The organism is Sphingopyxis sp. 2PD (assembly GCF_005503695.1).
Taxonomy (GTDB): Bacteria; Pseudomonadota; Alphaproteobacteria; order Sphingomonadales; family Sphingomonadaceae; genus Sphingopyxis.
This window is the reverse complement of record NZ_SCMU01000003.1, coordinates 109,866-223,259: the sequence shown is the minus strand read 5'-3', so window position 1 is coordinate 223,259 and position 113,394 is coordinate 109,866. Positions and strand designations below refer to the sequence as shown.

110 protein-coding genes, 1 tRNA gene and 1 other RNA gene (2 of these 112 running past the window's edge) are annotated in these 113,394 nt (G+C 64.9%); 64 read left to right on the top strand and 48 right to left on the bottom strand.

Features of this window, described 5'->3' with window-relative positions:
- Positions 1–910: the 5' portion of a S8 family serine peptidase gene (locus tag FFS18_RS04720; RefSeq protein ID WP_249340294.1), read on the bottom strand. Its footprint begins 356 nt before the window's first position; only the first 910 of its 1,266 coding nucleotides appear in the window; its start codon is at positions 908–910; its stop codon lies beyond the left edge, outside the window.
- Between the two features lie 123 nt (positions 911–1,033).
- Between FFS18_RS04720 and FFS18_RS04715 the strand changes: the two genes are divergently transcribed.
- The 3 genes from FFS18_RS04715 to FFS18_RS04705 all read left to right on the top strand — a co-directional run bounded on the left by FFS18_RS04715 (position 1,034) and on the right by FFS18_RS04705 (position 3,121).
- The gene (locus FFS18_RS04715; RefSeq protein ID WP_137869958.1) at positions 1,034–1,522 is read left to right on the top strand and encodes an RNA polymerase sigma factor; all 489 of its coding nucleotides are present in this window, start codon (positions 1,034–1,036) and stop codon (positions 1,520–1,522) included.
- On the top strand, positions 1,519–2,229 hold the full coding sequence (locus tag FFS18_RS04710) for an anti-sigma factor (protein WP_137869957.1): 711 nt from the start codon (positions 1,519–1,521) through the stop codon (positions 2,227–2,229). The genes FFS18_RS04715 and FFS18_RS04710 overlap by 4 nt, the downstream gene beginning before the upstream one ends.
- Positions 2,230–2,500: 271 nt before the next feature.
- Positions 2,501–3,121 carry a PilZ domain-containing protein gene (locus tag FFS18_RS04705; protein ID WP_137869956.1) on the top strand — a complete coding sequence of 207 codons (621 nt, stop codon included), beginning with the start codon at positions 2,501–2,503 and terminating at the stop codon, positions 3,119–3,121.
- A gap of 15 nt (positions 3,122–3,136) precedes the next feature.
- Here the strand turns inward: FFS18_RS04705 and aguB are convergent, their stop codons facing one another.
- The 3 genes from aguB to FFS18_RS04690 all read right to left on the bottom strand — a co-directional run bounded on the left by aguB (position 3,137) and on the right by FFS18_RS04690 (position 6,786).
- Positions 3,137–3,988 (bottom strand): N-carbamoylputrescine amidase, encoded by an 852-nt coding sequence (aguB, locus tag FFS18_RS04700; RefSeq protein WP_137869955.1) that lies wholly within the window; start codon positions 3,986–3,988, stop codon positions 3,137–3,139.
- 7 nt (positions 3,989–3,995) lie between these two features.
- Positions 3,996–4,979, bottom strand: a complete 984-nt coding sequence (locus FFS18_RS04695; protein ID WP_137869954.1) for an agmatine deiminase family protein — start codon at positions 4,977–4,979, stop codon at positions 3,996–3,998.
- A 121-nt stretch (positions 4,980–5,100) separates the two neighbouring features.
- Positions 5,101–6,786 carry a M28 family metallopeptidase gene (locus FFS18_RS04690; protein ID WP_137869953.1) on the bottom strand — a complete coding sequence of 562 codons (1,686 nt, stop codon included), beginning with the start codon at positions 6,784–6,786 and terminating at the stop codon, positions 5,101–5,103.
- 161 nt (positions 6,787–6,947) lie between these two features.
- On the opposite strand from FFS18_RS04690, the gene FFS18_RS04685 reads away from it, so the two are divergent.
- A complete protein-coding gene (locus FFS18_RS04685) occupies positions 6,948–8,870 on the top strand; it encodes an alpha/beta hydrolase family protein (RefSeq protein ID WP_171005228.1) in 1,923 nt (640 codons plus the stop codon).
- A gap of 64 nt (positions 8,871–8,934) precedes the next feature.
- Here the strand turns inward: FFS18_RS04685 and rpsD are convergent, their stop codons facing one another.
- A complete protein-coding gene (gene rpsD / locus FFS18_RS04680; RefSeq protein ID WP_120215975.1) occupies positions 8,935–9,546 on the bottom strand; it encodes a 30S ribosomal protein S4 in 612 nt (203 codons plus the stop codon).
- A gap of 212 nt (positions 9,547–9,758) precedes the next feature.
- On the opposite strand from rpsD, the gene FFS18_RS04675 reads away from it, so the two are divergent.
- Positions 9,759–10,073, top strand: coding sequence for a chorismate mutase (locus tag FFS18_RS04675; protein ID WP_120215976.1), 315 nt, complete (start codon positions 9,759–9,761; stop codon positions 10,071–10,073).
- A gap of 6 nt (positions 10,074–10,079) precedes the next feature.
- Here the strand turns inward: FFS18_RS04675 and FFS18_RS04670 are convergent, their stop codons facing one another.
- From FFS18_RS04670 to rpiB, 7 genes are all read right to left on the bottom strand, one after another.
- Entirely contained in the window at positions 10,080–10,328 is a 249-nt protein-coding gene (locus FFS18_RS04670; protein WP_137869951.1) for a hypothetical protein, read from the bottom strand.
- A gap of 134 nt (positions 10,329–10,462) precedes the next feature.
- The gene (locus FFS18_RS04665; RefSeq protein WP_137869950.1) at positions 10,463–10,690 is read right to left on the bottom strand and encodes a hypothetical protein; all 228 of its coding nucleotides are present in this window, start codon (positions 10,688–10,690) and stop codon (positions 10,463–10,465) included.
- 33 nt (positions 10,691–10,723) lie between these two features.
- Positions 10,724–11,473, bottom strand: a complete 750-nt coding sequence (locus FFS18_RS04660; RefSeq protein WP_137870065.1) for an RNA methyltransferase — start codon at positions 11,471–11,473, stop codon at positions 10,724–10,726.
- 2 nt (positions 11,474–11,475) lie between these two features.
- Complete coding sequence (gene nrdR / locus FFS18_RS04655) at positions 11,476–11,940, bottom strand: transcriptional regulator NrdR (RefSeq protein WP_120215980.1); 465 nt, start codon at positions 11,938–11,940, stop codon at positions 11,476–11,478.
- Between the two features lie 3 nt (positions 11,941–11,943).
- Positions 11,944–12,162, bottom strand: coding sequence for a hypothetical protein (locus FFS18_RS04650; RefSeq protein WP_120215981.1), 219 nt, complete (start codon positions 12,160–12,162; stop codon positions 11,944–11,946).
- A 5-nt stretch (positions 12,163–12,167) separates the two neighbouring features.
- Positions 12,168–13,475: a serine hydroxymethyltransferase gene (gene glyA, locus FFS18_RS04645; protein WP_137869949.1), complete on the bottom strand. Its 1,308-nt coding sequence runs from the start codon at positions 13,473–13,475 to the stop codon at positions 12,168–12,170.
- Positions 13,472–13,924, bottom strand: a complete 453-nt coding sequence (rpiB, locus tag FFS18_RS04640; RefSeq protein ID WP_137869948.1) for a ribose 5-phosphate isomerase B — start codon at positions 13,922–13,924, stop codon at positions 13,472–13,474. Before rpiB ends, glyA begins: the two co-directional genes overlap by 4 nt.
- Positions 13,925–14,037: 113 nt before the next feature.
- Here rpiB and FFS18_RS17390 point away from each other — a divergent pair, with 113 nt between their 5' ends.
- Positions 14,038–14,202, top strand: a complete 165-nt coding sequence (locus tag FFS18_RS17390; RefSeq protein ID WP_171005227.1) for a hypothetical protein — start codon at positions 14,038–14,040, stop codon at positions 14,200–14,202.
- Between the two features lie 143 nt (positions 14,203–14,345).
- On the opposite strand, the gene FFS18_RS04635 is transcribed toward FFS18_RS17390, so the two are convergent.
- Positions 14,346–15,002 (bottom strand): alpha/beta hydrolase, encoded by a 657-nt coding sequence (locus FFS18_RS04635; RefSeq protein ID WP_088441609.1) that lies wholly within the window; start codon positions 15,000–15,002, stop codon positions 14,346–14,348.
- A gap of 251 nt (positions 15,003–15,253) precedes the next feature.
- Here FFS18_RS04635 and FFS18_RS04630 point away from each other — a divergent pair, with 251 nt between their 5' ends.
- The 12 genes from FFS18_RS04630 to FFS18_RS04575 all read left to right on the top strand — a co-directional run bounded on the left by FFS18_RS04630 (position 15,254) and on the right by FFS18_RS04575 (position 25,845).
- Positions 15,254–16,357 (top strand): cysteine desulfurase family protein, encoded by a 1,104-nt coding sequence (locus tag FFS18_RS04630; protein WP_137869947.1) that lies wholly within the window; start codon positions 15,254–15,256, stop codon positions 16,355–16,357.
- Positions 16,354–16,692 (top strand): 2Fe-2S iron-sulfur cluster-binding protein, encoded by a 339-nt coding sequence (locus tag FFS18_RS04625; protein ID WP_137869946.1) that lies wholly within the window; start codon positions 16,354–16,356, stop codon positions 16,690–16,692. Before FFS18_RS04630 ends, FFS18_RS04625 begins: the two co-directional genes overlap by 4 nt.
- 138 nt (positions 16,693–16,830) lie before the next feature.
- An RNA gene (gene ffs, locus FFS18_RS04620) (signal recognition particle sRNA small type) lies at positions 16,831–16,928 on the top strand.
- A 44-nt stretch (positions 16,929–16,972) separates the two neighbouring features.
- On the top strand, positions 16,973–18,679 hold the full coding sequence (locus tag FFS18_RS04615) for a DNA polymerase III subunit gamma/tau (RefSeq protein ID WP_137869945.1): 1,707 nt from the start codon (positions 16,973–16,975) through the stop codon (positions 18,677–18,679).
- Positions 18,676–19,011: a YbaB/EbfC family nucleoid-associated protein gene (locus FFS18_RS04610; RefSeq protein ID WP_088441612.1), complete on the top strand. Its 336-nt coding sequence runs from the start codon at positions 18,676–18,678 to the stop codon at positions 19,009–19,011. Before FFS18_RS04615 ends, FFS18_RS04610 begins: the two co-directional genes overlap by 4 nt.
- Before the next feature lie 123 nt (positions 19,012–19,134).
- Positions 19,135–21,531: an endopeptidase La gene (gene lon, locus FFS18_RS04605; RefSeq protein ID WP_137869944.1), complete on the top strand. Its 2,397-nt coding sequence runs from the start codon at positions 19,135–19,137 to the stop codon at positions 21,529–21,531.
- A gap of 167 nt (positions 21,532–21,698) precedes the next feature.
- Entirely contained in the window at positions 21,699–21,971 is a 273-nt protein-coding gene (locus FFS18_RS04600; protein WP_088441614.1) for an HU family DNA-binding protein, read from the top strand.
- A 160-nt stretch (positions 21,972–22,131) separates the two neighbouring features.
- Positions 22,132–22,206, top strand: a tRNA-Val gene (locus FFS18_RS04595).
- 88 nt (positions 22,207–22,294) lie between these two features.
- Positions 22,295–22,603 (top strand): hypothetical protein, encoded by a 309-nt coding sequence (locus FFS18_RS04590; protein ID WP_120215988.1) that lies wholly within the window; start codon positions 22,295–22,297, stop codon positions 22,601–22,603.
- Between the two features lie 115 nt (positions 22,604–22,718).
- Positions 22,719–23,384: a response regulator transcription factor gene (locus FFS18_RS04585; protein ID WP_120215989.1), complete on the top strand. Its 666-nt coding sequence runs from the start codon at positions 22,719–22,721 to the stop codon at positions 23,382–23,384.
- Between the two features lie 113 nt (positions 23,385–23,497).
- Positions 23,498–24,802: a sensor histidine kinase gene (locus tag FFS18_RS04580; RefSeq protein ID WP_137870064.1), complete on the top strand. Its 1,305-nt coding sequence runs from the start codon at positions 23,498–23,500 to the stop codon at positions 24,800–24,802.
- Between the two features lie 161 nt (positions 24,803–24,963).
- Positions 24,964–25,845, top strand: a complete 882-nt coding sequence (locus tag FFS18_RS04575; protein ID WP_137869943.1) for an OmpA family protein — start codon at positions 24,964–24,966, stop codon at positions 25,843–25,845.
- Positions 25,846–25,897: 52 nt separating this feature from the next.
- On the opposite strand, the gene FFS18_RS04570 is transcribed toward FFS18_RS04575, so the two are convergent.
- On the bottom strand, positions 25,898–26,593 hold the full coding sequence (locus FFS18_RS04570) for a glutathione S-transferase N-terminal domain-containing protein (RefSeq protein ID WP_137870063.1): 696 nt from the start codon (positions 26,591–26,593) through the stop codon (positions 25,898–25,900).
- The gene (locus FFS18_RS04565) at positions 26,590–26,877 is read right to left on the bottom strand and encodes a chorismate mutase (RefSeq protein WP_137869942.1); all 288 of its coding nucleotides are present in this window, start codon (positions 26,875–26,877) and stop codon (positions 26,590–26,592) included. The genes FFS18_RS04570 and FFS18_RS04565 overlap by 4 nt, the downstream gene beginning before the upstream one ends.
- Positions 26,878–26,981: 104 nt before the next feature.
- Between FFS18_RS04565 and FFS18_RS04560 the strand changes: the two genes are divergently transcribed.
- The 4 genes from FFS18_RS04560 (at position 26,982) to FFS18_RS04545 (ending at position 31,350) form a co-directional block, all read left to right on the top strand.
- Positions 26,982–27,995 (top strand): polyprenyl synthetase family protein, encoded by a 1,014-nt coding sequence (locus FFS18_RS04560; RefSeq protein WP_137869941.1) that lies wholly within the window; start codon positions 26,982–26,984, stop codon positions 27,993–27,995.
- 163 nt (positions 27,996–28,158) lie between these two features.
- The gene (locus FFS18_RS04555) at positions 28,159–28,539 is read left to right on the top strand and encodes a DUF1801 domain-containing protein (RefSeq protein ID WP_249340293.1); all 381 of its coding nucleotides are present in this window, start codon (positions 28,159–28,161) and stop codon (positions 28,537–28,539) included.
- The gene (hrpB, locus tag FFS18_RS04550; RefSeq protein WP_137869940.1) at positions 28,539–31,001 is read left to right on the top strand and encodes an ATP-dependent helicase HrpB; all 2,463 of its coding nucleotides are present in this window, start codon (positions 28,539–28,541) and stop codon (positions 30,999–31,001) included. The genes FFS18_RS04555 and hrpB overlap by 1 nt, the downstream gene beginning before the upstream one ends.
- Before the next feature lie 70 nt (positions 31,002–31,071).
- Positions 31,072–31,350 (top strand): ETC complex I subunit, encoded by a 279-nt coding sequence (locus FFS18_RS04545; protein ID WP_120215993.1) that lies wholly within the window; start codon positions 31,072–31,074, stop codon positions 31,348–31,350.
- 128 nt (positions 31,351–31,478) lie between these two features.
- On the opposite strand, the gene FFS18_RS04540 is transcribed toward FFS18_RS04545, so the two are convergent.
- The 5 genes from FFS18_RS04540 to FFS18_RS04520 all read right to left on the bottom strand — a co-directional run bounded on the left by FFS18_RS04540 (position 31,479) and on the right by FFS18_RS04520 (position 33,536).
- Positions 31,479–31,694, bottom strand: coding sequence for a DUF4170 domain-containing protein (locus FFS18_RS04540; RefSeq protein ID WP_120215994.1), 216 nt, complete (start codon positions 31,692–31,694; stop codon positions 31,479–31,481).
- A gap of 81 nt (positions 31,695–31,775) precedes the next feature.
- Complete coding sequence (locus FFS18_RS04535) at positions 31,776–32,141, bottom strand: hypothetical protein (protein WP_137869939.1); 366 nt, start codon at positions 32,139–32,141, stop codon at positions 31,776–31,778.
- Positions 32,125–32,535 carry a DUF3618 domain-containing protein gene (locus FFS18_RS04530; RefSeq protein ID WP_137869938.1) on the bottom strand — a complete coding sequence of 137 codons (411 nt, stop codon included), beginning with the start codon at positions 32,533–32,535 and terminating at the stop codon, positions 32,125–32,127. Before FFS18_RS04530 ends, FFS18_RS04535 begins: the two co-directional genes overlap by 17 nt.
- Complete coding sequence (locus tag FFS18_RS04525; protein ID WP_137869937.1) at positions 32,519–32,983, bottom strand: phage holin family protein; 465 nt, start codon at positions 32,981–32,983, stop codon at positions 32,519–32,521. Before FFS18_RS04525 ends, FFS18_RS04530 begins: the two co-directional genes overlap by 17 nt.
- A 7-nt stretch (positions 32,984–32,990) precedes the next feature.
- Complete coding sequence (locus FFS18_RS04520) at positions 32,991–33,536, bottom strand: hypothetical protein (RefSeq protein ID WP_137869936.1); 546 nt, start codon at positions 33,534–33,536, stop codon at positions 32,991–32,993.
- Positions 33,537–33,739: 203 nt separating this feature from the next.
- Here FFS18_RS04520 and eno point away from each other — a divergent pair, with 203 nt between their 5' ends.
- From eno to FFS18_RS04485, 7 genes are all read left to right on the top strand, one after another.
- Complete coding sequence (eno, locus tag FFS18_RS04515) at positions 33,740–35,014, top strand: phosphopyruvate hydratase (RefSeq protein ID WP_137869935.1); 1,275 nt, start codon at positions 33,740–33,742, stop codon at positions 35,012–35,014.
- Between the two features lie 104 nt (positions 35,015–35,118).
- Entirely contained in the window at positions 35,119–35,442 is a 324-nt protein-coding gene (locus FFS18_RS04510; RefSeq protein ID WP_120215999.1) for an FtsB family cell division protein, read from the top strand.
- A gap of 155 nt (positions 35,443–35,597) precedes the next feature.
- Positions 35,598–36,668: a pyruvate dehydrogenase (acetyl-transferring) E1 component subunit alpha gene (pdhA, locus tag FFS18_RS04505; RefSeq protein WP_137869934.1), complete on the top strand. Its 1,071-nt coding sequence runs from the start codon at positions 35,598–35,600 to the stop codon at positions 36,666–36,668.
- Between the two features lies 1 nt (position 36,669).
- A complete protein-coding gene (locus FFS18_RS04500) occupies positions 36,670–38,061 on the top strand; it encodes a pyruvate dehydrogenase complex E1 component subunit beta (RefSeq protein WP_137869933.1) in 1,392 nt (463 codons plus the stop codon).
- A 115-nt stretch (positions 38,062–38,176) separates the two neighbouring features.
- Positions 38,177–38,815 (top strand): hypothetical protein, encoded by a 639-nt coding sequence (locus FFS18_RS04495; RefSeq protein WP_137869932.1) that lies wholly within the window; start codon positions 38,177–38,179, stop codon positions 38,813–38,815.
- An 84-nt stretch (positions 38,816–38,899) separates the two neighbouring features.
- Positions 38,900–39,610, top strand: a complete 711-nt coding sequence (gene epsC, locus FFS18_RS04490; RefSeq protein ID WP_137869931.1) for a serine O-acetyltransferase EpsC — start codon at positions 38,900–38,902, stop codon at positions 39,608–39,610.
- Positions 39,610–39,957, top strand: a complete 348-nt coding sequence (locus tag FFS18_RS04485; RefSeq protein ID WP_137869930.1) for a DUF2794 domain-containing protein — start codon at positions 39,610–39,612, stop codon at positions 39,955–39,957. Before epsC ends, FFS18_RS04485 begins: the two co-directional genes overlap by 1 nt.
- On the opposite strand, the gene FFS18_RS04480 is transcribed toward FFS18_RS04485, so the two are convergent.
- Both FFS18_RS04480 and FFS18_RS04475 read right to left on the bottom strand, forming a co-directional pair.
- Positions 39,935–41,008, bottom strand: coding sequence for a hypothetical protein (locus FFS18_RS04480; protein ID WP_137869929.1), 1,074 nt, complete (start codon positions 41,006–41,008; stop codon positions 39,935–39,937). The two genes, FFS18_RS04485 and FFS18_RS04480, sit on opposite strands and share 23 nt — an antisense overlap.
- A gap of 238 nt (positions 41,009–41,246) precedes the next feature.
- Positions 41,247–42,149 carry an SDR family oxidoreductase gene (locus FFS18_RS04475; protein WP_137869928.1) on the bottom strand — a complete coding sequence of 301 codons (903 nt, stop codon included), beginning with the start codon at positions 42,147–42,149 and terminating at the stop codon, positions 41,247–41,249.
- Positions 42,150–42,348: 199 nt separating this feature from the next.
- Between FFS18_RS04475 and FFS18_RS04470 the strand changes: the two genes are divergently transcribed.
- The gene (locus FFS18_RS04470) at positions 42,349–43,704 is read left to right on the top strand and encodes an OprO/OprP family phosphate-selective porin (RefSeq protein WP_137869927.1); all 1,356 of its coding nucleotides are present in this window, start codon (positions 42,349–42,351) and stop codon (positions 43,702–43,704) included.
- A gap of 178 nt (positions 43,705–43,882) precedes the next feature.
- On the opposite strand, the gene phoB is transcribed toward FFS18_RS04470, so the two are convergent.
- The 6 genes from phoB to FFS18_RS04440 form a co-directional block, all read right to left on the bottom strand.
- A complete protein-coding gene (gene phoB / locus FFS18_RS04465) occupies positions 43,883–44,581 on the bottom strand; it encodes a phosphate regulon transcriptional regulator PhoB (RefSeq protein WP_137869926.1) in 699 nt (232 codons plus the stop codon).
- Positions 44,581–45,300, bottom strand: coding sequence for a phosphate signaling complex protein PhoU (gene phoU, locus FFS18_RS04460; RefSeq protein WP_137869925.1), 720 nt, complete (start codon positions 45,298–45,300; stop codon positions 44,581–44,583). Before phoU ends, phoB begins: the two co-directional genes overlap by 1 nt.
- A gap of 25 nt (positions 45,301–45,325) precedes the next feature.
- Positions 45,326–46,108 carry a phosphate ABC transporter ATP-binding protein PstB gene (gene pstB / locus FFS18_RS04455; RefSeq protein ID WP_120216011.1) on the bottom strand — a complete coding sequence of 261 codons (783 nt, stop codon included), beginning with the start codon at positions 46,106–46,108 and terminating at the stop codon, positions 45,326–45,328.
- A gap of 5 nt (positions 46,109–46,113) precedes the next feature.
- Positions 46,114–47,370, bottom strand: a complete 1,257-nt coding sequence (gene pstA, locus FFS18_RS04450) for a phosphate ABC transporter permease PstA (protein ID WP_137869924.1) — start codon at positions 47,368–47,370, stop codon at positions 46,114–46,116.
- A complete protein-coding gene (gene pstC, locus FFS18_RS04445; RefSeq protein WP_137869923.1) occupies positions 47,363–48,739 on the bottom strand; it encodes a phosphate ABC transporter permease subunit PstC in 1,377 nt (458 codons plus the stop codon). The genes pstA and pstC overlap by 8 nt, the downstream gene beginning before the upstream one ends.
- A gap of 226 nt (positions 48,740–48,965) precedes the next feature.
- Positions 48,966–50,027: a substrate-binding domain-containing protein gene (locus tag FFS18_RS04440; RefSeq protein ID WP_137869922.1), complete on the bottom strand. Its 1,062-nt coding sequence runs from the start codon at positions 50,025–50,027 to the stop codon at positions 48,966–48,968.
- 264 nt (positions 50,028–50,291) lie between these two features.
- Here FFS18_RS04440 and FFS18_RS04435 point away from each other — a divergent pair, with 264 nt between their 5' ends.
- The 3 genes from FFS18_RS04435 to FFS18_RS04425 all read left to right on the top strand — a co-directional run bounded on the left by FFS18_RS04435 (position 50,292) and on the right by FFS18_RS04425 (position 52,114).
- Positions 50,292–50,909, top strand: coding sequence for a hypothetical protein (locus FFS18_RS04435; protein WP_137869921.1), 618 nt, complete (start codon positions 50,292–50,294; stop codon positions 50,907–50,909).
- An 18-nt stretch (positions 50,910–50,927) separates the two neighbouring features.
- On the top strand, positions 50,928–51,236 hold the full coding sequence (locus FFS18_RS04430) for a putative quinol monooxygenase (RefSeq protein WP_137869920.1): 309 nt from the start codon (positions 50,928–50,930) through the stop codon (positions 51,234–51,236).
- Positions 51,237–51,565: 329 nt separating this feature from the next.
- A complete protein-coding gene (locus FFS18_RS04425; RefSeq protein ID WP_137869919.1) occupies positions 51,566–52,114 on the top strand; it encodes a hypothetical protein in 549 nt (182 codons plus the stop codon).
- A 211-nt stretch (positions 52,115–52,325) separates the two neighbouring features.
- On the opposite strand, the gene FFS18_RS04420 is transcribed toward FFS18_RS04425, so the two are convergent.
- A complete protein-coding gene (locus tag FFS18_RS04420) occupies positions 52,326–53,018 on the bottom strand; it encodes a hypothetical protein (RefSeq protein WP_137869918.1) in 693 nt (230 codons plus the stop codon).
- A gap of 175 nt (positions 53,019–53,193) precedes the next feature.
- The gene (gene uvrA, locus FFS18_RS04415) at positions 53,194–56,085 is read right to left on the bottom strand and encodes an excinuclease ABC subunit UvrA (protein ID WP_137869917.1); all 2,892 of its coding nucleotides are present in this window, start codon (positions 56,083–56,085) and stop codon (positions 53,194–53,196) included.
- Between the two features lie 234 nt (positions 56,086–56,319).
- On the opposite strand from uvrA, the gene FFS18_RS04410 reads away from it, so the two are divergent.
- Positions 56,320–58,395: a M13 family metallopeptidase gene (locus FFS18_RS04410; protein WP_137869916.1), complete on the top strand. Its 2,076-nt coding sequence runs from the start codon at positions 56,320–56,322 to the stop codon at positions 58,393–58,395.
- Between the two features lie 16 nt (positions 58,396–58,411).
- Here the strand turns inward: FFS18_RS04410 and FFS18_RS04405 are convergent, their stop codons facing one another.
- The gene (locus FFS18_RS04405) at positions 58,412–59,935 is read right to left on the bottom strand and encodes a BCCT family transporter (RefSeq protein WP_249340292.1); all 1,524 of its coding nucleotides are present in this window, start codon (positions 59,933–59,935) and stop codon (positions 58,412–58,414) included.
- A gap of 154 nt (positions 59,936–60,089) precedes the next feature.
- Between FFS18_RS04405 and FFS18_RS04400 the strand changes: the two genes are divergently transcribed.
- Complete coding sequence (locus FFS18_RS04400) at positions 60,090–60,503, top strand: hypothetical protein (RefSeq protein ID WP_137869914.1); 414 nt, start codon at positions 60,090–60,092, stop codon at positions 60,501–60,503.
- Between the two features lie 4 nt (positions 60,504–60,507).
- Here the strand turns inward: FFS18_RS04400 and FFS18_RS04395 are convergent, their stop codons facing one another.
- The gene (locus tag FFS18_RS04395; RefSeq protein WP_137869913.1) at positions 60,508–60,999 is read right to left on the bottom strand and encodes a hypothetical protein; all 492 of its coding nucleotides are present in this window, start codon (positions 60,997–60,999) and stop codon (positions 60,508–60,510) included.
- Between the two features lie 246 nt (positions 61,000–61,245).
- Between FFS18_RS04395 and FFS18_RS04390 the strand changes: the two genes are divergently transcribed.
- Positions 61,246–61,602: a UrcA family protein gene (locus FFS18_RS04390; RefSeq protein WP_120216022.1), complete on the top strand. Its 357-nt coding sequence runs from the start codon at positions 61,246–61,248 to the stop codon at positions 61,600–61,602.
- 62 nt (positions 61,603–61,664) lie between these two features.
- Here the strand turns inward: FFS18_RS04390 and FFS18_RS04385 are convergent, their stop codons facing one another.
- The 6 genes from FFS18_RS04385 to ypfJ form a co-directional block, all read right to left on the bottom strand.
- Positions 61,665–62,396, bottom strand: coding sequence for a LytR/AlgR family response regulator transcription factor (locus FFS18_RS04385; protein ID WP_120216023.1), 732 nt, complete (start codon positions 62,394–62,396; stop codon positions 61,665–61,667).
- Complete coding sequence (locus FFS18_RS04380) at positions 62,396–63,562, bottom strand: sensor histidine kinase (protein ID WP_232014847.1); 1,167 nt, start codon at positions 63,560–63,562, stop codon at positions 62,396–62,398. The genes FFS18_RS04385 and FFS18_RS04380 overlap by 1 nt, the downstream gene beginning before the upstream one ends.
- A 105-nt stretch (positions 63,563–63,667) precedes the next feature.
- Positions 63,668–66,349, bottom strand: a complete 2,682-nt coding sequence (locus FFS18_RS04375) for a valine--tRNA ligase (RefSeq protein ID WP_137869912.1) — start codon at positions 66,347–66,349, stop codon at positions 63,668–63,670.
- A gap of 150 nt (positions 66,350–66,499) precedes the next feature.
- Positions 66,500–68,566 carry a S9 family peptidase gene (locus tag FFS18_RS04370; protein WP_137869911.1) on the bottom strand — a complete coding sequence of 689 codons (2,067 nt, stop codon included), beginning with the start codon at positions 68,564–68,566 and terminating at the stop codon, positions 66,500–66,502.
- 222 nt (positions 68,567–68,788) lie between these two features.
- Positions 68,789–70,006 carry a metal-dependent hydrolase family protein gene (locus tag FFS18_RS04365; protein ID WP_249340309.1) on the bottom strand — a complete coding sequence of 406 codons (1,218 nt, stop codon included), beginning with the start codon at positions 70,004–70,006 and terminating at the stop codon, positions 68,789–68,791.
- Positions 70,007–70,044: 38 nt separating this feature from the next.
- On the bottom strand, positions 70,045–70,950 hold the full coding sequence (ypfJ, locus tag FFS18_RS04360) for a KPN_02809 family neutral zinc metallopeptidase (protein ID WP_137869909.1): 906 nt from the start codon (positions 70,948–70,950) through the stop codon (positions 70,045–70,047).
- A gap of 153 nt (positions 70,951–71,103) precedes the next feature.
- Here ypfJ and FFS18_RS04355 point away from each other — a divergent pair, with 153 nt between their 5' ends.
- The 5 genes from FFS18_RS04355 to FFS18_RS04335 all read left to right on the top strand — a co-directional run bounded on the left by FFS18_RS04355 (position 71,104) and on the right by FFS18_RS04335 (position 76,199).
- Positions 71,104–72,261 carry a patatin-like phospholipase family protein gene (locus FFS18_RS04355; protein ID WP_137869908.1) on the top strand — a complete coding sequence of 386 codons (1,158 nt, stop codon included), beginning with the start codon at positions 71,104–71,106 and terminating at the stop codon, positions 72,259–72,261.
- Positions 72,262–72,289: 28 nt separating this feature from the next.
- Positions 72,290–73,075, top strand: a complete 786-nt coding sequence (locus tag FFS18_RS04350) for a 3-hydroxybutyrate dehydrogenase (RefSeq protein WP_137869907.1) — start codon at positions 72,290–72,292, stop codon at positions 73,073–73,075.
- A 63-nt stretch (positions 73,076–73,138) separates the two neighbouring features.
- Positions 73,139–73,783 (top strand): DUF4893 domain-containing protein, encoded by a 645-nt coding sequence (locus FFS18_RS04345; RefSeq protein ID WP_137869906.1) that lies wholly within the window; start codon positions 73,139–73,141, stop codon positions 73,781–73,783.
- 149 nt (positions 73,784–73,932) lie between these two features.
- On the top strand, positions 73,933–75,258 hold the full coding sequence (locus FFS18_RS04340; protein ID WP_137869905.1) for an amidohydrolase: 1,326 nt from the start codon (positions 73,933–73,935) through the stop codon (positions 75,256–75,258).
- A 116-nt stretch (positions 75,259–75,374) separates the two neighbouring features.
- Complete coding sequence (locus FFS18_RS04335) at positions 75,375–76,199, top strand: helix-turn-helix domain-containing protein (RefSeq protein WP_137869904.1); 825 nt, start codon at positions 75,375–75,377, stop codon at positions 76,197–76,199.
- Between the two features lie 157 nt (positions 76,200–76,356).
- Here FFS18_RS04335 and FFS18_RS04330 read toward each other — a convergent pair whose 3' ends face one another.
- Positions 76,357–77,124 carry a crotonase/enoyl-CoA hydratase family protein gene (locus tag FFS18_RS04330; protein WP_137869903.1) on the bottom strand — a complete coding sequence of 256 codons (768 nt, stop codon included), beginning with the start codon at positions 77,122–77,124 and terminating at the stop codon, positions 76,357–76,359.
- Positions 77,125–77,387: 263 nt separating this feature from the next.
- Here FFS18_RS04330 and FFS18_RS04325 point away from each other — a divergent pair, with 263 nt between their 5' ends.
- Entirely contained in the window at positions 77,388–77,570 is a 183-nt protein-coding gene (locus FFS18_RS04325) for a hypothetical protein (RefSeq protein WP_137869902.1), read from the top strand.
- Positions 77,571–77,643: 73 nt separating this feature from the next.
- Positions 77,644–78,630, top strand: coding sequence for a TerC family protein (locus FFS18_RS04320; RefSeq protein ID WP_137869901.1), 987 nt, complete (start codon positions 77,644–77,646; stop codon positions 78,628–78,630).
- A gap of 148 nt (positions 78,631–78,778) precedes the next feature.
- Here FFS18_RS04320 and FFS18_RS04315 read toward each other — a convergent pair whose 3' ends face one another.
- Positions 78,779–80,371 carry an isocitrate lyase gene (locus tag FFS18_RS04315; protein ID WP_137869900.1) on the bottom strand — a complete coding sequence of 531 codons (1,593 nt, stop codon included), beginning with the start codon at positions 80,369–80,371 and terminating at the stop codon, positions 78,779–78,781.
- Between the two features lie 139 nt (positions 80,372–80,510).
- On the opposite strand from FFS18_RS04315, the gene FFS18_RS04310 reads away from it, so the two are divergent.
- A complete protein-coding gene (locus tag FFS18_RS04310; RefSeq protein WP_137869899.1) occupies positions 80,511–81,899 on the top strand; it encodes a helix-turn-helix domain-containing protein in 1,389 nt (462 codons plus the stop codon).
- A gap of 68 nt (positions 81,900–81,967) precedes the next feature.
- On the opposite strand, the gene FFS18_RS04305 is transcribed toward FFS18_RS04310, so the two are convergent.
- Positions 81,968–83,221, bottom strand: a complete 1,254-nt coding sequence (locus FFS18_RS04305) for a lipase family protein (RefSeq protein ID WP_137869898.1) — start codon at positions 83,219–83,221, stop codon at positions 81,968–81,970.
- Positions 83,222–83,428: 207 nt separating this feature from the next.
- Between FFS18_RS04305 and FFS18_RS04300 the strand changes: the two genes are divergently transcribed.
- A complete protein-coding gene (locus FFS18_RS04300; RefSeq protein ID WP_171005226.1) occupies positions 83,429–84,718 on the top strand; it encodes a cyclic di-GMP phosphodiesterase in 1,290 nt (429 codons plus the stop codon).
- Between the two features lie 15 nt (positions 84,719–84,733).
- Here the strand turns inward: FFS18_RS04300 and FFS18_RS04295 are convergent, their stop codons facing one another.
- Complete coding sequence (locus FFS18_RS04295; protein ID WP_137869896.1) at positions 84,734–85,768, bottom strand: mannose-1-phosphate guanylyltransferase; 1,035 nt, start codon at positions 85,766–85,768, stop codon at positions 84,734–84,736.
- Between the two features lie 127 nt (positions 85,769–85,895).
- Between FFS18_RS04295 and FFS18_RS04290 the strand changes: the two genes are divergently transcribed.
- Genes FFS18_RS04290 through FFS18_RS04275 form a run of 4 tightly spaced genes read left to right on the top strand, consistent with a single transcriptional unit; the run spans position 85,896 to position 92,640 of the window.
- A complete protein-coding gene (locus FFS18_RS04290) occupies positions 85,896–87,284 on the top strand; it encodes a TIGR03013 family XrtA/PEP-CTERM system glycosyltransferase (RefSeq protein ID WP_137869895.1) in 1,389 nt (462 codons plus the stop codon).
- Positions 87,285–87,286: 2 nt separating this feature from the next.
- The gene (gene prsK, locus FFS18_RS04285) at positions 87,287–89,419 is read left to right on the top strand and encodes an XrtA/PEP-CTERM system histidine kinase PrsK (protein ID WP_249340291.1); all 2,133 of its coding nucleotides are present in this window, start codon (positions 87,287–87,289) and stop codon (positions 89,417–89,419) included.
- Positions 89,416–90,795, top strand: a complete 1,380-nt coding sequence (gene prsR, locus FFS18_RS04280; RefSeq protein ID WP_137869894.1) for a PEP-CTERM-box response regulator transcription factor — start codon at positions 89,416–89,418, stop codon at positions 90,793–90,795. Before prsK ends, prsR begins: the two co-directional genes overlap by 4 nt.
- Positions 90,796–92,640, top strand: a complete 1,845-nt coding sequence (locus tag FFS18_RS04275; protein ID WP_137869893.1) for a tetratricopeptide repeat protein — start codon at positions 90,796–90,798, stop codon at positions 92,638–92,640. It begins immediately after the preceding gene.
- A gap of 179 nt (positions 92,641–92,819) precedes the next feature.
- Here the strand turns inward: FFS18_RS04275 and FFS18_RS04270 are convergent, their stop codons facing one another.
- Together FFS18_RS04270 and FFS18_RS04265 are read right to left on the bottom strand one after the other, a co-directional pair.
- A complete protein-coding gene (locus FFS18_RS04270; protein ID WP_137869892.1) occupies positions 92,820–93,167 on the bottom strand; it encodes a GntR family transcriptional regulator in 348 nt (115 codons plus the stop codon).
- Positions 93,168–93,238: 71 nt separating this feature from the next.
- A complete protein-coding gene (locus FFS18_RS04265) occupies positions 93,239–93,820 on the bottom strand; it encodes a nitroreductase family protein (protein WP_137869891.1) in 582 nt (193 codons plus the stop codon).
- Positions 93,821–94,021: 201 nt separating this feature from the next.
- On the opposite strand from FFS18_RS04265, the gene FFS18_RS04260 reads away from it, so the two are divergent.
- The 5 genes from FFS18_RS04260 (at position 94,022) to FFS18_RS04235 (ending at position 99,791) form a co-directional block, all read left to right on the top strand.
- Positions 94,022–95,605: a peptide MFS transporter gene (locus tag FFS18_RS04260; protein WP_137869890.1), complete on the top strand. Its 1,584-nt coding sequence runs from the start codon at positions 94,022–94,024 to the stop codon at positions 95,603–95,605.
- A 3-nt stretch (positions 95,606–95,608) separates the two neighbouring features.
- Positions 95,609–97,018 carry an amidohydrolase gene (locus FFS18_RS04255; protein WP_137869889.1) on the top strand — a complete coding sequence of 470 codons (1,410 nt, stop codon included), beginning with the start codon at positions 95,609–95,611 and terminating at the stop codon, positions 97,016–97,018.
- A gap of 128 nt (positions 97,019–97,146) precedes the next feature.
- Entirely contained in the window at positions 97,147–98,418 is a 1,272-nt protein-coding gene (locus FFS18_RS04245; protein WP_249340290.1) for an amidohydrolase family protein, read from the top strand.
- 166 nt (positions 98,419–98,584) lie between these two features.
- Positions 98,585–99,268: an NnrU family protein gene (locus FFS18_RS04240; RefSeq protein WP_349304037.1), complete on the top strand. Its 684-nt coding sequence runs from the start codon at positions 98,585–98,587 to the stop codon at positions 99,266–99,268.
- 7 nt (positions 99,269–99,275) lie between these two features.
- Positions 99,276–99,791: a DUF1003 domain-containing protein gene (locus FFS18_RS04235; RefSeq protein ID WP_137869887.1), complete on the top strand. Its 516-nt coding sequence runs from the start codon at positions 99,276–99,278 to the stop codon at positions 99,789–99,791.
- A 503-nt stretch (positions 99,792–100,294) separates the two neighbouring features.
- Here the strand turns inward: FFS18_RS04235 and FFS18_RS04230 are convergent.
- Positions 100,295–101,290, bottom strand: coding sequence for an aldo/keto reductase (locus FFS18_RS04230; RefSeq protein ID WP_137869886.1), 996 nt, complete (start codon positions 101,288–101,290; stop codon positions 100,295–100,297).
- Entirely contained in the window at positions 101,287–102,537 is a 1,251-nt protein-coding gene (locus FFS18_RS04225; RefSeq protein ID WP_137869885.1) for a dicarboxylate/amino acid:cation symporter, read from the bottom strand. Before FFS18_RS04225 ends, FFS18_RS04230 begins: the two co-directional genes overlap by 4 nt.
- A 120-nt stretch (positions 102,538–102,657) precedes the next feature.
- On the opposite strand from FFS18_RS04225, the gene glmM reads away from it, so the two are divergent.
- The 8 genes from glmM to FFS18_RS04185 all read left to right on the top strand — a co-directional run bounded on the left by glmM (position 102,658) and on the right by FFS18_RS04185 (position 110,202).
- Positions 102,658–103,995 (top strand): phosphoglucosamine mutase, encoded by a 1,338-nt coding sequence (gene glmM, locus FFS18_RS04220; protein ID WP_137869884.1) that lies wholly within the window; start codon positions 102,658–102,660, stop codon positions 103,993–103,995.
- Positions 103,996–104,028: 33 nt separating this feature from the next.
- Positions 104,029–104,253, top strand: coding sequence for a DUF1272 domain-containing protein (locus FFS18_RS04215; protein ID WP_037510600.1), 225 nt, complete (start codon positions 104,029–104,031; stop codon positions 104,251–104,253).
- Positions 104,250–105,404, top strand: a complete 1,155-nt coding sequence (gene thiD, locus FFS18_RS04210; RefSeq protein WP_137869883.1) for a bifunctional hydroxymethylpyrimidine kinase/phosphomethylpyrimidine kinase — start codon at positions 104,250–104,252, stop codon at positions 105,402–105,404. The genes FFS18_RS04215 and thiD overlap by 4 nt, the downstream gene beginning before the upstream one ends.
- Before the next feature lie 130 nt (positions 105,405–105,534).
- Complete coding sequence (gene rnhB / locus FFS18_RS04205; protein ID WP_137869882.1) at positions 105,535–106,089, top strand: ribonuclease HII; 555 nt, start codon at positions 105,535–105,537, stop codon at positions 106,087–106,089.
- Between the two features lie 36 nt (positions 106,090–106,125).
- The gene (locus FFS18_RS04200) at positions 106,126–107,022 is read left to right on the top strand and encodes an oxidoreductase (RefSeq protein WP_137869881.1); all 897 of its coding nucleotides are present in this window, start codon (positions 106,126–106,128) and stop codon (positions 107,020–107,022) included.
- A gap of 344 nt (positions 107,023–107,366) precedes the next feature.
- Positions 107,367–108,506 (top strand): site-specific DNA-methyltransferase, encoded by a 1,140-nt coding sequence (locus FFS18_RS04195; protein ID WP_120216055.1) that lies wholly within the window; start codon positions 107,367–107,369, stop codon positions 108,504–108,506.
- 98 nt (positions 108,507–108,604) lie between these two features.
- Positions 108,605–109,735, top strand: a complete 1,131-nt coding sequence (folP, locus tag FFS18_RS04190) for a dihydropteroate synthase (protein WP_137869880.1) — start codon at positions 108,605–108,607, stop codon at positions 109,733–109,735.
- A gap of 86 nt (positions 109,736–109,821) precedes the next feature.
- On the top strand, positions 109,822–110,202 hold the full coding sequence (locus FFS18_RS04185) for a baeRF12 domain-containing protein (RefSeq protein ID WP_120216057.1): 381 nt from the start codon (positions 109,822–109,824) through the stop codon (positions 110,200–110,202).
- Positions 110,203–110,258: 56 nt separating this feature from the next.
- Here the strand turns inward: FFS18_RS04185 and FFS18_RS04180 are convergent, their stop codons facing one another.
- Complete coding sequence (locus FFS18_RS04180) at positions 110,259–110,975, bottom strand: SDR family NAD(P)-dependent oxidoreductase (protein ID WP_137869879.1); 717 nt, start codon at positions 110,973–110,975, stop codon at positions 110,259–110,261.
- An 18-nt stretch (positions 110,976–110,993) separates the two neighbouring features.
- The gene (locus FFS18_RS04175; RefSeq protein WP_120216059.1) at positions 110,994–112,427 is read right to left on the bottom strand and encodes a sigma-54-dependent transcriptional regulator; all 1,434 of its coding nucleotides are present in this window, start codon (positions 112,425–112,427) and stop codon (positions 110,994–110,996) included.
- 238 nt (positions 112,428–112,665) lie between these two features.
- On the opposite strand from FFS18_RS04175, the gene FFS18_RS04170 reads away from it, so the two are divergent.
- Both FFS18_RS04170 and FFS18_RS04165 read left to right on the top strand, forming a co-directional pair.
- Positions 112,666–112,785, top strand: a complete 120-nt coding sequence (locus tag FFS18_RS04170) for an aa3-type cytochrome c oxidase subunit IV (protein ID WP_120216060.1) — start codon at positions 112,666–112,668, stop codon at positions 112,783–112,785.
- A 10-nt stretch (positions 112,786–112,795) separates the two neighbouring features.
- Positions 112,796–113,394, top strand: the 5' portion of a protein-coding gene (locus FFS18_RS04165) for an NAD(P) transhydrogenase subunit alpha (RefSeq protein ID WP_137869878.1). The gene runs 523 nt beyond the window's last position; the window shows 599 of its 1,122 coding nt (coding positions 1–599); its start codon is at positions 112,796–112,798; its stop codon lies off the right edge, out of view.

Below are 113,394 nucleotides of genomic sequence, written 5' to 3'. Positions count from 1 at the left end.
GGCCGTCGTTGCCCACCGCCGCCACGATCAGCATCCCGCGCTGCTGCGCGCGCGATACCGCAATCGCGAGCAGCTTGTTGTCGGGACCGACAAGGCTGATCGTCGTGACTCCGACACCGCGCTCGGCAAGCCAGCCCAGCGCGCGGGCGATGGCGCTGGCATTGCCGCCCGCCGGGTCGCCGCCATAGACATCGGCCGCAGCGAGCCGCCGCCCCGGCGCGGCGCCGCGCACCGTGCCGGTCCCGATGAGCAGCGAGGCAACCGCGGTGCCGTGGCGGCTTGGTACGGGCGCGCCGCGCGCAAACCCGCGCTGTTCGACGCGCCCAGCGACCGACGGGTGCGCGGCGACGCCGCCGTCGATCAGCCCGAGCGGGGCGCCCGATGACGAAGCGCTGGCGGTCGCTAGCGCGGCGACGGGCAGCGCGCCGCCCGGGCCGCTCGTGAAATAGAGATGGTCGACGTCGATCGCCGCAGCGGGCAGGCGTTTGGCAAGCCGCTTTTGCGCGCGCGTCAGGCTTTGCCCTTCGGGAACCGCAAAGCGCGCGATGTCGAGATCGAGCCCGGCAATCCGCTCGCGGTCGATCAGCGCGAAGCCGCCGTCGCGGGCGCGGGCGACCATGGCGTCGTCGATGCCCGTGGCGATCAGCACCCCGCGCACTGCGGGTTGGCCATTGCGATCGGGCTCGATCCGGTCGCGGCGATCACGCAGCAGGTCGGCAATCCGTTCGATGCGCGCCTGCGCCAGCGTATCCCTGACCGCAATCAGTGGCTCGGTGCCAATTCCCGGCAGCGACGGCAATGTCCGCGCCGCGTCGGGGATTTGTACCGACGGCACCGCGATCTGCGCGCGGGCGTGCGGACCGCTCATCGCCAACATCAGGCTCAGGATCAGGGCTGTCGAATGTCGCACGGTGCTTCCTTGTTCATCCCGGGCGCGAAGACGAGCCTGGGGTGGCTTCGAAAAATTTAGCATGTCGCGGAAGAAACGATAGGGTGGCGTCGTTTCTTCCCCAGGCACAACGAAAAGGCGATTATGCGCTTCGAAGAGGAACTGGTGGCATTATTACCGCGCTTGCGCCGGTTCGCGCGCGGTCTGGCGCGCCACCCGAGCGACGCCGACGATTTATGCCAGGCCGCCATCGAACGCGCGCTGAAGTCGCGCGATCAGTGGCAAGAGGGAACAAGACTGGATAGCTGGATGTATCGCATCACCCGAAATATTTGGATCGACGAGCGCCGCGCTGCGGGCCGCCGCGGTGTCCATAGTGCGATCGACGATGCCGCAACGCAGGTTGTCGGCGACGGCGCTGCCGAGGTCGAGGCGGGCGCGCTGCGCGGCGATGTCGACGGCGCAATGGCGCGGCTGCCCGACGACCAGCGCGAGGTCGTGATGCTCGTTCTCGTCGAAGGCTATGCCTATCGCGAGGCGGCCGACATTTTGGACGTGCCAATCGGCACCGTCACGTCGCGGCTGGCGCGTGGGCGCGAGACGCTGATGCATTATCTGGGAGAGGCGGCATGAGCGTGGATCGGGACATTGTTGCGGCCTTTGTCGACGGCGAACTCGACGATCTGACCGCGCGGCGCATCGAACGCGAAGCGGTTCGGGATCCCGCGCTGGCGGCAGAAATCGCGCGCCACCGCGCGCTGAAGGCGCAGCTGACCGCGCATTATGCGCCGGTTGTCGAGGAGGCGGTACCCGAACGGCTGCGCGCTTTGCTCGTCGGGGCGGACAACGCGGACGGGGTCGATACCAGTTTGGCGGATCGTCGCGCGGCGAAGCGGGCGCGCTTTGAACCCATGCACTGGGGCGCGCTCGCCGCGTCGCTGGTGCTCGGGCTGACAATCGGATTGCGGCCCTGGCTGCCTGCCGCCGATGTCGCGAGCGACAAGGGCGTGCTCGTGGCATCGGGTTCGCTGGCCGACGCGCTCGATACCCGGCTGGCGTCGAACCAGCCCGCAGACGCTGCGGTCCGGATCGGGCTCAGCTTTCGCGACGGTGAGGGGCGTTACTGCCGCAGTTTCGAAAGCGCCACGGTCGACGGGATCGGTTGCCGCGAGGGTGGCCGCTGGCAACTGGAACGGACACAGCGCGGACGGGCGCCCACCGACTATCGTCAGGCGGGCTCGGGCGAACTCGCCGCGATGGTGGCGACGATGATGGCAGGCGATCCGCTCGACGCGGACGCCGAGCGTGTCGCGCGCGATGCCGGGTGGCGGGCGCGATAACATGGTTGCCGCGCCAATGTTGCCATTTTGGCGCTTAATGCCGCCGCTATGGCACCGTTAAAGCATGAAAATAACGAAATTTATTCATCGTTAGCAATCAAACATGGCTAAGGATTTTGTGGCGTTAACCTAATTCATGTCAACTTCGTCTGCATGGACATTGAAAAATAATGAAAAATACGATATTTGAGCTGGATCATATTTGCGAATTTTGCAGCTTTTATCGCCGTTTGCCGACCCGATCTGACTTTGTGCCGACAAGGTGGACGCCATGAACCAACCTCGCCCCAACGCCGAGCAGGAATTTGCCGCCGCCGCTGCCGCCAGCGATCGCCGAGGGGCGGATCGTTACCGCACCGTGTGGCGCATCGCGAAAATCATTCGCAACGGCGACGCGGGACTATGGCGCGTACGCAATATATCCGACCGGGGCATGATGCTTGCCGCCGATGTGCCGATCAGCGTCGGCGAACAGCTTGAAATCGCCCTGTCCGATACGGTGCAGCTGCGCGGCAAGGTGGTGTGGTCCGAGGGTGGGCGCTGCGGCGTTGCGTTCGACCAGGAGGTCGACGTCGCCGATGTGCTCAAACAATTGGCCGCCGAACAGCGCGCCACCGGCTACCGCCAGCCGCGCCTGCCGGTGCATAGCCGCGCGCAGGCGGTCACCGATGAAGGGACGGGCAATATCGAACTCGTCGATCTGTCGCAGCATGGCGCGGGGTTTTTGCACGACGGGCATTTCGAGGTGGGCAAGGAGCTTGACCTGATCCTGGCTGGCGGGGTCAAGCGCCGCGCGATCGTGCGTTGGTCGCGCGCCGGGCGCGGCGGGTTGTGGCTGACCCAACCGCTCGATCGGGCTGACCTCGAAAGCATCCGCCGATTTGAAAGCTGACGGCGCTTTGCGGTGTCAGATATCCTCGACCAGCCGCCCGTAAAGCTGCGGGCGGCGGTCACGAAAAAAGCCCATCCCCGCGCGGTGCTTCGCGGCGCGGTCCAAGTCGATCGTTTCGATCAGCACGCCGGTCTCGCTGGCACCGAATTCCTGCGTCAAATCGCCCCATTCGTCGCTGATGAAGCTGTGACCATAGAAATTGGCGTCGCCCTCGCTCCCGATGCGGTTCGCGGCGATCACCGGCATACAGTTTGACACGCTGTGACCCTGCATCGCGCGCCGCCACATGCGGCTGGTGTCGAGATCGGCATCATAAGGCTCGCTGCCGATCGCGGTCGGATAGAAAAGCAATTCGGCGCCCATCAGCGCCATCGCGCGGGCGCATTCGGGATACCATTGGTCCCAGCAGACGCCGACGCCGATGCGGGTGCCGAACAGATCCCAGACCTTGAAGCCGGTGTTACCGGGGCGGAAATAATATTTCTCTTCATAGCCGGGGCCGTCGGGGATGTGGCTCTTGCGGTATGTTCCCATGATTCCGCCATCGGGGCCGATCATTGCGAGCGTGTTATAATAATGATGCCCCTCGCGCTCGAAGAAGCTGGTCGGGATCGCGACTTTCAGCTTTGCGGCGAGCGCCTGCATCGCGACGACGCTGGGATGCTCGGCGGTCGGACGCGCCGACGCGAACAGCGCCTCATCCTCGACCTGACAAAAATAGGGTCCCTCGAACAATTCGGGCGGCAGGATGACCTGCGCGCCCTTCGCCGCCGCTTCCTCGACCAGCGCGGTCACGGCATCGATGTTGGGCTGAACAGGGCCGGGCAGGGGAAGCTGCAAGGCAGCGACGGTGATGGTGCGGGTCATGGGTGCGCTATGCCGGAAGCTGCTGGCTCGAGCAATGGAAGCTGCCGCCGCCGGCGATGATGCCGAGGGCGGGGAGGCCTACAGCGCGGCGGTCGGGGAAGAGGGCGGCGAGCGCATCGACCGCGGCCTGATCGTTCGGGGCGCCATAGGTCGGCACGACCACGACGCTGTTGCCGATGTAGAAGTTCATATAGCTCGCCGCCGCGATTTCGCCGTCAATCTCGATCCGGCCGGGGGAGGGGAGATCGACGATCTCGATCCCGCCAAACGCCGCTGCGCGCGCGCGGGCGTCGGCGTAGATGTGCGCGTTGGGATCGTCATCGCCGTCGGCGACGGGCAGCGCCAGCCGCCCTTCACCGACAAAGCGCGCCAGATTGTCGACATGGCCGTCGGTGTGGTCGCCGACCAGCCCGTTGCCGAGCCAGAGCAGACGGTCGATGCCGAGCGACTGGTGGAGCCGCACCGCTATGTCTTCGCGCGTCAGCGTCGGGTTGCGATTGGGGTTGAGCAGGCACTCCTCGGTGGTGACGCACAGGCCGGTGCCGTCGACGTCGATCCCGCCGCCTTCGAGCACCCAGTCGAGGTGCTGCGTTGGCAGGTCCGCGTGCGCGGCCAGGATTGCCCCGATCTCGCGGTCGCCGGGCATCACGAACTTGTTGCCCCACCAATTGAAGTCAAAATTGCGCGCCTCGCGATGGCTACCGGTGCCGACGATGATCGGCCCGGTGTCGCGTAGCCAGATATCGCCGAAGGGGACAACGAACAACTGCACGCCCCGATCGACGAGCGCCTCGGCAATATCGGCATTGTCGTGATCGCGCACGAGCAGATGTACCGTCTCGCCGCGCCCTTCATCATGGACGGCATTGGCAAAGGCGGCCACATCGCGCCGCGCGGCGTCGATCTGTCCCGACCATTCGTCGGCGAGATGCGGAAAGCCGATCCAAACCGCTTCGTGCGGCGCCCATTCGGCGGGCATACATAAGGTCATCGCGTCGAAATCCTCAATTTCCCAGTTTCGTCATTGCGCGCGAAGCGAAGCAATCCAGAGCGGTTACCGCCCACTCTGGATTGCCGCGTCGTTTCGTTCCTCGCAATGACGAGCGCAGGATCTATTTCGCGGCGCTGCGCGACTTATCACGGGCGGCGCGGAATTCGTCGCCCTCGACCCAGTTCGGCCATGCCTCAGTCATCGCCAGCATCCGGCCCGCGGCATAGTAGAGGCGCAGGTCGGCCATCATGCCGCTCCAATTGGTGATCGCCTCATATTCGTCGCCCGGCGCGTGATAGCGGTTCTTTTCATAATCTTCAGACGCCTTCTGGCCCGCTTCGACGCCGCCCTCGACCAGATCGTCGCCGCTGCCGAAGTTGAACATCGGCACGCCGAGCTTGGCAAAGCTGAAGTGATCCGACCGGTAATAGAAACCCTTTTCGGGGGTCGGTTCGGCCTTGACCGTGCGGCCCTCCATCTGGGCGAGCTTTTCGACATAGGCGTCGAGTTCGGACTTACCGCCGCCAACGACCACGATGTCCTTGGCCGGGCCGACCGAGTTGAGCGCGTCCATATTGACCCCGCCGACGGTCTGCGACAGCGGAAACACCGGGTTCTCGGCATAATATTTCGACCCGAGCAGCCCCGATTCCTCGGCGGTCACCGCCAGGAACACGATGCTGCGGTCGGGCGCACCGGCCTTATTGAACGCCTGCGCGAGCGTGACCAGGCCCGCGATGCCGGTGGCATTGTCGACCGCGCCGTTGCAGATGTCGTCGCCCGCGACCGGCGTGCAGCGGCCCAGATGGTCCCAGTGGCCGGTGTAGAGCACATATTCTTGCGGACGCTTGGCGCCCGGCAAGATGCCGATGACGTTGCGCGACATTTTCTTGGCGATGTCATTGTCAAAGCTGAAGTTGGCCTTCACGCCGGTCAGCGCGACGGGCTTGAAGCCCTTCTTCTTCGCCGCGTCGCGCAGCGCGTCGAAATCCTGTCCGGCGCTGGCGAACAATTCCTTCGCCTTGGGCAGCTGGATCCAGCCGTTGGCGACGGTCTGGCTGGCGCCGCCGTCCTTGCTTTCGGCCAGATATTGCGTGCCGGTGTTGCTCGATTCGACGACATTCCACCCGTAAGCGGCGGGCTCGGTGTCGTGGACGATCAGCACCGCCGCGGCGCCCTGCCGCGCCGCTTCTTCATATTTGTACGACCAGCGGCCATAATAGGTCATCGCGCGGCCGTTGAATTCGCCCTTGGTTTCAGCGGTCTGCCAGTCGGGATCGTTGACGAGGACGACGACGGTCTTACCTTTCACATCAAGGCCCGCATAGTCGTTCCAGCCCTTTTCGGGGGCGACAATGCCATAGCCGACAAACACGACGTCGCTGTCCTTGACCGCGGTCTTCGGTTGGACGCGATAGCTGAACGCAACATAGTCCTTCGCATATTGTGCGGTGACCGGCGTCTTGCCGCCGGTAAACGTCAGCGGGGTCGCATTTTTCGCGGTGATTTCGACCAGCGGCACATCCTGCGTCCAGCTGCCGTTGTTACCGGGCTGCAGCCCCGCTTCCTGATATTTCTTGATCAGATAGGCAACGGTCTTTTCCTCGCCGGGCGTGCCGGGCGCGCGGCCTTCATAGGCGTCGAGCGACAATTCCTTCGTCACTTCCTGCAACGTCGCCAGCGACAGCTCGGGGATTTCGACATCGGGAATGGCGGTGGCGGTGGTCGCCGCCTTGTCGGACGCGTTGCACGCGGCGACGGTCAGAAGAACCGCGAAAGCCGCGGCAGATCGGGGGAAACGAAGCATGGGAATGTCCTTGGAAGGTTTCGTTTGCGGTTGGACGGGCTTGTGCCAGCCCGTCGGCGCGGGTGCAAGCGGTGGGGCTTGCGCATAAGGTCAAATCGCGGAAAGAACGTGGAAATGATCGCGCGGGGCGTGACAGTATGAGTAGAGGGGAGCAGATTTTAATGGCTCGATTTGAGGGTTTGCGTTCGACATCTTCGGCTTTTGCGGCGGCCTTACTCCTATTTTCAGCCGGATTGGGGCAAGCGCAAACGACCGTCTCTGATTCGGCGGCCCTGTTCGGCTCGGTAGGCTCGGTCGATGATATCAGTCTCTCGCCTGATGGTACTGCGATCGCCTTTATCTCGCCGTCGCCGACTGGCGGAAATGATCTGTTTGTTGTTGGTACCGCCGAAGGCGCCGTCCCCCAACGGATCATGCGCGCGAGCGGTGATCCCGAGTTTTTCTCGTGGTGCGGGTGGGAAAATGCAAAGCGCTTGCTTTGCGAAATCGCTGGTCGCGAAAAAGGACAGGGACGCGACGTCAATTCTTTCCGGCGATTGATGGCGCTCGACCCCGACGGTAAGAACCTGAACGTCGTCGGCCCTGAAGGAAAATATGCGTTTGCAGGCAGCCATTTGATCGACTGGCTGCCCGCCGAAGACGATCGGATCATGCTTTGGCATCCCAGCAACCGCGTGGTCACGATTTCGACGCGCAACGAGGATGAAAAGACCGTCGAAGCGCCGCGCACATATGCCGTCAATTATTTGTCCGACGAAACCGGAAAACTGCGCGTTCTGGTCAGCAATGCATCCAGCGAGAGCGGGATGATCGATGGGAAGAACCGCTATTTTTCGAGGCCTGCTTCTGGCGGAAGCTGGCGAAATCTATCAGTATATGACATCTCAGCGCGCGACGGTTTTCGCCCGGTGGCGATCGAACACGGCGCCGACCGCGTGTTCGGTTTTGGCCGAGTGAATGGTCGCGTCGCATTGCAGCGGATGGAACTGCAAGGGGCAGTTGATGCCGAGACGATCTTTTCGCATCCCGAGGTCGACGTGTCGGGCACTCTGCGGATCGGGCAATCGGGGCGGGTAGTTGGGGTTGCCTATTCGACCGATCGACCACATGCCCATTATTTCGACCCGCGTATCAAAGCGCTGGCAGCACAACTTGAAAAAGCCTTGGGTGCCCGCACGGTGCGGCTTATCGACGCAACGCGCGACGAAAAGACATTTCTTGTTTGGGCGGGTTCGGACACCGATCCCGGGCATTATTACCTGTTCGACACCGCACTCAAAAGCTTGCGGCCGTTGCTGGCGGACCGGCCGATGCTTGAAGGCGCGAAGCTGTCCGAGGTACGCCCGATTAAATATCCCGCGGCGGACGGCACTGAAATTCCTGCATATCTCACGCTTCCGCCCGGCAAAGTCAGTGCCACCGGCCTGCCAGCAGTGGTTATGCCGCACGGCGGGCCATCTGCTCGCGATGAATGGGGCTTCGATTGGCTGGCGCAATTCATCGCTCAGCGCGGTTTCGCGGTACTCCAGCCGAATTTCAGAGGTTCGACCGGTTACGGGGACGAATGGTACCAGCGCAACGGTTTTCAATCGTGGCGGACATCGGTTGGAGACGTGAGCGATGCTGGGCGTTGGCTGCTCAGCCAAGGTGCGCCAGCGGCCAAGCTCTCGATCGTCGGCTGGTCGTACGGCGGTTATGCGGCCTTGCAGTCCGGTGTAATTGCCCCCGACCTGTTCAAGTCGATCGTGGCGATCGCGCCAGTCACTGACCTTGCCCAGCTGCGACAAGAGGAAAGTCGTTACACGACGGCGCGGATCCAGCGCGACTTTATCGGGACCGGTCCGCATCTGCGCGAAGGTTCGCCTGCGCAAAACGCCGCGCAATTCAAGGCGCCCGTATTGCTATTCCACGGGACGATTGATCAGAATGTCGAGCCGACGCAGTCAAAGACCATGGTCCGCGAACTGCTAAAAGCAGGACGCGCCGTAGAACTGGTCGAATATCCCGGTTTGGCCCATGACCTCGGATCGTCGTCGGCGCGCATCGACATGCTCAAACGGATCGAGGCTTTTTTACCGAAGTGAAAAGGCAACAAAAAAAGGGCGGTCCTTGCGGGCCGCCCTTTTGAATTCTTCCGGTGGGAACCGATCAGCGCGAATAGAATTCGACGACCAGATTGGGTTCCATCTTCACCGGATAGGGCACTTCGTCGAGCGTGGGCACGCGGACATAGGTCGTCTTGGTGCCGTCGACCGCCAGATATTCGGGCAGGTCGCGCTCGGGCAGGCTCTGCGCTTCGGCGACCAGCGCCATTTCCTGCGCCTTCTTGCCCAGGGTGATTTCGTCACCGGGCTTCACCAGACGGCTGGCGACGTTGCACTTCACGCCGTTCACATAGACGTGGCCGTGGCTGACGAGCTGGCGCGCCGAGAAGATCGTCGGGGTGAATTTCGACCGATAGACGACGGCGTCGAGGCGGCGTTCGAGCAGGCCGATCAGGTTCTGGCCGGTGTCGCCCTTCATGCGGCTGGCTTCGAAATAGTTCTTCTTGAACTGCTTTTCGGTGATGTCGCCGTAATAGCCCTTCAGCTTCTGCTTCGCGCGGAGCTGGATGCCGAAGTCCGACACCTTGCCCTTGCGGCGCTGGCCGTGCTGGCCGGGGCCATATTCGCGGCGGTTGACCGGGCTCTTCGGGCGACCCCAGATGTTCTCGCCCATGCGGCGGTCGAGTTTATACTTGGCGCTCTGGCGCTTCGACATTGTCGTCTCCAATTTGCTGTGTGCCGAAGAATTTCGGCGGGTCCCGGGTCGCACCATAGGAGCTGTGTCCTATGCGACCGCCGCTTCACCGGGGTGCGGGGTCCATTGCGAAGGCGCGCGGTTAACCGGGGGGCGGGGCAAAGTCAAGCGTGCGGCGCTGTGTCCGTACTGGTGCCTCGACAGCCGAATAAATTCCGCTAAACGCTCGGCACATGACTGACATCAAACTTCCCGAACAGTGCGAGACGATGATCGACGTGCGCGCCGGCGTCGATCAGATGGACCGCGAACTTGTCGCGCTGCTGGCGCGGCGCTTTGGCTATATGGACGCCGCGGCGCGGATCAAGACCGATCATGGCGCCGTGCGCAACGAAGCACGCAAGGCGCAGGTGCTGGACAATGTGGCGCGCGAGGCCGAGCTGGCCGGGCTGCCACCCGAGCATTTCCGCGCGATATGGGACGTGCTCGTCGAGCAATCGATCGCCTATGAAGCCACCGAGTGGCGCCGCATTCGCGCCGATCACTGATCCTGGTTAGCGGCGCCCCCCGGTAGGCGCCGCTGTTTCGGCGCGCGCCGCGTCGGGGGCAGGCTGCGCCGGTTCGGCGACGATGCGGCAGACGCGCTTTGGTACCGTTCTGCCGGTCGTTTCGACCTTTTGGCAAATCTTCTTGGGCTTAGCGGGCTTTGTCGAACCTGCTGCGTCGGGGGTCGCAGGCGGGGCTGCCGTTGCCGCATCGGGCGCGGCGGACGACAGGGCGAGGGAGAGGAAAAGCGTCAGCATCGAATCAAACTCTTTGATCGGATCAAGGCCTAAATTCGCTTCGCTCAACGGCCAAGGTACCGGTGCACCACGGCTTGATAGTGACTGGCAAGGGGGTGAGGGGTGACGGGCGCCGGGTCAGGCACCCGCCGCCATCACTTGGCGCCCTTCAGCTGCTGGCTGGTCGTGTCGGCCTGACGATCCCAGCTTTCCTGCGTACGGCATTCGCGCTCGGGCAGGCGGCTACCGGTGTTGGCGATCCGGCGGCAGATCAGCTTCGGCTTAACCTTCTCGGGCTTGGCCGCCGTCTCGGTCGTCGGCGATGCGGGCGGGGTTTCGGTGGTCGCAGCGGCAAGCGCCAGCGACATTATCAAGGTCAACATGAACGATCGAACTCCAAGGAGGGGAGGCGTCTGTTATCGCGCGCGGGGCGTCCTGCCAAGACTGGTTATGACCCCGTGCATCATCCTGATATCATTGTGCGACCAGCCGGTCTTGGTCAGCGCGGTACGCAATGTGCGCAGCGTCGCCTCGGTTCGTTCGGGCGGATTGAAATAGCCGCTGGCGTCGAGGTCGCGGATCAGGTGCTGGATCAATTCCTCCAGCTCGCCATGCGGCGCGACGGGATCGAGCGCCACGGTCGGCGGGCTGGCGAGCGCGACGCCGCCTTCGGCTTCGCTCGGCGCATGCTTCGACCATTCATAGGCGAGCAGGATCACCGCCTGCGCCAGGTTCAGCGATGCGAAGTCGGGGTTGATCGGAACGGTCACGATCGCGTGGGCGAGGGCAACATCGTCGGTTTCGAGGCCCGAACGCTCGGCGCCGAAAACATAGGCTGAACGTCCGGCCTCGGCATGCACGGCGCGCGCCGCGGCTTCCGGGGTCAGCACCGGCTTCATCACCCCCCGCTTCCGCACAGTCGTGGCATAGATGGTGGTGCAATCGGCGACGGCGTCGGCCAGGCTATCAAACACCCGCGCCTCGGCCAGCACAATGTCGGCGCCCGCGGCCGCCGGTCCCGCATCGGGATTAGGCCAGCCATCGCGCGGGGCGACGAGTCGCAATTCGGTCAGCCCGAAATTGAGCATCGCCCGCGCCGCCTTGCCGATATTTTCGCCAAGCTGCGGACGGACGAGGATGATGACGGGCGGTGGGGCTACGGCCAAGGTCAATTTTTATGCGCCGCCTCGGTCACCGACGAGGCGAATTCCTCGAAATCCTTGGCCTCGGTGAACTCGCGATAGACGCTGGCGAAGCGGATATAGGCGACGCTGTCGAAACCTTTCAGCGCTTCCATCACCATCGCGCCGATTTGCGCGGCCTGCACTTCATTCTCACCCGATGTTTCGAGCTGGCGCTGGATACCCGACACTAGCCGTTCGATGCGCGCGCCGTCGATCGGGCGCTTGCGGCACGCGATCTGGATGCTGCGCATCAGTTTCTCGCGGTCGAAGGGTTCGCGCCCGCCGCCGGCCTTGAGCACCGATACTTCGCGCAGCTGGATGCGCTCGAATGTCGTAAAGCGCGCGCCGCAATCTTCGCACTGGCGGCGCCGACGAATGGCCGCGCCGTCCTCGGTCGGACGGCTGTCCTTCACCTGGCTGTCTTCATGGCCGCAATAGGGACAGCGCATGGTCTAGCGTTTCACCCGCGAATAAAGCGCGATCGCAGCGCCCGCGAACAGCCCGACGGGCCAGCTCACCACCGGCAGGACCGCGCCTGCGACCGCTCCAATTACGCCGCCGGTGAGGACTGGCTTGGTTGACGGATGCGCCAGCCCTTGCTTGCCCATCGCCTTGACCTCTTCGATCGTCAGCTCGGCCAGTGTCGGCTCTTCAGGATGTTGGCGCGCCAACGGTTTCAGCCCTGATAGATGGGAAAGCGTTCGCACAGGGCGCGAACGCGGCCGCGCACATTGGCTTCGACATCGGCATCGCCATGCTCGCCCTTGTCGCGCAGTGCTTCGAGCACGTCGGCGACCATGTCGCCGATTTCCTCGAACTCGGCGATGCCGAAGCCGCGCGTCGTGCCCGCGGGCGACCCGACGCGGATGCCGCTGGTCTTGATCGGCGGCAGCGGGTCAAAGGGAATGCCGTTCTTGTTGCAGGTGATCGCGCTGCGTTCGAGCGCCTCGTCGGCGTCGCGGCCGGTGACGCCGAGCGGACGCAGGTCGATCAGCGCGAGATGCGTGTCGGTGCCGCCCGCCACGACATCGGCGCCGCGGGCCTTGAGTCGACCGGCGAGCGCCTGCGCATTGGCGACGGTGGCCTTCGCATAATCCTTGAACTCGGGGCGCAGCGCTTCGCCGAAGGCCACGGCCTTGGCAGCGATGACGTGCATCAACGGGCCGCCCTGCAGGCCGGGGAACACCGCCGAATTGATCCGCTTGGCGATCGCTTCGTCATTGGTCAGGATCATGCCGCCGCGCGGGCCGCGCAGCGTCTTGTGTGTCGTCGTGGTGACGACATGCGCGTGCGGCAGCGGTGAAGGATGAACGCCGCCCGCTACGAGTCCGGCGAAATGCGCCATATCGACCATCAGCAACGCGCCGACGTCATCGGCGATCTTGCGGAAGCGGGCAAAGTCGAGAGTGCGGGGATAGGCCGAGCCACCTGCGATGATCAGCGCCGGACGATGTTCTTTCGCCAGCGCTTCGACCTGATCGAAATCAACGAGATGGTCGTCGGCGCGCACGCCATATTGCACGGCGTTGAACCATTTGCCCGACATCGCGGGCGGCGCACCATGGGTCAGGTGACCGCCGGCGTCGAGGCTCATGCCGAGGATCGTCGCGCCGGGCTTGGTCAGCGCCAGCATCACCGCGCCGTTGGCCTGCGCCCCCGAATGCGGCTGGACATTGACATAGCCGCAGTCGAACAGCTGCTTGGCGCGGTCGATGGCGAGCGTTTCGACCTCGTCCGACGGCGCGCAGCCCTGATAATAGCGACGGCCGGGATAACCCTCGGCATATTTGTTGGTGAAGACCGATCCCTGCGCCTCGAGCACCGCTTTCGAAACGATGTTTTCGCTCGCGATCAGTTCGATCTGATATTGTTCGCGTTCGAGCTCATGCTTCATCGCCGCGGCGACCGCGGGGTCGACGGTGCCGACACCGTCAGTGAAATAGCCGGCCGATTTGATGGGCTTGTTAAGCGTGTCGGTCGTCATCGGCTGGTCTCCAGTTGCGGCGGGTTTGAAAGTTTGTCGACGCGGCGCGCATGGCGATCGCCGGCAAAGTAGGTGGTGAGGAAGGCGGTGAGGCACGCCTTGGCCATGTCGATGCCGGTCAGGCGCGCACCCATAGCGATGACATTCGCGTCATTATGTTCGCGGGACAGCTTCGCCGACAGCGGTTCGGACACCAAGGCGCAGCGGGCCGCGGGATTGCGATTGACCGAGATCGAAATGCCGATCCCCGAGCCGCACAGCGCCACGCCGCGCTCCGCACGGCCCTCGGCGATCGCCTCGCCCAGCGCGTAACCAAAATCGGGGTAATCGACGCTGTCGGGGCCGTTTGTGCCCAAATCCTCGACATCATGGCCTTCGGTGCGCAGCCAGTCGGCGAGCAGCGCTTTCAGCTCGTAAGCGGCATGGTCAGAGGCAATGGCGATGCGCATCGGCGCGGCTCCCGCTGGGATCAAGGGAATCGATGTCGGCCCTTTAGGCGACGCCGTCCGATTTGGCCATAAGTGAGGTGGCAAATTTGTGACGCGACCGATAAAGCTCCGCCATGTCCGATACCGTCATATCCGTGCTGATGCTCACCGGGGTCGCGCTGACCGGCGGGGCGGCCTATGTTTTCCGCCAGGGCGACAAGCGCCGCGCACTGCTGATGCTGGTCGCGGCGCTGGTGATGTTCGCCAATGTCGCGGTGTGGCTGGTGCCGGTGAGATAATATCCTTCCCGGAACGGGGAGGGGGACCGCTCGCGGAGCGAGTGGTGGAGGGGGCTATCGACCTTGAGCGACGCTAAAGGCCTCGCACCCCCTTCGTCAGCGCTTCGCGCTGCCACCTCCCCACGAGTGGGGAGGAACAAAAGTTACCGAATCGGCGAATCCGGCGCGAGCCGCATATCCAGATAGTTATCGAGCGACTTCATCAGCTGGTCGAGCTCATGCTCGAAGAAATGGTTCGCACGCGGGATCTCGTCGTGATGGATCGTGATGCCCTTCTGCGTGCGCAACTTGTCGACCAGCTTCTGCACCGCGGACGGCGGCACGATCTCGTCCTGCCCGCCCGCGACGATGATGCCCGAAGAGGGGCAGGGCGCGAGGAAGCTGAAGTCATACATGTTCGCCGGCGGTGCGACCGACAGGAAGCCGCGGATTTCGGGACGGCGCATGAGCAATTGCATGCCGATCCACGCACCGAAGCTGAAGCCCGCGATCCACGTCGTCTGCGCTTCGGGATGGATCGATTGGACCCAATCGAGCGCCGACGCCGCATCGCTGAGTTCGCCGATGCCGTTGTCGAACGTGCCCTGGCTGCGACCGACGCCGCGGAAGTTGAAGCGCAGCACCGCGAACCCGCGCGCGACGAAGCTCTTGTACATCGCCTGCGTGATGCGGTCGTTCATCGTACCGCCGCCCTGCGGGTGCGGGTGCAGGATCATCGCAACAGGCGCACGCGGGCGCGGCGGGGGCGAAAAACGGCCTTCGATACGGCCCTCGGGGCCGGGGAAAATCACGTCGGGCATGGGAGCACCTCTTATCTTTTGCGGCTGACCGCCGAATCGCCGGAGTGGCAGGGTGGCGGAGCGAAGATGGCGCCTATATAGAAACAGCGTTGCAACTTGCAACTTTTGCGAATCGCTCGCAATAAGACGCGTTCAAACGACCGCCGTTCTTCCGTTCGTGTCGAGCGAAGTCAAGACACGCGAAGGCGTGCGCGACCCATCGTGTCTCGACTTCGCTCGACACGAACGGGATTTAGAGGCAGATGCCGCGCATGATTTACCTCGATTATCAAGCCACGACGCCGCTCGCCCCCCAGGCGCGCGCGGCGATGCTGCGCTGGCTGGAAGGGCCGGGTGAGGGCGCAAATGACCTTGGGGGCTTCGCCAACCCGTCGAGCACCCATAAGGCTGGCCGCGCGGCGGCGGCGGCGGTAGAAGTGGCGCGTGATCAGGTTGCGGCGCTGCTTCCCAAAGGCGGGCGTGTCTTTTTCACCTCAGGCGCGACCGAGGCGCTCAACTGGGCGCTGCTGCGCGGCGCCGAACTCATGCCCGGCGGTGTGGCGGGGCTGAGCATCGAACATGCAGCGTCGCTGCAATGTCTGGAGCGCCTGCACGCAACCGTTCTGCCTGTCGACAGTGACGGCGTCGCTCTGCCGCCTGACGCGGCGCTGCTCCCCGAAAATGGCATCGTCGCGGCGATGCTGGTGAACAACGAAGTTGGCACGGTCCAGCCGGTCGCCGAATATGCCGCCGCCGCGCATGCGAAGAACAGCTTGCTGCTGTGCGACGCGGTGCAGGGCTATGGCCGCGTCGCGATTCCCGAGGGCGCCGACCTGATCGCCATCTCGGCGCACAAAATTCACGGGCCGAAGGGTATTGGCGCGCTGTGGATCCGCGATGGCATCGACCTGCCGCCGCTGATGTTCGGCGGCGCGCAGGAACAGGGGATGCGATCGGGCACGGTTTCGCCCGCGCTGTGCGCCGGGTTCGGCGCCGCGGCGGCGCTGGCCGCCGAGCGGCTCGACGAAGATGCCACGCATATCGAACGGCTATGGTCGCTGGCGCGCGAGATGCTGCCCGAATGGACGATCAACGGCGCCGTCGATGCGCGCTACCACGGCAATCTCAACATTCGCCGCGAGGGCGTGAACGGCCTCCGCCTGATGTCCGACGCCCGTAATATCGGCTTTTCGCTGGGCAGCGCCTGCGGCAGCGGGTCGGGCAAGGTCAGCCATGTGCTTCGCGCGATGGGGGTCAGCGAAACTGACGCACGCGCGTCGATCCGCCTCGGCTGGGGTCGCTACACCAGCGAACAGGAATTGCGCGACGGGCTGACCGCGATCAAGGACGCCGCGCGATTGCAGGGAGTCCATTGATGCGCGTCACCTTCATCCACGCCGATGGCAAGGGCCGCACCGATGCCGAGGTCGAACCCGGCTCCATCCTGCTCGACGTTGCGCAGGCGCATATGATGCCGCTGGAGGGGACATGCGAGGGCCAGATGGCCTGTTCGACCTGCCATGTCATTGTTGCTAAAGAGGATTTCGAGCGCCTGCCACCCGCGACCGAAATGGAAGAGGACATGCTAGACCTTGCCGCCGGGGTGCGCCGGACGAGCCGCCTCGCGTGCCAGATCGTGCTGACCGAGGCATTGGACGGGCTGACCGTCCACATCCCGGGCGAAAGCCGCAACATGCAGGCGCCGCGCTGAACCCATCTTGTCGTCATCCCGGCGAAGGCCGGGATCTCGCCGGTGCGTCACGACGCGAGGTCGAGACTCCGCCCTTCGCCGGGATGACGATTGAGGGCAACACAACTTGCATTTCCGCTCACCCGCCGCCATATGCGCCGCGGGAGTCGGGCGGACGTGGTCTTCGCCAACCCGGTCAGGTCCGGAAGGAAGCAGCCGCAACGAATTCGCCGCGGGTCGTTCCGGCTCCCACCCAATTTCCCCCTTCGACAAGATCGCGCGCCGTCCCTAAGACGATGCCATGAGCGATTCCGCCGACGACGAACCCGCGATGCTGGGAATGGACCTGCCCGAGGTGAAGCCGCAGGCCTCATCTGGCCCGTACCGCGTCCTCGCCCGTAAATACCGCCCGCAAACCTTTGCCGAACTGATCGGGCAGGATGCGATGGTGCGCACGCTGGGCAATGCGATTGCGCGTGACCGGCTCGCGCATGCGTTTCTGATGACGGGCGTGCGCGGGGTCGGCAAGACCTCGACCGCGCGCCTGATCGCCAAGGCATTGAACTGCATCGGTCCCGACGGGCAGGGCGGGCCGACGATCGACCCGTGCGGCGTCTGCGAACCGTGCCGCGCGATCACCGAAGGGCGCCATATCGACGTCATCGAGATGGACGCCGCGTCGAACACCGGCGTCGACGATGTGCGCGAGATTATCGAGGCGGTGCGCTATGCCGCGGTGTCGGCACGCTACAAGATCTACATCATCGACGAAGTGCACATGTTGTCGCGCAACGCCTTCAATGCGCTGCTTAAAACGCTCGAAGAGCCGCCGCCGCACGTCAAGTTCCTGTTCGCGACGACCGAGGTCAACAAGGTGCCGGTGACGGTGCTGTCGCGCTGTCAGCGCTTCGACCTGCGCCGCATCACCCCCGACATGCTGTTCGCGCATTTCAGCGCGATCCTGCAAAAGGAAGGCGTGGAGGCCGAGGCGCCGGCGATCTGGCTGATCGCCAACGCCGCCGAAGGTTCGGTGCGCGACGGTCTGTCGATCCTTGATCAGGCGATCGCGCATGCCGACCTCGACGGCGGCGGGATGATCGGCGCGGCGCAGGTGCGCGTGATGCTCGGGCTGTCCGACCGCACGTCGATTGCGCAGTTGATGGCATCGATACTGGACGGCGACAGCGGCGGTGCGATCGATCTGGCGCGCGCGCAATATGCGCTGGGGATCGAGCCGGTCGCGATGGTGCGCGGGTTGATGGACCTGACCCATGCGGTGACATTGGCCAAAGTGTCGCGCCACGACGACCCGGCGCTGGCCGAAACCGACCGTGAACGCATCGGCGACTGGGCGCAAAAACTGGGCTTCGCGCCGCTCAACCGGCTTTGGCAACTGCTGCTCAAGGGGCATGACGAGGTACTGCGGGCGAACAATCCGCTCGAGCATCTGGAAATGTTGTTGCTGCGGGTGATTTATGCCGCATCGATGCCCGATCCCGGCGAGCTGGCGAAATTGCTGGAATCGGGACGGTTGCCGACGATGCCGCTCACAGCGCCTCCCGCAGCCGCAGGGCAGGAAACCCCCGCGGCTGTACAGGTCGCGGAGGCGGCACCAGTCGCCGACCTTCCGGCAACTTCGCTGACGATCGCCCAGATTCACCAGCTACTCGAAAGCAGCGGCAATCACCGGCTGGCGGTGCAGGTCCATGATCATCTGCGGGTTATTGAACTCGAACCGGGTCAGCTGATCTTTGCCGCCGTCCCGGCGCTGTCCGCAGCTTTCGCGCGCGATCTGGGCGACGCGCTGTTTGCCGCGACGGGCAGCCGCTGGAACGTGCGCGTGGGCGAGGGCGATGCGCGGCCCAGCCTGGGTCAAGTGCGCGCCGCGACCGCTGCGGACAATGACGCGCGGATCCGCGAATTGCCGGTGGTCAAGGCCGCGCTGGCCGCTTTTCCCGACGCCAGCCTTGAAGACCCCGCCGACAATCGCCATAAGTCGAACCCATGAAATCGATCGAAGAAATGATGAAGGCGGCGCAGGAAGCCGCCGCCACCGTGCAGGCGCAGATGCAGGAGGCGCAGGCGAAGCTCGACAGCGTCGAGGTCGAGGGCGTGTCGGGCGGCGGGCTGGTGCGGATTCTCGCCAGCGCCAAGGGCCGGATCAAGTCGATCAATATCGACGACAGCCTGATCGTTCCTTCGGACAAACAGATGCTCGAAGACCTGCTCGCCGCCGCGTTCAACGACGCGCGCGAAAAGGCCGACCGGGTCAGCAACGAAGAAATGGGCAAGATGACGAGCGGCCTGCCGCTGCCCCCGGGCTTCAAGCTGCCGTTCTGAGCGGCTTTGCCCTCGCTGTTCACCGCAGCGGCATTGAATGCGTGCGAAGTTACGCCATATTAGCGATGAACACCCTATAAGAAGGGCGGAGCGTCCGGTCGTGGCGCCTGTCCAGGAGCCGTAATGACGCAATCTTTTCCCCTGTTGCCGCTGCGCGACATCGTCGTTTTCCCGCACATGATCGTGCCGCTGTTCGTCGGCCGCGACCGCTCGGTCGCCGCGCTCGAGACCGCGATGGAATCCGACAAGGAAATCTTCCTCGTCGCCCAGCTCGATCCGGGCGAGGACGATCCGCAGCGCGAAGACCTGTACGATGTCGGCGTGATCGCCACCGTGCTCCAGCTTTTGAAGCTGCCCGACGGCACCGTTCGCGTGCTGGTCGAGGGCAAGGAACGCGCCAAGCTCGTTGCGTTGACCAATGACGACAAGACGGTGATGGCGAGCGTCAAGCCGATCGACGACACCGTGGACGACAGCGTCGATACCGCCGCGTTGATGCGTTCGGTGGTCGATCAGTTTGAAAATTACGCCAAGCTCAACAAGAAGATGCCCGCCGAAACCGCGGTGCAGCTGTCGCAGATCGACGACGCGTCGCGCCTCGCTGATTCGGTGGCGGGCAATCTCAACATCAAGGTGTCCGACAAGCAGGCGCTGCTCGTCGAAGACACGCCGTCGAAGCGGCTCGAAATGGTGTTCGCGTTCATGGAAGGCGAGCTGGGCGTACTGCAGGTCGAAAAGAAGATCCGTGGCCGCGTCAAGCGCCAGATGGAAAAGAGCCAGCGCGAATATTATTTGAACGAGCAGCTGAAGGCGATCCAGCGCGAGCTGGGCAACGACAATGGCGAAGGCGGCGACGATCTGGCCGAGTTGCAGCAGAAAATCGACGGCATGAAAATGTCGAAGGAAGCCAAGGCCAAGGCGAATGCCGAGCTGAAAAAGCTGCGCGCCATGGCGCCGATGTCGGCCGAGGCGACGGTTGTCCGCAACTATCTCGACACGCTGATCGGCCTGCCGTGGGGCAAGAAGTCGAAGCTGAAGAAAGATATCGCCGCGGCGCAGGCTGTGCTCGACGATGACCATTATGCGCTCGAAAAGGTCAAGGACCGCATCGTCGAATATCTGGCGGTGCAGGCGCGTACCAACAAGCTGAAAGGGCCGATCCTGTGCCTCGTCGGCCCGCCGGGCGTCGGCAAGACCAGTCTCGGCAAGTCGATCGCCAAAGCGACCGGTCGCGAATTCATCCGCCAGTCGCTGGGCGGCGTGCGCGACGAGGCTGAAATTCGCGGCCACCGCCGCACCTATATCGGCTCGCTGCCGGGCAAGATCGTCACCAACCTGAAAAAGGCGGGGACGATGAACCCGCTGTTCCTGCTCGACGAGATCGACAAGCTGGGCCAGGATTTCCGAGGCGACCCCGCGTCGGCGCTGCTTGAGGTGCTCGACCCCGAACAGAATACGAAGTTCCAGGACCATTATCTGGAAATCGACGTCGATCTCAGCGACGTGATGTTCGTGACCACCGCAAACTCGCTGAACCTGCCGCAGCCGCTCCTCGACCGCATGGAAATCATCCGGCTCGAAGGCTATACCGAGGACGAGAAGGTCGAGATCGCCAAGCGTCACCTGATCGCCAAGCAGATCGAGGCGCACGGGCTGAAGAACGGCGAATTCGAGCTGACCGAGGAAGGTCTGCGCGACCTGATCCGCTATTACACGCGCGAAGCGGGGGTTCGCACCTTGGAGCGCGAGATCGCCAAGCTTGCGCGCAAGGCGCTCCGCCGCATTCTCGAAGGCAAGGTGGAAAGCGTCACGATTACGCCTGACAATCTGTCGGACTTCTCGGGCGTGCGCAAATATCGCCACGGCATGGGCGATCTGGAGGATCAGATCGGTGCCGTCACCGGCCTGGCCTGGACCGAGGTCGGCGGCGAATTGCTGACGATCGAGGCGGTGACCGCGTCGGGCAAGGGCCAGGTGCGGACCACCGGCAAGCTCGGCGAAGTGATGACCGAATCCGTCCAGGCGGCGCTGTCGTTCGTCAAGGCGCGCGCGCCGAGTTACGGGATCAAGCCGAGCCTGTTCGCGCGCAAGGACATCCATATCCACTTGCCCGAAGGCGCGGTGCCCAAGGATGGGCCGTCGGCGGGCGTCGGCATGGTCACCGCGATGATTTCGACGCTGACCGGGATTGCGGTGCGCCGCGATGTCGCGATGACCGGCGAAGTCACGCTGCGTGGCCGCGTGCTGGCGATCGGCGGCCTCAAGGAAAAGCTGCTCGCGGCGCTCCGCGGCGGGATCAAGACCGTGTTGATCCCCGAAGAAAATGAAAAGGATCTGGTCGAAATCCCGGCGAATATCACCAGCGGGTTGAAGATTATTCCGGTCAGCCACGTCGATCAGGTGCTGGCGGAAGCGCTGGTCAGCCCGGTCGTACCGATCGAATGGACCGAGGCCGACGAACTCGCCGCTTCGCCGCCGCTGGCGCCGGGAACGGACCCCGAGACGACGATTCGCCACTGACGGCGGTGGATCGACGTCTCGCAGCCCTGCTTTTCGTCGCAAAATCGTCGTTTAGCCGCCGTTTTCGCCCTTTTTTGCTTTGACAAGGCAGGGCGAAACGGCGTTAGTGGCGCCCCATGGCATGACCATGACTCATTCAATCAACCATAAGCAGGGGTTCCTTAGGCATGAACAAACAAGACCTGATCGCCGCCGTCGCTGACTCGAGCGGCCTGACCAAGGGTGACGCGAGCAAGGCGGTCGAAGCCGTTTTCGAAGCGATCACGGGTTCGCTGAAAAAGGGTGGCGAAGTTCGTCTCGTTGGTTTCGGCACGTTCGCAGTCAGCAAGCGCAAGGCATCGACCGGTCGCAATCCGCGCACCGGCGAAACGATGACCATTGCGGCATCGAACCAGCCCAAGTTCAAGGCCGGCAAGGCGCTCAAGGACGCGGTCAACTGATTGGCCAGCCCTTTCGGTGAGAATATTTCAGGCCGCGGCGCAAGCTGCGGCCTGATTTGCATCGGGACGGCCGTTTCGGCGAAATCGCCGTTGCAATCATCGGCGCAGCGGCTATGGACGTCCGGCTTTCGGGCGTCGAACATTCGGTCGATCCCCGGACGGGCGCGTAGCTCAGTGGTAGAGCACACCCTTCACACGGGTGGGGTCGCAGGTTCAATCCCTGCCGCGCCCACCATGGCCCGGTCGACCCGACGCGCAAGCGAAACGCCAGCTGACCGGACCATTCATCGCCTATTCAATGCCTTTGCATTAGAGAGACGGCCATGACCCGTACCCTGATCTTCTCGCTCATCTCGGCCCTGCTGCTGTCCGCAGGCGCACCCGCGGCCGCGCGCGGCAATCGCGATCAGGACCATCTGCGCGATGCGGCGGCGCAGGGGCAGGTCATTCCGCTCAACCGGCTGATCGCCGAAGTCCGTTCGCGCGCGCCCTATAGCGAGATGACCTATCTCGGCGGGCCGCAGTTCGACGCTGGCCGGATGATCTATGCGCTGAAGTTCATGGACGGCAGCCAGGTCGTCGTCGTCTATGTCGATGCCCGCACCGGCCGGATCGTCGGCCGCAAACCCTGAAGCTTCCGAAATCGCCGACGCGCTTCGCAACGACATTTTGCGATGATCGTTCGGACTTGATACACAGTCGAAACATGCGGCCGGGGTCACCGGTCCGCCAAGGAAAGGCGTCCGAATGCGGATCTTGATTGTCGAAGACGAACCCACCCTCGGCCCGCAGTTAAAGGCGACGCTGGAAGCGACCGGTTATGCCGTCGATCTGGCGACCGATGGCGAGGATGGCCATTTCCTCGGCTCGACCGAAAATTACGATGCCGCGATCCTCGATCTGGGCCTGCCCGAAATCGACGGGCTGACGGTGCTCGACCGCTGGCGCCGCGAAAAGCGCAATTTTCCGGTGCTGGTGCTGACCGCGCGCGACAGCTGGTCGGACAAGGTCGCGGGGCTGGATGCCGGCGCCGACGATTATCTGGCCAAGCCGTTCCAGACCGAAGAACTGATCGCCCGCCTGCGCGCGCTCATTCGCCGCGCCGCCGGCAATGCGTCGAGCGAACTCACCGCGGGCGACGTACGGCTCGACACCCGTTCGGGCCGCGTCACGCTAGCGGGCGAAGCGGTCAAGCTGACCGCGCAGGAATATAAGCTGCTGTCCTATCTGCTCCACCACAAGGGCAAGGTGGTGTCGCGCACCGAACTGATCGAGCATATTTACGATCAGGATTTCGACCGCGATTCGAACACGATTGAAGTGTTCGTCACGCGTATCCGCAAAAAGCTGGGCGCCGACATCATCACGACGATCCGCGGTCTGGGTTACCAGCTCGACGATCCGCAGGGCTGAACCGTTCGGCCATGGCCGATATGGACTCCAGTACGACAGGCGTCACGGCCCGCGAACCGGTGGAAAAGCCCGTCGCGCTGACCAGCCGCATCACCGGATCGCTGGCGCGGCGCATGATCGCTATCGCGGCGCTGTGGATTTCGGTGCTGCTGATCGGCGGCGGTTTCGCGCTCGATCGCGTCCTCACCGGCGCGATCACGCGCAATTTCGATTCCAGCCTCGAATATGTGCTGATCGCGATGATCCGTTCGTCCGAAATCGGCCCCGATGGCGAGGTGCGGCTGGTCGAACCGCTCGGGGACCAGCGATTCCTGGAACCGTATAGCGGCCTCTACTGGCAGATCAGCGGCGGCAATCAGGAACCCTATCGCTCGCGGTCCTTGTGGGAACGGTCGCTGAAGGCGCCGACACCGCATATCGACGACCAGATCCACACCTATGACAGCACCCAGTTCCCTGACGAGGAGCTGCGCGTGCTCGAACGCAATGTCATCCTGCCGGGCAGCAAGGTCAGCTGGCGATACCAGATCGCCCAGTCGCGCGAGGCGCTGGACGCCCAGGTCGGCGCGGTGCGCCAGACGCTGATCCCCAGCCTGGCGCTGCTCGGGCTAGGGCTCATCATCCTTGCCGCGCTTCAGACCTTTTACGGCCTCTGGCCGCTGCGGCATATCCGGCGCGCGATCGCCGCGATGCGCGGCGGGCAGAATCGCCGCGTCGATGCGCCGCTGCCGCTGGAAGTGCAGCCGATGGTCGACGAACTCAACGCGCTGCTCGCGCATAACGAGAAACAGGCCGAGGAGGCGCGGCTCCACGCGGGCAATCTGGCGCACGCGCTCAAGACCCCGCTCACCGTCCTGCTCAACAGCGCGACCAGCCAGACCTCGCCGCTCGCCGACACGGTGCGGCGCGAGGCCGCGACGATGCAGCGGCAGGTCGAACATCATCTGGCGCGGGCGCGCGCGGTCGGGCGGCGGGGTGCGGCGCAGGCGCGCGCCAATGTCCGCGAAAGCGTCGACAGCGTGACGCGCGCGGTGGCGCTGCTCTATCCCAAGGTCCGGCTCGACGCGGCGGGCGACAAGCAGCTGGTGGCGCGCGTCGAACGCCAGGACCTTGATGAACTGGTCGGCAATCTGCTCGAAAATGCCGCGAAATATGGCGGCGGGAGCGTGTTCGTCACCATCCGGCGCGACGGGTCGATGGCAGAGATACTGGTCGAGGACGACGGCCCGGGCATCTCGCCCGCCGACCGCACGCGCATTTTCGATCGCGGCGTCCGCCTCGACAGCGGCAAGCCCGGTACCGGGCTCGGCCTCGCGATCGTGCGCGACGTCGCCGAAATCTATGGCGGCAGCATTGCGCTCGAAGAGAGCGACGATCTGGGCGGGCTGCTGGTGCGGCTGCGGCTGCCGGCGGGCTAAACGCCCCCAAAATTCCCGCGATGCGGGGCGCTTTGCATCGGTTCACCGCACAATCCGCCCATATTGTCTGCGCAATCGAACGTCCCGTCTTGCCGGGCGAACCGAGTTGCAAGAAGGGGCGACGGGAATTCGCGGGGGCGGCTCACTGAAGGAGTAGGGTCATGCTTACCGTTTCCAAAAGACCAAAGACTTTGTTGTTCATCACCGCGCTGGCCGCTGCGACGCCGGTCGGCCTTGCCGCGCAATCCCAAGAAGCGCCCGCCGACGGCGACGTCATGGCGACCGTTTATGGCACCCTGCCGACCCCCGACCAGATGACCAAGGGGCCGCAGGTCGAAGGCATCATCTCGGCGCGCAGCGATGGCCGGATGCGTATCCGCACCGCCGATGGCAATGACACGACGATCGCGATCGCCGACTATACCAAGATCAAGGCCAAGGGCGGCTTCCTGGGGCTGAGCAGCAACAAGCTGGCGGCGGACTCGCTGCTCAACGGCCTGCCGGTCACCGTCGATACGCTGCAATGGGACGGCGGACTGGTCGCGAGCGAGGTCGATCTCAAGAGCAAGGATCTGCGTACCGCGTCGATGATCCGTACCGGCACCGACCAGCGCTTTGCCGAGCAGACCGCGGCAACCGAAGCGCTGCGCAGCCGCGTCGGCGACATCGATCAATATAATGTCAAAAGCACGATCAACGTGAATTTCGACACCGGCAAGGCGATCCTGTCGCCGCAGGCCAAGGCCGACCTCTGCTCGACCGCCACCCAGGCCGAAGCGATGGACAATGCACTGCTGCTCGTCGTCGGTTACACCGATTCCACCGGCAGCGAGGAATTGAACCAGGCGCTGAGCGAAAAGCGCGCGGGCCGCGTCGTCAATCACCTGCAACAGGCGTGCGGCTGGAAGCCCTATCGCATGCTGACCCCGACCGGCATGTCCGAAGCCGATCCCGCGGCGGACAACAGCACCCCCGAAGGCAAGGCGATGAATCGCCGCGTCGCGGTGAATGTTCTCGTCAGCAAGGGTCTGGACGGGATGTAAGCGAACGCGCCGGGGGCGGGTAGAACCCGTCCCCGGCCGTGCTTCGAAAAGCTCAAGCTGCGGTGACCACCAGCCCGCGCTGCACCGTCGGCCGCGCCAGCCCCGCATCCAGCCAGCGCTGGACATGCGCAAAACGGTCGAAGCCGACGATTTCGGCGGCCTCGTAAAAGCCGATCAGATTACGCACCCAGCCGAGCAGCGAAATGTCGGCGATGCTGTAATGGTCGCCCATCACCCACGACCGATCGGCCAGCCGCGCGTCGAGGACGCCGAGCAATCGCGCCGATTCCGCCGCATAACGGTCGCGCGGGCGCTTGTCCTCATATTCGCGCCCCGCGAATTTATGGAAAAAGCCGAGCTGGCCGAACATCGGCCCGACCCCGCCCATCTGCCACATCACCCACTGGATCGTTTCGTATCGCGCCCCGGAATCGGGCGAGATCAACTGCCCCGTCTTGTCGGCCAGATAGATCAGGATCGCGCCCGATTCCCACAGCGCCAGCGGCTTGCCGCCGGGGCCGTCGGGGTCGTAGATCGCCGGAATCTTGCCGTTCGGGTTGAGCGCCAGAAAGGCCGGGTCATGGCTTTCGTTCGCCATGATATCGATGCGGTGCGGCTCGTAAGGGAGGCCGGTTTCTTCGAGCATGATGCCGACCTTGACCCCGTTCGGCGTCGGGGCCGAGAAAAGCTGGAGCCGGTCCGGATATTGCGCGGGCCATTTGGCAAAGATCGGATGGTCCACCGTCAGACGTCCTGCTCGCGCTTTGCCTGCTGGTGATGGCGGATCACTTCTTCGATGATGAAGCGCAGGAATTTTTCGGTGAAATCGGGATCGAGGTCGGCGTCGCGCGCCAGCGACCGCAGCCGCTCGATCTGCCGCTCCTCGCGGCCTGGATCGGCGGGCGGCATGCCCTCGCGTGCTTTCAGCTCGCCGACCGCCTTGGTGACCTTGAACCGCTCGGCCAGCATATAGACCAGCGCCGCGTCGATATTGTCGATGCTCTGACGGTAGCGGCTCAGTTGGTCGTCCATATGCGGCTCCTCTTATGCCCGGCACGCTTGGCACCGGGGAGGGGCGTCATGCAAGCCGAAAGTCGTTGCAAAATCGCGGCCGCGCCGCCAAGGCTCGCCGCATCATGATTGCCGAAATCCACCAGCTCCACGGCGACCGGCCCCCCTCGCTCGATCCGATGATGGCGCTTGTCGCCGCCGATATGAACGAGGTGAATTCGGTCATTCTCGACCGCATGCAGTCCGAAGTGCCGCTGATCCCCGAACTCGCGGGCCACCTGATCGCGGGCGGCGGCAAGCGGATGCGGCCGATGCTGACGCTCGCGTGCGGCAAGCTGCTCGATTATCCGGGGCGGCGTCATTGCAAGCTGGCCGCCGCGGTCGAATTCATCCACACCGCGACGCTCCTCCACGACGATGTCGTCGACAAATCGGACCTCCGCCGCGGGCGCAAGACCGCGAACATCATCTGGGGCAACAGCGCATCGGTGTTGGTCGGCGATTTCCTGTTCAGCCGCGCCTTTGAGGTGATGGTCGAGGACGGATCGCTGAAGGTGCTCAAGATTTTGAGCCGCGCGTCGGCGGTGATTGCCGAGGGCGAGGTCAACCAGCTCTCCGCCCAGCGCCGCATCGAAACCAGCGAGGACCAGTATCTCGCGATCATCAACGCCAAGACCGCCGAACTGTTCGCCGCGGCGTGCAAGATCGCCGCGGTCGTCGCCGAACGCGACGAAGCGACCGAGGCCGCGCTCGACGCCTATGGCCGCAACCTCGGCATCGCGTTCCAGCTCGTTGACGACGCGATCGACTATGTTTCGGACGCCGAAACGATGGGCAAGGGGGTCGGCGACGACTTTCGCGACGGCAAGGTCACGCTGCCCGTTATCCTCGCCTATGCGCGCGGCAGCGCCGACGAACGCGAATTCTGGAAACAGGCGATCACCGGTCACCGGACGTCGGATGACGATCTCGCCCACGCCACCCGCCTGCTGCGCCAGCATGGCACGATCGACGACACGCTGGCGCGCGCGCGCCACTATGGCCAGCGCGCGGTCGACGCGATCGGCGGCTTCCGCGCCAGCCACGCCAAGGCGGCGCTGACCGAGGCGGTCGCCTTTGCGGTCGCGCGGGCTTATTAGATTCTTGGTAATCCCTCCCCTTCAGGGGAGGGCAGCGAGACTTGCCAGCTTGCTGGCTTAGTCGCAGCGGGTGGGGTCCAGCGGCCTTGCGCAAGGCCGACGGCCCCCACCCCAACCCCCCCCCCTGAAGGGGAGGGGCTTTGCGGGGGAACGGACGATGCCGATGATGGGTCCAGCAGCGGAAACCCCCGATGCCTATATCGCCGCCCTCTCGGGCTGGCAGCGCGAACGCTGCGAAATGATGCGCGCCGCGATCCGCTCCGCCGCGTCCTTCGAAGAAACGATCAAATGGACCAACCTGGTGTTCATGGCCAACGGCCCGTGCATCCTGATCCGCGCCGAGGAGCACCGCGTCCTGCTCGGTTTCTGGCGCGGCAAGCGGCTGCGCGACATCGAGCCGCGGATCAAGGCGAGCGGCAAATATGAGCTCGGCAATCTGGTGCTGACCGAAGCGACCGGGGTCACCGCGGACCAGGTTGCGACGCTCGCCGCCGAGGCTCACCGCCTCAATATCGAACTCGGCAACCCGGCGGCGCGGACCTGATGCAGGCGCTGCCGATCGATCAGGTGTTGCCCGATATTCTCGCGGCGCTGATCCTGAAACCCAATGCCGTCGTCGTTGCGCCGCCGGGGGCGGGCAAGACGACGCGCGTCGCCCCGGCGCTGCTCGACCAGCCCTGGTGCAAAGGCGCGGTCTGGCTCCTGTCGCCGCGCCGCCTCGCCGCGCGTGCGGCGGCCGAACGCGTTGCCGATGAAATGGGGGAGCCGGTGGGGGGCACGGTGGGCTATGCGACGCGGCTCGACAGCAAGCAGTCGGCAGCGACGCGATTGCTGGTGATGACGCCGGGGTTGTTCCGTAACCGCATCCTTGCCGATCCCGAACTGACCGGCGTGTCGGCGGTGCTGTTCGACGAAGTCCACGAGCGCAGCCTCGACGGCGATTTTGCGCTCGCGTTGGCGATCGACGCGCAGCAGGGGCTGCGTGACGATTTGCGGCTGGTCGCCATGTCGGCGACGCTCGACGGCGCGCGGTTCGGCGCGCTGCTCGGCAATGCGCCGGTGGTGAAGAGCGAGGGCAAGATTTTCCCGCTCGAGCTGCGCCACATCGGCCGCCGCGCCGAGGACCGATTGGAGGCGAGCGTGCTGGTCGCGGTACGCCAGGCGATGGCCGACGAAGCGGAGGGCGATATGCTCGCCTTTCTGCCTGGCGCCGCCGACATCGAACGCGCCGCGGTGGCGGTCGAGACGGCGGGCCTGCCGCTGGTCGTCCACCGCCTGCACGGCCAGATCGATCCGGCGCTCCAACGGAAAGCGCTCGTTCGCGATCCTGATGGCGGGCGCAAGCTGGTCCTTGCGACCAGTATCGCCGAAACCAGCTTGACCATCGACGGGGTGCGGATCGTCATCGACGCGGGCCTGTCGCGGCGTCCGCGCTTCGACAAGGCGGCGGGCATCGCGCGGCTGGTCACTGAACGCGCCAGCCAGGCGTCGGCGACGCAGCGCGCCGGGCGCGCCGCACGGCAGGGGCCGGGGGTCGCCTACCGCCTGTGGGAAGCCGCGGCGACGGCCGGCATGCCGCCGTTCGATCCGCCCGAAATCCATGAAAATGACCTGATGCCGGTGGTACTCGATTGTGCCAGTTGGGGCATCATCGATCCGCGCCAACTCGGCTGGCTCGACCCGCCGTCACCCGCAGCGATTGCCGAGGCCAAGACGCGGCTGCAGGCGATCGGGGCGCTGGGCGACGACGGCCGCATCACCGCGCATGGCAAGGCGCTCGCCGCGATCCCGCTGCCGGTGCCGCTGGCGCATATGTTGCTCGACGCGGCGCGCGCGGGCGAGGGCGCGTTGGCGGGGCGGCTCGCGGTGCTGCTTACCGAGCCGGGGCTGGGCGGGCGCGGCGTGGATGTCGAGGCGCGGCTCGGGCGCTGGCGCGGCCAGCGCGGCGACCGCAGCGAGGGCGCGGTGCGGCTGGCGCGGCGGCTGGCAGGTATCGGCGAGAAGTTGGCGGCGGGGACCGACCCGGTGCCATCGCGCTCGATCGGCGGCTGGATCGCGACGGCTTGGCCTGACCGCGTCGCGCGGCAACGCGCCGGGCAGCGCGGCGAATATCTCAGCGTCGGCGGCCGCGCCTATCGCATCGATCCGGTCGAACCGCTGGCGGGCAGCGAGTGGCTCGCGATCGCCGATGCGCAGGGTCATGCCGCCGGGGTCCGCATCCTCGCCGCAGCGCCGATCGACCAGGCGGAGGTTGAGGCGATCTTTTCCGATCGCGTCGTTGCGCATGCGGCGAGCAGCTACGACGCCGCCAGCGACCGCGTCGATCATCGCCGCGAACGGCGGCTCGGTGCGATCGCGCTGACCAGCGGGCAGGCGGGGCGCAGCGACAATGTCGATCATGACATTGCGCTGCGGCTGTCGGCGGTGCGCGACAAGGGACTCGGGCTGATCGGCTGGGGACCGCTGGCGCAGGCGCTGCGCCAGCGTGCCTCGTTCGCGGGCATCGATACGCTATCGACCGGCGCGCTCGCCGACAGCCTCGACATCTGGTTGCCGCCGCTGCTTGCCGAGTGCCGCGGGCTGCGCGACATCGGCGACCGCAAGCTGGCCGACGCGCTGATGGGACTGCTCGACTGGTCGGCGCGGCAGCTGCTCGAAAAACATGCGCCCGCCGATTATGTTACCCCGGTCGGCAGTCGTCATTCGATTGATTATGGCGCCGACGGTGGGCCAACGGTCGCGGTGCGGGTGCAGGAATTGTTCGGGCTGGCGCGGCACCCGACGATCGGCGATCCGCCGGTGCCGCTGGTCCTCGCCCTGACCTCGCCCGCGCACCGCCCGATCCAGACGACGCGTGATCTGGTCAGTTTCTGGGACGGCAGCTGGCACGATGTCGCGCGCGAGATGCGTGGGCGCTATCCCAAGCACAGCTGGCCCGAAGATCCCGCGAACGCGCGTCCGACCCTGCTGACCAAGGCGGCGCAGGCGCGGCGCGGCGGCGCATAAGGTTGGCTCTTTTCGTCGGCCCGCCAAGCCGCTAAGGCACGGGCAACCCAACCAACGCAGGACTGTCCCGATGAAAGCGCGCATCTTCCAGAAACCGAAAAATGCGATGCAGTCGGGGCGTGCCGGGACGGAGCGCTGGATGCTGGAATTTGCGCCCGCCGAAGCGCGCAAGCCCGATCCGCTGATGGGCTGGGCCGGGAGCGGCGATACGCAGCGCCAGATCCGGCTGACCTTTGCGAGCCGCGAAGAGGCGGTCGCCTATGCGGACCGCAATGGCATCGACGCGGAGGTTGTTGCGCCGCCGGTGCGGACGCTCAAGATCCAGGCTTACGCGGATAATTTTCGGTAAGCCGACGTGGGAAACAAACCCCGTTCGTGCTGAGCTTGTCGAAGCACCGTTCTTATTTTGACGTTGCAACGAAAGAACGGCCCTTCGACAAGCTCAGGGCGAACGGGGTTTAATTGGTGCCTTAACGCTTACTCGCTGTCCGGCTGCAGCAACTTGTGCAGATGCACCACCACATATTTCATTTCGGCATCGTCGACCGTGCGCTGCGCCGCGGCGCGCCACGCCTTTTCGGCGGTCTTGTAGTCGGGGAACAGGCCCACGACGTCGAGGTTGTGGAGGTCGACGAAGTCGGTGCCCTGCGGATCGCTGACGCGTCCACCGAACACGAGGTGCAATTTGCTCATGGCTGCTTTCCTTGCGGGCTGGCGCTGGGGAAGGGGAGAAGGCGCGGCCCCTAACAGCGCGGCGCCGCTACGGCAAGCCGGTCAATCGTCCTTGCGATCCGACGGGCCGGACTTGGGGAGCAGCGACCCGAGCAGCGCGCCGATCGCAACCGCCCCGGCGACGAGCGCCAGCGGCTGCTTTTCGGCGACATCTTTGAGCTTGCTGTTCGCACGCTTGGCCTGCACCTTGCCGCGTTCATAGGCTTCGCTCGCGGCCTCGCGCGCGACGCCAGCCTGCTCGCTCGCCTTGGCGGCGAAATCGCCGGTCGCGGCGCGCGCGCGGCCATAGCTGTCCTGGATCCGCGCCTTGGCCGCTTCGGCGGTCAGTCGGGCATTTTCGGCGGTTTTCTCCGCAAGTTCACTCGCTTTTGCGCGGGCGTCGCTGGCGGTTTCACTGAACGGCTTCATCGTCATTCTCCACTGGTGCGTCATGGTCGCCGTCGTCGGCGCTGGCCTGATCGGCGGGGGTTTCATCGGCGGGGCGCAGTCGATCGGCGACCGCATTCGCCATATCCTGAATCTTCTGGGTCAGCCGCGGCGCATGTTCCTTGATCGGTTCGCGCAGCAGCCACGCCACGCCCGCCACCGCGGCGAGTGCGATGGGCAGTCGGTTTTTGCGAAATTCCTGCCGCACCGCGTGCGCGGCGTCGTCGATCTTCGCGTTCACCCGATATTTGCCGCGATCGACCAAGGCGCCCGGCTTGAACGCCGCTTTGGCGACGTCGAGCCGGCGATAGAGTTCGGCGCGTTGCAGCATCGAGCGGCGCGCGGCAGCGATCAGGCGGTTACGCGTCCGCGGCATCGTCAAATCCTTCGCCGGTCAGGTCGCGCCGCAGCGCGGTGCGGATGTCGCCATAGCCGATGTGCGCGCGCCACGCCGCGCCGCCGGCGATGATCAGCAGCACGCTGACCACGATCAGCGTTGCCAGCAGCGGGCCGACGCGCGGCGCCAACACCAATATCGCGCCGAACGCCAGCGCCAGCAGCGCCACGCCCGCCGCGGTTGCGGCCACGCCGCCCCAGATCGCCGCGCGGCTGGCGCCGTAAAGCGCCAGCTCGCTCCGCGCCTCGATCAGCGCCAGTTCGGCTTTCGCCGTCGCCGACAGATTGTCGACGACGTCCCCGACAATCTGTTCGAGCGGCACCGGGGGTGGCGCGACCGGCGCGCCATTGGGCGCGTAGCCGTGGCTTATGCCGTCAAAGCTGGGCGCGTCGGGCGTCGATGGGGTGTGCGGGTCAGGGGATGGCAACGGCCGATCAATCGTTCGAGCCGCCCTTGAGCATCCGGGCCAGCACGAAGCCGATCACGGTGGCCGCACCGACCGCAATCGCCGGGTTCTTCTTGACCATGTCGCGGGTGGACGCGGCCAGCTCGTCAAGATCCTTCTTGTCGAGCGAGGTCGCAAGACCGGCAACGGTCGAAGCCGCCGAGCGCGCATAATCGCCATATTGCTTGCCGAACTTGCTGTCGACCGTGCCGGCGCTGTCTTCGAGCAGCTTGGCGAGGCTGCCAACGGCTTCGGCGGCCTTGTCCTTGCCCTTGGTCGCGGCGTCGCGCGCCTTCACCGACGCCTGCTTCTTCAGGGCGTTGGCTTCATCCTTCAGCGATGCGGCCTTTTTCGATGCCTCGGTCTTGATGGTGTCGCGGGTTGCGGCGATCTGGTCGCGGATCGGGTGGTCTTTTGCGGCCTTCGCGGCAGCGGGCTTGCGCGCCGGCGCAGCCTTGGTCGCGGCAGCCTTGGCAGGCGCTTTGGGACGCGGAGCGGCAACTTTCTTGGTCGCGGGAGTAGCGGCTTTGGCCATGGCGTTGTCCTCTTCTTCTTATGTCGGGCGCCGCAACGGCGAACATCCCTTTGGTCCTGTCTGAATATATAGCAAGGCACGCCGAATGGTTCCATAGGCGCGCAAAATTCCTATGCATTATTGCGATTTCCGCGCCGCGCCGATAACAGGCGGGCGCCTTTCCCTACCGCCCTGCCGCCAGGGCTTTCAGCAGGACAATATCCATGACCGCCATCATCGACATCCACGGCCGCGAAATCCTCGACAGCCGCGGCAATCCCACCGTCGAAGTCGATGTGCTGCTGGAGGATGGCAGCTTCGGCCGCGCCGCGGTCCCCTCGGGCGCTTCCACGGGCGCACACGAAGCCGTCGAGCTGCGCGATGGCGACAAGGCGCGCTACCTTGGCAAGGGCGTGATCAAGGCGGTCGCGGCTGTGAACGGCGACATCGCCGACGCCCTGATCGGCCTCGATGCCGAGGATCAGCGCGAACTCGACCAGGCGATGATTGACCTCGACGGCACCGCGAACAAGAGCCGCCTCGGCGCCAACGCGATCCTTGGCGTCAGCCTCGCCGCCGCCAAGGCTGCGGCCGACGCACGCGGGCTGCCGCTTTATCGCTATGTTGGCGGCGTGTCGGCGCGCACCCTGCCGGTGCCAATGATGAACATCATCAACGGCGGCGAACATGCCGACAATCCGATCGACGTGCAGGAATTCATGATCATGCCCGTCGGCGCCGGCAGCATCGCCGAAGCGGTGCGCTGGGGGAGCGAGATTTTCCATACGCTGAAGAAAGGCCTGTCGGCAAAAGGTCTCGCGACCGCGGTCGGCGACGAGGGCGGCTTCGCCCCGAACCTCGCCTCGACCCGCGCCGCGCTCGACTTCATCGCCGCGTCGGTCGATCAGGCGGGCTTCAAGCTCGGCAGCGATGTCGTGCTCGCACTCGATTGCGCCGCAACCGAATTCTTCAAGAACGGCAAATATGAAATTAGCGGTGAAGGCCTGTCGCTCAGCCCCGACCAGATGGCCGAATATCTCGCCGCGCTGGTGAACGACTACCCGATCAAGTCGATCGAGGACGGGATGAGCGAAGATGATTTCGTGGGCTGGAAGGCGCTCACCGACCTGATCGGCGACAAATGCCAGCTGGTCGGCGACGACCTGTTCGTCACCAACCCCGCGCGTCTCGAACAGGGGATCAAGGACGGCCTTGCGAACTCGCTGCTTGTCAAGGTCAACCAGATCGGCACGCTTTCGGAAACGCTCGATGCAGTCGATATGGCGCACCGCGCGCGCTACACCGCGGTGATGTCGCACCGCTCGGGCGAGACCGAAGACTCGACGATCGCCGATCTCGCGGTCGCGACCAACTGCGGCCAGATCAAAACCGGCAGCCTCGCGCGCTCGGACCGGCTGGCGAAATACAACCAGCTGATCCGCATCGAGGAAGAACTGGGCGACATGGCGCGCTATCCGGGGGCGGCGATTTTCGCCTAAGCCAAGACTGCACCTTATTCGTCATCCCGGCCTTCGCCGGGATGACGATAATATGTGACCGGACGCCTTGACGCCATGAATCAACTCTGATTCAAGGGACGGCGATGACGCAGCGCCACAAACTCCGCAAATCGATGAACCGGGCCGTCGGTCCCGCGGTCGCGGTGATCGCGGTGCTGGCGATGATCGGCTACATCATTTTCGGCCCAACCGGGCTCTACGCCTGGGGCGACTACAGCCAGTCGGTCGAAAAGAAGCGCGTTGTGCTGAGCGAGCTCGCGAAGAAGGAAAGCGAGCTTCAGAACCGGGTCAATCTGCTTGACCGGCGCAGCGTCGATCCTGATCTGGCCGAGGAATATGTGCGCGAAAAGCTGGGCGCCTATCATCAGGATGAATATATCATTCCGATGGAGCCTGCGGCGAAGTAAGCCGCCGCCCGTCATTGCTTCGCTGCGCGCGCAATGACGGGATAATGCTGCATTCGTAATCGCACCGTCTTTGCCGCCAACCGGGCGTTGCCAAACCCACTTTGCCGCTCCTATAGGGAGCCTTGCCGTAACGGCTAACTGCAAAGGAACCCGCCTTGGCCAAAGCTCCCGCGCGCGCATCCGCCGCGTCGAAAAAGACTGCCTCGACCCCGTCGCCCGTGACCAATCGCGAAGGGCCGCGTGATCCCGTTCCCTATGACGCCACCCCGGCGGAACTGGAGAAATTCTATCGCGAGATGCTGCTGATCCGGCGCTTCGAGGAAAAGGCGGGGCAGCTGTACGGGCTCGGGCTGATCGGCGGTTTCTGTCATCTGTATATCGGTCAGGAAGCCGTTGCCGTGGGCCTGCAGTCGGCGCTCGACGGCGACAAGGACAGCGTGATCACCGGGTACCGCGACCATGGCCATATGCTCGCTTATGGCATCGACCCCAAGGTCATCATGGCCGAACTCACCGGCCGCGCCGCGGGTATCTCGCGCGGCAAGGGCGGGTCGATGCATATGTTCAGCGTCGAGCATAAATTTTATGGCGGCCACGGCATCGTCGGCGCGCAGGTGTCGCTCGGCACCGGCCTTGCCTTTGCGCACAAGTACCGCGACGACGGCGGGGTCGCGATGTCCTATTTCGGCGACGGCGCGTCGAACCAGGGGCAGGTGTACGAAAGCTTCAACATGGCCGAGCTGTGGAAGCTGCCGATCATCTTCGTGATCGAGAATAACCAATATGCGATGGGTACATCGGTCAATCGCTCGTCGGCCGAGGATCAGCTCTATCGCCGCGGCGAAAGCTTCCGCATCCCCGGCATGCAGGTCGACGGCATGGACGTGCTCGCGGTGCGCGGCGCCGCCGAAGCCGCGCTCGAATGGGTGCGCGCGGGCAAGGGGCCGGTGCTGATGGAGCTCAAAACCTATCGCTACCGTGGCCATTCGATGTCCGACCCCGCCAAATATCGCAGCCGCGAGGAAGTACAGGCGGTGCGCGACAAGTCCGACGCGCTCGAACATCTGAAGAAAGTCATGCTCGACGCGGGCATCACCGAAGAGAAGTTCAAGGATATCGACAAGGAAATCCGGGCGATCGTGGCGGAATCGGCCGACTTTGCCGAAAGCGCGCCCGAACCCGAACTTCCCGACCTGTATAGCGACGTGCTGGTGGAGCAATATTGAGATGGCCATCGAATTGAAGATGCCGGCGCTGTCGCCGACGATGGAAGAAGGCACGCTCGCCAAATGGCTCGTCAAGGAAGGCGACACGGTCAAATCGGGCGACATCCTGGCCGAGATCGAAACCGACAAGGCGACGATGGAATTTGAAGCGATCGACGAAGGCACGATCGGCCAGATCCTGATTGCCGAGGGCACCGACAATGTGAAGGTCGGCACTGTGATCGCGACGATTACGGGTGAGGGGGAGGAAGCGGCGACACCGGCGCCCGCGCCTGCGCCCGCTGCCGAAGCGCCGAAGGCCGATACACCCAAAGAAGAAACGCCCAAGAACGCCGAAAGCGGCACCGAACAACTCGCCGTGAAGGCGAAAGCCGCGGTCGCTGACCCCGCCATTCCCGAAGGCACCGCGATGATCCGCCTGACCGTCCGCGAGGCGCTGCGCGATGCGATGGCCGAGGAAATGCGCGCCGACGACCGGGTGTTCGTGATGGGCGAGGAAGTCGCCGAATATCAGGGTGCGTACAAGGTCACGCAGGGGCTGCTCGACGAATTTGGCGCGCGCCGCGTCATCGACACGCCGATCACCGAATATGGCTTTGCCGGCCTCGGTGCGGGCGCGGCGATGGGCGGGCTGAAGCCGGTCATCGAATTCATGACCTTCAACTTCGCGATGCAGGCGATCGACCACATCATCAACTCGGCGGCGAAGACCAACTATATGTCGGGCGGCCAGATGCGCTGTCCGATCGTGTTCCGCGGTCCCAACGGCGCCGCGTCGCGCGTCGGCGCGCAGCACAGCCAGAATTTCGCCCCCTGGTACGCCAGCGTCCCCGGGCTGATCGTGATCTCGCCCTATGACGCCGCCGACGCCAAGGGGCTGCTCAAGGCGGCGATCCGTAGCGAGGATCCGGTCGTATTCCTGGAAAACGAACTGCTGTACGGCCGCAGCTTCGACGTTCCCGATCTCGACGACCATGTCCTGCCGATCGGCCAGGCGCGGATCATGCGTCCGGGCAGCGACGTCACCATCGTCAGCTATTCGATCGGCGTCGGGCTCGCGCTCGAGGCGGCTGACCAGCTGGCGGGCGAGGGCATCGACGCCGAGGTCATCGACCTGCGCACCTTGCGCCCACTGGATACCGCGACCGTGCTCGCGAGCCTCAAAAAGACCAACCATCTCGTCGTCGTCGAGGAAGGCTGGCCGACCTGTTCGATCGCCAGCGAACTTGCGATGGTCGCGATGGAGCAAGGCTTTGACGATCTCGACGCGCCGGTGATGCGCGTGTGTAACGAGGACGTACCGCTGCCCTATGCCGCGAACTTGGAGAAGGCGGCGCTGGTTGATGTGCCGCGGGTGGTGAAAGCCGTGAAGGCGGTTCGCAATCGCGCTTGATCTCCCTCGTCATTGCGAGGAGCGAAGTGACGAAGCGATCCAGAGTAGCGTAAACCCGCTCTGGATTGCGTCGCTTCGCTCGCAATGACGACGCTCCGGTGATAGCGCGCCGACGATGGATGACGCCGAACCAGAAATGCCATTGTACCCCGACATCCGCGACCCGCGCGTCATGGTCGCGGTGCCGCGCGAAAGGCGTGCGGCGATGGCGGCGCTTTGGGACTTCGCGGAGCGCCTGACCAATCTGCTTATCGGCGCGCGCGAACCACTGATCGGCCAGATCAAGCTCGCTTGGTGGCGCGACATGGCGGCGATGCTGGCGCGCGATCCCGACAGCTTGCCCAAGGGCGAACCGTTGCTCGCGGCGCTCACCGCGACATGGGCCAGGCAGGGCGGGCTCGATACGCTCGTCGATGCCGCCGAGGCGATGCTGCTCGCCGAGGATGTCGCCGACCGTCACACCGCCGCCGCCGAATTCGGCGCACGTCTTTTTGCGCTGTCGGGCGGCGATGCCGATGGCGGTCGGCGGTGGGGACTGCTGTGGGGCGCCAGCGTTCAGGCGGGGGCGGAGGAAGCACGCGAGTTGCTCGCCGCCGCGCGCGATTGTGCGCCGCCGCCGCGTAGCATTTTTGCAGCAAACCGCGCGCTGCTGATGCTCGACCGCTGGGCCGGCGCCATTGCCGGAAACGACGGCGAACGGCGCTGGCGAAGCGAGGGATTGCTGCTGCTGCGGCTTGGCCTGATCGGCCGCTGACGATAAAAATGCGTCGGGGGTGGAAATGCGCCGGACGAACATCTATCTTGTCCGGTACAGAATAGGGTCGCAGGGGACATAAGGATGTTCAACGGGCTGATCGCCTATCTCGATTCGATCAAGGCGCGCGATCCGGCGCCGCGGTCGCGTTGGGAAATTCTTCTCTACCCGGGACTCGTTGCGGTGGGCATGCACCGCATCGCGCACTGGCTGTTCGAGGCGCGGCTGTTTTTCCTCGCGCGCTTCGTCAATCACCTGTCGCGCTGGATGACCGCGATCGATATCCATCCGGGCGCCAAGATCGGTCGCCACCTGTTCATCGACCATGGCTTTACCGTGATTGGGGAAACCGCTGAGATCGGCGACAATGTCACCATCTATCAATGCGTGACGCTGGGCGGCACCGATCCCGCCAATGGCATTGCGGGCAAGCGCCATCCGACCTTGGCTGACGATGTCATCGTCGGGTCGGGGGCGCAGATCCTCGGCCCGATCACCGTCAACCCGCGCGCGCGCGTCGGCGCCAATGCGGTGGTGACCAAGGACGTGCCCGAGGGTGCGGTGATGGTCGGCATACCCGCACGCTCGACCCTGGTCGACGCCGCCGAATATGCCCGCGAGTTCGTGCCTTACGGCACATGCAACGAGACGTTCGATCCCGCGACGCAAAAGGTCGAGTTGCTGCAATGCCAGCTGGAGCAGATGCAGAAACAGCTCGCGGCGCTGATCGCCGAACGCGACGCGGTGGCCGAAGAAGAGGCGCCGCGGCGCAAGGGGAGCCGGAAAAGCGCCTGATGGGAACGGTGACGCCCCTGCCGTTCGCAAACAGGGCCATCCCGCAGCAGACCGGTTTTGAACGCCCCGAACTGATGCGCATCCTCGACCTTTACGGCCGCATGGTCGCGGCGGGGCATTGGCGCGACTATGCGATGGATTTCCACCGCGACGCCGCGATCTTCTCGGCCTTTCGCCGCGCCGCCGAGCGTCCCGAATATCGTATCGAAAAACGCCCCGCCTTGCGGAGCAGGCAAGGCATGTGGGCCTTGGTCTCCGAAGCCGGGGCGATTTTGAAGCGCGGGGACGAGCTCGCCAATGTGCTCGCCCCCGTCGAACGCAAGCTTATGAAGCTGGTAGGGGACTGACGGTCCGCGTCGTCGCTGGCAGCTGGTTCGCCAGATTGTCGGGCAGCATCCCGACCACGACCGCCCGGGCATTTTGCCAGAAGGCCGACAGCAGCAACAGCGCCGAACCGATCACGAACGCGGTCAGCGCGACGTTGAGTTCGACCGCACCGAATTCGCGGAACAGCTGGGTCAGCGCGAACAGCACATAAGCGAGGGCGGACACCAGCAAGGCGCGGCGGTCGATCGCCAGCGCGATCAGCCCGAACAGCACATAGATGGCGACGACCATCACCGCGGCGCCGCTGCCGATATTATTACCCTCGGTCACGCCGAGCAGGTGGAAGATCGGATGCGCGATCATCGGCGCGGCGAGCAGGTGGAGCCAGAAGGCGACGTCGCTGCGCCGCGTCTGGCGCACCCGGTCGCTGCGGTCCCACCACATGGCGAGCGCGAACACGCCGATCCCGGCGGTCAGCACCAGCGACATCACCAGCGCGTCAGGCCGTTCGGGCATGCCGGTGATCGACAGCACCAGCGCCACCGCGGTCCCCGCCAGCGCGGCAGTGCCGGCCGCAACCGTGATCGGCACCATGAAGCGCTTCCAATGCGCCCAGGTCGCCGCCGCGGTCACCAGCGCCATCGATCCGAACAGGATCGCGCCCATGGTGTCGCCCAGATGGTTGCCGAAAATCGCTTCGCCATGTTCGAACAGAAAGCCGACCATGGTCGCGAACACGCCGCCGGAGAATGCGAGCACCAGCACGATGCTGGGCAGCGCCATACGGCGTTTGCGGGTGAAATATTCGGCGAGGAACCATGCCGACAGCGCGACAAAGGCACCGCCGAGCGCGGTGTGAATCGACTGGCCGATCCACGCGACCGCGACGAGCAGGATCACCGCCGCGATGCTGACGAAAATATCGTTGAAACCGGTGATGAGGCGGAAGGATTCTTCATCCGCCGCGGGGGCCGAACGCGCCGACGCGATATGCGCCCGGAACGCCGCAGCGGCCTCCGGCGTCAAAACTTTCGCATCGACCGCAGCTTGCAGGTCGCTTTCACTATACATCGGGGTCGTCCTTGTTAGACCGATCCCCTTGCCCCGCTGGCTTTATGGCAGCGGCGTGTTGCTGTGTCAATACAGTGTGGCGCTGCGATAATCCTCCCTGTGGCAAAGCCATGGAGAAGGGGACCGTTCGCGAAGCGAATGGTGGAGGGGCCGCGACGGTCGTGTCATTGCCCCTCCGTCAGCGCTTCGCGCTGCCACCTCCCCATGGCCTTCGGCCACAGGGAGGATCAACCGAGGCTCACCCCAGCGCCATCAACGCCTTCATCACATTCATCGACTGTTCGCTACCCGACTGCGGCACGATCTCGCCGCTGCGGTCGATGATCTTCTCCCACGCCGCGGCAACGCCTTCGGGCGTGCGCTCGCCTTCGGGGAGCGCGACGCCGGGGGTCATGGTGACATAAGCGGCGTGGAACGCGCCCGCACCCGCCCCGACGATCATGTTGGTCGGCGCGTCCTCGCTGACGAGGTAGAGCGCGGCAGGCACAACATTCTCCGGCGTGAATTTTTCGAACAGTTCGGCGGGGAAGATGTCTTCGGTCATCCGCGTGCCCGCTACCGGCGCGATCGTGTTGCAGCGGATGTTGTACTTGGCGCCTTCGAGGTGGAGCGTCTTGGTCAGCCCTGCGAGGCCCAGCTTCGCCGCACCATAATTGGCCTGGCCGAAATTCCCGTACAGGCCGGTCGAGGAGGCGGTCATCAGGATGCGGCCATAGGCCTGTTCGCGCATCAGGTCCCAGCACGCCTTGGTGACATTGGCGCTGCCGCTGACGTGCACCTTCAGCACCAGGTCGAAATCGGCGGGTTCCATCTTGGCAAAGCTCTTGTCGCGGAGGATCCCGGCGTTGTTGATCAGGACATGGACGCCGCCCCATTCTTCCTTCGCCTTGGCGACCATTTCGACCATCTGGTCATATTCGGTGACACTGCCGCCGTTCGACATCGCGGTGCCGCCCGCAGCGCGAATTTCCTCGACGACCTGCAGCGCGGCGTCCGAATGGCCGGTGCCGTCGCGCGCTCCACCCAGGTCGTTGACCACGACCTTGGCGCCGCGCCGCGCGAGTTCGAGCGCATAGGCGCGGCCCAGCCCGCCGCCCGCGCCGGTAACAATGGCAACGCGTCCGTCAAATTTGATCGTCATGATAATCTCCCGGATGGGGCCGCCGCAAAAGGTTGCCCGAAAGAACTGACACGTCCTTAGCCGTTCGCGTGTCGCTGGCAAGAGGTGAGCGAAAAGCGTCCGATGAAACAAAAATGTCACGATATTGACGTGCAGCTGTCATCTACTCGTCATAACAGCGCCATCAGTTTGTCACCTTCTCCAACGGAGCAAATCCCGAATGCGCCACGCTCTGACCGCCACCCTGTTGGCGACGTCGATGTTTTGCCTGCCTACCGCCGCGCGGGCGCAGGCGATGACGGCTGAGGAAGCGGCACAGCTGCGCGCCGAACTGGCGGCGCTGAAGGCACAGGTGCAGATGCTGGAAACGCGGCTTGACGCGGCCACCGCAGCGCCGACGCCCGCCCCGGCGCCGACACCCATCCCGCCGTCGGTCACCGCCAAACCTGCGACCGAGATCAGTTGGAAGGGCGCGCCCGAAATCAAGACCGCCGATGGCTGGAGCTTCAAGCCGCGCGGCCGCGTCCAGCTCGATCTCGCCGGGGTCGATACCCCCGCCGGGGTGACCGGGATGCGCGGCGGTACCGCGACCGAGTTTCGCCGCGTCTATCTCGGCGTCGATGGCAAGATCCCGGGCGGTTTTGCCTACCGCGTCGAAGCCGACATCGCGAATGGCGAGGTCGAGCTGACCGACGTCTATATGAGCTATGGTACTGGCCCGCTGACGGTGACAGCAGGGCAGGTCAAACCCTTCTGGGGGCTCGACGACATGACGAGCGACCTGTTCACCAGCTTCATGGAACGCGCCGCTTTCGTCCAGGCGTTCGGGTTCGAGCGCCGCGTCGGGCTGTCCGCACAATATAAGGGCAAGGCGCTGCTGCTGCAGGGCGGGGTGTTCGGTGACAATGCCGCTGACCTCACCGACAGCAACCACAGCTTCGGCATCGACGGGCGCGCGGTGTTCATGCCGAAACTCGGCGATGCCCAGCTGCATCTCGCCGCATCGGGCCATTGGCGCGACCCGAACGACCCTGCCGCGACCGTCCGCTATCGCGCGCGGCCGTTCGTCCACACCACCGATGTTCGCCTGGTCGACACCGGCCTGCTCGACGTCGCCAGCGAGCGCGGGCTGGGGCTGGAGGGCGCGGTGATCGCGGGGCCGTTCCACGCGGCAGGCGAAGCCTTTTGGCAGACGCTGAAGCGCCGCGGCGCCGCCGACCCGACCTTCTTTGGCGGCTATGCCGAGGTTGGCATGGTGCTGACTCCCGGCGACGCGCGCGGGTATAAGGATGGTGCGTTCGACCGGTTGAAACCGTCGAAGCCGATCACCGCGGGCGGTATCGGCGCAATCGAAATCAACGCGCGCTACGACCATCTGGATCTCAATGACGGCTCGATCGTCGGCGGGCGGCAACAGGCGGCGCTGATCGGGCTGGTGTGGGCGCCGATCGAATATATCCGCATCACCGCCAACTACGGCAAGCTGTGGATCGACAATGCGCGGGTGGCGACGGCGACGGGGGATCGCAGCTATACGGCGGATACGTTTGGATTGCGGACGCAGGTCGATTTTTGATCGGGATGTCTGCTCTGGGGTGGGGAGCGGTCCTTCAACCTCGTCATGCTGAACTTGTTTCAGCATCCATGGCCTGACCTCGAATTTGGCGCTGCGCGGAAGGAAACAGCAGACCATGGATCCTGAAACAAGTTCAGGATGACGATCCAAGGACGGCCGCACCCGTCGCGAGCCAATGTTAGCTACTTTTCCCCGCATCCAGTGCATAACCCGCCGACCGCACCGTGCGGATGATGTCGCTCGTCCCCGGCAGGTTGATCGCCTTGCGCAGCCGCCGGATATGCACGTCGACGGTGCGCAGTTCGATATCGCTGTCCTGGCCCCACACGCTGTCGAGCAACTGTCCGCGTGAAAAGACGCGGCCCGGATGCTCCATGAAATGGCGGAGCAGGCGGAATTCGGTCGGCCCCATATTCACCGTCTGACCATTGCGGATCACCTTGTGCGCGACCGAATCGAGCTCGATGTCGGCATAGGTCAGCAGCTCGCCGGCGAGCGCCGGGCGCAGGCGGCGGAGGACCGCCGAGACGCGCGCGACCAGTTCGCGCGGGCTGAACGGCTTGGTCACATAATCGTCGGCGCCGGTTTCCAGCCCGCGGATGCGATCCTCTTCCTCGCCGCGCGCGGTCAGCATGATGATCGGCACATTCGCCGATTTCGGGTTGCGGCGGAGGCGGCGGCACACTTCGATACCGGGCAGGCTTTCGATCATCCAGTCGAGCAGGACGATGTCGGGGACGCGCTCCTCGACCAGCACCAGCGCCTGCTCGCCGTCGGGCGTTTGGCGGACCGAAAAACCCTCGCGTGCGAAATGCCAGACGATGAGCTCGGCGATTGCCTCGTCATCCTCGATCAGCAGCAGGTCGGGCTGCGGCATCAGCCTTGCTCCTGCTCCGCGGCGCCATCTTCGGGCTGTTCGCCGCGCTCGCGCTCCTCCATATGCTCGCCGGTCACGACATAATAGACCATCTCGGCGATGTTGGTCGCATGGTCGCCCATCCGCTCCAGGTTCTTGGCGACGAACAGCAGGTGCGCGCTTTCCGAGATATATTTCGGATTTTCCATCATGAAGGTGACGAGTGTGCGAAAGATGCTGTTGTAGAAATCGTCGACATTCTTGTCGCGCACCGTGACCCGCACCGCGAGTTCGGCGTCGCGCGCGGCAAAGCTGTCGAGTGCGTCGTGGATCAGTTCGGCAACGATCGACGACATCGACATCAAGAGCGGGATCGCCTCGATCGACCGCGTCTGATCCATCAGCGCGACGCGCTTGGCGATGTTCTTGGCATAGTCGCCGATGCGTTCGACCACCGACACGATCTTCAGGGCCGCGATCATTTCGCGCAGGTCGTCGGCCATCGGCGCGCGTAGCGCGATGGTCTGAACCGCGAGCTGTTCGACTTCGCTTTCCAGCGCGTCGATCTTCTTGTCGTCGCGCACCACCTGCGCCGCGAGGTCGAAATCGCCCTGTTTCAGCGCGGTCATCGCCTGTAGCAGCGCCTGTTCGGCGCGGCCGCCCATCTCGCTGATCAAACCGCGCAGGCGGTTGAGGTCTTCGTCGAAGGCTTTGACCGTATGATCGTTCGTAAGTGCCATCAATCTTGTCCTGTTGCGCTGCGGATCAGCCGTAGCGGCCGGTGATATAGTCCTTGGTGCGTTCCTGCTTCGGGTTGGTGAAGATGTCGGTGGTCTTGCCATATTCGACCAGCGTCCCGAGGTGGAAAAAGGCGGTGCGCTGCGATACGCGGGCCGCCTGCTGCATATTGTGGGTGACGATCACGATCGCATATTTGCCGCGCAGTTCGTGGATCAGCTCCTCGATCTTCGCCGTAGCGATCGGGTCGAGCGCCGAGCAGGGCTCGTCCATCAGGATGACTTCGGGGTCGACCGCGATCGCGCGTGCGATGCACAGGCGCTGCTGCTGGCCGCCCGACAGCGCGGTGCCGCTTTCGAGCAGGCGGTCCTTGACCTCGTCCCACAGCCCGGCGCGGACCAGCGCGCGCTCGACGATCACGTCGAGGTCGGCCTTGGACGGCGCGAGCCCGTGGATGCGCGGGCCGTAACCGACATTGTCGTAAATCGACTTGGGGAAGGGGTTGGGCTTCTGGAACACCATGCCAACGCGCGCGCGCAGCTGCACGACGTCCATCGACGGCGCGTAGATATCCTCGCCGTCGAGTTCGATGCGTCCGGTCACCTTGGCGCTGGCAACCGTGTCGTTCATCCGGTTGAGCGAGCGCAGGAAGGTCGACTTGCCGCAGCCCGACGGGCCGATGAAGGCGGTGACCAGGTCGGTCCCGACGTCGATCGACACGTCGTTGATCGCCTGCTTGTCGCCATAAAAGACGTTGACGCCCTGCGCCCGCATCTTGGGGTCGGCGATGATGAGATCGTCTTGGGTCATTCAGGTCACCAGCGTTTTTCGAATTTGTTGCGAAGATAGATCGCAAAGGCGTTCATCGACAGCAGCACGATAAGCAGCACGATGATCGCGGCGGAGGTTTTCTCGACAAAGCCCCGGTCGACTTCGTCCGACCAGAGGAAGATCTGCATCGGCAGCACGGTCGACGGCGAGCAGATGCCGCCCGGCACGTCGCCGATAAAGGCGCGCATCCCGACGAGGAGCAGCGGCGCGGTTTCGCCCAGCGCGCGCGCCATGCCGATGATCGTGCCGGTCAAAATGCCGGGGAGGGCGAGCGGCAGGACGTGGTGGAACACCACCTGCACCGGACTGGCGCCCACGCCCAGCGCCGCGTCGCGGATCGACGGCGGCACCGATTTGATCGCGTTGCGGCTGGCGATCACGATCACCGGCATCGTCATCAGCGCCAAGGTCAGCCCGCCGACCAGCGGGCTCGCCTGACACAGCCCGAACCAGTTGATGAACACCGCGAGCGCGAGCAGGCCGAAGATGATCGACGGCACTGCGGCGAGGTTGTTGATCGACACCTCGATCAGGTCGGTCCAGCGGTTCTTTGGCGCATATTCTTCGAGATACAGCGCCGCGAGCACCCCGGTCGGGAAAGCGATCAGGAAGGCGATGAAGATCGTCAGCACCGATCCCTTGAGCGCGCCCCAGATCCCCGCCACCGCGGGATCGGTGGCGTCGGCGTTGCGGAAGAAGGGCCAGTGGATGCCCGTCGACAGCTTCCCCTCGCGTTCCAGCGCATCGACCTTGGCGCCGAGCTCGCCGCGCGCGCCTTCCTTCGCCATGATATCGACCGCACTCGCCGCGGGCAGTTCGAACACCGTCTCGCCGTCCAGCAGCGCCGGGTCGTCCTTGATCGCGGTGCGCACCTCTTTCCAGGCGTTCTCCGAAATCAGCTCAGACCCACCGTCGCCCAGCGCCTCTGCCGCCGCAAAGGCGACGATGTCGGCCAGCCCGGCGCTCGCGATCACCTGATCGGCGTCGGCATCATCCAGCCGCGCCTTGTCGACGGTCAGCGGCATCGCCTTGAAATCGATCGGCACCGCGACATTGGTATAGGTAAAGCCGCGCGCGCCGTTGCCGACCATCACGAACAGCAGGAACGCCAGGAATGCGCCCGACAGCAGCACCGCGCCCAGGCCGATAAGCTTGAACCGGCGTTCGGCGGCATAGCGCCCCGCGATGCGCTTCTGCATCGCCGCGGCCTTCCAGTCGGTCGGTGTGGTGTCCCTATTCATAAGCTTCGCGATACTTCTTCACGATCCGCAGCGCGGCGATGTTGAGCAGCAGGGTGACGATGAACAGCACCAGCCCCAGCGCAAAGGCGGCGAGCGTCTTGGCGCTGTCGAATTCCTGGTCGCCGGTCAGCAGCTTGACGATCTGCGCGGTCACCGTGGTGACGCTGGCAAAGGGGTTGGCGGTCATGTTCGCCGACAGGCCGGCGGCCATCACGACGATCATCGTCTCGCCGATCGCGCGGCTGACCGCGAGCAAGATGCCGCCCATCACCCCGGGCAGCGCGGCGGGGATCAGCACCTGGCGGATCGTCTCGTTCGGCGTCGCGCCGAGCGCCAGCGACCCGTCGCGCATCGCCTGCGGCACCGCATTGATGCTGTCGTCGGCCATCGACGACACGAACGGGATGATCATCACCCCCATCACGATCCCCGCCGCGAGCGCGCTTTCGGTCGAGGCGTTGGGAATGCCCAGCATCACCGCAAATTCGCGCAAGGCAGGCGCCACGGTCAGCGCGGCGAAATAGCCATATACGACGGTCGGCACCCCGGCCAGAATCTCCAGGATCGGCTTCACCCAGCGGCGCACCACCGGCGCGGCATATTGGGTCAGGTACACCGCGGTCATCATCCCGATCGGGATCGCGACGATCATCGCAATGATCGCGCCGATGAGCACCGTGCCCCAGAACAAGGGGATGCCGCCGAACGTATCGTCGACCGGCGCCCCGCTCTGCGGCGCCCAGTTGGTCCCGAACAACAGCTCCATCGGCGACACCAGCTGAAAGAAGCGGATCGATTCGAACAGGAGCGACAGCACGATCCCGAACGTCGTCAGGATCGCGACGAGCGACGCGAGCAGCAGCACCGCCATGACGATCCGCTCGACCCGTGTCCGCGCCCGGAAATCGGGCTTGATGCGGGTGAAGGCGTACAGTCCGCCCGCCAGCGCCAGCGCCAGCATCGCCGCGATGCCGATCCACGCATATTTGTGCGCCGCCGCCGCATAGGGTTCGACCAGCGGCGCCGCGGCGGGCAGCCGTACCGCGTCCTGCTTGCCCTGCGCGACGCTGCGCGCATCGGACAGGATCGCCCCGCGCTCGAAACCAAAGGCGGGCAGGCTCTCGGCCGCCTCGCTCGCCAGCACCTCGTTGGTGATCAGTCCCGGCGACACCGACGACCACACCGCCAGGAACAGCGCCGCGGGGGCAAACAGCCACAGCGCGACATACCAGCCATGATATTGCGGCCGCGAATGCAGCTTGGTCCCGGCGCGTCCCGCGAGCAGGTTCGACCGCTGCCGACCGGCAATCCAGCCGATCAGCGCGAGGCCCGCGATCAGGAGTAACAGGGCGGCGGCGTTAAAGGTCACTTGGTCCTCATCTTGCGGTGCGCCGCGGGTGCGCCAAAAAACCGTAGCCCTGAGCCTGTCGAAGGGCGCCTGCCGATCAGGCGCTTTCCTGCGAGGCGCCCTTCGACAAGCTCAGGGCTACGGTGAATTTGCAACAGCCTTTGCTCAGCGAGCATGGCAATTTGGTGACGTCCAAAAAAGCGGTGGCCGGACCGGGCAAGCCCCATCCGGCCACCGGGGGGGAAACCTACTTCAGCTCGGCACCGTTGAGCGCGGTCATGTTCGTGCCGTTCGCCTTCGCGGCATCCGCGATCGGCTTCGGCGACACGATCAGCCCCTTGGCGTTCAGATAACCGCCGTCGCCCGCGCCCTTCAGGAACTCGGCGACAAACTCGGCCAGCCCGGGGACGACGCCGACATGCGCCTTCTTGATATAGATGAACAGGGGGCGCGAACCCGGATAGCTGCCGTCGGCGATCGCCGCGTAGGTCGGGGCGACGCCCTGCACCGGGACGGCCTTGATCTTGTCCTTGTTCGCATCGAGATACGAAAAGCCAAAGATGCCCAGGCTGGTCGGGTTCTTGTCGAGCTTCGAGATGATGAGGTTATCATTCTCGCCCTGCTCGACATAATAGGGTGCACCGCGCAGCGTCGTGCACACCGCTTCATGCTTGTCCTTGTCGCTGTCCTTCAGCGCCTTCATTTCGGGGTTGGCGTCGCAACCGCGGCCCAGGATCAGCTCCTTGAACGCGTCATAGGTACCGCTGGTCGACGGCGGGCCGAACACCGAAATGGCGACCGCGGGCAGCGCCGGGTTGACCGCTTTCCACGTCTTGGCGGTGTTCGGCTTGCCATAGGGGTTCGCGGCCAGCGCCTTATACACATCTTCTTCGGTCAGCTTGAAGCCAGGGCCGCGCGTCGCTTCGCCCAGCGCGATGCCGTCGATGCCGATCTGGACTTCGACGATGTCCTTGACGCCGTTGGCGACGCAGGTGTCGAATTCCTTCTTCTTGATCCGGCGCGATGCGTTGGCGATGTCGGGGGTGTCGCCGCCGACGCCCGAACAAAAGCGTTCAAAGCCGCCGCCGGTGCCGGTGCTGTCGATCTTCGGCGTCTTGTTGCCCGTCGCTTCGGCGAATTTTTCGCCGACCGCGGTGGCAAAGGGATAGACCGTCGACGAACCGACCGCGCTGATATAATCGCGCGCGCCGCCACCCGACGAAGCCTGATCCTGACAGGCGGAAAGCGCCAGCGCGCACACGGCGGCACCAACGACGCCAAGGGTGCGGGGCGCGAATTTCTGAGCCATGGAAAATCCTGTTGATGGGGGTCGTTACCGAACCAAGCCACCACCCCCGCGGCGACTCGCTGAGCGCCATTTGGGGGTTTTGTGTGACGTGTTTGTGACAGCGAGTGTCACATACATGTCATAGAAGCTCGCCGACGCCGAATGATTTCCAAGTCAACGTTCTCTTATTGTTCCTTTGGACCCGTTAAGCTACAAGAGCGAAGGAAGCGCAGTACGCTGAGGTTCGGTGGTTTTGTTGTTAGGTTGTCCATGGGGAAGTCGAGAGTGCCGAAATCAGACCGCCAAAAAGCTGACTTTCGACGTCAAAAGGAGGTCCGTCGTCAGTCGGAAAAGGATCGATCGGCTCATGAAGCTTTGCGCGGGAAAAAGATGGCTACGCTATCCAGCCTTTCTCGTGAACTTCCAACAGAAGACGAACTTTTTAACTTTGGTGATATTTTATCCGCCGAGCCATCCGATCGCTCGGCCGCAATAATGGCCGCGGGATTGGTCGAACAAGCTCTCTATGTTGCCGCAACGTCCCGTATGGCAGACCCCGGACCAGCGATCCGCAATACTTGGTTCGAAGATGCGAACGCTCCGTTCGCTACCTTTGCCGCCAAAATCAAACTCGGGCGCGCGCTCGGGATATATGGTCCGAAGATGGATAAAACGCTTTGCCGGATAAAGGATGTCCGGAATGTCTTCGCCCATCGGTCTACCCCGATAGACTTCACGCACCCTAGCGTCGAAGCTGCGGTTATGAAGATGAACTCGCAGCCGATGACAGGATCTACTCCGGTACGGACCCGCTATTGTGCGATATGCCTTGCAACCACGAAATTGCTGATAAAGGATGCTTTCGAGCAAGGCGGAAAAGAAATTGCGTTGTCGTTTCCTTGACCGCAAATTGACCAATAAATGATCCTCATCACCGGCCACGTCATTCTCACCCCCGAGCATCGCGAGCGCATGATCGCGCTCGGCGCCGAGCATAGCGCGCGGTCGCGCGGCGAGGCGGGGTGTCTGGCGCACAACTGCCATGTCGATGTCGAACATCCCGACCGCCTCGTCTTTGTCGAGGAGTGGGCGGATATGGCCGCGGTGCGCGCCCACTTCGCGGTCCCCGCATCGGGCGCCTTCGTCGCCGAAATGCGCGCGCTCTCGCCGCAGCCGCCGGTGATGCGCATCTATGCCGCCGAGGATGTCACCGCGAAGCTGATGGGGTGACCTGATCCGCCCCTCCCTTCGGGGTTGGGTTGGGGGAGGGCATGGGCCCAGGGGCTATGGGTTGGTTTACCGGCCCTCCCAAAATCACTTCCGCAAGCGGCGGGGCGAAAAACCGCTGTCCTACGATATTTTGCCGTGGCACCATCGCTTTGGCCTTTCCTTTGGGCGATCCGCGCGCCACCGCGATCCGTGTTGGCGGGCGGCGCCGGCGAAGCGGCTTAGGGTCAGGACCCTAAAGCCACAAAGGACACATTCCGGCGCCGCGCATGCGGGGCTTTTGTGGCTTTAAGCGGGGCAGGGCGTCGTTTCGAGGAATGGCCGGGGGGCATATGAGCGGGTTTGAATTCATCTTTTCGCTGTTCGGGCTGATCCTCGGCCTCGCGCTCGCCGAGGGGCTGGGCGGGCTCGCGCGCGCGCTGAAAGCCAGCCACCGCGTCCGCATCGGCTGGCCGACCGCGCTGCTCGGGCTGTTCGTGTCGTGCGACGTCGTCACCTTCTGGATGTACGGCTGGGCGGTGCGCGACCTGCTGCCCCTCAGCTGGCCGGTGCTGTTCGGCGGCTTTGTCGTCACCGCGCTCTATTTCGTCGCCGCCTCGCTGGTGTTCCCCGACGATCCCGAAGGCTGGGACGACCTCAACGCCCATTTCGACAAACACCGGCGCCAGGTGATCGGCGGGGTGTTCCTGTGCAATGTCGCGCTGCTGGGCACCGTCGCCTGGCTCGATGGGGCACCGCCCTTCGACCTGCGTCGGATCATCCTCACCTGGTCTTTCTTCCCCGCCGCGCTGCTGGCGATCGCGACCAAGGACCGCCGCATCGTGCTCGGCTGCCTGATCTGGCTGATCGCACTCTACCCGCTGTCAGCGGTGTGGCGTTGAACCGACGGGCCACCCCAAACCCGTTCGTGGCGAGCCCTTCGACAGCCTTGGCAGGCGCTCAGGATAAACTTCCGGCTATGCCGGAAGTCGAGACACGTGACGTCGGGCGCGAACGCGGGGTGTCTCGACTTCGGTCAAAAGGGGGGGCAAGCGTCCGCCAGTATAGTCGGAGGGCTCGATACCGCCGGGAACAGCGGCGCTCAGGAGGGGGTCATTCGACCGCCACCCACGCGCCGTTCTGCCGCCGGTAAATCAGCGGCGAAATTGCGCGGTTCGCGTCGTCGAACTTGGCCCGTACAAATGCGGGTAGTTGCGTGCGCAGGTCGGCCTCGCGCGCGTCGATGGCCATCAACAAGTCGTCCGCCGGCACGACGACGCGCATATGGCCATCCAGCGCCTCGTCGAGATCGTCCCAGCCGTCGGCCAGCATCAGGCTGGCGAGATAATCGGCCTTCGGCAACGCCACGACGTTACCGACCAGCTTTTCCGCGGTGGGCAGCGGCGGCAGCAGCGCCAGAACCTGTCGGCGCGCGCGCGTCATCACCTCGTCGGGCGTCAGTTGCACGCGGGCGAAGTCGCGGAGCATCCACGGCCGCCCCGATTGCGCGCTGTCGGCGACCACGATCAGCTCCAGCCCCGTGGCATAGGGGGTGGCAAAAATGGCATCGTCGGGCTGGGCGCCGCGTTCGGCGAGGATCCGGTTGCGGCGTGCCGCATAACCGGCGTCGCGGACGACCAGCCGCAGGCTGCTCAGCTCGGCCTCGACCTCGGCGTCGGTGGGCGTCGTCGGCGTCGCCACATCCGGGGCTTTGGCCGGTGTTACGGCCGCCTGCGCGCTGCCCGCGCCCAGCAACCCTGCGGCAAAGCCGACCGCCTTGCCGAATATCGATTTGCCAGCCGCCATCGCCTCCGCTCCCTTGCGCAAAGACGAGCAAGGTAACGCCGCGTGATGCGGGCCGGAACGGCGGGCGGCGCACCGGGTCATGATCGGTCGTGCTGCTCCACAATCGTCACCCTGGGTCAAGCCCGGGGTGACGATACAGGCGAGGGGGCGATGATGGCGGAAAGAGCGGTGAGACCTATTTCAGCAACGGCTTCAGATACTGCCCGGTAAAGCTCCGCGGGTTCTTCGCGACCTGCTCCGGCGTCCCCGCGGCGACGATCTCGCCGCCCTTCACCCCGCCTTCCGGACCAAGATCGAGGATGTAGTCGGCGGTCTTGATGACGTCCAGATTATGCTCGATCACGATTACGCTGTTGCCCTGTTCGACCAGCTGCTGGAGCACTTCGAGCAGCTTGCGGACATCCTCGAAATGCAGCCCGGTGGTCGGTTCGTCGAGGATGTAGAGCGTCTGCCCGGTCGATCGCCGCGACAATTCCTTGGCCAGCTTCACCCGCTGCGCCTCACCGCCCGACAGCGTCGTCGCCTGCTGCCCGACCTTGATATAGCCCAGCCCGACGCGCACCAGCATCGCCATCTTGTCGCGGATCGCGGGCACCGCCTTGAAAAACTCCGCCGCATCCTCGACCGTCATGTCGAGCACGTCGGCGATGCTCATGCCCTTGAACTTCACCTCCAGCGTTTCGCGGTTGTAGCGTTTGCCGTGGCACGTCTCGCACGTCACATAGACGTCGGGCAGGAAGTGCATCTCGATCTTGATCAGCCCGTCGCCGGTGCACGTCTCGCACCGCCCGCCCTTGACGTTGAAGCTGAAGCGTCCGGGCTTGTACCCGCGCGCCTGGCTTTCGGGCAGCCCGGCGAACCAGTCGCGGATCACCGTGAAAGCGCCCGTATAAGTCGCGGGGTTCGAGCGCGGGGTGCGGCCGATCGGCGACTGGTCGATGTCGATCACCTTGTCGCAATGCTCCAGCCCCTTCAAGCTGTCGTGTGGCCCCGCGACCATGCGCGCGCCGTTGAGCACGCGCGCCGCGCTGGCATAGAGCGTGTCGATGATCAGGCTCGACTTGCCGCTGCCCGACAGCCCGGTGACGCAGGTGAAAGTGCCGAGCGGGATTTTCGCGGTCACATTGTTGAGGTTGTTGGCGCGCGCGCCCTTCAGCACCAGGTCGAAGCCGTTGCCGGGGCGGCGGTGCTTCGGCACCTCGATCTTCTTCGCGCCCGTCAGATACGCCGCGGTCAGGCTCTTCTTGTTCGCCAGCACCTGCTTCAGCGTCCCCTCGGCGACGATCTCGCCGCCATGGACGCCCGCGCCGGGGCCCATGTCGACGACATAATCGGCGTGGCGGATCGCATCCTCGTCATGCTCGACGACGATCACCGTGTTGCCGAGGTCGCGCAGGCGTTTGAGCGTCGCGAGCAGGCGGTCATTGTCGCGCTGATGGAGGCCGATGCTCGGTTCGTCGAGGACGTAGAGCACGCCCGACAGGCCCGAACCGATCTGCGAGGCCAGCCGGATGCGCTGGCTCTCGCCGCCGCTGAGCGTGCCGCTGGTGCGATTGAGGTTGAGATAGTCGAGCCCGACATTGTTGAGGAAGCCGAGCCGTTCATTGATCTCTTTCAGGATCGCCTTGGCAATCTGGCGCTGCGTGTCGTTCAGTTTCTCGTCGAGCGTGCTGAACCATTCGAGCGCGTCGGCGACGCTGCGCTGCGCCGACATGCTGATATCCTCGCCCGCAATCTTCACCGCCAGCGGTTCGGGGCGCAGCCGCGCGCCGTGGCAAGTCTCACACGGTTGCGGCGTCTGATATTTGCTCAGCTCCTCGCGCATCCACGCGCTTTCGGTCTGGAGCATCCGGCGATTAAGGTTCCCGATCACCCCTTCGAACGCCTTGTGCGTCGTGTAGCTGCGCTTGCCGTCCTTGAAGGTCAATTCGACGGGTTTGCCGCCGCTGCCATAGAGGATGATCAGCTGCACCTCGCCGGGCAGGTCCTGCCAGGGCGTGGTGAGGTCGAAGCCATAGGCTTTGCCCAGGCTTTCGAGCACCTGCATATAATAAGGCGAGGGCGGGTTCGATTTCGCCCATGGCACGACCGCGCCCTTTTTCAGGCTAAGCGCATGGTTGGGGACGACGAGATCGGGATCGAACTCCTGCCGCTCGCCGAGGCCATCGCACGCGGGGCAGGCGCCTTGCGGCGCGTTGAAGCTGAACAGCCGCGGTTCGATCTCGGCGATCGTGAAGCCGCTGACCGGGCAGGCGAATTTCTCACTGAAGATCAGCCGGTTCGCCGGAATGCCCGCGCCCTTCATCGCGCCGCCGGTGTCTTCCTCCTCGCGCCCCGGCACCGGCCCGTCGGCGAGGTCGACATAGGCGAGCCCCTCGGCGAGCTTCAGCGCGGTCTCGAAACTGTCGGCGAGCCTTGTGCCGAGCCCTTCGCGCACCGCGATGCGATCGACGACGACCTCGATGTCATGCTTGTACTTCTTGTCGAGCGCGGGGGCGTCGCCGATCTCGTAAAATTCGCCGTTGATGCGGACGCGCGTGAAGCCGTCCTTCTGCCACTGCGCGAGCTCCTTCTTATACTCGCCCTTGCGGCCGCGGACGACGGGGGCGAGCAGATAGGCGCGCGTGCCCTCGGGCAATTCCATCACGCGGTCGACCATCTGGCTGACCGTCTGCGCGCTGATCGGCTCGCCGGTTTCGGGCGAATAGGGGATGCCGACGCGCGCCCAGAGCAGGCGCATATAGTCGTAGATTTCGGTGACCGTTGCGACGGTCGAGCGCGGGTTGCGGCTCGTCGTCTTCTGTTCGATGCTGATCGCGGGCGACAAGCCGTCGATATGCTCGACATCGGGCTTCTGCATCATCTCCAGAAACTGGCGCGCATAGGCCGACAGGCTCTCGACATAGCGCCGCTGCCCCTCGGCATAGATGGTGTCGAACGCCAGCGACGATTTGCCGCTGCCCGACAGGCCGGTGATGACGATCAACGCATCACGCGGCAGGTCGACGTCGACGCCCTTCAGATTATGCTCGCGCGCACCGCGCACTTTGATGTGGGTGAGACTCATGGGAGGGGTATGTTCCAGATTTGTTCTTATGGCGCAAGGGCGCGTTTCGACCCGGCTCTCCCCGGTAGATAGGATGCGTGGACACCGCCCGCAATGCGGGGAATTTCCACCAACATCACAAAGGCTTCGACCAGCGTCATGCCGCTCGCTTGACCCTGTGGCGGCGCAGGCGGACAGTCGGACCATGGCCGTCGTCCGGTTTCGGGCGGCGCGGGGACACAGGGAGACTGGGGAATGATCAAATTTTTGGGCGGGGCAGCGGGCCTTGCGATCGCAATCGCGCTATCGACGGCACCGGCAACCGCGAGGGAAGCGGGGCCGGGCGCATCATTGCATGCGGGTGGCGCGGACGAAGGTGCGGGTGACGCGGAATCGCTGAAGGCACTGACCTTTGGCACCTGGGGGGTCGATCTCGGCGCGCGCGACCCGAATGTGAAGCCCGGCGACGATTTCGACAAATATGCCAACGGCGGCTGGTTCGCGCGGACCGAAATTCCGTCGGATCAGGCGTCGGCGGGGGTCGATTACGACGTTTACAACCTGACCCAGCGCCAGCTGCGCGCGGTGGTCGCCGGGGCGCCGGCAACGAGCCAGGTCGGCGGGCTTTATCAGAGCTTCATGGACGAAACGCGGGTCGAGGCGCTGGGCGCCAAGCCCTTGCTCGCTGACATCGGCGCGGTCAGCGCGGTCAACGATAAATCGGCCATGGCGCGCTTCATGGGCGGCACGCAGGGCGGCTTCGGTGCGACGATCGTCAGCGGCGGCCCCTATGCCGACACCGCCGATCCGACGGTCAATGTGCTATGGCTCGGGCAGGCGGGGCTTGGTCTGCCCGAGCGCGACTATTATCTGAGCGACGGTTTCAAGCCGCAGCGCGACGCCTATCGCGCCTATATCGCGCGGACGATGAAGATGGTGGGGAACGCCGATCCCGAAAAGGCCGCCGATGCGGTGATGGCGTTCGAGACCGAGATCGCAAAGGTCAGCTGGGCGATCGCCGATCGCCGCGACATCGGCAAGATCAACAATCCGATGTCGTCCGACGAACTCGCCGCCTATGCGCCGGGGCTCGACTGGACTGCGTGGTTTGCGGGGGCGGGTATCGCACCGCAAAAGCGCATCATCGTCAATGAAAAGACCGCGGTGCGCGATATTGCGGCGCTCTATGCCCGCACGCCGCTCGACACGATCAAGCTGTGGCAGCAGTTCCACGTCGCGAACAGCGCCGCGCCCTATCTGTCGAAGGCGTTCGTCGACAGCCGGTTCGAATATACCAAGGCGCTGAGCGGGGTTGGCGAGCTGCGCCCGCGCTGGAAACGTGGGCTGACGCTGGTCGATGGCAGCCTGGGTGAGCTGGTCGGCGAAACCTATTCGACGCAATATTTCCCCGCGAGCGCGAAGGCGAAGATGGAGGTGCTGGTCGCCAATCTGAAGCTGGCGATGGGCGACCGCATCCGCGCCAACAGCTGGATGGCACCCGCGACGAAGGACGCGGCGCTGGCCAAGCTTGCCAAGATGGACGTCATGGTCGGCTATCCCGACAAATGGCGCGACTATGCGGCGCTCCGGATCGATCCCACCGACCTGTATGGCAATGTGAAGCGCAGTTCGGCATTCGAATATGCCTATGCGCTGGGCGACCTCAACAAGCCGGTCGACCGCAAGAAATGGGCGATGAACCCGCAGGAAGTGAACGCCTATAATGGCGGACTGGAGAACAAGATCGTGTTCCCGGCGGGCATCTTGCAGGCGCCCTATTTCAGCGAGAGTGTCGATGATGCGGTCAATTATGGCGCGATCGGCGCGGTGATCGGGCACGAAATCATCCATGGCTTCGATGATCAGGGCCGCAAGATCGACGCCGACGGCGCGGTGCGCGACTGGTGGACCGCCGAGGACGCGGCGAAGTTCGACGCCGCGGCCAAGGCGTTCGGGGCGCAATATGCGACCTATGAAGCCGCGCCGGGATCGTTCATCAATCCCGACCTGACGATGGGCGAGAATATCGCCGACCTTGCCGGGCTGGAGGTCGCGTATGACGCGTACCAGCGCTCGCTCGGCGGCAAACCCGCGCCGGTGATTGACGGGCTGACCGGCGACCAGCGCTTTTTCCTGGCCTTTGCGCAGGCGTGGCGCACCAAGCAGCGCGAGGATGCGATCAAGCAGCAGGTGGCGAGCGATCCGCACAGCCCCGCGCGCTGGCGGATCATCGGGCCGGTGCGCAATGTCGATGCCTGGTACAAGGCGTTCGGCGTCCAGGCGGGCGCCAAATATTATCTGAAGCCCGAGGAACGGACCCGGATCTGGTAGTCCTGAGACCCCTTTCTCAGGATTGGGCGGGGGCGGCGTCATGCCGTCCCCGTACCGCCATCGCGATCAGCGACAGTGCCGCTCCGATAATCACGAACAGCGCAGGAAAGCCGCCCAGTACCGACATCATGCGGATGCCGTCGATGCCGCCGCTCGCGACGAGCACCAGTGCAACCAGCCCGACGGTGATGCCCCAGACGGCTTGCACCCACAGCGGCGCTTCCGGCGTTTCGGGCGAGATGCCGTGCGTCGACAGCGCGCTCATCGCAGAGACATTGGCGTCGGCCCCTGCGACATAGGACAGGAAGATCGCGAACAGCACGACCGCCGCGACGCCGGGGCCGCCGCCGAGCGCGCTGAACAGGCGGAACAGCACCGGGTCGGGACCCTGCGCGGTCAGGATCGCGTAGAGGCTGGCGCCGCTTTGCTGGTCAAGCGCGATCGTTGCGCCTGCGATCGCGGTCATCCACACCGCGCCGAACAACGACGGCAGGACCAGATTGTAGAGGATGAAGGCGCGGACGCTATAGCCGACGGCGAGACGGCCGAGAAACAGCGCGGTCACCGGCGCCCAGGCGAACCAGTTGGCCCAGTTGAAGATCGTCCATTGCCGGTGCCAGCCCGTATCGACGTCGAGGCCAAGGTTGCGGGGGATGAAGGTCTGGAAATAGTCGAAGGTACCGCGCAGCGCGAGGTCGAACATCCGCGCGGTCGGGCCGGCGAGCAGCACGAAGGCGACGATGGCGAAGAATATCCACGTGTTGAGTACCGAGAGCCCGGCTATCCCCTTTTGCAGCCCCGTCGCGGCGGAGATGAGGAAGCTGCCGACGATGGCCGCGGCGATCGCCCAGCGCAGTGCGGCGCCGCCCGCAAACCCGCCGATCCCCTCGATCCCGCCCGCTAGCGCGAGCAGGCCAGCGCCGAGCGAGGCGGCCATGCCTGCGACCAGCGCATAGAGGCAGAGGATGTCGATGCCGGTGCCGACGGGGCCGTGCGCGCGCGTCCCGAGGAGGGGGACGAACAGCGATGACAGGCTGAACGGTTCGCGGTGATTGTAATAGACGAGCGCGAAGGCGAGCCCGGCGACGGTGTAGATGGCGTAAGGCGTCAGCGTCCAGTGCAGGAACATCGTCGACATCGCAAAGGTCGCGGCGGCGTCGCTGCCGGGGGTCAGACCGAGCATCGCGGGCGGATCGTTGAGGTGGAACAGCGGTTCGGCGGCACCCCAGAACAGGATGCCGGTCGCGATCGTGGTACAGAGCGTCACCGCGAACCAGCGCCAACGGTTCAGGATCGGCTTCGCATGCGGTCCGCCGATGGTGCGCCCGCCGAGCGGAGAAAGTGCGACACTGGCGAGAAGCGCCAGAAAGGCGAGGCCGGACCAGGCGAACAGCGGCGAAAAATGGAGCAAGATCCAGTCATTGATCGCGACCTCGGTGGCGAGCACGGCGGCGCCCTGCCACAGGCTGAGGCCGACCGCCGCCAGCAGCACCGCGAGCGGGGCGAAAAAGACGGCGCGGTTGAGCGGGTGCTTTGGCAATGCTGGCAAATCGGCGTCCGATCGGACAAGGTGCGGCGGGGCAGCATGACCCCTGGCCTTGCGAAGGTCAATCAACGGGCAGTGATCCGGGCTGGAACGCCCGATGCAGCCATGCGTTGGACCGCCAAAGCGATGGATTGAAGGAGAGACTTCGATGAAAAAGATCATTCTGGCGGCAGCTACCGCGATGGCACTGGTCGGCACCGGACAGGTTGCAGCGTTTCAGGCGCCGGTCGCGACGCCCACCGAAGCGCCCGCAGCGCAAACCAAGCTGCCCGACGGCACGACGGCCGAGGAACGGTCGAACACCGCACGGCTCAATGCCGAACAGGCGGCGCGCGCCAAGGCCGAAATCACTACTTATGAGCAGGAAGTTTCGGCAGTGGCGCAGCAGGTCGCGCATGACCAGGCCGAGTTCGCCGAAGAAACTGCTGCTTACGAAGCCGAAAAGGCGCGTGTCGCGGCGATGTCGGCCGAAGAACGGATGAAGTGGGAGGCCGATGTTGCCGCGTGTAAAGCGGGCGACACGACGCGCTGCGCCCAGCCGGTCGCGCCGCAGCCGCGCTGATCAATCAGTATTGCGGCGGTAGCGCCGACGTTTCCGCGGCGACCGGTTCGTCGTCCGCCACGCTGGCGGGCGCAATCGCGGGGGCCGTCGCGACGCGACGTATCTCGCGCTGCGGCGGGTCCGGAAAGCGGCCGCCATAGCGATAGCCGTCATCGGGTTCGTCCGGTGGCGGCGGATCGAGGTCGACCGCGCCCAGCTCGCGAAACTCATGGCTCATCCGGTCTTCGCGATCGGCGCGGAGGCGCGCGGCGACGCCGTAGCTGTCGCGGCAATCGGGACAGGGCGCCGCTCCGCCGACGGGCGCCGCCGCGGCGTCGGGGTTCGCGCTGAGGTGCGAATAGGTCGCAGGCTCGCCCATTCCGCCGATCGATCGCGTTCCAACCGCCATCTCGCCGAGCAGCATCCCGGCAATGACCCCGGCCAGCGCCGCCGACGACCAGCGGAACAGCCGGACACCACGATGACGACTCGCGACGAAAGATAATTTCCTTGGCACGGCGCGATTTGGCCATGGGCGGGCGCCAGATGCAAGTGTGACGCCATCAAATTGCCCGCCTCTCGTCCGTTCGTCGACGGATGAACGGCTTTCGTCCGGTAATCGACCGGCCTTTCGCTCCGATCGATCCAAACGCGATTCTGATGACGTCTAGGGAGTATCACGGTTGTGCGGGATGCGGAGGTGCTGGTCTCCCCGGTCCAGAAACTCCGTGTCCCGCATCATCCCCCAAGAGAGGACTCCCCCATGGCGAAACTTTCCCTGATCCTGCTGACCGCGCCGATCGCGTGCGTTGGCCTGAGCGTCCCGGCTTTCGCGGCCGACGACGAAGACACACAGCGTAGCGTCGTCGTGCGCTATGACGACCTGAACCTGACGAGCGTGGAAGGGCGCGACCGACTGAACGCGCGGGTCAAGTCCGCCGTTCGCAAGGTTTGCGACAGCCGCCCGAACTACCGCCAGACCTTGCACGAGCGGGCATTGTCGCTGGAATGCGAAACCGCCACGCTGGCCGACGCGGATGTGAAGCTCGCCAGCCTGCTGAACGGCGACGGCACCCGGTTGGCCGATCGCGGCAAGACGATCACGGTCGCCGCGCCCTGACGGTGCGGAATGCGCCAACCAAAAAGGCTGTCATGCTGGAACAGCATGGCCGCCTTTTTGGTTCAGGCGTGCATGATGGACTTGACGTCGTGGAGATAGGTGCGGCCGACGCGGTGGATGCCGCCATCGCCCAGATCCACGCTCCACGCCCCGTCGCCATGATGTTTCAGCCCGACAATCCCGTCGCGACGAACCATTTTCGAGCGGTGAATGCGCATGAACTGATCGGGGTTCATCCGCGCTTCCAGTGATTTGATGGTCTGGTGAATGAGCCAGCTGCGCGCGCCGACGTGAAGCCGCATATAATCGCGCTCGGCTTCGATCAGATCGACCTGGCCCGCGTCGATGCGCAGCATTTCGCCGCGGTTCTGGACCCAGAATTCGTTGATCCATTTGCTCTTTTGCGTCGGCGCGCGTTCCGCCGCGCGCCATTCGCGCACCCGCGCGAGCGCACGGGCGAGGCGGTCGGGCGACACCGGTTTGAGCAGATAGTCGACCGCCGCGACGTCGAAGGCGGCGACCGCATATTGGTCGAATGCGGTGACAAAAATCACCGCCGGCGGATTGTCGAGCCGGTCGATCGCGGCGGCAACCTCCAGCCCGTTGAGATCGGGCATCGCGATGTCGCACAGGACGAGATCGGGGGCGAGGGCGTCGACCATGCGGAGTGCCGAGGCGCCGTCGCTGGCGGTGCCGACCAGCGATACGCCGTCCTGCTGGCCGGTCAGGATCTGCAGGCGTTCGATCGCCAGCGGTTCGTCATCGACGATCAGGGTACGCAGCGTCTGGATCATCAGCGAGCCTCTCGTGATAATGGCAGCCAGAGCGACACGACGAAGCCGCCATCGTCCGACGGTCCCCACTCGCACCCTGCGGTCGGACCGTAACGCGTGAGCAGTCGTTCGCGAACATTGCCGAGGCCGAGCCCGGTTCCCGACGCCGGGGTCGGCGCCTTGGGATCGATGTCGTTGTCGATGCGCAGCACCAGCAGCCCATATTCGGCGCTGGCGTGCAACCGGATCGCGATTTTGCCCTTGGTCGGCGCGACGCCATATTTAATCGCATTTTCGATGATCGGTTGCAGGATCAACACCGGGACGCAGGCGTTTTTTAGTTCGTCGGGCATCGTCACCTCGACCTGTAAACGATCGGGAAAACGCGTTTGCTCGATTTCGAGATACAGGCGTTGCAGCGCGATTTCTTCGTCAAGGCTGACAAGCTGTTCGGGGTCGATCGCAAGGCTGGAACGCAGGAAGGACGACAGGTTCATGATCATCGTCTCTGCCTCGCTCTTCGATCCTTTCAGGACGAGCGTCGACAGTGAGTTGAGCGTGTTGAACAGGAAATGCGGGTTCACCTGATAATGCAGCGCGCGCAGCTGGGCATTTTTGGCCTCCAGCCGGAAATGATTGGCGCGCCGTTCGACCGCGCGCATTTCGTTCGCATAGCCGAAGGCGACATAGAGCGCCGCCCAGACGGCAAAGAAGAAATACCAGCGGATCGAGCTGTCGAGAATCAGGATCGTTTCCCACGCGCCGGGGAACTTCGCCTGCATTTCCTCGATGATCCGCGTCGCTTCGGGAACCGGGAACCAGTAATAAAAGACGAGCAGGTTGACCGAGGCATAGACGATCACCAGCGGCACCGCGGCGCCGAGCGCGGCGGCCAGGCGCGCGCCGAAACTCTGTGGCTGCGCGCGTTGCAGTAACTGGTAGAGGACAAAGGTGCATAAAATGCCCGCCACGACCACGATCGCGCGGCGCCAGATCGACGACAGCGGTTCCGCCACGCCGGTCAGCATCGCGAGGCCCGTGGTGATCAGGAAATAAATCACCCACATCGCGACGATCGAACCGATCGCGACCCGCGGGTTGACGCGTGCGTCGGAGGCGCGCCAGTCGGGCGCCGCCGCCAACATTTTTGCGCGCTGATCACGCAGCGCGTCCTTGCGTAGAGCCATGTTCATTGCGCCTGCTTTAGCGCCAAAACCGACCCTGACGCTAGCAGACGGAGGGCCGCCAGTCGAACCCCCGGGCGCTTTGGTCGAAAGCCGGTGCGTCGGTCGTCACCCCAGCCGGGCCAGCGCGGCGGTCAGCCGGTCCGCTTCTGCTTCCTTCGCGGCATGGTCGGCGCGCGCCTTTTCGACCGCTTCGGGCTTGGCGCGTTCGACGAACGACGGGTTATTAAGGCGGCCCGCAAGGCCGTCGCGTTCCTTGACCGCGGCGGCGAGCGCCTTGGTGAGGCGGTCGCGTTCGGCGGCGATGTCGATCACGCCTTCGAGCGGGACGGTGATCGTCTCACCCTCGACGACGAGCTGTGCCGACGCGCCCGCAGGGGCGGGATCGAAGCTGATCGTTTCGAGCCGCGCGAGACGGTCGAGTTGCGCGGCGAGCTTTTCGGTGCGGCCTTTCAGCGACGCCGGGAAATGCGCGGTCAGGCGCGCACCCGGCGGCAGGCCGAGTTCGGCCTTCGCACCGCGCAATTCGCTGACCAGCTTGATCAGCCAGTCGATATCGGCGCTGGCCTCGGCATCGCGCGCGGCGTTCGGCGCGGGCCATTTGGCGGTGATCAGCGGATAGTCGGCACGGTCGCCCAGCCCGGTCCACAACTCTTCGGTGATGAAGGGCATGAAGGGGTGGAGCATGACGAGGATCTGGTCGAGCACCCAGCCCGCCACCGCCTTGGTCTCGTCGTCGATCGCGCCCTTGATCAGCTCGAGATACCAGTCGCAGAACCGGTCCCAAGCGAAGCTGTAGATGGCATTCGCGGCCTCGTCGAAGCGGTAGGCGGCGAAGGCGGTTTCCATCGCGGTGACGTTCGCGGCGACTTCGCCGATGATCCAGCGGTTGACCGGCAGCGTCGCGGCCGGCGCCTCGAAGCTGGTCGAGGCCGAAATGCCATTGGCTTCGCAGAAGCGCGCGGCGTTCCAGAGCTTAGTCGCAAAGTTGCGATAGCCCGCAAGGCGCGCGTCATCCATCTTGATGTCGCGGCCCTGGCTTTCCATCGCCGCCATGAAGAAGCGCAGCGCATCGGCGCCATATTGGTCGATCAGCCCGAGCGGGTCGACGACATTGCCCTTCGACTTCGACATCTTCGCGCCGTCGGGCGCGCGGACGAGACCGTGGAGATAGAGCGTCTTCCACGGGACATCGCCCATGAACTCCATCCCCTGCATCGCCATGCGCGCATCCCAGAAGAACAGGATGTCGAAGCCCGAGATGAGGACGTCATTGGGGTAGTGGCGTTTGACGAGGTCGGTGTCTTCGGGCCAGCCGAGGGTGGCGAAGGGCCAGAGGGCGGAGGAGAACCAGGTGTCGAGAACATCCTCGTCGCGTGTCAGGGTAACGCCTGTGCCCGCTTCAGCCTGTGCCTCTTCTTCGGTTTCGGCGACGAAGATGCGGCCGTCTTCAGCGTACCACGCCGGAATCCGGTGCCCCCACCAAAGCTGGCGCGACACACACCAGGGCTGGATATTCTCCATCCAGTTGAAGAAGGTCTTTTCCCATGTCTTGGGCACGATATTGATGTGCCCGTCGCGCACCGCCGCCATCGGCGGCTGCGCGAGCGTTTCGGCGTCGACATACCATTGGTCGGTCAACCACGGCTCGATCACCACGCCGCCGCGGTCGCCGAAGGGGGTCTGGATGGTGCGCGGTTCAGCGTCGTGTTCTTTGCCGTCCTTGTCGATATGCGGGATCAGGAAGCCGCCTTCCTTCATCCGCGTCACGACCAGTTCGCGTGCGCCATCGACATCGTCGCGTTTGAAACGGTGGAGGCCCAGATATTCGGCGGGGATCAGCTCGTCGGCAGTCTGGATGACGTTCGCATCGCCGTCGAGCATGTTGAGCATTTCGCCGGGCTTGAAGCCCGCGCGCTTGCCGACGTCGAAGTCGTTGAAATCATGCCCCGGCGTAATCTTCACCGCGCCGCTGCCCAGCTCGGGATCCGCATGTTCGTCGGCGATGATCTTGAAACGGCGCCCGGTGATCGGCTGGAGGATGTCCTTGCCGATCACGCTCTTGTAGCGCGGATCGTCGGGGTGCACCGCGACCGCCATGTCGGCGAGCATCGTTTCCGGGCGCGTCGTCGCCACTTCGATATAATCGCGGCCATCGTCAAGCGTCACGCCGTCGGCGAGCGAATATTTGAAGTGCCAGAAGCCGCCCTGAATCTCATGCGTCTCGACCTCAAGGTCCGAAATCGCGGTCTTGAGCTTCGGGTCCCAGTTCACCAGCCTTTTGTCGCGGTAGATCAGCCCTTTTTTGTGGAGGTCGACGAACACCTTGACCACGGCTCGCGTGAAATGCGGGTCCATCGTGAACTGCTCGCGCGACCAGTCCATCGAGCAGCCGAGGCGGCGGAGCTGGCCGGTGATCTGCCCGCCGCTTTCCGCCTTCCATTGCCACACCTTGTCGATGAAATCTTCGCGGCTGTAGTTGGTGCGCTTGTCCTGACTCGCCTCGAGCTGGCGTTCGACGACCATCTGCGTCGCGATGCCCGCATGGTCCATCCCGACGACCCACAAGGCATCCTTGCCGCGCAGCCGCTCGTAGCGGACGAGCACGTCCTGCAGCGTGTTGTCGAGCGCATGGCCGATGTGCAGTGCCCCGGTGACGTTCGGCGGCGGGTTGACGATCGTGAAGGGGGTGGCATCCGGGCGGTGTGGGCGAAACAGCCCGCGGCTTTCCCACTCAGTGGCCCATTTCGCCTCGATTGCGGCGGGATCGAATGTTTTGTCCATCGGCATAATGCGCCGCGCTTTGCCAGCCATGGTGCGGCGCGGCAAGGGGTCAATGCCCCGTTTTCCTACATCGTCACCCCGGGCTTGATTCGCGGTCCATAACCGCCCGCGCAGCTATGGATGCCGGATCAGGTCCGGCATGACGATACTGGAATGCTATTTCTTCAAATGCTTGCCCATCCACCCGAACACCGTCTGATACCATTGGACGCTATTCTGGCCCTTCAGGATCCAGTGGTTTTCGTCGGGGAAGACCAGCAATTCGCCCGCAACGCCCCGCCGTTGTAACGCATGAAACGCCGCGAGGCTCTGGCTGTACGGAATGCGGAAATCCTTCTCGCCGTGGATCACCAGCATCGGCGTTTTCCACTTCGTCACATGGTTGACCGGATTCCATTTCTCGGCGTCGCGGCGCTCCCACCAAGGACCGCCATGATCATATTCGTCGAACCAAGTTTCCTCGGTCTCGAACGCCATCGCGCGCAGGTCGAACACCCCGGCGTGGTTGACCAGGCATTTGAAGCCGTCGGGCCACTGGCCCGCGATCCAGTTCATCATGTAACCGCCATAGGAGCCGCCGAGCGCGCAGGCGTTGGCGGTGTCGACATTGGCGTCCTGCGTCCCAGCGGCGGCGAGGCCGAGTTTGAGGTCTTCGAGCGGCTTGCCGCCCCAATCCTGGTTGATGCTGTCGGTGAACGCCTGTCCGTAACCGGTCGAGCCATGGAAATCGACGGTCACCGCGGCATAGCCTGGCGCCGAAAACAGCCGCGGGTTCCACCGCGTCGACCAGCTGTTGCCAAAGCTCGACTGCGGACCACCGTGGACGAGGAAGGCGACCGGGATCTTGCCCTTGGTATCGGCGGGTTTGACGATCTGCCCCCACACGGTGTCGCCGTTCGCGCCCTTGAAACTGAAGCGTTTGGCATCGACGGGGTCGAGTTCGGCCAACTGGGCGCGGTTGACGTCGGTCAGACGGGTAATCTTGCCCTTGGCGTCGCGCGTCCAGAGGTCGGTCGGCACCGCGACGCTGTTACGCGAGTAGAGCAGCGCGCCGCCGGGCAGCGGGGTGACGTCGCCGATATTGCCCTCATAGGCTTCGGTGGTGGCCTTGAGCTTTGTCACCTTGCCGGTCTTCACATCGACGCGGAACACGGGGTGATCGAGCACGTCCTGCGCGGTGACATAGAGCGACTTGCCGTCCGCGGCCCACGCGATCGAACCCACGGAGCGATCCCATGCGTCAGTCAGCTTGCGCGTTTCGCCGGTTGAATGATCGCGCAGCATGAGCACCTGCCGGTCGGCCTCATACCCCGGACGCGCCATCGCGGCATAAGCGAGCCATTTGCCGTCGGGCGAGGGGGTGGGGAGGGTGTCGGTCGCCTGATTTTCGGCCGTGAGGTTCCGCGGCATCATCCGGCTGTCGACCAGCCAGCTATAGATATCGAGGTTGGTCGAGGTCGGCTCGTCCTTGTCGGCCTTGCGCAGCGTGAAATACACGGTGCGGCTGTCGGCGCCCCACGCCAGTTCCTCGCCACCGCCAAAGGGTTTCGACGGGCTGTCACCGGTCAGGCCGACATCGACGGCGCGCGCGTTCGTCGCCTTGCCCCCGTCGAGGTTGAAGACAAAGGGGCGGCTGTAGGTGCCGGGGGTTTCCCAGCTGTCCCAATGGCGAACGAAGCCCACGCCGTCCTTGTACAGGCGGCCGGTGCCGGGGCCAGGCTGGGCGCCCTTGTCCTTCGCGTCGCAGCCGAAATCGGTGCATTCGCGCGGCACGTCGCCCCACGCGAGCAGGCGCTGGCCGTCGGGCGAAATCTTGAAACCCGAAACGTCGGCCACGGTGTCGGTAACCTGCGCGGCGGCGGCGCCAGTGGTGGGATCGACACGCCAAACCTGGCTTTTGCCGCTGGTGTTCGAGAGGAAATAGAGGCTGCCGTCGGGGTGGAACGCGGGGGCCGATTCATTCTTGTCGGCGGTGTCGGCGATGCGTCCCGGCGCGGCATTCTTTGCATTGCGGTCCACCAACCACAAGCCGGTCGAGCGCTTGTAGGTTGCGGCGTCGGTCTCGGTCATCTGGAACACCACCCAGCGGCCGTCGGGTGACGCAGTCGGCGCCGCGACGCGCTTCAGCGTGGCGAGATCGACCTCGGTCATCGGGCGCGCAAAAGCCGGGGTGGACAGGGCAGCAGCGAGCGCCAGGGCGCTGGTCAGGATATGGTTTCGCATGAAAGCGGTTTAGCGGGGTAGGGCGCGCGTTCAAGCGTGTTCGTCGATTGCGGGTTCAGGGCGTCCGGTTTGGGGTGGTTTTAAGCCATTCCCCTCCCTTCCAGGGAGGGGTTAGGGGTGGGTGCGAGCGAAGCGAGCCGAGGCAGAATGCCGCCTTCGGCGGCTACCCACCCCCAGCCCCTCCCTAAAAGGGAGGGGAGAAGACATGTCCGCTATCGGTCGCTACCGGACGATCACGCCGCCCTTCATCACATGGTCGATCTTTTCGAGTACTGCGATGTCGGCAAGCGGGTCGGCCTTTACCGCGACCATATCGGCATAGCGGCCGGGCACGATCGCGCCGATGTCGCCCCGGCCCATCTCGATCGCGGCGCGGCCGGTGGCGGACTGGATCGCCTGCATCGGCGTCATGCCATATTTAACCATATTGCGGAATTGCCGCGCGTTCAGCCCGTGCGGATAGACGCCGGCGTCGGTGGCGTAACCGATATTCACCCCCAGCTCGACCGCACGGCGAAAGGCGGCGCGCTGGGCGTCGGTGGTTTCGCGGTTCTTGCGCAGATATTCCTCGGGCCAGCCCTCTTTGGTGCCGACATCGTCAATGTAGGTACCGTTATAGATGTCCATCGCCAGCCAGGTGCCGCGCGCCCTTGCAAGCTGGAGCGCTTCCTCGTCAGCGAGGCTCGCGTGCTCGATGCTGTCGACCCCGGCGTTGATCGCGACCTTGATCCCCTCGGCACCATGGGCATGGGCGGTGACCTTTTTGCCGCGCGCATGGGCCACCGTCACCACCGCACGCAGATATTCCTCTGACATCTCGACCGCGCCGGGTTCGGTGCCGATCGCCAGCACCGCGCCGGTGGCGATCGTCTTGATGAAATCGGCGCCGCTATCGAGCAGGAAGATGGTCTTGGCCGCCGCTTCTTCAGGCGTTGCTGCAACGCCCAGCCGCATATCGGGGGGCAATTGGTCGTTGGGCACGACGCCGTTCAATTCGCCGCCGCCCTTGGGGATCGTGATATAGGCGCCCGCGACCCACATCCGCGGTCCCGGCACATCGCCCCGTTCGATCGCGTTGCGCAGCGTCACGTCGGTCAGGCCGCGATAGGTGCCGACGTCGCGTACGCTGGTGAACCCCGCGTCCAGCGTGACGCGGGCGTTGCGCGCGCCGACAAGGACGGTTTCGGCGGGCGACGCCTTGATCGGCGCGGCAAGGTCGGCGCTCTGGCCGAGATCGGCGAGATGGGTGTGAAGGTCGATCAGCCCGGGCAGGACGGTGAAGCCCGACCAATCGAGCCGCGTCGCGCCCGCGGGCGTTTCGCCGCAGGGGGCGACCGCCTTGATCTGTTCGGCCTCGATCGTGATGCATTGGTCGGTGCGAACGTCGTCGGTCACGCCGTCGATCAGCCGTCCGGCCTGAACATAGATCGTCTGCGCCATCGCAGGCGTCGCGGCCACCGCGGCCGCGAGCGCTACGATCAGATGGCGGTGTCGAAGGCATTGCACTGGCGCGGGTCCCCCGATTGCAGGCCGCGGCGCAGCCATGTCATGCGTTGTTCGCTGGTGCCATGGGTAAAGCTTTCGGGAACCGGACGCTGCCCCGCCGAACGCATCAGCGTGTCGTCGCCGATCGCATTCGCCGCGCGCATCGCCTCTTCCATATCGCCCGGCTCCATCACCGGCTGACCCGCCGCAGTGCGCGCGCGCGCCGCCCAGACACCCGCGTAGCAATCGGCCTGCAATTCCATGCGGACCTGCAGCGAGTTGCCTTCCGCCTGCGAGCTGCGCGCCTGCGCCTGACGGACCTGGTTCGAAATCCCGCTGATCGTCTGGATATGATGGCCGACCTCGTGCGCGATCACATAGGCCTGCGCCGCGTCGCCCGCGGCGCCGAATTTCTGTTCGAGTTCGTTGAAAAAGCTTGTGTCGAGATAGACGCCCTGGTCGGCGGGGCAATAGAAGGGGCCCATCGCCGCCTGCGCAGCGCCGCAATCCGAACTGTTGCGTTCGGTAAAGAAGTTGAGCGTCGGCCTTTGGTAGCCGCTAACAAAGCCCTCCCAAACCGTGTGCGTCGATCCGAACACATTGCAGGCGAACCGTTCCGAAGCGGTGTCGCAGGCGACGTTCGCGCCGCCGCGGCTGTCCACCATCGGGTCAGCGGTTCCGCCGCCGCTGCTCAGCATATTGGCACCGGGGCCAAGCAGGAAAAAGGCGACCGCCCCGATCAGCAGGATCGTCCCGCACCCCATCTTGCGCCCGAGCAGCATCGGCAGGAAACCGATCAGCAGCCCGCCAAGGCCGCCGCCACCCCCGCCAAAACCGCCGCCCCCGCCGCGGCCGAGGTCGCGAATATCGTCGCCGGGATCATAATCGTCGAGGCGCATTGGGGTTCTCCGCCGCTAAAGTGTCTGTCCGTCCCGATAGTTACAGCAGCGCCGGGCAATTGAAAGAGACTTCGCGCGCGACGCGGCGCTTGCATTCATCTATGCTGCGGCGCACCAATCGCGCTTTCGCGGACCAAAGGAACCCCCGAGTCCATGCCACGCCGTGCCGCCACCGCCGCGCTCCCGCTTCCCGACCTCGTCGTGCTTGTCCTGCAAGGCGGCGGCGCGCTCGGCGCGTTCCAGGCGGGGGTTTACGAGGCGATGATCGACCTTGGCATCGAACTCGATTGGGTCGCGGGGATTTCGATCGGCGCGGTCAACGCCGCGATCATCGCGGGTAACCCGCGCGATCAGGCGGTGGGCAAGCTGCGCGAGTTCTGGAGCGGCGTGTCGTCGGCGATGCCGTCGCTGCCAACCGCCGACAACGACTGGGCGCGCGAATGGGCGCATATGGCGGCGGCCGGGCAGGTGATGGCGTTCGGCGTCCCCGGCTTTTTCACCCCGCGCTTCCCGCCGCCGATGTTTGCCGAGCGGCAGACGCCCGAGGCGGTGAGCTTTTATGACACCAAGCCGCTGGTCGAGACGCTCGACCGCCTTGTCGACTGGGACCGGGTGAACAGTGGCAAGGTGCGGCTGTCGGTCGGCGCGGTGGCGGTCGAGACCGGGAATTTCCGCTATTTCGACACCCGGATCGACACGATCGACGCGCGGCATATTCTGGCTTCCGGCGCGCTGCCGCCGGGGTTGCCGCCGGTCGAGATCGACGGCACCTGGTATTGGGATGGCGGGCTGGTGTCGAACACCCCGCTCGAGCATGTCGTCGATGCCGCCAAGGAGGATATGCTGGTGTTTCAGGTCGACCTGTTCCCCGCGCGCGGCGAGCGACCGCACGACATGGAAGAAGCCTGGTCGCGCGAGAAGGATATTCGCTATTCCAGCCGTACGCGGCGGATTTCGGACGGGCTGGTGCGACGGCGCAAGGAGCATCAGCTGATCGACCGGATGCTGGCGAAGCTCCCGGCGGAGGCGCTGGACCTGCCCGAGGTCAAGGCGGTGCAGCGCATGGTCGATTGCAAGGCGCTGAACGTCGTTCAGCTGATCCACCAGCCGCCGAAATGGCAAACCGGGGCGCGCGATTTCGAATTTTCGCGCTCGACCATGGAGGCCAATTGGGCGCTGGGGCGCGCGGCGGTCGAAGCCGCGATGAAAGACGGGCACCTGCTCGCCGACAGCATCGCCGAAGGGCGATCGGGCAGTTTTGCGGTGCAATCCGACGCGCTGCGTTCCAAGGCCGATCCCGACATCAACTGAATATTCTTCCATCGAAAGGACTTGCACCATGCGTCTCAAAGGAAAAACCGCGCTCGTCACCGGATCGACGTCGGGGATCGGGCTGGGCATCGCCAAGGCGCTGGCGAGCGAGGGCGCGAATCTGATCATCAACGGCTTTGGCGACGCCGCGGCGATCGAGGCCGAGCGCGCTGCGCTCGAAGGCTTGAGCGGCGGCAAGGCGAGCTATGACGATGCCGACCTGACCAAGGTCGAGGCGATTGCCGAGATGTTCGCGCGCGCCGATGCCGATATGGGCGGCGTCGACATCCTGGTGAACAATGCCGGGACGCAGTTCGTGTCGCCGATCGAGGATTTCCCGGTCGAGAAATGGGATCTGATCCTCGCGCTCAACCTGACGTCGGCGTTTCACACCATCCGTCACGCCGTCCCCGGCATGCGCAAAAAGGGGTGGGGCCGGATCATCGGCACCGCATCGGCGCACTCGCTCGTCGCCTCGCCGTTCAAATCGGCCTATGTCGCGGCGAAGCACGGGCTGGTCGGAATGACCAAGGCGGTCGCGCTGGAAGTCGCGGATGCCGGGATCACCGCCAATTGCATCAGCCCCGGCTATGTCTGGACCCCGCTGGTCGAGGGGCAGATTCCCGACACGATGAAGGCGCGCGGGATGACGCGCGAGCAGGTGATCAACGACGTGCTGCTGGCGGGCCAGCCGACCAAGCAGTTCGTGACCGTCGAACAGGTCGCGGCGCTGGCGTCTTTCCTGACGCGCGACGAAGCGGCGAACATCACCGGCGCGAACCTGAGCGTCGATGGCGGGTGGACCGCTGCCTAAGCCTTGAGCATTCTCCTTTCCCCTCCTAAGGTTAACGCAGCCGGACCAGGGGAGAGACGGAGAATGAGGGGTCGCACCAAATATCTATTCGCCCTTATGCTGGGGGCGAGCGTCGGCGCATGCCAGACGGTGCCGAAAATACCGCCGTCGGCGGCCGACGAGCCGCCCGCCGCGGGAAGCTGGCGCGCCACCGCGACCGATGCCGACAAGGAACGAATTCGTGGCTGGTATTCCAGCTGGGAAGCGGCGCTCGCCGACGCCCGCGCCAAGGGGCATGGCGCCGAGATCGACCGCGAGGGCGTGCTGCTGCAACCGATGGCGGCGCTGCCCAACGCGCATCTGCCGGCGGGCGATTACCGCTGCCGGACGATCAAGGTCGGCGCCAAGGGGCGCGGCGGGCTCAGCTATATCGCCTATGGCTGGTTCCGCTGCCGCGTCGCGCCCGAACAGGGGCTGTCGAGCCTGACCAAGCTGACCGGGTCGCAGCGCCCCGTGGGGTTGATCTTTCCCGATCATCTGAAACGCCAGATTTTCCTCGGCACGCTCGAGCTCGGCGACGAGAAAATGGCGGTCAATTACGGCAGCGACCGGATGCGCGACATGGCGGGGCTGGTCGAACGGATCGGCGACAATCGCTGGCGTCTGGTGCTGCCCGCCCCGGCGTATGAATCACTGGTCGACGTGATCGAACTGGTGCCGGGGGGCTGAGAGAATCTAGGGGGGATTCTCCGTTTTCCCGTTCGTGTCGAGCGAAGTCGAGACACGCTTGGGGCGTGCTACGCTGCGGGGTGTCTCGACTTCGCTCGACACGAACGGAACAGAGTCGGCTCATCAGAGATTGGTACAGGGGAATGACGATGCAGAACTTATGGACGGGCGCCGCGGCGCTGGCGCTGATAACAGTGGGGGCCACCCCCGTGGCGGCGCAGCAGCTCGGCAGCGAAGTGCAGAAGCAGATGCCGTCGCTGATGAAAATTTACGACGATTTGCACGCCAACCCCGAACTCAGCTTCATGGAGGTCCGCTCGGCGGGCATCCTTGCGGCCGAAGCGCGCAAGCTGGGGTTTGAGGTGACCGAGAAGGTCGGCGGCACCGGCATCGTTGCGGTGATGAAGAACGGCCCCGGGCCGGTCGTCATGGTTCGCGCCGACATGGACGGGCTGCCGGTGACCGAACAGACGGGGCTGCCGGGCGCGTCCAAGATACGCGTGACCACCGCGGATGGCGTCGAGACCGGCGTAATGCACGCCTGCGGCCACGACACGCATATGACCGCGTGGGTGGGCGTCGCGCGGCTGATGGCGGCGAACAAGGCGAATTGGTCGGGGACGCTGGTGATGATCGGCCAGCCCGCCGAGGAACGCGGCGCCGGGGCGCGGATGATGCTGGCGGACGGGCTTTATACGCGCTTTCCCAAGCCCCAATATGCCCTCGCGTTCCACGACGCGGCGCAGTTTCCTGCTGGGGTGATCGGCTATACGCCGGGCTATGCGCTCGCCAATGTCGACAGCGTCGATATCTTGGTCAAGGGCGTCGGCGGCCACGGCGCCTATCCGCAAACGACCAAGGACCCGATCGTGCTGGCCAGCCGCATCGTGTCGACATTGCAGACATTGGTATCGCGCGAGATCAGCCCGCTCGACAGCGCGGTGGTGACCGTCGGCAGCTTTCACGCCGGGGCGAAGCACAACATCATTTCGGACGAAGCAAAGCTGCAACTGACGGTGCGCAGCTACACCGATGCGGTGCGCGAACATCTGCTCGACGGCATTGCGCGCGTCGCCAAGGGCGAGGCGATTGCGGCGGGAGTTCCGGAGGACAAGATGCCGGTCGTGACCGTACAAAAGGACGAATATACCCCCTCCACCTTCAACACTCCCGATTTCACCGAGGAGATGGCGGCGTATCTGAAAATCAGTTTCGGCGACAAGCGTGTGGTCCAGGTGCCGCCGGTGATGGGCGGCGAAGATTTCGGCCGCTTTGCGCGCGACGACAAGGACATCAAAAGCCTGATCATCTGGGTCGGCGGGGTGCCGCAGGCCGAATATGACGCGGCGAAGAAGGAAGGGCGGACGCTGCCCAGCCTGCACTCGCCCTTCTGGGCGCCCGATGCCCCGGCGGTAATTTCGACCGCGACCGAGGCGCTGACGGCGATGGCGATGAAGCTTTTGACCAAGGCCTAACAGGAGAAGCCGACCTTTTCCGACACCATGTTCCCCATATGGTCAATCCGGCGTTGGCGTCGTTTTCCAAATTTATTGGGATGGACCTGTTCCTGAGGCTGTGGTGAGCAAATGACATGTCTATCCATGAACCTGCTCCAGGCTTGTCCGCGTGTCTCACCGATCGGGAAATGGAAATTCTGCGTCTGTTGGTTGCGGGCCACACCGTCAAGACGATAGCAGCGCGACTGGGACGTTCAGAAACCTCGATCAACGAGCGATTGCGATCGGCGCGCCGCAAGACAGGTGTCGGCAGCAGCCGTGAGTTAGCGCGGCTTTTGGATATCCAAAAAACTTGTGACGAAAATATCGATCTTTCGACGTCGCGTTTCGTAGTGAAGAACTTGGCGCACACCGCAACCGTCCGGGTTCGCGGCTCGAAAGGAATGATCGTCATGTTTATCACAATTGTCTTGGCCGCCGCGGGATTGATGGTTGCCACTGCGCCTTCGGCCGATCAGTTCGTACAAGCGCGCGCCGCTTACGGTACCGCATCCCAGCCCATGCCGCTCGTCGGCAGCTGGGCGCTGGATGCGTCGCTCATGCCGGGACGCGAACGCCCGCAGCGGGTCGTCATCACGTTCCGCGCCGCGCAGGACGGAAAATGGACGACGCTGGTCGAAATCGTCGCGCCTGACGGCAGCACCAAGCGCGCCGAATCCATCGCTGCGCTTGATGGCATCCCGGTGCCGGTCAACGGCAATATGGATATCATCGACAGCGTTGCCCTGCGGCAGCCGGCGCCCGATACATTGGTCATGACTTTGGGAAAGGCCGGCGAGCGCGTGTCGACGCGCGTCTACACCGTTGCCAAGGATATGAAGTCGATGACCGAAACAATCGTGTGGTCCGTCGACACTCGGCAAAATCTGGAAACGACCCATTTCAATCGAATCGATTGATGGACCCTGATTTTGGTCTCATCCGTCGATCGCGCAGGCTAGCAACGCCCGCCCAACTTCGGCACCCGACTTGCCCATCGGGTCGCCCTGTGACTTTCCGCTACGTTGCAACACGCCGTGGGCGGCAAATCAGGTGCGGCATCCTAAGTTTCGGTCGTCATTCGCACTTGGCATCCGTGAAACTACCACCGCGGCCCGCCCCCTCGGTAAAGCGTTTCGCTCCCGCCGCGGCGCCTTCGCGCAAGGGTGCGACCCCGGCATGGGCTTCCTGAGCCAGCGCGCCTTCAAGGTCGAAATCCCATTGGCCGTAAACGCTCAGCCGGTCGCTGGTCATGCACAATTGCGGAAAGGCAGCGATCTGTTTGGCGAGGGTGATCGCGGCGGACAGCGCTTCGCCGTCGGGGACGACGCGGTCGGCGAGGCCGATGCGCTGGGCTTCGGCAGCGTCGACCGGGCGCCCGGTCAGGATCATGTCGAGCGCGCGGCCTTGCCCGACAATGCGCGGCAGGCGGACGGTGCCGCCGTCGATCAGCGGCACGCCCCAGCGGCGGCAATAGACGCCGAACACCGCGCTGGCCGCGGCGACGCGCAGGTCGCACCACAGCGCGAGTTCAAGCCCGCCCGCGACTGCGTGGCCCTCGACCGCGGCGATCACCGGCTTGCCCAGCAGCATCCGCGTCGGCCCCATCGGGCCAGGGCCGTCGGGGTCGTAGCGCGAGGCGCCGACGGCATTGAGGTCGAAGCCGGCGCAAAAATGCCGGTCGCTGCCGGTGAGTATCGCGACGCGCGCTTCACTGTCGTCGGCAAAGTCGGCGAACGAAGCGCGCAGCGCGGCGGCTGTGTCGGGATCGACCGCGTTTCGGCGCGCGGGACGGTCGATGGTGACGATGGTGACGGGGCCATCGCGGGTGATGACGACGGACAATCAAACCTCCCTTGTTGCCGGGCTGTCGCCGGGATCGGCATTTTTTTGGGCTAGCATGGTCGGGCAGGGTCTTGAAACGGTCATATTCCCCACCTAAATCTTACGTATGCGGGCCGGGCCCCTCTGGCGTCGGCGGGATTTTTCCTGCCACGTGATGTCGGACCGCATCGGGTGACACCGATGCTCTGGGCCTACCTCCCCCCTTACACCCGGGTCCGGCATCGGCGTCACCTGCTTGATTTTCAATCAGGAGGCCCATTTTCATGACGCTTAATCCCAATCTCTATCGGCTGACCCTGCTGCATCGCCAGCTGGACGAGGCGGCGCGGCGCGAGGCGCGGCGGCGCGGGGCCGATCCGTTCCGCCTGCTGCGGCTGAAGACGCTGAAGCTTGCGGTCAAGCGGCGCCTGGCGGCGATTTCGCTGCGTCCGGCGCTCGCGCGCTAATCCATCCTAATCAAGACCGGAAGCGTCGTCCCGCCGGGGCGGCGCTTTCTGGCGTTCACCAGGGACTATCACCATGGAATTTCTGTTTGCCGACTGGCTGGGCACCCCGGCCTGGTTCTGGCTGGCGTTCATCGCGCTGGTCGTGGCGCTCACCGCCTTTGACCTTGGCATCCTGAACAAGGAAAACAAGGAAATGGGGATCGGCGAGAGCCTGAAGCTCTCGGCGCTCTATATCGGCATCGCGATGGCGTTCGGCGCCTGGGTATGGGCCGCGAAAGGCGGCGAGGCGGGGCTGCAATATTACACCGGCTTCTTTATCGAGAAGGCGCTATCGATCGACAACATCTTCGTCATCTCGCTGATCTTCGCCACCTTCGCGATCCCGCCGCGCTACCAGTATCGCGCGCTGTTGTGGGGCATTGTCGCAGTGATCGTGCTGCGCGGGATCATGATCGCGGGCGGCGCGGCGCTGGTCACCGAATATGAGTGGCTGCTCTATGTGTTCGCCGCGTTCCTGGTGTTCACGGGGATCAAGATGCTGTTCGCGGGCGACAAGCCGATGGACGTCGCGGGCAACCCGGTGGTCAAATGGCTGTCGCGCCATATCCCGATCACCAACGAGCTGCACGGCGAGAAATTCTTTGTGCGTGTGCCGGACAGCAAGACCGGCAAGCTGGTACTGGCGGCAACGCCCTTGTTCCTCGCGCTCGTCGTCATCAACCTCGCCGACCTCGTGTTCGCGGTCGACAGCGTGCCGGCGATCTTTGCGATCACCACCGATACCTTCATCGTCTATACTTCGAACATCATGGCGATCCTCGGCCTGCGCGCGCTCTATTTCGCGCTGTCGGCGATGGTGCACCGTTTCCATTACCTCAAATATGCGCTCGCGCTGGTACTGGTGTTCATCGGGTCGAAGATCTTCGTCGCCGATTTCATCCTCGGCGGCGACAAATTCCCGCCGCTGGTCAGCCTGGGCGTGACCGTCGCGCTCATCGCGGGCGGCGTGATCTGGTCGCTGGTCAAGACGCGCGACGAGGAAGCGGTCCTGCCGCAATAAAAATGTCCGCCGGAAGCCCGTATAAGCTTCCGGCGGACAGGCTTTCCTCCCCAGGAAAGCTCGGGAGGCGCGGGAGCTGGGTCGCTAGCCCCCGCACCAAGCGGGGTGGCGCGAGCGGGTGCAACGGGCCGCTCGCGCCGAACTCGTGTCAGGCGGCGAACTGGTTCATCGTATTGTCCTTGCCCGCGGCCTTGAGCGCCGCTTCGCCGGCGAAATATTCCTTGTGATCGTCGCCGATGTCGCTGCCTGACATATTCTGGTGCTTCACGCAGGCGATACCCTGGCGGATCTCGGCACGCTGAACGCCCTTGACGTAACCCAGCATCGCTTCGTCGCCGAAATATTCCTTGGCGAGGTTGTCGGTGCTGAGCGCCGCGGTGTGATAGGTCGGCAGCGTGATCAGGTGGTGGAAGATGCCCGCCCGCTTCGCGGCGTCGCGCTGGAAGGTGCGGATGCGGTTGTCGGCTTCTTCGCCGAGCGGGGTCGCGTCATAATCGACGCTCATCAGCTTGGCGCGGTCATAGGCGCTGACATCCTTGCCCTCTGCCTGCCAGGCGTCGAACACTTGCTGGCGGAAGTTGAGCGTCCAGTTGAAGCTCGGCGAATTGTTATAGGCCAGCTTCGCATTGGGGACGACTTCGCGGATGCGGTCGACCATGCCGGCGATCTGTTCGATATGCGGCTTTTCGGTCTCGATCCAAAGCAGGTCGGCGCCGTTCTGCAGGCTCGCGATGCAGTCCATGACGCAGCGGTCCTCGCCGGTTCCGGGGCGAAACTGATAGAGGTTTGAGGGCAGGCGCTTCGGGCGCATCAGCTTGCCGTCGCGGTTGATCAGCACGTCGCCCGGGTTGCCCGCGCCTTCGACCTCTTCGCAGTCGAGATAGCTGTTATACTGGTCGCCAAGGTCGCCGGGCTCCTTAGAGAAGGCGATCTGCTTGGTCAGACCCGCGCCGAGGCTGTCGGTGCGCGTGACGATGATGCCATCCTCGACGCCGAGTTCCATGAAGGCGTAGCGGCAGGCGCGGATCTTCGCGATGAAATCCTCGTGCGGCACGGTGACCTTACCGTCCTGGTGGCCGCACTGCTTTTCGTCGGAAACCTGGTTCTCGATTTGCAGCGCGCAGGCACCCGCCTCGATCATTTTCTTGGCGAGAAGATAGGTCGCTTCGGCGTTGCCGAAGCCCGCGTCGATGTCGGCGATGATCGGCACAACGTGCGTTTCATGATTGTCGATCGCCGCCTGAACCTGCTTCGCCTTGAGCTCGTCGCCTTCGGCGCGCGCGGCGTCGAGATCGCGGAACAGCATGCCGAGCTCGCGCGCGTCGGCCTGGCGGAGGAAGGTGTAGATTTCCTCGATCAGCGCCGGAACGCTCGTCTTTTCGTGCATCGACTGGTCGGGCAGCGGACCGAATTCGCTGCGCAGCGCGGCGATCATCCAGCCGGAGAGATAGATGTAGCGGCCCTTGACGGTGCCGAAATGCTTCTTGATCGAGATCATCTTCTGCTGCGCAATGAAACCGTGCCAGCAGCCGAGCGACTGGGTGTAGTTCGCGGGGTCGGCGTCATAGGCGGCCATGTCGGCGCGCATGATGCGCGCGGTGTAGCGGGCGACGTCGAGGCCAGTGCGAAACTTGTTCTGGGCGCGCATGCGGGCGACGCTTTCGCCGCTGATGCCGTCCCACGTGCCATCATAATCGCGGATGAGGCGGCCTGCCTGCGCCATGTCTTCGGTGTAGCCCATCGTTCGAATCCTTGTGGAGAGGTGATGGGCCGAAGGTGGCGAAAGTGCCGCACAAAGTGAAAAGCTTTGTCAATAATATTTGTGAAATATACCGTTCTGGTGCTAATGATCATGTAAACTAGTAAAGAAAGTTACATCGATGGCCGAGCGGCGGGTGTTTGCAGGGGCGGCGGTGCGGCGGGCGCGGCGCGATGCCGGAATGACGCAGGCGGCAATGGCCGAGGCGCTCGACATTTCGCCGAGCTATCTCAACCTGATCGAGCATGGGCAGCGCCCGCTGAGCGCGACGGTCATCGTCAGACTGGCCGAACGCTTCGATTTCGATGCGGCGAAACTCGGCGGCGAAGAGGTGCCGGGCGGGTTGGCGGGGTTACGGCGGCGGCTCGCCGACCCGCGTTTCGCCGACCTCGGGATCGGCGCGCAAGATGTCGAGGAGTGGTTGCAGAGCGCGCCGGCGACTGCCGCGGCCTTTGCGCGATTGTTCGATGCGGCACCCGAAGCGCGCGCCGATGTGTCGCAGGAAGCGCCCGAAGTTGCCGCGGTGCGCCGTGCGATCGAAAAATGGCGCAACCATTTTGCCGACCTCGACGCGAAGGCCGAGGAGCTGGCCGACGAGCTGCGGCTGGCGGGCGGCGATCTTTACGGCACGATTGCAGAGCGTTTGCGCACGCGGCACCAGCTGGGCATTCGCATCCTGCCGAGCGACGTCATGCCCGACCGGCTGCGCTGGCTCGACTGGCACGCACGGCAGTTGATGCTGAACGAGCTGCTCCGCCCCGCCTCGCGCACCTTTCAGGCGGCGGCGACATTGGCGCAGGTCGAGGCGAAGGGCGAGATCGACGCGCTGGTCGCGGGCGCCGAGTTCGCCGAACCCGCGGCGGCGCGCCTGTTCGAGCGGCATCTGGTCCATTATTTCGCCGCGGCGCTGATGATGCCGTACAGCCGGTTTTTGCGGGCGTGCGACGCGACCGGCTATGACCTGCTGCTGCTCCAGCGGCGCTTCGGTGCGGGCTATGAGCAGGTCGCGCACCGGCTGACGACGCTCCAGCGCGTCGGCGCGCGCGGACTGCCCTTTTTCATGCTGCGGATCGACCGCGCGGGGCAGGGCAGCAAGCGTTACGCCGGGGCGAGCCAGTCGCCGCTGGTCGATGGTGACGCGCGATGTCCGCTGTGGGGCGTCCATGAAGCATTCGCGCGACCCGGCGAAGTGATCGCCGACCTGATCGAGCTGGAGGACGGGTCGCGCTGGTTCACGCAGAGCCGCAGCGTCGCCGCGCCGGGCGCAACAGGCAGCGGTACGCCCGCGCGCTTTGCGGTGTGCGTCGGCGTCGATGCAAAGGTCGCGGCACCGCTCGTTGCCGCGCACGGGATCGACCTGATGCGATCCCCCGCGACGCCGACCGGACTCGGCTGCCGCCGCTGTACGCGCACCGGATGCGTGCAAAGATCGATGCCGCCGCTGGGACGGCCTTTGCGATTCCGCGAGGGCGAGCGAGGCGTTAGTGCCTTCGATTTTGCCGGGGATTGAGCAGCGTCCAGCTCGATACCGAGGAGATGTGGCGCAAAGAGCCGGGACGGCCGTGGGGCGAGCGCAAATTACGGCGCCTTTTTCAGCTCGTCGCTCTTCGCCTGCATTTGTTTGATCGCGGCTGCAATCTGGGTGGTGTAGCAATCGGCACCGAACTCGCGATCGGCGATTTCGGACGCCAGGGTCACGCGCATCTGTTCAATAGAATGTGCCCGCAATTTCTTGCGGAACCACAATTGCTCCTGCCATCCACTGCCGGGCGGAGCCTTATTCGGAAAGATCGTCATATCCGCCCCCTCGTCCGAATATCCCATCCATTTTGGCGGCAAGCCGGGAACCAGGTCGCCCTGTTTCATATACGCATAGCGCGGCAGGCGCTTTGCGACCGATTTTGTTCCGAACCGCGGTGACGAAAACACGTACGGCGTCATTGGCTTCACAGGGCCGGACCAGAGCAAACAGAGGATCGACGCCATCGCGGCGCCCAGTGAATGTCCCGTGATATATAGCGGCGCCGCGTCACCCACCGCATCGACCAGCTCGGCAAGCTTGTCCCTTGCTTCGTCGAAAAAACCTCGATGGTATGCACCCTCGGGTGTCGCAATCTTTGGCGCATCGAAATCGGTATCCCAGTCGCGCCAATCAGTGATCACCGTTCCGCGCACCGCGATGACTGCCATCCCGCCAATTCGCATTACAAAAAAGGCGAATCGGGCGGATTGTATAACGGCGATTCCTGGCAAATCGGCCGATCGCGCCAGCGCATCGGTCGTAAACCGAGCCCGCTGTAAGTGAAGAAGGCGGCCGGCTCGGCTTGGGATGAAGAGCCGCAACCGGCTGTCCTCCTCCAGCTCGCGATCGGTCAGGTAAAGATAGGCAATCTCGCTGAGGCACGCCAGCATATAGGCTTTGCGTTCATCGCGCTGGTTACCGGCCCAATCCACCCTGGCGTTCCCGAAATAGTGCCATATTCTGGAAAGTGGCGATGCGGCGGGCAGCGAATGCAACTCGGTAATTGGCTGTACTCGCTCCCTCAGCCCCAAACTGACCAGCCGCTTCGTCAGGCGGGCGTGACGAATTTGCTCCTCCATTCCGGTGGCGGTGCTGCGGAGCGCGCCTGTTTGTAGCACGATTGCCACCAGTGCGCGCTTGTCTGCCGCCGACAGGACAGAGATTCGAGTGCTTACTTCGTGCGCCAACGCACGACGGAGATCATCGTCCGACGATACGCCGGGGTGGTTCGGATTAGGGGGGCGCGGACTGTCGAGATACAATATGGCCTTTGCCAGCCAGTCGAAATCGGGGCCGTCCACTTCCGACACTATCGATGCTCCCTTAGGCGTTGCGGGGCGAGGCTAATTGCCGCACCGGGCTATGGCTAGGGGCTTTCAGGACGGAAATGGCGCATTCTGTATTTCGCGGCGCGGGAGCCTGGGCCACCGATCACACGGGTGATGGGTACCATCGCTAAATCGCGTCCCGTTCCGGTCGTTAAGCGACTGTGGCATATGCCATTTGGGACCAGATCAATGCTGCTTCACCTCAAACCCGAGCAAGTCGAGATCGGCATGTTTGTCGATGGGTTCGACGGACGATGGATCGATCATCCGTTCTGGCGCAGCCGGTTCCTGATCGAAACCCCGGAGCAGCTGGCGCGCATTCGCGAGTCCGAGGTGACCGCGGTGATCGTCGACCGCAGCCGTAGTCGATGGGCGGAAACCGACGCGGCGCCCGCGTTTACCGCCGATGACCGCCGAAAATCGGCGACCGGCCTCGCGCCGCCCTATCGCGGGATCGAGCGACGGCGCGCACACATCTTTGCGCCCCCGCGCGAGCGGGTGGTGCGTCCCGCGAGCTATGCCCAGGAGCGCCGCCGCGCCGAGCGGCTGATTGCGAAGTCGAAACAGGCGGTAGTCGACCTGTTCGGCGCGGCGCGGATGGGGCGCGCGGTCGAAGCGCGGCGGATGGCGTCGCTGGCCGAAGCGGTCGGCAAATCGATCACGCGCCAATCGCGCGCGATGATCGACCTGGTGCGGCTGAAGCAGAAGGATGAATATACCTATCTTCATTCGGTCGCCGTCTGCGCGCTGATGATCAATTTTGCCCGCCACTTGAAACTGGATGAGGCCGAGGTGCAGGCATTGGGCGTGGCGGGATTGCTGCACGATGTCGGGAAGGTCGCGATTGCCGACGACGTCCTGTTCAAGCCCGGCAAGCTGACGATGTGCGAACGCAATGCGGTCGAGGTGCATCCCGAGGCCGGCCACGCTTTTTTGATGAAGTCGCAGGAGATCCCGGCAGCGGCGCTTGAAGTGTGCCTGCGCCATCATGAAAAGATGGATGGCACTGGCTATCCGGGCGGGCTGGCGGGCGATGAGCTGTCGCTCTACGCCCGGATGGGGGCGATCTGCGACGTGTATGACGCAGTGACGTCGGATCGCCCGTACAAGGCGGCGTGGTCGCCGTGCGAGGCGCTGACCGCGATGCAGGGTTGGGCCGGCCATTTCGACCCGCACCTGCTCGACCAGTTTGCCGACAGCTTAGGGATATATCCCGTTGGAACGCTGGTCAGCCTGTCGAACGGAATGCTGGCGGTGGTCACCGGTAGCGCGGGCGAGACGGGCGCGGCGGTGTCGGTTCGGCTGTTCTTTGACTGCAATTTGCTCGCCGAGGTGACGCCGGTCGACCTGGAGATTGCGCCAACCGATCGGGAACCGCGGATCGTCGGCCGTTCGAGCCCGGGGTTCTGGCGGTTCGACGATTGGCCCGCTGTGATGGCGCGGGTGCTCGCTGCCGGAGTGGACACACCCGCCGCGTAAAGCCTCGAACCCGCGCTATTCGCGCGCTTTGGCGGCGACGCGCACGTCTTGCGAGCGGGCGAGCGGCATGACGAGGATGTCGTCGCCGTCGACGATCACCGCAACCTGCTCCATCCCGACGAGCGAGATGCGCTTGCCACCCGCGCGGACGAGGTTGCCGCGGCTGTCGTGCATGAAAACGTCGCCGGTGACGGCGTTGTCAGCCTCATCCCTTGGCGCGAGCGCGTGGACCGCCTGCCAGCTGCCGAGGTCGGACCAGCCCATTGCGGCGGGGACGACGGCGACGCGGTCGTCCTTTTCCATCACCGCATAGTCGATCGAATCCGACGGGGCGGCGGCGAAATGCTCGGCGTCGGCGTAAAGCGCGTCGCCGTCGAACATCCCCGCAGCGACGGCGCGATCGGCGGCTTCGAAGATGGCGCGGCAATGGGTGAGCATCGCGTCGCGCATCCGCCCGGCGCGGAACAAGAAGATGCCGGCATTCCAGCTATAGCCGCCCGCGGCGAGCATCGCTTCGGCATCGGCAAGCGGCGGCTTTTCGATGAAGCGATCGACCGCAAAGCCGTCGTCGCCCAGCGCCTTGCCACTGGCGATATAGCCAAATCCGGTTTCGGGGGCGTCGGGCGTGATGCCGAAGGTGACGATCCAATCCTGCTGCGCCAGCCGCGCGCCCTTAGCGATCGCAGCGTTGAACGCCGCGACGTCGGCGATCACATGGTCGCTGGGCATCACCAGCAGCAGCGCGTCGGCGTCGGCGCGCGCCACCGCGAGCGCAATCGCGGCAGCGGTGTTCCGCGGCATGGGCTCGACCAGAAGCGATGCCGGATGCGCGCCCATCTGGTCGCGCACCGCGGCGACATGACCAGCGCCGCACAGGATGATCGGCGGCGCGAACCCGGCGTCGGGGCGAGTGCGCTGCACCGTTTGCTCAAACAGGCTTTCGGGGCCGGTCAGCGGCAGGAACTGCTTGGCACGCTGGCCGCGCGATTCGGGCCATAGCCGCGTTCCGGCGCCGCCGCACAGGATGACGGGCTGAATGATGTTGGTCATCGCGCCCGTCTATCGCCTTGGGCGCAGCAGGTCATCCCCGATTGCGCGCATCGTGAGTGTAAAATTAACCGACAGTACACGCCTCGGTTGTAGTATTGGGCGACGCGAAAGGGTTGCCCGTTTTACCATGTTCCGGCTGTTCAAACATTATGTGCCGCACGCCGTTGTCTGGCTGGCGCTGATCGAATTTCTGGCGCTGCTCGGCTCGGCCGAGGCGGCGTGGCATCTTTATGCCAATCAGGCTGCGTTCGACGCCGGACCGCTGGGCGAGCGCTGGTTGCCGCTGACGACCTTTGCCGTCGCCAATTCGCTCGCGATGATGGCGACCGGAATGTACGGCAACGAGGGGTTGCGCTCGATGCGGTTCGCGACCGCGCGCCTGCTCGCCGCGATTTCGCTGGGGGTGATTTTCCTGTCGGTGGTGGGGTTCCTGCTGCCGACCGCGACCTTGTGGCGCGCCAACAGCCTGTATGCGATGATGATGGCGATCGCGGCGCTGTTCGTCATCCGCCTGGTGCTCACGCAATCGGCGGGTGCCGAGGCGTTTCGGCGCCGGATTTTGGTGCTGGGCGCGGGCGCGCGCGCGGCGCGGCTGGCGGCGCTGGCGGACGAACCGGGCAGCGGGCTGGAAATCGTCGGCTTCGTTGCGATGAGCGGCGCCGAAAAGACCGTGGCCAGCGCGGTCCCGCGCGATGCCATCCCCAATCTGTCCGATCATGTCGTGGCGCTGCGCGCGGGCGAGGTGGTGTTGGCGCTCGAGGAGCGGCGCAATGCGCTGCCGCTGAACGACCTGCTGCGGGTCAAGACGACCGGCGTGCATGTCAACGACATCGCGAGCTTTATCGAGCGCGAGACGGGGCGCGTCGACCTGGCGACGACAAATCCGAGCGGGCTGATCTTCTCCGATGGCTTTTCCGCGGGGCAGCGGATTTCGAAGGTCGGCAAGCGATTGTTCGATATCCTTGCCAGCCTGGTCGTGCTGGTCGTCGGGCTGCCGCTGATCCTGGTCGCGGGGATCGCGGTCGTGCTCGACAGCCGCGGGCCGGTATTTTACCGCCAGCCGCGCGTCGGGCTGTTCGGCGAAACCTATGACATCTACAAGATCCGCTCGATGCGCACCGATGCCGAGGCGGCGGGACAGGCGGTGTGGGCCAGCGAGAATGATCCGCGCGTGACGCGGGTCGGGCGGATCATCCGCAAACTCAGGATCGACGAGCTGCCGCAGCTGTGGTGCGTGCTGAAGGGCGAGATGAGCTTTGTCGGGCCGCGCCCCGAACGGCCGAGCTTCGTCGCCGAGCTCGAGCAGAAGATGCCCTTTTATGCCGAGCGGCATATGGTGAAGCCGGGGCTGACCGGCTGGGCGCAGATCAACTATCCCTATGGGGCGTCGGTCGAGGACGCGCGGGTCAAGCTGGAATATGACCTTTATTATGCAAAGAATTATTCGCCCTTTCTTGACCTGTTGATCCTGCTCCAGACGGTGCGCGTGGTGCTGTGGCCCGAGGGTGCGCGCTGACCATGCTGTCCGGGCTTTCCGAGATTTTGTCGGTGCTGGCGCTGGTCGGCTTTTCGGTCGTTGCGCTGTGGTTGCTGGCGCGGCCGACGGCGCGGATGGCGGTGCTGATGCCCGCGCCGCGACTGCTCACGCTGGCGGCGACCGCGACCGCGCTGTGGTGCGCGGCGCTGGCGATGTTCGGGGCGGGATCATCGCAAGCCTTTGTCGTACAGACGCTGCGCGATCTGGCGATGCTGGGGTGGCTGAGCGCGACCTTCTGGACCGCCGTGGCGCCCATGTCGCGCCCGCTGCGCCTGATCCTGCGGATGCTGATGACGATCGCCGTCCTGGCGCTGGTGCTGGGGGCCGCGGCGCATTGGCGCGCCGGGGCGGAGGCGGAGGCGTGGATGGCGCCGACGCTGATCTTTGCGGCGATGGTCGTGGCGACCGGCGGACTGGTGATCGTCGACAGCGGGGTCCGGCACGCGAGCGCGGGATTGCGGATGCCGGTAATGGCGGTCGCGGGCGGTTTCGCGATGCTGTGGGCCTATGAGCTCAATGCCCAGCTGATCGGGGCGCTGACCGGCAAGCGGGCGCAGGCGCTGATCGAGCTTTTGCCCGCGGTCGTGTTGTTGACGCTGCCCACCTATGTCGTCGCGGCGATGGACATCGGGCGCGAACGGATGCGGTTGTCGCGCACCGCAGCGGTGCGGACGCTGATCCTGGTCGGCGGTGCCGCCTATCTGATCGTCATCGGGCTGACGGGCGCGATCGCACGGTGGGTGGGCGGCGATTATGCCGTGCTGGCGCAGGCGGCGTCGCTGGTCGTCGCGCTGGGTGCCGGCGGGCTGCTGATCGTGTCGGCGCGGCTCCGCGCCTGGTTGTCGGTGATGATCTCGAAGCATTTTTTCGAGCATCGCTATGATTATCGGACCGAATGGATGCGTTTCACCGCGACGCTGGGGCAGGGCGCCAAGGGGGATGGCGACGCGGATGATCGCAACCTGCACGGCCGCGTCGCCAAGGCGATGGCCGAACTGACCGGCAGCCCTGCCGCGCTGCTGATGCTGCCCGGTGCGGGGGGCAGTTTTCGCGTCGCCGAACAATGGCAATGGCCGGTCGACGTCGAGGGTGAGGATATGGCGCTGTCGGTGCGATCGGCGTTCATGTTGCAGGAAACGCGGCATATCGTCGATCTCGATGCGCGTCGGCGCGGTCTGAGCGGGGACGTGCCGGACGGCGACGATCTGGCGCTGCCCGACTGGCTGCTCTCCGATCCGCGCGCGTGGGTGGTCGTCCCGATCCTGCATTTCCAGCGAATGATCGCAGTCGTCGTCCTGCACCGCCCGCCGGTGTCGCGCGCGCTGGACTGGGAAGATCTGGACGTGCTGCGCATCGCGGGGCAGCAGGCTGCCAGTTATCTCGCGGAATCGCAAAGCCAGGAGGCTTTGTCGGAGGCGCGGCGCTTCGACGAATTCAACCGCCGCTTTGCCTTCATCATGCACGACATCAAAAATCTGGCGAGCCAGATCGGCCTGCTCGCGCGTAACGCCGAACGACACGCGGACAATCCCGCTTTTCGCGCCGACATGGTCGAAACGCTGAAGATTTCGGCGGGGCGGCTCAGCGACTTGCTGGTGCGTCTGGCCCCCCGCGCGCGTGGTACTGCGGCAGAGGCCGCGCGGGTGTTGATCGAGCCGATATTGAACGATGTCGCGGCGGAGGCGCGGGCGCGGCGTGCGCTGTTCGTCGGCTGTCAGGCGGGGCTCGCGGCGTGGGGCGACGCCGCGTCGGTGCGGCAGATCGTGCAGCATCTGGTCGCCAATGCGATCGATGCTTCGGCATCCGATACGCCGGTTCAGGTGGTGGCGGTATCCGAACATGGCCGCGTGCGCATCGACGTGATCGATCAGGGCAGCGGCATGACGCGCGCCTTCATTCGCGACGAATTGTTCAAACCCTTCGTATCGACGAAAGACGGCGGTTTTGGCCTGGGTGCGTTCGAAGCGCTCAACATCGCGCAGGCCATGGGCGGCGCGATCGATGTCGAAAGCGAGCCCGGCAAGGGCAGCAGCTTTACCCTGTGGCTACCGCTCGCCGATGCGCGGGACGATGGCGGCAATGCAAACCTGATGATGAAAGTAGCATCGCAATGAGCGACAGCGGCGCCGATATCCGCAAATTGCTGGTGGTCGAGGACGATCCCGGGCTGCAGGCGCAACTCAAGTGGGCGTATGAGGATTATCAGGTGCTCATCGCGGGCGACCATGACGCCGCGATCGAATTGCTGCGCGCCGAGGAGCCCGAAGTGGTGACGCTCGACCTGGGGCTGCCGCCCGATCCCGACGGGACGCGCGAGGGGTTCCGGACGCTGAGCGCGATCCTGGAGGCGAAGCCCGATACCAAGGTCATCGTCGTGTCGGGGCATGGCGAACGCGCCAGCGCGCTGGCCGCGATCGCCAACGGCGCGTGGGATTTTTACCAGAAGCCGATCGATATTGACGAACTGGGGCTGATCGTTCGCCGCGCCTTTCACGTCCGCGAGCTGGAAGTCGAAAATGCGCGGCTGGCGCAGCAGGGGAGCAGCGACAACCGCGTCCTTGGCGGCATGATCACCGGCGCGCCCGAGATGCAGAAGGTCGCGCGGACGATCGAGCGCGTCGCCGATCTGGATGTCAGCGTGATGCTGCTCGGCGCCAGCGGCACCGGCAAGGAACTGCTGGCGCGCGGGCTGCACCAGGCGAGCAGCCGGCGCGATGGCGCGTTCGTCGCAATCAACTGCGCCGCTATCCCCGAAAACCTGCTCGAAAGCGAATTGTTCGGGCATGAAAAGGGCGCGTTCACAGGTGCGGTCAAGACGACCGAAGGCAAGATCGAGCTGGCGCACGGCGGAACATTGTTCCTCGACGAAGTCGGCGACATTCCGCTGCCGTTGCAGGTCAAATTGCTGCGGTTCTTGCAGGAACGGACGATCGAGCGGATCGGCGGGCGCAAAGCCATCGCGGTCGACACGCGCATCGTGTGCGCGACGCACCGCGACCTCGACGCGATGATCGCCGACCAGAGTTTCCGCGATGACCTTTATTACCGGCTTGCCGAGATGGTGGTGAAGATCCCCTCGCTCGCCGAACGGCCCGGCGATGCGGTGCTGCTGGCGCGCCATTTCCTGCATCAATATGCGCCCGCGATGAACCCGGCGGTGCGCGGCTTTGCCCCCGATGCGTTGCAGGCGATCGACGAAGCGCGCTGGCCGGGCAATGTCCGTGAACTGGAAAACCGGATCAAGCGCGCGGTGATCATGGCAGACGGCAAGCTGGTCGCCAAGGACGATCTCGACCTGATGAACGGTGGGGCGGGCGACGGCGACGAAGCCTGGCTCAACCTGCGCAGCGCGCGCGAGGCGGCCGACCGCGTCGCGATCCGCCGCGCGATGACCCAGAGCGAGGGGAATATTTCCGCCGCGGCCAAGCTGCTCGGGATCAGCCGCCCGACGCTGTACGACCTGCTGAAGCAATATCGGATGCAGGCCTGAATGGGTCTTGGGCGTTTCTGGATCGGCGCGCTGCTGGCGGCGGCGACGCTCGCCGGATGCGGCGACGCCGGTTCGGATGCGCCGCGCGCCGCACTCGCCGAACGCCGCGCCGAATTGCAGGATGCGATTGCCGATAATCCGCAGGCGATTGCGGAGCGTGTCGAGCTGGCGCGCGTTGCGATCCGGATGGGGGATGGGGTCGGTGCGGAAGCCGCGGTGAACGGGGCACTGGCGGCGGGAGGCAATGCTGCGGCGCTGCGACCACTGCTGGCGCGCGCTTTTGCGATGCAAGGCGAGGGTCAGCGTGCGCTGGAAACGATCGACGGCGGCGCGATCATTCCCGAGATGATCGGCGAGGCAGCATGGGTCGCGGGCGACGTCCACCTGTCGAACGGCGATCTGGTCGCAGCGCGCGACGCTTATGACCGGGCCGTGCGCGAAATGCCCCGCAATTCGGCGCTCTGGGTCGATGTGGCGCGCTTTCGCGACGCCAGCGCCGACACTGCGGGCGCGCGCGATGCGGTCGATTACGCGATCGAACTCGACAAGGGGAACAGCGCCGCACTGGCGTATAAGGCCAATCTGATCCGAACCGAAGACGGGTTGAAGGCGGCGCTGCCGTGGTACGACCGGGCGCTGGCCGCCGATCCGGACAATGCCGACGCGCTGATCGATCAGGCGGCGACGTTGGGCGATCTGGGGCGGTACCGTGACATGCTGGTCGCGCTGCGCCGCGCCGCGACGGTGGTGCCCGGAAACCCGCGCATCTATTATCTGCAAGCGGTGCTGGCCGCGCGGGCCGACAATTACCGGCTGGCGCGCAGCTTGCTCCAGCGCACCCGCGGGGCGATCGACGATCTGCCGGGGTTCATGCTGCTGAGCGCGGTCGTCGAACTGGAGCTCGGCGGCGAGGCGGTTGCGGCGACCTGGGCCGACCGGCTGCTCGTCGAACAACCGAATAATTTTACCGCGCGCCGCGTGCTGGCGGCGGCGAACTGGGCCGACGGCGATGCCGACGGGGCGATCGAGGCGCTGCTGCCGATCGTCGATCGGCCCGACGCCGACAGCTGGTCGCTGTTGGTGGCGGCGCGGGCGGCGAGCGAATTCGATCGGCGTAGCGAGGCCGCAGATTATCTGGCGCGCGCTGCCACATTGGCGCGCGGCGAAGCGGCGCCTTTCGCCGCCGATTATGATTATGGCGTGTTGAGCCAGGCGGCGGACGCCCAGCCGCTGAACCCGGGAATCGCGATTCCCGCGATCGGTGCCGACATCCTGCGCGGCAATGCCGAACGGGGCGTAGCGCGCGCGGCGCGGCTGCGCGACGCCAACCGCGGGGTGGCGGATGCGCACATCCTGCTCGGCGATGCCGCGCTGGCGAGCGGGCGCTTCGACCTCGCCGTGCAGGCCTATCGCACCGCGCGCGACCTGGATGCCAGCGAGCGCACGACGTTGCGGCTGGCCAACGCCTTGTTCCGCGCGGGCGATGCGGCGGGGTCGGGTGCCGCGATCCTGGCGCTCCGCGATACCCAGCCGTCGAGCATCGCCGCCGACCGGCTCGCGGGGCATCTGGCGATGGACCTGGCGCATTGGGACGAAGCGATCGGACATTTCGAGCGCGTACGCCGGCGGATTGGGGATCGGGACGTCGTGGTCCTGCGCGAACTGGCGCGCGCGTGGGCTGCCAAGGGCGACGATGTCCGGGCGCTGGCGCTGATCGATCGGGCCTATCGATTACAGCCGCTGAACGCGGCGATCATGCGGATCTATGCTGATCTGTTGGCGAAGCGCGGCAATGCGCAAGCGGCGGCGGATCTGCGCGACAAGGCAGCGCAGATCGGGCGGTAGGGGGATTGGTGCGTGACGCCAACTCAGGACAAGCTTGGCCGCGAAAAACCCACAATCCCGTTCGTGTCGAGCGAAGTCGAGACACGCGAAGGCTGGTGCTTCCCAAGCGTGTCTCGACTTCGCTCGACACGAACGGAAACTGGGTAGGATTCGAAGCCACCCCTAAGCGTTGAGAGGTCTCAAGCCTCGGTCAAATCCAGCAACGTCCGCGCGTCGAGCCCGATGCGGCGCATCTGGTCGGCGACGGGGGGCCATACGTTGGTCAGAAAATCCTCGCGCATCATCGCGCGCAGCCGTTCGGTCGCCCCGGCGGCGACGAACATCCCGACGCCGCGCTTCACCGTCACCAGCCCTTCGTCCTGAAACGTCTGATACGCCTTGGCGACGGTCAGCGGGTTGGCGCCTTCATCGGCGGCGAGCGAGCGGACCGACGGCAGCATGTCGCCGTCGCGAAAGCTGCCATCGAGAATCGCGTTGGCGATCACGTCGCGCAGCCGCTGATATACGGGTTTGGATTGATCGAGCATGCCGCCTTAATGCCATAAGACAGCAGCACAGTCAAATGCGGGTTGTTACAAACGGGCGACCTGCCGTGTAACTAAATTTCCCAAGGCCGAACAACGGCGTCATATTCGGGGCGTGGCCGCTCATCGAGCTCGCGTGCGGGGGAACCCAGGAAGAAATAGCCGACGATGCTGTCGCCGTCCTCAGCGCCGAACGCCGCGGCGACGTCGCGATTGTAAGCGGCCCAACCGGTGAGCCAGCTGCCGACAAAACCATGCGCATGTGCGGCGTGGAGCAGGTTCATGCCGACGGCGCCGGCGGACATCTGCTGCTCCCACACCGGAATCTTGCTGCCCGCGACCGGGGTCGAGAGCAACACGAGCAGGCTGGGCGCCTGATGCGCGAACTGGTCGAGCGCCGACAGATCGAGCCCGGCAGCCCCGGGATTCTCTGCCACCCAAGCCGCTTTGAGCAGCGATGCCAAGGCCTCACGCTGGTCGGCGGAGATGGTGACGATGCGCCAGGGGGCAAGCTTGCCATGGTCGGGCGTGCGCAGTGCGAGGGTGATGATATCGCGCAATTGCGCCGCGTCGGGCCCGGGCGCGACCATGTCGCGTGCCTTGCCCGAACGGCGGCTGGCCAGATAGGCGCGGAGCGAGGAGGTGTCGTTGAACATGCGCTGTCCTGTGGCCGTTTATGCGGCCTTGCGCAAGTGTTGCGAGCCGTTCGCAATAGAAATGGATGCGGTAGCGTTGATCCGCCAGAAAGTTTCCGGCGCAATTAGATTCTTCCCTTACGCAATTTTCGCGTTAGGTTGCCGCCCAACCGGGCCGCATCGACGGCACCCAAACCAACAATCTCCAGGGAAAAGTCGCACATGACCAAAGCCTATGCTCAGCCGGGGGATGCCGCAGGAACCTTCCTCGGCCATCCCAAAGGCCTGTTCGTCCTGTTTTTCGCCGAGATGTGGGAGCGCTTTTCCTACTACGGGATGCGCGCGCTGCTCATTTTCTATCTTACCAAGCACTGGCTGTTTTCGGACGGGGAATCGGGCGTCATCTATGGTGCCTATACCGCGCTCGTTTACATCACGCCGGTGCTCGGCGGTTATCTGGCGGACAAATGGCTGGGGCAGCGAAAGGCGGTGCTCTATGGCGCGGTGCTGCTCACCTTTGGTCATTTCATCATGGGATTCGAGGGCGATGGCGGGCAGGATCCCGCCAGCCTGAACATCTTCTGGCTGGCGCTGGCGTTCATCATCGTCGGGTCGGGCTTCCTGAAAGCCAATATCTCGGTGATCGTCGGCCAGCTCTATCCGCGCACCGACGTGCGCCGCGACGGCGCCTATACGATCTTCTACATGGGGATTAACCTCGGCGCCTTCCTCGGTTCGCTGCTCTGCGGTTATCTCGGCGAAACCTATGGCTGGGCCTATGGCTTTGGCGCCGCCGGTTTCGGGATGCTGCTCGGCCTGATCGTGTTCATCTGGGGCAAGCCGCTGCTGCTCGGACGCGGCGAGGCGCCCGATCCGGCCAAGCTGGCCGCGCCCGTGATGGGCATCAAGCTCGAATGGCTGCTCTATCTCGTCGGTCTGGTCGCGGTTGCCGTCTGCTGGTGGATGGTACAGAATCAGGCGATCGTCGGCACGCTGCTCGGCATCGCTGGCGCGGTACTGGTCGCTTATGTGATTTTCACGGCGGTGGTGAAGCTGCCCCGCGAAGATCGCGACCGCATCTTTGCCGCCATGTTCCTGATCCTCGGATCGATCCTGTTCTGGGCGCTGTTCGAACAGGCGGGATCGTCGCTGAACCTGTTCACCGACCGTTATGTAGATCGCGCCGGGGTTCCGGCATCGGTGTTCCAGTCGCTCAACGCCGGTTATATCGTGCTGCTCGCGCCGCTGTTCGCGGCGCTGTGGACATGGCTTGGTCGCCGCAACATGGAACCGTCGGCGCCGGCAAAATTTGGCCTGGCGATGCTCCAGCTCGGGCTCGGCTTCCTTGTTCTGAAATGGGGTGCCGAAGCGGTTGGCATGGGCGTCGCGACGCCGGTGCTGTTCATCTTCCTGATCTATCTGCTGCACACGACTGGCGAGCTTTGCCTGTCGCCGGTCGGCCTCAGCGCGATGAACCGGCTGTCGCCCGCCCATATGGCGTCGCTGATCATGGGCACCTGGTTCTTTGCGTCGGCCACCGGCAATTTCGCCGCGGGCCTGATCGCCGCCGCGACCGGTTCGGAAAAGGCGAGCGGCGAAGGCGCGGGCAAGGCGCTGGTGCTCGACGTTTACCAGACGATCGGCCTCTGGGCGATCGGCTTTGGCGTGCTGGTCATCCTGGTGTCGCCGCTGATCAAGAAGCTGATGCACCTCGACACGCTGCGCGATGCCGATGAGCTGGCGGGCCAGGGTGAACTCGGCGAGTCGCAGGCCGCGGGTGTCCATCCCGAACCCAAGGGGGCGTAAGTCATGATCCGTGGTGTGAAGGGCAGCCTGCTGGCTGCGGTATCGCTGGCGCTCGTCGGTTGTGCGGCGACCGGCAAGGAAACGGCTTCGGCGAGCGACAAGCCCGCCACCGCCGAAAAGCCGGTCAAGTTCAACAAGGATCCCTATCCGTCGACCTATCGCCCCTATGGCGGGCGGCCGACCGCGGTGCGCGGGGTCACCATCTTTGATGGCGAAGGCGGGCGGATCGACAATGGTGTCGTGCTGTTCGCAGGCGGCAAGGTCGAGGCGGTCGGTGGCGCCGACACCGCGATCCCGACGGGCTATGACGTGATCGACGGTACCGGCAAGTTCGTCACCCCCGGCGTGATCGACATCCACAGCCACCTTGGCGACTATCCGTCGCCCAGCGTCGATGCGCATTCGGACGGCAATGAGGCGACCAGCCCGACAACCCCCGAAGTATGGTCCGAACATAGCGTCTGGCCCCAGGATCCGGGCTTCAGCCGCGCGCTGGCCAATGGCGGCGTGACATCGCTCCAAATCCTCCCCGGCAGCGCGAACCTGATGGGCGGCCGCTCGATCACGCTGAAGAATGTGCCGTCGCGCACCGTGCAGGGGATGAAATTCCCCGGCGCGCCCTATGGGCTCAAAATGGCGTGTGGCGAGAATCCGAAGCGCGTCTATGGCGGCAAGGGCCGGATGCCCTCGACCCGCATGGGCAATTTTGCGGTCAACCGCGCGACGTGGCAGAAGGCGGCGGCGTACAAGAAGAAGATGGACGACGGCAAAGCCGTCGATCGCGATCTGGCGATGGAAACGCTCGCCGGGGTGCTGTCGGGCGAAATCCTGCTCCACAATCACTGCTACCGCGCCGACGAAATGGCGCTGGTGATCGATATGTCGAAGGAGTTCGGTTACAAGGTTTCGACCTTTCACCACGCGGTCGAAAGCTACAAGATCGCCGACATATTGGCGAAGGAAGGCATTTGTTCGGCGATGTGGGCCGACTGGTGGGGCTTCAAGATGGAAGCCTATGACAGCGTCAACGAAAATATCCCGATGGTCTATAAGGCGGGGGCGTGCACGATCGTCCATTCGGACGACGCGAACCAGATCCAGCGCTTGAACCAGGAAGCCGCCAAAGCGCGCGCCGCGGGGCGCCGCATGGGGATCGACGTCAGCGACGAGGTGGCCTGGACCTGGCTGTCGCTCAATCCGGCCAAGGCGCTGGGGATCGGCGACCGGACCGGCAGCCTGAAACCCGGCAAGATGGCCGACGTCGTGCTGTGGAACGGCAATCCGTTCAGCGCCTATACGCGGCCCGAAAAAGTGTGGATCGACGGCGCGCTGATGTTCGACGCCAATGATCCGAAACGGCGTCCGGTCAGCGATTTCGAGCTGGGCCAGCCGGGCGAAGGAGATGTGAAATGAAGAATCTCCTGAACGCTATCTCTCACCTCCGTTCGTCCCGAGCGAAGTCGAGGGACGCGAAGGCTGGCGCAGACGTGTCTCGACTTCGCTCGACACGAACGGGGTTGGGTGGCGCACTGGTTGCAGCCTTGGCGCTTGCTGTACCCGCTGCCGGACAAGACATTGCGATCACCAACGCAAAGCTTGTCATCGGCGACGGCAGCGCGCCGATCGACGGCGGCACCGTCGTCGTGCGCGGCGGCAAGGTCGTGGCCGCAGGCGCGGGCGTTGCGGTGCCCGCCGGGATCGAGCGGGTCGACGCGGGCGGCCGCTGGGTCACGCCGGGGATCGTCGCAGCGTTCAGCCGCGTCGGGCTGGTCGAGGTCGATGCGGTCGGCGGCACCAACGATCGTAATGCGCCGCGTACGCGCTTTTCGGCGGGGCTCGACATCGCACCGGCGCTCAATCCGATGGGATCGCCCGTCGCGGTCAATCGCGCGGCGGGGGTCACCCGGGCGATTGTCGCGCCGGGGGGCAGCAGCAATTTGTTCGCCGGACAGGGCGCGGTCGTCGATCTGGCCGACGACATGGACATGGTGACCAAGCCGCGCGCGTTGCAGTTCGTCGCATTCGGCGAGGATGGATCGGCCAAGGCGGGCGGCAGCCGCGCCGCGACCTTCCTGCTTTTCCGCGAACAATTGCTGGCGGCGCGCAGCTATGCCCGCAACCCCGCGTCGCTGGCCGAATGGGGCAATGACGCGATGATCCAGCGCGCCGACGCCGATGCGCTGGTGCAGGTGATCAATGGAGTGACGCCGCTGTTCGTCCGCGTCGATCGCGCCGCCGACATCATCAACGTGCTGAAGCTGCGGCAGGAGTTTCCGGCGCTGAAGCTGGTGCTGGTCGGGGTGACCGAGGGCTGGATGGTCGCGCGCGAGCTGGCGGCAGCAAAAGTGCCGGTGCTGGTGTCGCCGCTAACCGATCTGCCGTCGAGCTTTGAACAGCTCGGCGCGACCCAATCGAATGCCGGACGGCTGAAAGCCGCAGGCGTCGACGTGTCGGTCGGGGTGTTCGACGACGATGATGCGCACAAGATGGGCTATGCCACGCAATATGCAGGCAACCTGGTCGGGTTGACGCGTGTGCCGGGTGCCAGCGGGATGACCTGGGATCAGGCGTTCGCGTCGATCAGCAGCGCACCCGCGCGCGCGGTCGGGATGGAGGGCAGCATCGGATCGCTGCGCCCGGGGCGCGTCGGCGACGTTGTTGTCTGGGACAATGATCCGCTGGAACTGGGCAGCCGCCCGACAGCGATCTGGATCGACGGCAAGGCGCAGTCGCTGACGACGCGGCAGGATCGCCTGCGCGATCGTTATGCGACGCCGAGCGAGGGTGCTTTGCCCAAGGCTTATGACCGCTAAAGCGCTGCGTCATCCCGGCGAAGGCCGGGATCTCACCGGCGCGTTATAGCGTGAGGGCGAGATCCCGGCCTTCGCCGGGATGACGATCATGGGGTAATGCGCGTCGATGTGTTAGGGTGCCGCGGGATAGGCAGGTGAGGGGCTTTCCATGCAACCGACATCGCTTTTGATCACAACCTGCGCGCTGTTTGTCGGCTCGCACCTCGCGCTGTCGCATCCGCTTCGCGACGGGCTAGCGAGCCGCCTTGGTGAGCGGGGGTTCCAGATCGTCTATTCGATCGTCGCGATCGCCACGCTGATCATGGTCGTTCAGGCCTGGCGCGGGATGCCGCCCGAGCCGCCGCTGTGGGCGGTCGGCGACGGATTGTGGATCGTCGCATCGCTGATCGTGCTGTTTGCCAGCATACTTTTCATGGGTTCGCTGATCGGCAATCCGGCCCTGGCCGCTCCTGGCGCGGTGGAGGCGGCCCAAGCCTCGCCGCGCGGCGTGTTCGCGATCACGCGGCACCCGATGATGTGGGGCTTTGCGCTGTGGGCGATCGCGCATGTCATGGTGATGCCGACGCCGGGGCAGATCGTGCTTTCGGCCACCATCGCCTTCCTCGCGCTCGTCGGGTCGGCGGGACAGGACATCAAAAAGGCGCGGCTGATGGGCGAGGCATGGCGCGGCTGGGCGGCACGGACGAGCTTTGTGCCCTATGCGGGGCAGATTTCGGGCAAGGCATCATGGGCCGAAGCGATCCCGCGTCCGCACGCGCTCTTTGGCGGAATAGTGCTTTGGATTGCCGCGACCTGGGCGCATGGTGCGCTTGGCAATATGGTCGCTGGAATATGGCGCTGGACCGGATAGGGGACGAATGAACGCGGAGATGCATCTCAACGACTTGTCGCTGCGATTGCTGGGCCGCGCATTCGATGATCTCGATCCGGAAGAAGGCCGTGTCGTTCAGGCGATCGCCAAGCGCGCGCCGAGCAGCCGCGACGCCGCCGACATGGGCGATGCGCAGGCCAGCACCGGCGATCGGCTCGCCGACAAGGTCGCGGCGGTCGGCGGGTCGTGGGGCTTCATCATCGTGTTTGCGCTCGTGCTGTTCGGCTGGATGCTGCTCAATTCGAAAGTGCTCGAGCGCTGGGGCATGGCGTTCGATCCTTATCCGTTCATCTTTTTGAACCTAATGCTCTCGACCCTCGCCGCGGTGCAGGCTCCGATCATCATGATGAGCCAGAATCGCCAAGCGGCGAAAGACCGGCTGACCGCGAGCGTCGATTACGAGATCAATTTGCGCGCCGAGCTGGAGATCATGCGGCTGCACCACAAAATCGATGCGTTGGTCGAGAAGGTTGAGGGGTTGGGGAGCGGGTCGAAGGGCTAAGGTTGGCTGTTTTGGGGTGGGAAGCTGCCATGCCGCCACACCTGAGTTATCGAAATCTTCGAACATTAAGTTCAGGTTCGTGGTCGCGGTCGAGCAATCAGCGGATAACAGCACGCAGAGGCAGCGGTATGATTAAGTTAGAAGATCCCAGAAATCATAATCTCGATCAGATTAAACCCCTTTTTGTCGACTTCGTTAGACGGAATCCCGAGGTAGTGAGCGAGTGGATCTCCTTGGAAACGCAGAAGGGCGCGTTTGAAGAGCGAGCTGATTTGGATGAAATTAGTCAGAAAGTGCAAAAATATCTGATCGATAATTGCGAGGTCGTATCTAGGACCGCCCTAATCTTTGCTTGGGGTGACTTTCGGAAATTGTTGTGGGAGCAGATAAACCGTCGTTGATGATTGCTTGGCCGCATTGTTGCAACTGAACATATCCCTACAGGGTCGTCAATGTCCGCAACTGGTCGCTAGCCGCGGTTCCCGGCGTCGGCGCTAGTCCCGTTACAATCGCACCATCCGCATCCCCATCTCGCCATAGCGCGGGCCGCTGGTGCCGCCCTTCGGCGCTGCGGCCTCGATCGCGGCGAGGTCGTCGGCGGTCAGCGTGACGTCGGCCGCAGCGACGCTGTCCTCCATCGTCGCGCGGCGCTTGGTGCCGGGGATCGGGACGATGTCGTCGCCCTGCGCGAGCAGCCAGGCGAGCGCGACTTGCGCTTTCGAGACGCTATGCTTGTCCGCCACCGCGCCGATCGCGTCGACGATCGCGAGATTGGCGGGGAGGTTTTCGTCCGAATAGCGCGGGTCGTTACGGCGCCAGTCGGTTTCGGGAAGCTCGTCGCGGCTGCGCACCGCACCCGCGAGGAAACCGCGGCCGAGCGGCGAATAGGGGACAAAGCCGATGCCATTCTCGCGGCAGACGCTGAGAATTTCGTCCTCGATGTCGCGTTCCCAGATCGAATATTCGCTTTGCAGCGCGGTGATCGGCGCGGCCTTGGCGGCGCGGCGCAGCGTTTCGGGGCCGGCTTCGGACAGCGCGATGTGGCGGACCTTGCCCTCCTTGACGAGTTCCATCATCCCGCCGACGACTTCCTCGATCGGGATCGAGGGATCGACACGGTGCTGATAGAAAAGGTCGATCGTGTCGATGCCGAGCCGCTGGAGCGAGCCTTCGCACGCGGCGCGCGCGTTGGCGGGCGAGCCGTCGACGCCGACGATCGCCTTGCCGTCGAATTTGAAACCGAATTTGGTCGCGATGATCAGGCCGTCGCGCTTGCCCTTGATCGCCTCGCCGAGCAGCTCCTCGTTCGAGAACGGGCCATAGATTTGCGCGGTGTCGAAGAAGGTGACGCCAAGGTCGATCGCGCGGTGAATGGTCGCGGTCGATTCGTCCAAGTCGGCGGCCTCGCCATACAGGATGTTGCCGCCCTTGATCATCGGCATGCAGCCGATGCCGATCGCCGACACTTCAAGGCCGTGGCCGAGCTTGCGATATTTCATGGCGTTTCTCCTGTCGGTTCGGGTTCCTCGACCCCGTCGGCGGCAAATTTGGTCGCGGCGACGTCGCCGACGACATTGCCGAGGGTGCGGAAAATATCAGGAAAGGTCTCGACCGCCACCAGCAATCCGAGCGGGGCGACAGGGACGCCCATCGACACCGCGATCGGCGCGATCGAGGTGACGAAGCTGATCGACCCCGGCAGGCTGACCGACGAGAGCGCCGCCGCCATCGCGACCGCCAGCCCGACCGCCATTTCCCACGGGGTAAGCTCCACCCCGAACAGCCACGCGACATAGACGACGACCGCAAGGTTCATCGCCGGGCTGGTAAAGCGGAACAGCGCGACCGCGAGCGGCAGGACGACGTCGGCTTTCTTGGGATCGACGCCCAGCGCTTCCGACGATTTGAGCATCGCGGGCAAGCTGGCGAGCGAGCTTTGCGTGCTGATCGCGACCGCCAGCGTCGGGACCATCGCGCGGATGAAGCGCGGCAACGATATGCCGACGACCAGCCACGCGAGCAGCAGCCCGAGAATGAGGCAGCTGACCCCGATCCCCATCAGGATGAGCACATAATGGATCAGCCCGCCGAACGCCGCGAGTCCGGCCTTGACCGCGAGCGCATAGCCGAGCGCAAACACCCCGATCGGGGCGAGCGCCAGCACCCAGCCGATGACGATCAGCATCGCGTCGCCGAGCGCCTTGAAAAAGCCCGACAAGGTTGCGCGCTGCGCTGGCTGGAGCTTGGTGATCGCAAAGGCGAATATGGTCGTGAAGACGATCAGCGGCAGGATAGCGGTATCGGCGGCGGCGGCGATTGGATTGGTCGGGACGAGCGAGAGGAGGAAGTCGCCAAAGGTGGGCGACGGCCCTGTCTCGGTCGTGCCGCCAAGCCCGCTCCGCAGAGCCTCGGCGGCGCTGGCGGAAAGCGGGAACAGGCGAAGCAGCAGCGGCGTCATCAGGAGCGACATCGTTCCTGACAGCGCGATCGCGCCAAGGAAGATCATCACCGCGCGCGCCGCCAGCTTGCCCGCGCGCGCGGCGTCGGCGGTGGCGGTAATCCCGGTGATCAGCAGCGCGACGACGAGCGGCACGATCGTCATCTTGAGCGCATTGAGCCAGAGCAGCCCGATCGGTTCCACATAAGGAAGCGATGCGGTTCCCGCGGCGGGCGCGATCACTTCGATCGCGATCCCCAGCAGCATCCCGGCGACCAGCGCCGAGAGGATGATCCATGCCGATTTCAAGCCATATTCTCCCGGTGACATTAGTGGCCAGCTTGCCAAGCAAATGGCGGTGACTTAGGGCCATCCGGAACAAACCGGGCAGGCATTGGTCTGACCCTCGGCTTAAGTAGCAGAGGTGGCATGCGCAAGTTTTTCGGAACCGACGGGATTCGCGGACTGACCAATCAGGTTCCGATGACCGCGGAAGTCGCGATGCGCGTCGGCATGGCGGCGGGCGCGCATTTCTTGCGCGGCGACCACAAGCACCGCGTCGTGATCGGGAAGGATACGCGACTGTCGGGCTATATGCTCGAAAACGCGCTGGTCGCGGGGTTCACCAGCGTCGGCATGGACGTCGTGCAGGTCGGCCCGATGCCGACTCCGGCGATCGCGATGCTGACGCGCTCGATGCGCGCCGACCTTGGCGTAATGATTTCGGCGAGCCACAATCCCTATCAGGATAATGGCATCAAGCTGTTCGGTCCCGACGGCTACAAGCTGTCGGACGAGGACGAAGCGCAGATCGAGCATCTGCTGGCCGTACAGCCGACGCTGGCCGACGCCGGGCATATTGGCCGCGCCAAGCGGATCGACGACGCGCGGGGCCGCTATATCCACGCGGTGAAACAGAGCCTGCCCGAATCGGTGCGCCTCGACGGGCTGCGCATCGTGCTCGATTGCGCCAATGGCGCGGCGTATAACAGCGCGCCGACGGTGTTCTGGGAATTGGGCGCCGACGTCGTCGCGATCGGGGTCGAACCAAACGGCACCAACATCAACGACAAATGCGGATCGACGGCGCCCGCGCTGCTCCAGGACACCGTCGTCGCGAGCGGCGCCGACATCGGCATCGCGCTCGACGGCGACGCCGACCGGCTGATCGTGGTCGACGAAAAGGGGACGATCGTCGATGGCGACCAGATCATGGGGTTGATCGGCGCGAGCTGGGCGCGACAAGGAAGGCTGAAAGGCGGCGGGGTCGTTGCGACGGTGATGTCGAACCTTGGCCTCGAACGCTTTCTCGAGGGCGAGGGGCTGCGGCTTGAGCGCACCAAGGTCGGCGACCGCTATGTGCTCGAACGGATGAAAGAGGGCGGCTTCAACGTCGGCGGAGAACAGTCGGGGCATATGATCCTGTCCGACCATGCGACCACCGGCGACGGCACGCTGGCGGGGCTGCAGGTGCTCGCCGAGCTGGTCGCGTCGGGCAAGTCGGCGAGCGAATTGCTGCACCAGTTCGACCCTGTCCCGCAGCTTTTGAAGAATGTTCGCTTCGCGGGTGGCAAGCCGCTCGACGACAAGCATGTCATCGCGGCGATCGCCGAAGGCGAGGCCGCGCTGAATGGCCGCGGACGCCTCGTCATCCGGCCTTCAGGTACCGAGCCGCTGATCCGCGTGATGGCCGAGGGTGACGACGCCGGGCAGGTCGAGCAGGTCGTCGACATGATCTGCGATGCGGTGCGCGCCGCGGCAGCGTAAATATTTGATTTTTAGAACTGAAAGAGACTGATCATGCTTGAAATGCGACCCGATTGCGAAAAATGCGGCCGCGATTTGCCTGCGAATCTCCACGGCGCCTTCATCTGCTCGTTCGAGTGCACCTTTTGCGCGAATTGCGCCGACAAGCTCGATGAAATCTGCCCCAACTGCGGCGGTGACCTGCTCGACCGCCCGCTGCGCGAAGGCGCGGCGCTGGCAAAATTCCCCGCTTCGACGGAGCGAAAGCATAAGGGGTGACCGCGCGCGTTCTGATCATCGCCGGATCCGATAGCGGCGGCGGTGCTGGCATCCAGGCCGACATCAAGGCGGTGACGATGCTCGGCGGCCATGCGATGACCGCGATTACGGCGATCACGGCCCAAAATACGCTGGGGGTACAGGGCGTCCATCCGGTCCCGACCGATATGGTGCTGGCGCAGATCGATAGCGTCGCGTCGGACATCGGTGTCGACGCGATCAAGATCGGGATGATCGGCAGCGCGGAAACCGCCGCAGCGGTGGCGGACCGCCTGTCGCGGCCCGACCTTGCGCAAGCCGCGCTGGTGTTCGACCCGGTGATGATCGCGACAAGCGGTTCGGTGCTGGCCGACGAAGCGACGATCGCGGCGTTCAAGGCGCTGCTCGACCGCGCGATGGTCGCGACGCCGAATTTGCCCGAACTCGAAGCACTCGGCGGCGAGAATGCGGTGCTTGCGCACGGCTGTTCGCTGCTGGTCAAGGGCGGCCATGCCGAGGGCGACACGGTGACCGACCGCTTGCTCGAAACGGGCGAGGGCGAGGTTGCGCGCTGGGAAGCACCGCGGATCGACACCCCGCACAGCCATGGCACCGGCTGCACGCTGGCAAGCGCGATCGCGACCGGGCTGGCGCAGGGCATGCCGCTCGAACCCGCAATCGCGCGCGCGCGCGACTTCGTGCGCCTGTCGCTGATGGGCGCGCCGGGACTGGGGCAGGGGCATGGCCCGATGGGACAGCAATATGTCCGCAACGACGGGCTGTTCACCGGCCCGGCGCTCAACCAGATCACCTTGCCTGCGCGCGATTATGCGGTGTCGGTGGCTTTCTACAAGCAGCTGGGCCTGAAGCAGATCGTCGATAGCCCGGGCAATGGCTATGCCCGCTTCGAGGCCGCGAACGGCGTGACGCTGTCGATCCACGTTGACGAAAGCGTCGGGGATGGCGCGGCGGTCGGCGCGACGACCTATCTCGAAAGCGGGGCGCTCGACGCGTGGGTCGCCTATCTGGCGCGGCGCGGGGTGCGGTTCGACCAGATGCCCAGGGATGAGGAATGGGGCTGGCGCGAGGCGCGGCTGACCGATCCCGCGGGCAACCGGCTGTGCCTGTATCAGGCAGGGGAGTATCGAAGGTATCCGCCGTGGCGGGTTTAGCTATTCCTGCTCCCCTCCCTCTTAGGGAGGGGCTGGGGGTGGGTGCGAGCAGAGCGAGCCGCTCGGCGCTGCTCAGGCTCGCTCCGCTCGCACCCACCCCTAACCCCTCCCTTGAAAGGGAGGGGAACCAATGATCGTCGGCGTCGACGAGGCGGGGCGCGGGCCGCTTGCGGGACCGGTGGTTGCCGCGGCGGTCATCCTGTGTCCCGACGGCATCGCCGGGCTCGACGATAGCAAGAAGCTGAGCGCCAAACGACGCGGCGCGCTGGAGGCCGAGATCAAGGCGCGCTGCCGCTGGGCGATCGGCGAGGCGAGCGTCGAGGAGATCGACCGGATCAATATCCTGCAGGCGACCTTCCTCGCGATGACGCGCGCGGTCGAGGCGCTGGGGTTCGAGCCTGCCGAGGTCCTCGTCGACGGCAACCGCTTGCCCAAATGGCGTTACACCGCAACCGCGGTCGTCGGCGGCGACGCGCTGCATCCGTGCATTTCGGCGGCGAGTATTTTGGCGAAGGAGCATCGCGACCGCTTCATGCGCGCGGCCGCGCGCGATTTCCCGGCTTTTGGTTGGGAGACCAACATGGGTTATGGTACGGCTCAGCATCTCGCGGCGCTGCGCCAACATGGCCCGACGCCGCACCATCGGACCAGCTTTGCCCCGGTCGCACAATTGCAACTGGTCTGACCGCCCGAAGCCTAAAGCCTAAGAGGGGAACAGGCGATGAGCAGAGGATTTTCGGCCGACGATGTCGGCATGCAAACGGGACGCCGCGTCCTTGTCACCGGTGCCAATGCCGGAATCGGGTTCGAGGTCACGAAAGTCCTCGCTGCCCGCGGCGCGCATGTCGTGCTTGCCTGCCGCGATGAAGCCAAGGCCGAGGTGGCGATGAACCGCATCTGGGCCGACGTCCCGAAAGCCGAGCTGTCGTTCCAGCCGCTCGATCTTGCCGACATCGATCAGGTCAGGGAGGCGGCGAGGGCGGTGCTGGCGGGGCCGCGCATCGACGTGCTGGTGAACAACGCCGGGGTGATGATCCCGCCGCGGACGCTGACGAAACAGGGTTATGAGCTGCAATTCGGGGTCAATCACCTGGGCACCTTTGCCTTCACCGGGCTGGTCCACCCCCATGTCGACGACCGCATCGTGATCACCGGGAGCATCGCGCACAAGAGCGGCACGATGGATTACAGCGACCTGTCGGCGGCGCGCAGCTATCATAATTGGGCGCGCTACCAGATGAGCAAGCTCGCAAACCTGCTCCATATGTTCGAACTCGACCGCCGGCTGAGCGCGGCGGGCCGCGCGACGCAGGCGATCGGATGCCACCCCGGGGTCGCACTGACCGAGCTCACGCGGCACCTGCCGCTGCCGCTGCGCACACTGACCCCGCTCGCCGGCCCCTTTTTCAACAGCGCCGCGCAGGGGGCTTGGCCCACCTTGCAGGCAGCGACGGGCGCGCATGTGCAGGGCGGCGATTATCTGGGGCCGCAGGGGCTGGGCGAGGTGACGGGGCGATCGGGTCCGGCGCGCGCGACGCGCGACGCGCGCGACCCGAAGCTGGCGCGCGAATTGTGGCAGCGGTCGATCGAATTGACCGGGGTCGATCCGGGGATTTGATAATCCTCCCTGCCGCGAAGCGGTGGGGAGGGGCACCGTTCGCGAAGCGAATGGTGGAGGGCAACGACGCCGCGCCAATGCCCCTCCGTCAGCCCTGCGGGCTGCCACCTCTCCATGGCTGCGCCACAGGGAGGATTGAAATTATTTTCGCGGGTGAGTCTTGATCGCCACACCACCACCCGTTGAGTCCCCGAGTCGCGGCCGACTCCATATGCTGTGTCAGACTCGTTTCGTTCTCATCCCGTTAACCACTTAGTCACGCGGAATCCCTAGGATTCTGCGCTTGACGGCGGACTCCGCCGGACTCATCAGGGGCTTCTTTCGGATCTTCGCGGGGGCAGAACATGGGTGTAATGGAACGGGTGAAGACCCCGGCGGTGAAGCAGCGGGCGGCGAAGATTGCGCCCGCCCAGCTGCCGCTCGACAGCATCCTGCAGGGCGATTGCATCGAAATGATGCGCTCGCTGCCCGCGGCGTCGATCGACATGATCTTTGCCGATCCGCCGTACAACCTCCAGCTTGGCGGTGACCTTCATCGTCCCGACGGCAGTCAGGTCGATGCGGTAAATGACGAATGGGACAAGTTCGACAGCCTCGCGACCTATGACCGCTTTACCCATGCCTGGCTGAAGGAAGCGAAGCGCATCCTGAAACCCAACGGCAGCATCTGGGTGATCGGCAGCTACCACAATATTTTCCGCGTCGGCGCGGCGCTGCAGGACCGCGGTTACTGGATCCTCAACGATGTCGTGTGGCGCAAGGCGAACCCGATGCCCAATTTCAAGGGTACGCGCTTCACCAACGCGCACGAGACCTTGATCTGGGCGTCGATGGGCGAGAAGGCGAAATATACCTTCAACTATCGCGCGATGAAGACGCTGAACGATGAATTGCAGATGCGCAGCGACTGGCTGATCCCGATCTGTGCGGGGCAGGAGCGGCTGAAAAAGGGCGGGCACAAGGTCCACCCGACGCAGAAACCCGAAGCCTTGCTGTATCGTGTGCTTCTCGCCTGTTCGAACCCCGGTGACGTGATCCTCGATCCGTTTTTCGGGACCGGGACCACCGGGGCGGTCGCCAAGCGGCTTGGCCGTCATTTCATCGGCATCGAGCGCGAGGATGACTATATCGCCGCGGCGAAGGAGCGCATCGAAATGGCGCTGCCGCTTGACGAAAGCGCGGTGAAGACGATGATGGCGCCGCAGGCCGCGACGCGCGTCGCGTTCGGCACGCTCGTCGAATGCGGCATGATCGCGCCGGGTACGCTGCTCACCGATACGAAACGCCGCTGGAAAGCAAAGGTGCGCGTCGACGGCAGCCTCGACTGCGAGGGCCAGCCCGCAGGATCGATCCACAAGGTCGGCGCGGGCGTGCAGGGCGCACCGAGCTGCAACGGCTGGACCTTCTGGCATGTCGACAATGGCAAGGAACTGCGCGTGATCGACGCGGTGCGGCAGGACTGGTTGCTGGCGAACGAGGCTTAATATCGCGTCGCCCCCGCGAAGGCGGGGGCCGCTGGCAGGGTCGCGCACGGCCGACGACGGCCCCCGCCTTCGCGGGGGCGACGAAGTAGGGAATAGGCATGTTCCAACCGCTAACCAAACCCGACCTCGGTACCGCCTCCGCCAGCGCAAAACTCTATTGCCGCCCGACCTGCTTCGTCGACCGCCCGCACGAGCTCGACGACAATTGCCTCCGCATCGCCGACACGATGGTCTGGTTCGCGGCGTGGAACATCAGCCTGCGCGACGGCGCGCTTGTGAAATCGGCAATCGTGACCGTGGCCGAATGGGCTGACTGGTTTGCGGCGATGCCCGATACACTGGCCCAGGCAGCGGCCGCACAGCGCGCGGGCGTTGCTCGCCCGCGCGGCGCGCTCGATCTCGGTGAACGGATGGTGCGGCTGAACGAGCCGCAGTTGATGGGCATCCTGAACGTCACCCCCGACAGTTTTTCGGACGGCGGGAAGCATGTCGATGCGGTCGCGGCGACCGATGCGGGCTTTGCGATGGCGTCGGCGGGGGCGGCGATTATCGACGTCGGCGGGGAATCGACGCGGCCCGGCGCGCCGCTGATCTGGGATGGCGACGAGATCAAGCGGATCGAAGATGTCGTGGCGCGGCTCGCGCGCGGCGGCGTCGCGGTGTCGATCGACACGCGCAAGGCCGCAGTGATGGAGGCGGCGCTGGCCGCCGGGGCGCGGATTGTCAACGACGTGTCGGCGCTGCGTTATGACGACCGCGCGATGGAGGTTGTGCTAGCCGCAGCCTGTCCGGTCGTGCTGATGCATGCACCATCGGCGAAAAGCGATCCGCATGCGGGCGGCGAATACGCTCATGTGCTGTTCGACGTTTACGACATGTTGGCCGAGCGCGTCGCGGCGTGTGTTGCAGCGGGGATCGATCCGGCGAAGATCATCGTCGATCCGGGGCTGGGCTTCGGCAAGGGGGTCGCCGACAATCTGGCGCTGATCAACGGCCTCGCGCTGTTCCACACTTTGGGTTGTCCGATCCTGTTCGGCGCGAGCCGCAAGCGGATGATTGGCGCGCTCGACAATGAGGCACCCGCCGACCAGCGGCTCGGCGGCACCGTCGCGCTGCATTATCAGGCGGCGGCGCAGGGCGCGCAGCTGCTGCGCGTCCATGACATTGCCGAGAACCGCCAGGCGTTGCGGATATGGCGCGGCCTGCGCGACGCGGCGCTCACGGGCTAAGGCGAGCCGAGGCAACCACGGCAAGTGCGCCGCGTATCCCTTGGGAAGGGCCGTCGTCCCGGCGCGCCCCCTCCAAGGAGAATCTCATGCAGCTTCCTCACGGTACCCACGTCGCTGTCGCCGATGGCAATCGCTTCGTCATGTTCCGCAACGATGGCGACGAGGCGGTCATCAATCTGGTCGATGCCGCCAGCCCCGAAGTCGAAACGACAAACCGCAGCGGCGCCAATCCGGAAGTACGCGACCTCGACGAGCGCGGCCATGCGGCGGGTGTGGCAGCATTGCTGAACAAGCAGGTGCTCGACAACGATATCGAAAAGCTGCTGATCATCGCCGACCCCAACACATTGGGGGTCATGCGCAGCCATTATCATAGCGAACTGGCAAAGCGGCTGGTGGGCGAACTGCCCAAGACGCTGACCAATGCCGATACCGCCGCAATCGAGAAAGCCATTACCGCGGCCTGAACATCGGTGGCGCGGTTCTGCCGATTGCCCGCCGTGAAGGTGGGATAGCCGCTTACCTACAGACTATAGCCGCCGTCGCTGGTCAGCACGCTGCCGGTGACGGTGGCGGCGGCATTCGACAACAGGAACAATATCTGCGCGGCGGTCTCGTCCGGAGTCGCATACCGACCGAGCGGCGTTGCCATCCTGGCCATCGCTGTCATGGCGGCATCGCGCGATCCTTCGCTGGCGATCAGGTCGGTGAAAAACGGCATATCGTCCCAGATCGGTGTATCGACCCCGCCCGGTGCAATCGCGTTGACACGGATGCCGTGCGGCGCGCCTTCCTTAGCGGCCACTTTGGTTAGCTGGATCAACGCGGCCTTGGACGCGCCATAGGCGCCGGTGCCAGGTTCGGCCTTGATGCCCGAGATTGATGCGGTGGTGACGATCGCGCCGCCGCGCCCATGCGCGGTCATCGCGCGCATCGCGGCCTGCAAGCTCAGCATCGCGCCGTCTAGGTTGACGGCCAGCAGCCGCCGCCACGCCTGAAAATCGATATCGACGATCGGGGCGGCATCGCTGATCCCGGCGTTGATCACTGCGAGATCGACTGCCGCAAGGCTGTCAGCGCTTTTGAGCCACAAATCGGCGTCGGCGACATCGTCGCCGCGGCTGCGGTCGATGCCGATCACGGTGGCGCCTGCGGCGCGCAAGGCGTTGGCGACTGCAAGACCAATACCCGAGGCGTCGCCGGTCACGAGCGCGGTTCTACCGGAAAAATCGAAAGTCATGGCTGCGACGTAATACCGTCAGGCGGCGGTGTCGATCCCGAGATCGCTGAGCTTGCGATACAATGTCGAGCGGCCAATCCCCAGTCGCCGCGCGACTTCGCTCATCCGGCCGCGGTAGTGACCGATCGCCAGACGGATGACATCGGCCTCGATTTCCTCGAGCGGGCGCAAATTGCCGTCGGGCAGGTAGAGCGTGACGCCGATCGCTTCGCCATTGATCGCAATCTCGCCTTCGCCGGTCGGGCTGCCGCCGCCCAGCGTCGCCTCGATGGCGCGGAAGTCGGCGCTGGTCAGCACGTCGGTCTTGCTGCCGACCGCGGCGCGGAACAGCACGTCCTGCAACTGGCGGACATTGCCCGGCCAGGCATAGGCGGCGAGCAGGCGGAGCGCATCGTCGGTCACCCCGATCGGCCCCATGCCCGGCAACCCGCCGATGCGGGCGAGCAGATGGCGCGCTAGCGGGCCGACATCGCCGCGGCGTTCGGACAGCGAGGGCAGGGTGAATTGCGCGCTCGACAGCGCGTAGTAGAGATCCTCACGGAAATGCCCCGCCTCAATGAGCTTCTCGAGCGGGCTGGTGCTGGTCGCGATGATGCGGACATCAACGCTCTGGCGGATCGTGCCGCCGATCATCTGCACCTCGCCGCTGCTCAGAAACTCGACGAGCTTGGCCTGCGTTTCGAGCGGGATACATTCGACATGATCGATGATGAGGCTGCCGCCGTCGGCCTGGACGAGCCGCCCGACCTGACGGTCGAAGGCACCGGCAAAGGCGCCGCGTTCATGCCCGAACAAGCCCGATCCGATCAATCCCGGCGAGACCGCCGAACAATCGACCATCACCAGCGCACCGCGGGCGCGTGGGGACGCGTTGTGGATCGCGCGGGCAAAGACTTCCTTGCCGGTACCCGGGCGGCCGTTGATCATCACCGGGACGCGCGCGCGCGCGGCTTTCGCGGCGATGGCGAGCGCGCTGCGGAAGTTCGGGCTCGACCCGATGATCTCGTCAAAAGCGAGCGGGGCGCGAAGCTTTTCGGTCAGCGGGCGCAGCTCGCCCTGCGGGCCGCTGGTCGACACCACGCGATCGAGCGCTTCGAGCAGGCGGTCGGGCGCGATCGGTTTCTGAACAAAGTCGCTGGCCCCGGCGCGCATCGCGCCGACCGCAACCTCGACCCCGTTGCGCATGGTGATGACAATCAGGGGAAGGGCGGGTCGCCAGCGGCGCAGTTCGGCGACGAATTCGGCGATTTCCATGCCCGGCGCACCCTGATCGACGAGCACTGCGTCGAGCGCCATACCTTCTTGGGTGCCAAGCTTGGCGAGCGCGGTGTCGGTGTCCGCGGCAACGACGCTGCGCCAGCCGCCGCGCGATACCAGCGCCGCCAGAAAGCGTTGCTGCGCCGGCTCGCTGTCGACGATCATCACTGTTCGCGTATCGCGCGTGGTTGCCATCGTTTTCGAATCCGCCCTTGTTCGGCGCTGTCGTGCCGATTTCTCCGCTTGAACGCTGTGATGTACGCCACACGGGTAAAGGGGCGATTAAGGCCGTTCGGCTTTTGCGGCTAGGCGCGCGCGGCCAAAGCGCGCTTGAGCATCTGCGGCAGCGTGGCTAAGACCGGCGCGAAGGCCGATTCTGGGCCGGGCGCCTGGCGCCTGTGCGCGGAAAGTGGCGACTGAAGGGGAAAGAGCCATGGCGGAACAGGAAATGAAGGCGGCAACCGAAACCTATTCGGGTTTCCTCAGCCTGCTGAAAGTCGGATCGATCATCACCGCGATCGTGACCGTTTTTGTCGTCCTGATCATTTCCTGATCGGGTTGGCATGCGCATCGCCGTCCTGAAGGAGCTCGCCCCCGGCGAGACCCGCGTCGCCGCGACCCCTGAAACCGTGAAGAAATTCATTGGGTTGGGCGCCGAAGTTGCCGTTGAATCGGGGGCGGGTGAGGCCGCGTCGGTCGCCGACGCCGACTATAGCGCCGCGGGCGCCAGCGTCGCCAGCCGCGCCGACGTGCTGAAGGGTGCGAACATCATCCTGGCGATCCAGGGGCCGGATCCGAAGGGGTTGAGCGGCTTTGCCGACGGCGCCTGGCTGGCCGCGGGACTCAATCCGTTTGGCGAGCGCGCGCGGGTCGACGACTATGCGAAGCTGGGCATCGAAGCGCTGGCGATGGAATTCATGCCGCGCATCACGCGCGCGCAGTCGATGGACATATTGTCGAGCCAGGCCAATCTTGCCGGTTACAAGGCGGTGCTGATGGCAGCGAACGCCTATGGCCGCGCCTTTCCGATGATGATGACCGCCGCGGGCACGGTGAGCGCTGCCAAGGCGTTCGTGATGGGCGTCGGCGTCGCGGGCTTGCAGGCGATCGCTACCGCCCGCCGTCTGGGTGCGCAGGTCAGCGCCACCGACGTGCGCGCCGC

Coding starts and splice junctions, on each gene's coding strand:
- FFS18_RS04715 (WP_137869958.1), top strand. CDS start 1,034: ATGCGCTTCGAAGAGGAACTGGTGGCATTATTACCGCGCTTGCGCCGG.
- FFS18_RS04710 (WP_137869957.1), top strand. CDS start 1,519: ATGAGCGTGGATCGGGACATTGTTGCGGCCTTTGTCGACGGCGAACTC.
- FFS18_RS04705 (WP_137869956.1), top strand. CDS start 2,501: ATGAACCAACCTCGCCCCAACGCCGAGCAGGAATTTGCCGCCGCCGCT.
- aguB (WP_137869955.1), bottom strand. CDS start 3,988: ATGACCCGCACCATCACCGTCGCTGCCTTGCAGCTTCCCCTGCCCGGC.
- FFS18_RS04695 (WP_137869954.1), bottom strand. CDS start 4,979: ATGACCTTATGTATGCCCGCCGAATGGGCGCCGCACGAAGCGGTTTGG.
- FFS18_RS04690 (WP_137869953.1), bottom strand. CDS start 6,786: ATGCTTCGTTTCCCCCGATCTGCCGCGGCTTTCGCGGTTCTTCTGACC.
- FFS18_RS04685 (WP_171005228.1), top strand. CDS start 6,948: ATGGCTCGATTTGAGGGTTTGCGTTCGACATCTTCGGCTTTTGCGGCG.
- rpsD (WP_120215975.1), bottom strand. CDS start 9,546: ATGTCGAAGCGCCAGAGCGCCAAGTATAAACTCGACCGCCGCATGGGC.
- FFS18_RS04675 (WP_120215976.1), top strand. CDS start 9,759: ATGACTGACATCAAACTTCCCGAACAGTGCGAGACGATGATCGACGTG.
- FFS18_RS04670 (WP_137869951.1), bottom strand. CDS start 10,328: ATGCTGACGCTTTTCCTCTCCCTCGCCCTGTCGTCCGCCGCGCCCGAT.
- FFS18_RS04665 (WP_137869950.1), bottom strand. CDS start 10,690: ATGTTGACCTTGATAATGTCGCTGGCGCTTGCCGCTGCGACCACCGAA.
- nrdR (WP_120215980.1), bottom strand. CDS start 11,940: ATGCGCTGTCCCTATTGCGGCCATGAAGACAGCCAGGTGAAGGACAGC.
- glyA (WP_137869949.1), bottom strand. CDS start 13,475: ATGACGACCGACACGCTTAACAAGCCCATCAAATCGGCCGGCTATTTC.
- rpiB (WP_137869948.1), bottom strand. CDS start 13,924: ATGCGCATCGCCATTGCCTCTGACCATGCCGCTTACGAGCTGAAAGCG.
- FFS18_RS17390 (WP_171005227.1), top strand. CDS start 14,038: ATGTCCGATACCGTCATATCCGTGCTGATGCTCACCGGGGTCGCGCTG.
- FFS18_RS04635 (WP_088441609.1), bottom strand. CDS start 15,002: ATGCCCGACGTGATTTTCCCCGGCCCCGAGGGCCGTATCGAAGGCCGT.
- FFS18_RS04630 (WP_137869947.1), top strand. CDS start 15,254: ATGATTTACCTCGATTATCAAGCCACGACGCCGCTCGCCCCCCAGGCG.
- FFS18_RS04615 (WP_137869945.1), top strand. CDS start 16,973: ATGAGCGATTCCGCCGACGACGAACCCGCGATGCTGGGAATGGACCTG.
- FFS18_RS04610 (WP_088441612.1), top strand. CDS start 18,676: ATGAAATCGATCGAAGAAATGATGAAGGCGGCGCAGGAAGCCGCCGCC.
- lon (WP_137869944.1), top strand. CDS start 19,135: ATGACGCAATCTTTTCCCCTGTTGCCGCTGCGCGACATCGTCGTTTTC.
- FFS18_RS04600 (WP_088441614.1), top strand. CDS start 21,699: ATGAACAAACAAGACCTGATCGCCGCCGTCGCTGACTCGAGCGGCCTG.
- FFS18_RS04590 (WP_120215988.1), top strand. CDS start 22,295: ATGACCCGTACCCTGATCTTCTCGCTCATCTCGGCCCTGCTGCTGTCC.
- FFS18_RS04585 (WP_120215989.1), top strand. CDS start 22,719: ATGCGGATCTTGATTGTCGAAGACGAACCCACCCTCGGCCCGCAGTTA.
- FFS18_RS04580 (WP_137870064.1), top strand. CDS start 23,498: ATGATCGCTATCGCGGCGCTGTGGATTTCGGTGCTGCTGATCGGCGGC.
- FFS18_RS04575 (WP_137869943.1), top strand. CDS start 24,964: ATGCTTACCGTTTCCAAAAGACCAAAGACTTTGTTGTTCATCACCGCG.
- FFS18_RS04565 (WP_137869942.1), bottom strand. CDS start 26,877: ATGGACGACCAACTGAGCCGCTACCGTCAGAGCATCGACAATATCGAC.
- FFS18_RS04560 (WP_137869941.1), top strand. CDS start 26,982: ATGATTGCCGAAATCCACCAGCTCCACGGCGACCGGCCCCCCTCGCTC.
- FFS18_RS04555 (WP_249340293.1), top strand. CDS start 28,159: ATGATGGGTCCAGCAGCGGAAACCCCCGATGCCTATATCGCCGCCCTC.
- hrpB (WP_137869940.1), top strand. CDS start 28,539: ATGCAGGCGCTGCCGATCGATCAGGTGTTGCCCGATATTCTCGCGGCG.
- FFS18_RS04545 (WP_120215993.1), top strand. CDS start 31,072: ATGAAAGCGCGCATCTTCCAGAAACCGAAAAATGCGATGCAGTCGGGG.
- FFS18_RS04540 (WP_120215994.1), bottom strand. CDS start 31,694: ATGAGCAAATTGCACCTCGTGTTCGGTGGACGCGTCAGCGATCCGCAG.
- FFS18_RS04535 (WP_137869939.1), bottom strand. CDS start 32,141: ATGAAGCCGTTCAGTGAAACCGCCAGCGACGCCCGCGCAAAAGCGAGT.
- FFS18_RS04530 (WP_137869938.1), bottom strand. CDS start 32,535: ATGCCGCGGACGCGTAACCGCCTGATCGCTGCCGCGCGCCGCTCGATG.
- FFS18_RS04520 (WP_137869936.1), bottom strand. CDS start 33,536: ATGGCCAAAGCCGCTACTCCCGCGACCAAGAAAGTTGCCGCTCCGCGT.
- eno (WP_137869935.1), top strand. CDS start 33,740: ATGACCGCCATCATCGACATCCACGGCCGCGAAATCCTCGACAGCCGC.
- FFS18_RS04510 (WP_120215999.1), top strand. CDS start 35,119: ATGACGCAGCGCCACAAACTCCGCAAATCGATGAACCGGGCCGTCGGT.
- FFS18_RS04500 (WP_137869933.1), top strand. CDS start 36,670: ATGGCCATCGAATTGAAGATGCCGGCGCTGTCGCCGACGATGGAAGAA.
- FFS18_RS04495 (WP_137869932.1), top strand. CDS start 38,177: ATGGATGACGCCGAACCAGAAATGCCATTGTACCCCGACATCCGCGAC.
- epsC (WP_137869931.1), top strand. CDS start 38,900: ATGTTCAACGGGCTGATCGCCTATCTCGATTCGATCAAGGCGCGCGAT.
- FFS18_RS04485 (WP_137869930.1), top strand. CDS start 39,610: ATGGGAACGGTGACGCCCCTGCCGTTCGCAAACAGGGCCATCCCGCAG.
- FFS18_RS04480 (WP_137869929.1), bottom strand. CDS start 41,008: ATGTATAGTGAAAGCGACCTGCAAGCTGCGGTCGATGCGAAAGTTTTG.
- FFS18_RS04475 (WP_137869928.1), bottom strand. CDS start 42,149: ATGACGATCAAATTTGACGGACGCGTTGCCATTGTTACCGGCGCGGGC.
- FFS18_RS04470 (WP_137869927.1), top strand. CDS start 42,349: ATGCGCCACGCTCTGACCGCCACCCTGTTGGCGACGTCGATGTTTTGC.
- phoB (WP_137869926.1), bottom strand. CDS start 44,581: ATGCCGCAGCCCGACCTGCTGCTGATCGAGGATGACGAGGCAATCGCC.
- phoU (WP_137869925.1), bottom strand. CDS start 45,300: ATGGCACTTACGAACGATCATACGGTCAAAGCCTTCGACGAAGACCTC.
- pstB (WP_120216011.1), bottom strand. CDS start 46,108: ATGACCCAAGACGATCTCATCATCGCCGACCCCAAGATGCGGGCGCAG.
- pstA (WP_137869924.1), bottom strand. CDS start 47,370: ATGAATAGGGACACCACACCGACCGACTGGAAGGCCGCGGCGATGCAG.
- FFS18_RS04440 (WP_137869922.1), bottom strand. CDS start 50,027: ATGGCTCAGAAATTCGCGCCCCGCACCCTTGGCGTCGTTGGTGCCGCC.
- FFS18_RS04430 (WP_137869920.1), top strand. CDS start 50,928: ATGATCCTCATCACCGGCCACGTCATTCTCACCCCCGAGCATCGCGAG.
- FFS18_RS04425 (WP_137869919.1), top strand. CDS start 51,566: ATGAGCGGGTTTGAATTCATCTTTTCGCTGTTCGGGCTGATCCTCGGC.
- FFS18_RS04420 (WP_137869918.1), bottom strand. CDS start 53,018: ATGGCGGCTGGCAAATCGATATTCGGCAAGGCGGTCGGCTTTGCCGCA.
- uvrA (WP_137869917.1), bottom strand. CDS start 56,085: ATGAGTCTCACCCACATCAAAGTGCGCGGTGCGCGCGAGCATAATCTG.
- FFS18_RS04410 (WP_137869916.1), top strand. CDS start 56,320: ATGATCAAATTTTTGGGCGGGGCAGCGGGCCTTGCGATCGCAATCGCG.
- FFS18_RS04400 (WP_137869914.1), top strand. CDS start 60,090: ATGAAAAAGATCATTCTGGCGGCAGCTACCGCGATGGCACTGGTCGGC.
- FFS18_RS04390 (WP_120216022.1), top strand. CDS start 61,246: ATGGCGAAACTTTCCCTGATCCTGCTGACCGCGCCGATCGCGTGCGTT.
- FFS18_RS04385 (WP_120216023.1), bottom strand. CDS start 62,396: ATGATCCAGACGCTGCGTACCCTGATCGTCGATGACGAACCGCTGGCG.
- FFS18_RS04380 (WP_232014847.1), bottom strand. CDS start 63,562: ATGGCTCTACGCAAGGACGCGCTGCGTGATCAGCGCGCAAAAATGTTG.
- FFS18_RS04375 (WP_137869912.1), bottom strand. CDS start 66,349: ATGCCGATGGACAAAACATTCGATCCCGCCGCAATCGAGGCGAAATGG.
- FFS18_RS04370 (WP_137869911.1), bottom strand. CDS start 68,566: ATGCGAAACCATATCCTGACCAGCGCCCTGGCGCTCGCTGCTGCCCTG.
- FFS18_RS04365 (WP_249340309.1), bottom strand. CDS start 70,006: ATGGCGCAGACGATCTATGTTCAGGCCGGACGGCTGATCGACGGCGTG.
- ypfJ (WP_137869909.1), bottom strand. CDS start 70,950: ATGCGCCTCGACGATTATGATCCCGGCGACGATATTCGCGACCTCGGC.
- FFS18_RS04355 (WP_137869908.1), top strand. CDS start 71,104: ATGCCACGCCGTGCCGCCACCGCCGCGCTCCCGCTTCCCGACCTCGTC.
- FFS18_RS04350 (WP_137869907.1), top strand. CDS start 72,290: ATGCGTCTCAAAGGAAAAACCGCGCTCGTCACCGGATCGACGTCGGGG.
- FFS18_RS04345 (WP_137869906.1), top strand. CDS start 73,139: ATGAGGGGTCGCACCAAATATCTATTCGCCCTTATGCTGGGGGCGAGC.
- FFS18_RS04340 (WP_137869905.1), top strand. CDS start 73,933: ATGCAGAACTTATGGACGGGCGCCGCGGCGCTGGCGCTGATAACAGTG.
- FFS18_RS04335 (WP_137869904.1), top strand. CDS start 75,375: ATGTCTATCCATGAACCTGCTCCAGGCTTGTCCGCGTGTCTCACCGAT.
- FFS18_RS04325 (WP_137869902.1), top strand. CDS start 77,388: ATGACGCTTAATCCCAATCTCTATCGGCTGACCCTGCTGCATCGCCAG.
- FFS18_RS04320 (WP_137869901.1), top strand. CDS start 77,644: ATGGAATTTCTGTTTGCCGACTGGCTGGGCACCCCGGCCTGGTTCTGG.
- FFS18_RS04315 (WP_137869900.1), bottom strand. CDS start 80,371: ATGGGCTACACCGAAGACATGGCGCAGGCAGGCCGCCTCATCCGCGAT.
- FFS18_RS04310 (WP_137869899.1), top strand. CDS start 80,511: ATGGCCGAGCGGCGGGTGTTTGCAGGGGCGGCGGTGCGGCGGGCGCGG.
- FFS18_RS04300 (WP_171005226.1), top strand. CDS start 83,429: ATGCTGCTTCACCTCAAACCCGAGCAAGTCGAGATCGGCATGTTTGTC.
- FFS18_RS04295 (WP_137869896.1), bottom strand. CDS start 85,768: ATGACCAACATCATTCAGCCCGTCATCCTGTGCGGCGGCGCCGGAACG.
- FFS18_RS04290 (WP_137869895.1), top strand. CDS start 85,896: ATGTTCCGGCTGTTCAAACATTATGTGCCGCACGCCGTTGTCTGGCTG.
- prsK (WP_249340291.1), top strand. CDS start 87,287: ATGCTGTCCGGGCTTTCCGAGATTTTGTCGGTGCTGGCGCTGGTCGGC.
- prsR (WP_137869894.1), top strand. CDS start 89,416: ATGAGCGACAGCGGCGCCGATATCCGCAAATTGCTGGTGGTCGAGGAC.
- FFS18_RS04275 (WP_137869893.1), top strand. CDS start 90,796: ATGGGTCTTGGGCGTTTCTGGATCGGCGCGCTGCTGGCGGCGGCGACG.
- FFS18_RS04270 (WP_137869892.1), bottom strand. CDS start 93,167: ATGCTCGATCAATCCAAACCCGTATATCAGCGGCTGCGCGACGTGATC.
- FFS18_RS04265 (WP_137869891.1), bottom strand. CDS start 93,820: ATGTTCAACGACACCTCCTCGCTCCGCGCCTATCTGGCCAGCCGCCGT.
- FFS18_RS04260 (WP_137869890.1), top strand. CDS start 94,022: ATGACCAAAGCCTATGCTCAGCCGGGGGATGCCGCAGGAACCTTCCTC.
- FFS18_RS04255 (WP_137869889.1), top strand. CDS start 95,609: ATGATCCGTGGTGTGAAGGGCAGCCTGCTGGCTGCGGTATCGCTGGCG.
- FFS18_RS04235 (WP_137869887.1), top strand. CDS start 99,276: ATGAACGCGGAGATGCATCTCAACGACTTGTCGCTGCGATTGCTGGGC.
- FFS18_RS04230 (WP_137869886.1), bottom strand. CDS start 101,290: ATGAAATATCGCAAGCTCGGCCACGGCCTTGAAGTGTCGGCGATCGGC.
- glmM (WP_137869884.1), top strand. CDS start 102,658: ATGCGCAAGTTTTTCGGAACCGACGGGATTCGCGGACTGACCAATCAG.
- FFS18_RS04215 (WP_037510600.1), top strand. CDS start 104,029: ATGCTTGAAATGCGACCCGATTGCGAAAAATGCGGCCGCGATTTGCCT.
- rnhB (WP_137869882.1), top strand. CDS start 105,535: ATGATCGTCGGCGTCGACGAGGCGGGGCGCGGGCCGCTTGCGGGACCG.
- FFS18_RS04200 (WP_137869881.1), top strand. CDS start 106,126: ATGAGCAGAGGATTTTCGGCCGACGATGTCGGCATGCAAACGGGACGC.
- FFS18_RS04195 (WP_120216055.1), top strand. CDS start 107,367: ATGGGTGTAATGGAACGGGTGAAGACCCCGGCGGTGAAGCAGCGGGCG.
- folP (WP_137869880.1), top strand. CDS start 108,605: ATGTTCCAACCGCTAACCAAACCCGACCTCGGTACCGCCTCCGCCAGC.
- FFS18_RS04185 (WP_120216057.1), top strand. CDS start 109,822: ATGCAGCTTCCTCACGGTACCCACGTCGCTGTCGCCGATGGCAATCGC.
- FFS18_RS04180 (WP_137869879.1), bottom strand. CDS start 110,975: ATGACTTTCGATTTTTCCGGTAGAACCGCGCTCGTGACCGGCGACGCC.
- FFS18_RS04175 (WP_120216059.1), bottom strand. CDS start 112,427: ATGGCAACCACGCGCGATACGCGAACAGTGATGATCGTCGACAGCGAG.
- FFS18_RS04170 (WP_120216060.1), top strand. CDS start 112,666: ATGGCGGAACAGGAAATGAAGGCGGCAACCGAAACCTATTCGGGTTTC.